General features: G+C 73.9%; 110 protein-coding genes and 1 pseudogene (2 of these 111 running past the window's edge). 80 read left to right on the top strand and 31 right to left on the bottom strand.

Annotated elements, in window-relative coordinates; all coding sequences use genetic code 11:
* Window positions 1-2,631, bottom strand: the 5' portion of a protein-coding gene (locus tag ACQP26_RS21990) for an ATP-binding protein (protein ID WP_433496180.1). 837 nt of this gene lie to the left of the window's left edge; 2,631 of the gene's 3,468 nt are visible here — the first part of the coding sequence; the start codon lies at window positions 2,629-2,631; its stop codon lies off the left edge, out of view.
* Between the two features lie 139 nt (window positions 2,632-2,770).
* On the opposite strand from ACQP26_RS21990, the gene ACQP26_RS21985 reads away from it, so the two are divergent.
* The gene (locus ACQP26_RS21985; RefSeq protein ID WP_269704850.1) at window positions 2,771-3,013 is read left to right on the top strand and encodes a hypothetical protein; all 243 of its coding nucleotides are present in this window, start codon (window positions 2,771-2,773) and stop codon (window positions 3,011-3,013) included.
* A 78-nt stretch (window positions 3,014-3,091) separates the two neighbouring features.
* Here ACQP26_RS21985 and ACQP26_RS21980 read toward each other — a convergent pair whose 3' ends face one another.
* Window positions 3,092-3,784, bottom strand: a complete 693-nt coding sequence (locus ACQP26_RS21980; RefSeq protein WP_013287664.1) for a Crp/Fnr family transcriptional regulator — start codon at window positions 3,782-3,784, stop codon at window positions 3,092-3,094.
* A 246-nt stretch (window positions 3,785-4,030) separates the two neighbouring features.
* Between ACQP26_RS21980 and ACQP26_RS21975 the strand changes: the two genes are divergently transcribed.
* From ACQP26_RS21975 to proC, 4 genes are all read left to right on the top strand, one after another.
* Window positions 4,031-4,534 carry a polyadenylate-specific 3'-exoribonuclease AS gene (locus ACQP26_RS21975; RefSeq protein WP_013287663.1) on the top strand — a complete coding sequence of 168 codons (504 nt, stop codon included), beginning with the start codon at window positions 4,031-4,033 and terminating at the stop codon, window positions 4,532-4,534.
* A gap of 58 nt (window positions 4,535-4,592) precedes the next feature.
* Window positions 4,593-5,096, top strand: coding sequence for a pyridoxamine 5'-phosphate oxidase family protein (locus ACQP26_RS21970; RefSeq protein WP_269704851.1), 504 nt, complete (start codon window positions 4,593-4,595; stop codon window positions 5,094-5,096).
* Between the two features lie 178 nt (window positions 5,097-5,274).
* Window positions 5,275-6,303, top strand: a complete 1,029-nt coding sequence (locus tag ACQP26_RS21965; protein ID WP_269707047.1) for a 6-phosphofructokinase — start codon at window positions 5,275-5,277, stop codon at window positions 6,301-6,303.
* 80 nt (window positions 6,304-6,383) lie between these two features.
* On the top strand, window positions 6,384-7,202 hold the full coding sequence (proC, locus tag ACQP26_RS21960; protein ID WP_269704852.1) for a pyrroline-5-carboxylate reductase: 819 nt from the start codon (window positions 6,384-6,386) through the stop codon (window positions 7,200-7,202).
* A gap of 3 nt (window positions 7,203-7,205) precedes the next feature.
* On the opposite strand, the gene ACQP26_RS21955 is transcribed toward proC, so the two are convergent.
* Entirely contained in the window at window positions 7,206-7,928 is a 723-nt protein-coding gene (locus ACQP26_RS21955) for a YoaK family protein (RefSeq protein WP_281577159.1), read from the bottom strand.
* Window positions 7,929-8,254: 326 nt separating this feature from the next.
* Between ACQP26_RS21955 and ACQP26_RS21950 the strand changes: the two genes are divergently transcribed.
* The 13 genes from ACQP26_RS21950 (at window position 8,255) to ACQP26_RS21890 (ending at window position 19,042) form a co-directional block, all read left to right on the top strand.
* Complete coding sequence (locus tag ACQP26_RS21950) at window positions 8,255-8,557, top strand: urease subunit gamma (RefSeq protein ID WP_013287657.1); 303 nt, start codon at window positions 8,255-8,257, stop codon at window positions 8,555-8,557.
* A gap of 43 nt (window positions 8,558-8,600) precedes the next feature.
* Window positions 8,601-9,080, top strand: coding sequence for an urease subunit beta (locus tag ACQP26_RS21945; RefSeq protein WP_281577160.1), 480 nt, complete (start codon window positions 8,601-8,603; stop codon window positions 9,078-9,080).
* Window positions 9,077-10,795 (top strand): urease subunit alpha, encoded by a 1,719-nt coding sequence (locus ACQP26_RS21940; protein ID WP_281577161.1) that lies wholly within the window; start codon window positions 9,077-9,079, stop codon window positions 10,793-10,795. Before ACQP26_RS21945 ends, ACQP26_RS21940 begins: the two co-directional genes overlap by 4 nt.
* 59 nt (window positions 10,796-10,854) lie before the next feature.
* Window positions 10,855-11,418, top strand: a complete 564-nt coding sequence (gene ureE, locus ACQP26_RS21935; protein WP_013475749.1) for an urease accessory protein UreE — start codon at window positions 10,855-10,857, stop codon at window positions 11,416-11,418.
* A gap of 18 nt (window positions 11,419-11,436) precedes the next feature.
* Complete coding sequence (locus ACQP26_RS21930) at window positions 11,437-12,114, top strand: urease accessory protein UreF (RefSeq protein WP_244933245.1); 678 nt, start codon at window positions 11,437-11,439, stop codon at window positions 12,112-12,114.
* Between the two features lie 28 nt (window positions 12,115-12,142).
* Complete coding sequence (gene ureG / locus ACQP26_RS21925) at window positions 12,143-12,772, top strand: urease accessory protein UreG (protein WP_013287653.1); 630 nt, start codon at window positions 12,143-12,145, stop codon at window positions 12,770-12,772.
* Complete coding sequence (locus ACQP26_RS21920) at window positions 12,769-13,686, top strand: urease accessory protein UreD (protein ID WP_269704856.1); 918 nt, start codon at window positions 12,769-12,771, stop codon at window positions 13,684-13,686. Before ureG ends, ACQP26_RS21920 begins: the two co-directional genes overlap by 4 nt.
* An 18-nt stretch (window positions 13,687-13,704) precedes the next feature.
* On the top strand, window positions 13,705-14,775 hold the full coding sequence (yut, locus tag ACQP26_RS21915; protein ID WP_433493874.1) for an urea transporter: 1,071 nt from the start codon (window positions 13,705-13,707) through the stop codon (window positions 14,773-14,775).
* Window positions 14,753-16,393, top strand: coding sequence for an ammonium transporter (locus tag ACQP26_RS21910; protein WP_433493873.1), 1,641 nt, complete (start codon window positions 14,753-14,755; stop codon window positions 16,391-16,393). Before yut ends, ACQP26_RS21910 begins: the two co-directional genes overlap by 23 nt.
* Window positions 16,394-16,448: 55 nt before the next feature.
* Window positions 16,449-17,234, top strand: a complete 786-nt coding sequence (locus ACQP26_RS21905) for a maleylpyruvate isomerase family mycothiol-dependent enzyme (RefSeq protein WP_433493872.1) — start codon at window positions 16,449-16,451, stop codon at window positions 17,232-17,234.
* A gap of 24 nt (window positions 17,235-17,258) precedes the next feature.
* Window positions 17,259-17,609, top strand: a complete 351-nt coding sequence (locus ACQP26_RS21900; protein ID WP_260034125.1) for a DUF2203 domain-containing protein — start codon at window positions 17,259-17,261, stop codon at window positions 17,607-17,609.
* 7 nt (window positions 17,610-17,616) lie between these two features.
* The gene (locus ACQP26_RS21895; RefSeq protein ID WP_433493871.1) at window positions 17,617-18,132 is read left to right on the top strand and encodes a GNAT family N-acetyltransferase; all 516 of its coding nucleotides are present in this window, start codon (window positions 17,617-17,619) and stop codon (window positions 18,130-18,132) included.
* Between the two features lie 106 nt (window positions 18,133-18,238).
* Entirely contained in the window at window positions 18,239-19,042 is an 804-nt protein-coding gene (locus ACQP26_RS21890) for an SGNH/GDSL hydrolase family protein (RefSeq protein WP_269704861.1), read from the top strand.
* A gap of 64 nt (window positions 19,043-19,106) precedes the next feature.
* Here ACQP26_RS21890 and ACQP26_RS21885 read toward each other — a convergent pair whose 3' ends face one another.
* The gene (locus tag ACQP26_RS21885; RefSeq protein WP_269704862.1) at window positions 19,107-19,595 is read right to left on the bottom strand and encodes a glutathione peroxidase; all 489 of its coding nucleotides are present in this window, start codon (window positions 19,593-19,595) and stop codon (window positions 19,107-19,109) included.
* Window positions 19,596-19,738: 143 nt separating this feature from the next.
* Between ACQP26_RS21885 and ACQP26_RS21880 the strand changes: the two genes are divergently transcribed.
* The 4 genes from ACQP26_RS21880 (at window position 19,739) to ACQP26_RS21865 (ending at window position 24,553) form a co-directional block, all read left to right on the top strand.
* Window positions 19,739-21,373: a glycosyl hydrolase family 18 protein gene (locus ACQP26_RS21880; protein WP_269704863.1), complete on the top strand. Its 1,635-nt coding sequence runs from the start codon at window positions 19,739-19,741 to the stop codon at window positions 21,371-21,373.
* Between the two features lie 173 nt (window positions 21,374-21,546).
* Window positions 21,547-22,068: a hypothetical protein gene (locus ACQP26_RS21875; protein ID WP_433493870.1), complete on the top strand. Its 522-nt coding sequence runs from the start codon at window positions 21,547-21,549 to the stop codon at window positions 22,066-22,068.
* 57 nt (window positions 22,069-22,125) lie between these two features.
* A complete protein-coding gene (locus tag ACQP26_RS21870; RefSeq protein WP_302907680.1) occupies window positions 22,126-23,532 on the top strand; it encodes a class II 3-deoxy-7-phosphoheptulonate synthase in 1,407 nt (468 codons plus the stop codon).
* A gap of 46 nt (window positions 23,533-23,578) precedes the next feature.
* Entirely contained in the window at window positions 23,579-24,553 is a 975-nt protein-coding gene (locus ACQP26_RS21865; RefSeq protein ID WP_433496179.1) for a threonine aldolase family protein, read from the top strand.
* 132 nt (window positions 24,554-24,685) lie between these two features.
* Here ACQP26_RS21865 and ACQP26_RS21860 read toward each other — a convergent pair whose 3' ends face one another.
* Together ACQP26_RS21860 and ACQP26_RS21855 are read right to left on the bottom strand one after the other, a co-directional pair.
* Window positions 24,686-25,555 carry a deoxyribonuclease IV gene (locus tag ACQP26_RS21860; protein WP_433493869.1) on the bottom strand — a complete coding sequence of 290 codons (870 nt, stop codon included), beginning with the start codon at window positions 25,553-25,555 and terminating at the stop codon, window positions 24,686-24,688.
* Complete coding sequence (locus ACQP26_RS21855; protein ID WP_433493868.1) at window positions 25,552-27,537, bottom strand: PASTA domain-containing protein; 1,986 nt, start codon at window positions 27,535-27,537, stop codon at window positions 25,552-25,554. Before ACQP26_RS21855 ends, ACQP26_RS21860 begins: the two co-directional genes overlap by 4 nt.
* 142 nt (window positions 27,538-27,679) lie before the next feature.
* Here ACQP26_RS21855 and ACQP26_RS21850 point away from each other — a divergent pair, with 142 nt between their 5' ends.
* Complete coding sequence (locus tag ACQP26_RS21850) at window positions 27,680-28,060, top strand: Rv2175c family DNA-binding protein (RefSeq protein WP_269704868.1); 381 nt, start codon at window positions 27,680-27,682, stop codon at window positions 28,058-28,060.
* Window positions 28,061-28,207: 147 nt separating this feature from the next.
* Here ACQP26_RS21850 and ACQP26_RS21845 read toward each other — a convergent pair whose 3' ends face one another.
* The 3 genes from ACQP26_RS21845 to ACQP26_RS21835 all read right to left on the bottom strand — a co-directional run bounded on the left by ACQP26_RS21845 (window position 28,208) and on the right by ACQP26_RS21835 (window position 30,773).
* A complete protein-coding gene (locus tag ACQP26_RS21845; RefSeq protein ID WP_281577170.1) occupies window positions 28,208-29,290 on the bottom strand; it encodes a polyprenyl synthetase family protein in 1,083 nt (360 codons plus the stop codon).
* Window positions 29,291-29,352: 62 nt separating this feature from the next.
* Window positions 29,353-30,252: a hypothetical protein gene (locus ACQP26_RS21840; RefSeq protein ID WP_433493867.1), complete on the bottom strand. Its 900-nt coding sequence runs from the start codon at window positions 30,250-30,252 to the stop codon at window positions 29,353-29,355.
* On the bottom strand, window positions 30,249-30,773 hold the full coding sequence (locus ACQP26_RS21835; protein ID WP_433493866.1) for a helix-turn-helix domain-containing protein: 525 nt from the start codon (window positions 30,771-30,773) through the stop codon (window positions 30,249-30,251). The genes ACQP26_RS21840 and ACQP26_RS21835 overlap by 4 nt, the downstream gene beginning before the upstream one ends.
* A 228-nt stretch (window positions 30,774-31,001) precedes the next feature.
* Here ACQP26_RS21835 and metF point away from each other — a divergent pair, with 228 nt between their 5' ends.
* A complete protein-coding gene (gene metF, locus ACQP26_RS21830) occupies window positions 31,002-31,919 on the top strand; it encodes a methylenetetrahydrofolate reductase [NAD(P)H] (RefSeq protein WP_269704871.1) in 918 nt (305 codons plus the stop codon).
* 44 nt (window positions 31,920-31,963) lie between these two features.
* Entirely contained in the window at window positions 31,964-32,653 is a 690-nt protein-coding gene (locus tag ACQP26_RS21825) for a CDP-alcohol phosphatidyltransferase family protein (protein WP_281577172.1), read from the top strand.
* A 33-nt stretch (window positions 32,654-32,686) separates the two neighbouring features.
* Here ACQP26_RS21825 and ACQP26_RS21820 read toward each other — a convergent pair whose 3' ends face one another.
* The 6 genes from ACQP26_RS21820 to ACQP26_RS21795 are packed head-to-tail and all read right to left on the bottom strand — an operon-like array spanning window position 32,687 to window position 37,935.
* A complete protein-coding gene (locus ACQP26_RS21820) occupies window positions 32,687-34,174 on the bottom strand; it encodes a phytoene desaturase family protein (RefSeq protein WP_433493865.1) in 1,488 nt (495 codons plus the stop codon).
* A 12-nt stretch (window positions 34,175-34,186) separates the two neighbouring features.
* Window positions 34,187-35,314 (bottom strand): glycosyltransferase, encoded by a 1,128-nt coding sequence (locus ACQP26_RS21815; protein WP_433493864.1) that lies wholly within the window; start codon window positions 35,312-35,314, stop codon window positions 34,187-34,189.
* Entirely contained in the window at window positions 35,311-36,114 is an 804-nt protein-coding gene (locus tag ACQP26_RS21810; protein WP_433493863.1) for a carotenoid biosynthesis protein, read from the bottom strand. Before ACQP26_RS21810 ends, ACQP26_RS21815 begins: the two co-directional genes overlap by 4 nt.
* A gap of 56 nt (window positions 36,115-36,170) precedes the next feature.
* Entirely contained in the window at window positions 36,171-36,725 is a 555-nt protein-coding gene (locus tag ACQP26_RS21805; protein ID WP_120568805.1) for a GNAT family N-acetyltransferase, read from the bottom strand.
* Window positions 36,722-37,450 (bottom strand): monooxygenase, encoded by a 729-nt coding sequence (locus tag ACQP26_RS21800; RefSeq protein WP_269704876.1) that lies wholly within the window; start codon window positions 37,448-37,450, stop codon window positions 36,722-36,724. The genes ACQP26_RS21805 and ACQP26_RS21800 overlap by 4 nt, the downstream gene beginning before the upstream one ends.
* Entirely contained in the window at window positions 37,447-37,935 is a 489-nt protein-coding gene (locus tag ACQP26_RS21795) for a YbaK/EbsC family protein (protein ID WP_269704877.1), read from the bottom strand. Before ACQP26_RS21795 ends, ACQP26_RS21800 begins: the two co-directional genes overlap by 4 nt.
* Window positions 37,936-38,465: 530 nt before the next feature.
* On the opposite strand from ACQP26_RS21795, the gene ACQP26_RS21790 reads away from it, so the two are divergent.
* The 9 genes from ACQP26_RS21790 (at window position 38,466) to ACQP26_RS21750 (ending at window position 49,334) form a co-directional block, all read left to right on the top strand.
* Entirely contained in the window at window positions 38,466-38,969 is a 504-nt protein-coding gene (locus tag ACQP26_RS21790; protein ID WP_269704878.1) for an SAV_6107 family HEPN domain-containing protein, read from the top strand.
* 138 nt (window positions 38,970-39,107) lie between these two features.
* Entirely contained in the window at window positions 39,108-39,869 is a 762-nt protein-coding gene (locus ACQP26_RS21785) for a hypothetical protein (RefSeq protein WP_281577177.1), read from the top strand.
* Window positions 39,866-41,686 carry a DNA polymerase Y family protein gene (locus ACQP26_RS21780; protein ID WP_433493862.1) on the top strand — a complete coding sequence of 607 codons (1,821 nt, stop codon included), beginning with the start codon at window positions 39,866-39,868 and terminating at the stop codon, window positions 41,684-41,686. Before ACQP26_RS21785 ends, ACQP26_RS21780 begins: the two co-directional genes overlap by 4 nt.
* A gap of 93 nt (window positions 41,687-41,779) precedes the next feature.
* Window positions 41,780-45,130 carry an error-prone DNA polymerase gene (locus tag ACQP26_RS21775; protein WP_433493861.1) on the top strand — a complete coding sequence of 1,117 codons (3,351 nt, stop codon included), beginning with the start codon at window positions 41,780-41,782 and terminating at the stop codon, window positions 45,128-45,130.
* Window positions 45,131-45,226: 96 nt separating this feature from the next.
* Entirely contained in the window at window positions 45,227-45,406 is a 180-nt protein-coding gene (locus tag ACQP26_RS21770; RefSeq protein WP_269704882.1) for a hypothetical protein, read from the top strand.
* 31 nt (window positions 45,407-45,437) lie between these two features.
* Window positions 45,438-46,169 carry a methyltransferase domain-containing protein gene (locus tag ACQP26_RS21765; RefSeq protein WP_281577179.1) on the top strand — a complete coding sequence of 244 codons (732 nt, stop codon included), beginning with the start codon at window positions 45,438-45,440 and terminating at the stop codon, window positions 46,167-46,169.
* Entirely contained in the window at window positions 46,166-47,341 is a 1,176-nt protein-coding gene (locus ACQP26_RS21760) for an alkaline phosphatase family protein (RefSeq protein WP_433493860.1), read from the top strand. The genes ACQP26_RS21765 and ACQP26_RS21760 overlap by 4 nt, the downstream gene beginning before the upstream one ends.
* A gap of 216 nt (window positions 47,342-47,557) precedes the next feature.
* Window positions 47,558-48,817 (top strand): DNA polymerase IV, encoded by a 1,260-nt coding sequence (locus ACQP26_RS21755; RefSeq protein ID WP_433493859.1) that lies wholly within the window; start codon window positions 47,558-47,560, stop codon window positions 48,815-48,817.
* A gap of 115 nt (window positions 48,818-48,932) precedes the next feature.
* Entirely contained in the window at window positions 48,933-49,334 is a 402-nt protein-coding gene (locus ACQP26_RS21750; protein WP_128139017.1) for a DUF3040 domain-containing protein, read from the top strand.
* Window positions 49,335-50,009: 675 nt separating this feature from the next.
* Here the strand turns inward: ACQP26_RS21750 and ACQP26_RS21745 are convergent.
* Genes ACQP26_RS21745 through ACQP26_RS21735 form a run of 3 tightly spaced genes read right to left on the bottom strand, consistent with a single transcriptional unit; the run spans window position 50,010 to window position 54,847 of the window.
* Window positions 50,010-52,475, bottom strand: coding sequence for a transglutaminase TgpA family protein (locus tag ACQP26_RS21745; protein ID WP_433493858.1), 2,466 nt, complete (start codon window positions 52,473-52,475; stop codon window positions 50,010-50,012).
* A 16-nt stretch (window positions 52,476-52,491) separates the two neighbouring features.
* Window positions 52,492-53,790, bottom strand: coding sequence for a DUF58 domain-containing protein (locus ACQP26_RS21740; RefSeq protein ID WP_433493857.1), 1,299 nt, complete (start codon window positions 53,788-53,790; stop codon window positions 52,492-52,494).
* A 1-nt stretch (window position 53,791) separates the two neighbouring features.
* Window positions 53,792-54,847 carry an AAA family ATPase gene (locus ACQP26_RS21735; protein WP_269704888.1) on the bottom strand — a complete coding sequence of 352 codons (1,056 nt, stop codon included), beginning with the start codon at window positions 54,845-54,847 and terminating at the stop codon, window positions 53,792-53,794.
* Window positions 54,848-55,244: 397 nt separating this feature from the next.
* Between ACQP26_RS21735 and leuS the strand changes: the two genes are divergently transcribed.
* Window positions 55,245-58,085, top strand: coding sequence for a leucine--tRNA ligase (leuS, locus tag ACQP26_RS21730; RefSeq protein WP_433493856.1), 2,841 nt, complete (start codon window positions 55,245-55,247; stop codon window positions 58,083-58,085).
* Between the two features lie 88 nt (window positions 58,086-58,173).
* Here the strand turns inward: leuS and ACQP26_RS21725 are convergent, their stop codons facing one another.
* Genes ACQP26_RS21725 through ACQP26_RS21715 form a run of 3 tightly spaced genes read right to left on the bottom strand, consistent with a single transcriptional unit; the run spans window position 58,174 to window position 60,849 of the window.
* Entirely contained in the window at window positions 58,174-58,893 is a 720-nt protein-coding gene (locus ACQP26_RS21725; protein ID WP_433493855.1) for a TVP38/TMEM64 family protein, read from the bottom strand.
* The gene (locus ACQP26_RS21720; RefSeq protein WP_013287612.1) at window positions 58,890-59,612 is read right to left on the bottom strand and encodes a type 1 glutamine amidotransferase; all 723 of its coding nucleotides are present in this window, start codon (window positions 59,610-59,612) and stop codon (window positions 58,890-58,892) included. The genes ACQP26_RS21725 and ACQP26_RS21720 overlap by 4 nt, the downstream gene beginning before the upstream one ends.
* Entirely contained in the window at window positions 59,602-60,849 is a 1,248-nt protein-coding gene (locus ACQP26_RS21715; RefSeq protein WP_128138608.1) for a MurT ligase domain-containing protein, read from the bottom strand. The genes ACQP26_RS21720 and ACQP26_RS21715 overlap by 11 nt, the downstream gene beginning before the upstream one ends.
* A gap of 355 nt (window positions 60,850-61,204) precedes the next feature.
* On the opposite strand from ACQP26_RS21715, the gene mraZ reads away from it, so the two are divergent.
* The 25 genes from mraZ to ACQP26_RS21590 all read left to right on the top strand — a co-directional run bounded on the left by mraZ (window position 61,205) and on the right by ACQP26_RS21590 (window position 87,569).
* Window positions 61,205-61,636, top strand: coding sequence for a division/cell wall cluster transcriptional repressor MraZ (mraZ, locus tag ACQP26_RS21710; RefSeq protein WP_013287610.1), 432 nt, complete (start codon window positions 61,205-61,207; stop codon window positions 61,634-61,636).
* Between the two features lie 204 nt (window positions 61,637-61,840).
* A complete protein-coding gene (gene rsmH / locus ACQP26_RS21705; RefSeq protein ID WP_269707050.1) occupies window positions 61,841-62,950 on the top strand; it encodes a 16S rRNA (cytosine(1402)-N(4))-methyltransferase RsmH in 1,110 nt (369 codons plus the stop codon).
* Window positions 62,947-63,528, top strand: coding sequence for a hypothetical protein (locus ACQP26_RS21700; protein ID WP_433493854.1), 582 nt, complete (start codon window positions 62,947-62,949; stop codon window positions 63,526-63,528). Before rsmH ends, ACQP26_RS21700 begins: the two co-directional genes overlap by 4 nt.
* Window positions 63,529-63,746: 218 nt before the next feature.
* On the top strand, window positions 63,747-65,744 hold the full coding sequence (locus ACQP26_RS21695) for a peptidoglycan D,D-transpeptidase FtsI family protein (protein WP_433496178.1): 1,998 nt from the start codon (window positions 63,747-63,749) through the stop codon (window positions 65,742-65,744).
* Window positions 65,745-65,796: 52 nt separating this feature from the next.
* On the top strand, window positions 65,797-67,359 hold the full coding sequence (locus tag ACQP26_RS21690) for a UDP-N-acetylmuramoyl-L-alanyl-D-glutamate--2,6-diaminopimelate ligase (RefSeq protein WP_433493853.1): 1,563 nt from the start codon (window positions 65,797-65,799) through the stop codon (window positions 67,357-67,359).
* The gene (locus tag ACQP26_RS21685; protein ID WP_433493852.1) at window positions 67,356-68,765 is read left to right on the top strand and encodes a UDP-N-acetylmuramoyl-tripeptide--D-alanyl-D-alanine ligase; all 1,410 of its coding nucleotides are present in this window, start codon (window positions 67,356-67,358) and stop codon (window positions 68,763-68,765) included. The genes ACQP26_RS21690 and ACQP26_RS21685 overlap by 4 nt, the downstream gene beginning before the upstream one ends.
* Window positions 68,762-69,889 (top strand): phospho-N-acetylmuramoyl-pentapeptide-transferase, encoded by a 1,128-nt coding sequence (mraY, locus tag ACQP26_RS21680; RefSeq protein WP_047893347.1) that lies wholly within the window; start codon window positions 68,762-68,764, stop codon window positions 69,887-69,889. Before ACQP26_RS21685 ends, mraY begins: the two co-directional genes overlap by 4 nt.
* 231 nt (window positions 69,890-70,120) lie before the next feature.
* A complete protein-coding gene (locus tag ACQP26_RS21675; protein ID WP_433496177.1) occupies window positions 70,121-71,536 on the top strand; it encodes an FtsW/RodA/SpoVE family cell cycle protein in 1,416 nt (471 codons plus the stop codon).
* The gene (murG, locus tag ACQP26_RS21670) at window positions 71,536-72,642 is read left to right on the top strand and encodes an undecaprenyldiphospho-muramoylpentapeptide beta-N-acetylglucosaminyltransferase (RefSeq protein WP_073831006.1); all 1,107 of its coding nucleotides are present in this window, start codon (window positions 71,536-71,538) and stop codon (window positions 72,640-72,642) included. The genes ACQP26_RS21675 and murG overlap by 1 nt, the downstream gene beginning before the upstream one ends.
* A gap of 31 nt (window positions 72,643-72,673) precedes the next feature.
* Complete coding sequence (gene murC, locus ACQP26_RS21665; RefSeq protein ID WP_433493851.1) at window positions 72,674-74,155, top strand: UDP-N-acetylmuramate--L-alanine ligase; 1,482 nt, start codon at window positions 72,674-72,676, stop codon at window positions 74,153-74,155.
* Window positions 74,152-74,970 carry a cell division protein FtsQ/DivIB gene (locus ACQP26_RS21660; RefSeq protein ID WP_269704897.1) on the top strand — a complete coding sequence of 273 codons (819 nt, stop codon included), beginning with the start codon at window positions 74,152-74,154 and terminating at the stop codon, window positions 74,968-74,970. The genes murC and ACQP26_RS21660 overlap by 4 nt, the downstream gene beginning before the upstream one ends.
* A 246-nt stretch (window positions 74,971-75,216) precedes the next feature.
* Window positions 75,217-76,332 (top strand): cell division protein FtsZ, encoded by a 1,116-nt coding sequence (ftsZ, locus tag ACQP26_RS21655; RefSeq protein WP_135241281.1) that lies wholly within the window; start codon window positions 75,217-75,219, stop codon window positions 76,330-76,332.
* Between the two features lie 9 nt (window positions 76,333-76,341).
* On the top strand, window positions 76,342-77,088 hold the full coding sequence (locus tag ACQP26_RS21650; RefSeq protein WP_269704898.1) for a YggS family pyridoxal phosphate-dependent enzyme: 747 nt from the start codon (window positions 76,342-76,344) through the stop codon (window positions 77,086-77,088).
* Window positions 77,089-77,281: 193 nt separating this feature from the next.
* On the top strand, window positions 77,282-77,983 hold the full coding sequence (locus ACQP26_RS21645; RefSeq protein WP_269704899.1) for a cell division protein SepF: 702 nt from the start codon (window positions 77,282-77,284) through the stop codon (window positions 77,981-77,983).
* A 28-nt stretch (window positions 77,984-78,011) separates the two neighbouring features.
* The gene (locus ACQP26_RS21640; protein WP_013287596.1) at window positions 78,012-78,317 is read left to right on the top strand and encodes a YggT family protein; all 306 of its coding nucleotides are present in this window, start codon (window positions 78,012-78,014) and stop codon (window positions 78,315-78,317) included.
* Window positions 78,318-78,358: 41 nt separating this feature from the next.
* Window positions 78,359-79,162, top strand: coding sequence for a DivIVA domain-containing protein (locus ACQP26_RS21635; protein WP_269704900.1), 804 nt, complete (start codon window positions 78,359-78,361; stop codon window positions 79,160-79,162).
* A gap of 72 nt (window positions 79,163-79,234) precedes the next feature.
* The gene (locus ACQP26_RS21630; RefSeq protein WP_433493850.1) at window positions 79,235-80,038 is read left to right on the top strand and encodes a hypothetical protein; all 804 of its coding nucleotides are present in this window, start codon (window positions 79,235-79,237) and stop codon (window positions 80,036-80,038) included.
* A gap of 2 nt (window positions 80,039-80,040) precedes the next feature.
* The gene (locus tag ACQP26_RS21625; protein ID WP_433493849.1) at window positions 80,041-80,349 is read left to right on the top strand and encodes a DUF167 domain-containing protein; all 309 of its coding nucleotides are present in this window, start codon (window positions 80,041-80,043) and stop codon (window positions 80,347-80,349) included.
* Between the two features lie 22 nt (window positions 80,350-80,371).
* The gene (locus ACQP26_RS21620; protein ID WP_433493848.1) at window positions 80,372-81,877 is read left to right on the top strand and encodes a potassium/proton antiporter; all 1,506 of its coding nucleotides are present in this window, start codon (window positions 80,372-80,374) and stop codon (window positions 81,875-81,877) included.
* A 224-nt stretch (window positions 81,878-82,101) separates the two neighbouring features.
* Window positions 82,102-82,521 carry a TraR/DksA family transcriptional regulator gene (locus ACQP26_RS21615; protein WP_269704903.1) on the top strand — a complete coding sequence of 140 codons (420 nt, stop codon included), beginning with the start codon at window positions 82,102-82,104 and terminating at the stop codon, window positions 82,519-82,521.
* 66 nt (window positions 82,522-82,587) lie between these two features.
* Complete coding sequence (lspA, locus tag ACQP26_RS21610; RefSeq protein WP_269704904.1) at window positions 82,588-83,190, top strand: signal peptidase II; 603 nt, start codon at window positions 82,588-82,590, stop codon at window positions 83,188-83,190.
* Window positions 83,187-84,131, top strand: coding sequence for an RluA family pseudouridine synthase (locus tag ACQP26_RS21605; RefSeq protein ID WP_433493847.1), 945 nt, complete (start codon window positions 83,187-83,189; stop codon window positions 84,129-84,131). Before lspA ends, ACQP26_RS21605 begins: the two co-directional genes overlap by 4 nt.
* Window position 84,132: 1 nt before the next feature.
* Window positions 84,133-84,981 carry a hypothetical protein gene (locus ACQP26_RS21600; protein WP_269704906.1) on the top strand — a complete coding sequence of 283 codons (849 nt, stop codon included), beginning with the start codon at window positions 84,133-84,135 and terminating at the stop codon, window positions 84,979-84,981.
* Between the two features lie 140 nt (window positions 84,982-85,121).
* Complete coding sequence (locus ACQP26_RS21595; protein WP_433493846.1) at window positions 85,122-86,660, top strand: ATPase; 1,539 nt, start codon at window positions 85,122-85,124, stop codon at window positions 86,658-86,660.
* Between the two features lie 48 nt (window positions 86,661-86,708).
* Window positions 86,709-87,569 carry a DUF2567 domain-containing protein gene (locus ACQP26_RS21590; protein ID WP_433493845.1) on the top strand — a complete coding sequence of 287 codons (861 nt, stop codon included), beginning with the start codon at window positions 86,709-86,711 and terminating at the stop codon, window positions 87,567-87,569.
* Here the strand turns inward: ACQP26_RS21590 and ACQP26_RS21585 are convergent.
* A complete protein-coding gene (locus ACQP26_RS21585) occupies window positions 87,535-88,239 on the bottom strand; it encodes an LON peptidase substrate-binding domain-containing protein (protein WP_433493844.1) in 705 nt (234 codons plus the stop codon). The genes ACQP26_RS21590 and ACQP26_RS21585 overlap by 35 nt on opposite strands.
* 108 nt (window positions 88,240-88,347) lie before the next feature.
* Here ACQP26_RS21585 and hisD point away from each other — a divergent pair, with 108 nt between their 5' ends.
* The 12 genes from hisD to hisF all read left to right on the top strand — a co-directional run bounded on the left by hisD (window position 88,348) and on the right by hisF (window position 96,437).
* Window positions 88,348-89,673: a histidinol dehydrogenase gene (gene hisD, locus ACQP26_RS21580; RefSeq protein ID WP_281577191.1), complete on the top strand. Its 1,326-nt coding sequence runs from the start codon at window positions 88,348-88,350 to the stop codon at window positions 89,671-89,673.
* Entirely contained in the window at window positions 89,670-90,743 is a 1,074-nt protein-coding gene (locus ACQP26_RS21575) for a histidinol-phosphate transaminase (protein WP_433493843.1), read from the top strand. The genes hisD and ACQP26_RS21575 overlap by 4 nt, the downstream gene beginning before the upstream one ends.
* Complete coding sequence (gene hisB / locus ACQP26_RS21570) at window positions 90,740-91,351, top strand: imidazoleglycerol-phosphate dehydratase HisB (protein WP_030500263.1); 612 nt, start codon at window positions 90,740-90,742, stop codon at window positions 91,349-91,351. Before ACQP26_RS21575 ends, hisB begins: the two co-directional genes overlap by 4 nt.
* On the top strand, window positions 91,351-91,518 hold the full coding sequence (locus ACQP26_RS21565; RefSeq protein ID WP_013287581.1) for a hypothetical protein: 168 nt from the start codon (window positions 91,351-91,353) through the stop codon (window positions 91,516-91,518). Before hisB ends, ACQP26_RS21565 begins: the two co-directional genes overlap by 1 nt.
* On the top strand, window positions 91,518-92,138 hold the full coding sequence (hisH, locus tag ACQP26_RS21560) for an imidazole glycerol phosphate synthase subunit HisH (RefSeq protein ID WP_433493842.1): 621 nt from the start codon (window positions 91,518-91,520) through the stop codon (window positions 92,136-92,138). Before ACQP26_RS21565 ends, hisH begins: the two co-directional genes overlap by 1 nt.
* Window positions 92,139-92,157: 19 nt before the next feature.
* Window positions 92,158-92,478, top strand: a complete 321-nt coding sequence (locus ACQP26_RS21555) for a hypothetical protein (protein WP_269704913.1) — start codon at window positions 92,158-92,160, stop codon at window positions 92,476-92,478.
* Between the two features lie 19 nt (window positions 92,479-92,497).
* On the top strand, window positions 92,498-93,226 hold the full coding sequence (gene priA, locus ACQP26_RS21550; protein ID WP_269704914.1) for a bifunctional 1-(5-phosphoribosyl)-5-((5-phosphoribosylamino)methylideneamino)imidazole-4-carboxamide isomerase/phosphoribosylanthranilate isomerase PriA: 729 nt from the start codon (window positions 92,498-92,500) through the stop codon (window positions 93,224-93,226).
* Window positions 93,223-93,639: a RidA family protein gene (locus ACQP26_RS21545; protein ID WP_433493841.1), complete on the top strand. Its 417-nt coding sequence runs from the start codon at window positions 93,223-93,225 to the stop codon at window positions 93,637-93,639. Before priA ends, ACQP26_RS21545 begins: the two co-directional genes overlap by 4 nt.
* A gap of 82 nt (window positions 93,640-93,721) precedes the next feature.
* Entirely contained in the window at window positions 93,722-94,168 is a 447-nt protein-coding gene (locus ACQP26_RS21540; protein WP_433493840.1) for a MarR family winged helix-turn-helix transcriptional regulator, read from the top strand.
* Window position 94,169: 1 nt separating this feature from the next.
* Window positions 94,170-94,595 carry an organic hydroperoxide resistance protein gene (locus tag ACQP26_RS21535; RefSeq protein ID WP_269704917.1) on the top strand — a complete coding sequence of 142 codons (426 nt, stop codon included), beginning with the start codon at window positions 94,170-94,172 and terminating at the stop codon, window positions 94,593-94,595.
* The gene (locus ACQP26_RS21530; RefSeq protein ID WP_433493839.1) at window positions 94,592-95,584 is read left to right on the top strand and encodes an NADP-dependent oxidoreductase; all 993 of its coding nucleotides are present in this window, start codon (window positions 94,592-94,594) and stop codon (window positions 95,582-95,584) included. The genes ACQP26_RS21535 and ACQP26_RS21530 overlap by 4 nt, the downstream gene beginning before the upstream one ends.
* 85 nt (window positions 95,585-95,669) lie before the next feature.
* Window positions 95,670-96,437 carry an imidazole glycerol phosphate synthase subunit HisF gene (hisF, locus tag ACQP26_RS21525; RefSeq protein ID WP_433493838.1) on the top strand — a complete coding sequence of 256 codons (768 nt, stop codon included), beginning with the start codon at window positions 95,670-95,672 and terminating at the stop codon, window positions 96,435-96,437.
* A 16-nt stretch (window positions 96,438-96,453) separates the two neighbouring features.
* Here hisF and ACQP26_RS21520 read toward each other — a convergent pair whose 3' ends face one another.
* Both ACQP26_RS21520 and ACQP26_RS21515 read right to left on the bottom strand, forming a co-directional pair.
* Window positions 96,454-96,915: a hypothetical protein gene (locus ACQP26_RS21520; protein ID WP_269704919.1), complete on the bottom strand. Its 462-nt coding sequence runs from the start codon at window positions 96,913-96,915 to the stop codon at window positions 96,454-96,456.
* A 116-nt stretch (window positions 96,916-97,031) separates the two neighbouring features.
* Entirely contained in the window at window positions 97,032-97,667 is a 636-nt protein-coding gene (locus ACQP26_RS21515; protein ID WP_433493837.1) for a YczE/YyaS/YitT family protein, read from the bottom strand.
* A gap of 59 nt (window positions 97,668-97,726) precedes the next feature.
* On the opposite strand from ACQP26_RS21515, the gene ACQP26_RS21510 reads away from it, so the two are divergent.
* The 3 genes from ACQP26_RS21510 (at window position 97,727) to ACQP26_RS21500 (ending at window position 100,556) form a co-directional block, all read left to right on the top strand.
* Window positions 97,727-99,178: a PLP-dependent aminotransferase family protein gene (locus tag ACQP26_RS21510; protein ID WP_433493836.1), complete on the top strand. Its 1,452-nt coding sequence runs from the start codon at window positions 97,727-97,729 to the stop codon at window positions 99,176-99,178.
* 72 nt (window positions 99,179-99,250) lie between these two features.
* Window positions 99,251-100,126 carry a low temperature requirement protein A gene (locus ACQP26_RS21505; protein ID WP_433493835.1) on the top strand — a complete coding sequence of 292 codons (876 nt, stop codon included), beginning with the start codon at window positions 99,251-99,253 and terminating at the stop codon, window positions 100,124-100,126.
* 19 nt (window positions 100,127-100,145) lie between these two features.
* On the top strand, window positions 100,146-100,556 hold the full coding sequence (locus tag ACQP26_RS21500) for a low temperature requirement protein A (protein ID WP_433493834.1): 411 nt from the start codon (window positions 100,146-100,148) through the stop codon (window positions 100,554-100,556).
* Between the two features lie 71 nt (window positions 100,557-100,627).
* Here the strand turns inward: ACQP26_RS21500 and ACQP26_RS21495 are convergent, their stop codons facing one another.
* The 3 genes from ACQP26_RS21495 to ACQP26_RS21485 form a co-directional block, all read right to left on the bottom strand.
* Window positions 100,628-102,454, bottom strand: a complete 1,827-nt coding sequence (locus ACQP26_RS21495) for an AMP-dependent synthetase/ligase (RefSeq protein WP_433493833.1) — start codon at window positions 102,452-102,454, stop codon at window positions 100,628-100,630.
* 138 nt (window positions 102,455-102,592) lie between these two features.
* Window positions 102,593-103,543 (bottom strand): terpene synthase family protein, encoded by a 951-nt coding sequence (locus ACQP26_RS21490; protein WP_281577200.1) that lies wholly within the window; start codon window positions 103,541-103,543, stop codon window positions 102,593-102,595.
* Window positions 103,544-103,671: 128 nt separating this feature from the next.
* Window positions 103,672-104,301 carry a TIGR03085 family metal-binding protein gene (locus ACQP26_RS21485; RefSeq protein ID WP_281577201.1) on the bottom strand — a complete coding sequence of 210 codons (630 nt, stop codon included), beginning with the start codon at window positions 104,299-104,301 and terminating at the stop codon, window positions 103,672-103,674.
* Window positions 104,302-104,518: 217 nt separating this feature from the next.
* Between ACQP26_RS21485 and ACQP26_RS21480 the strand changes: the two genes are divergently transcribed.
* Window positions 104,519-106,369, top strand: a complete 1,851-nt coding sequence (locus ACQP26_RS21480) for an ABC transporter ATP-binding protein (RefSeq protein WP_269704926.1) — start codon at window positions 104,519-104,521, stop codon at window positions 106,367-106,369.
* The gene (locus tag ACQP26_RS21475; RefSeq protein WP_269704927.1) at window positions 106,366-108,141 is read left to right on the top strand and encodes an ABC transporter ATP-binding protein; all 1,776 of its coding nucleotides are present in this window, start codon (window positions 106,366-106,368) and stop codon (window positions 108,139-108,141) included. Before ACQP26_RS21480 ends, ACQP26_RS21475 begins: the two co-directional genes overlap by 4 nt.
* A 41-nt stretch (window positions 108,142-108,182) precedes the next feature.
* Here ACQP26_RS21475 and rpsD read toward each other — a convergent pair whose 3' ends face one another.
* Complete coding sequence (gene rpsD, locus ACQP26_RS21470) at window positions 108,183-108,791, bottom strand: 30S ribosomal protein S4 (RefSeq protein WP_269704928.1); 609 nt, start codon at window positions 108,789-108,791, stop codon at window positions 108,183-108,185.
* A gap of 67 nt (window positions 108,792-108,858) precedes the next feature.
* Here rpsD and ACQP26_RS21465 point away from each other — a divergent pair, with 67 nt between their 5' ends.
* Entirely contained in the window at window positions 108,859-109,590 is a 732-nt protein-coding gene (locus ACQP26_RS21465) for a DUF2470 domain-containing protein (RefSeq protein WP_433493832.1), read from the top strand.
* A 16-nt stretch (window positions 109,591-109,606) separates the two neighbouring features.
* On the opposite strand, the gene ACQP26_RS21460 is transcribed toward ACQP26_RS21465, so the two are convergent.
* Genes ACQP26_RS21460 through ACQP26_RS21450 form a run of 3 tightly spaced genes read right to left on the bottom strand, consistent with a single transcriptional unit; the run spans window position 109,607 to window position 111,674 of the window.
* Complete coding sequence (locus tag ACQP26_RS21460; protein WP_269704930.1) at window positions 109,607-110,203, bottom strand: TetR family transcriptional regulator; 597 nt, start codon at window positions 110,201-110,203, stop codon at window positions 109,607-109,609.
* Window positions 110,200-110,955, bottom strand: coding sequence for an ABC transporter permease (locus ACQP26_RS21455; RefSeq protein WP_433493831.1), 756 nt, complete (start codon window positions 110,953-110,955; stop codon window positions 110,200-110,202). Before ACQP26_RS21455 ends, ACQP26_RS21460 begins: the two co-directional genes overlap by 4 nt.
* Entirely contained in the window at window positions 110,952-111,674 is a 723-nt protein-coding gene (locus ACQP26_RS21450; RefSeq protein ID WP_269704932.1) for an ABC transporter ATP-binding protein, read from the bottom strand. The genes ACQP26_RS21455 and ACQP26_RS21450 overlap by 4 nt, the downstream gene beginning before the upstream one ends.
* 110 nt (window positions 111,675-111,784) lie before the next feature.
* Here ACQP26_RS21450 and ACQP26_RS21445 point away from each other — a divergent pair, with 110 nt between their 5' ends.
* Window positions 111,785-112,174: a MerR family transcriptional regulator gene (locus ACQP26_RS21445; RefSeq protein WP_051611426.1), complete on the top strand. Its 390-nt coding sequence runs from the start codon at window positions 111,785-111,787 to the stop codon at window positions 112,172-112,174.
* 151 nt (window positions 112,175-112,325) lie between these two features.
* Window positions 112,326-112,358, top strand: a pseudogene (locus ACQP26_RS21440) (phosphoribosyl-AMP cyclohydrolase) (its annotated part continues 567 nt past the right edge of the window); the annotation flags it as partial.

Raw genomic sequence — 112,358 nt, 5'->3', positions numbered from 1 at the left:
GCGGCCGGTCAGCCGCTCCACCCGGCACTCCTCGGTCACCTCGGCCAGCTCGGCGTACGCCTCCTCGGCGCCGGCCTGGTAGCGGACCACCGCGAGCGTGATGCGCGCGTTCGCCCGGGCCTCGCGCAGCCCCAGCCGCTCGGCCAGCTCGGCGGCGGTGCGGGCGGCCGCGCACGCCGGCTCGGTCTCCGCGTCGAGCATGTGCGCCCGGGCCAGCTCCAGCAGCACCCCCACCTTGTCCTCGCTGTCCGGCAGCGTGGCGTGCAGCCCGATCGCCCGGTCCAGGCAGCGCATCAGCTCCGAGCGGTCGGCCCGGGCGAAGGCCGCCGTGGCCAGCAGCCGCCACGCCTTCGCCGCGCCGGGCCGGTCACCGACGTCGGCCAGCCGGTCGGCGAGCGCGGTGAGCAGCGCCGTGCCGCCGCCGTCCAGGAAACCGTCGCGGTCCCGGTAGAACGCCAGCTCGGCCTGGAACAGCTCGAGTGCCGGGTCCGGCCCGCACTCCACGCTCAGCGCGCGCTCCACGAGCGTGGCCGCCGTGTCCAGCGCGTGCAGGTCGTACGCCCGGCGCGCGGCCCGGTGCAGCGCGGACCGGGTCGCCGCCGCGTGCGGGGCCTGGTCCAGCCCGACCGTACGGGCGATCTCGTGCGCCGCCCACCTGTGGTTGGCCAGCACCTCGGCCAGGTCGTGCAGCCGGCCGTCGGCGAGCTGCTCCAGCCAGTCGGCGGTGCGCTGGTGCCGGACGACCCGCTCGGCGCGGGGCAGCCGCTGATAGCAGACGTCCCGGACCAGGACATGCCGGAACCGGTACTCCGCCTGGCCGGGCATGGCCGAGACGGGCAGCTCGTAGACCAGGTCGCGCCGCTGGAGGTGGTGCAGCGCGCGCTCGACCCACTCCGTCGGTCGGCCCAGCGCCAGCGCCACCGGCGCCGCCCAGAACTGCACGCCGACCACCGAGGCGGCCTGGAGCACCGCCCGGTCGGCCGGGTCGAGCAGGTCGAGCCGGTTGGCGATGACCGCCTGCACGGTACGTGGCATCCCGGCGGTGCCGACCGGGTCGACGAGCGCGAGCGCGGCGGTCCGCTCGGCCAGCCCGCCGTCGAGCAGCATCCGCGCGTACTCCTGGGCGTAGAGCGGGTTGCCGTCGGCGAACTCGATGAGCGGCGCGCGCGCCTCCTGCGGCAGCGTGGCCTGGCCGAGCAGCAGCGAGTAGAGCGTGTCGATGTCCCCGTCGTGCATCGGCGGCACCGAGATGGACATCGCCCCGCTGATCGTGCCGGTCCAGGCGGGGTGCCGCTCCCGCAGCTCCGGCCGGGCGGTGGCGACGACGAGCAGCGGCACGTTGCGGGCCGCCGCGCCGAGCTGCTCGACGAAGGACAGCATCGCCTCGTCGGCCCAGTGCATGTCCTCGAAGACGAGCACCGTGGGGCCGGTCGCCGCCAGGGTGAGCAGGAAACGCCGCCACGCCGCCTCGGTCTCGGCCGAGGTGAGCCGTTCCCCGGAGACGCCGACCAGCGGGCCCAGCGCCTCGGCCAGCCGTACCGCGTGCGGGTCGGCGAGGTGGCCCAGTCGCTCGCGCAGCCGGTCCCGGACGGTGGCCGGGTCGTCGGCGCCGGTCAGCCCGGCCCAGCTCCGGACGATGTCCGCCAGCGCCGCGTAGGTGACGTTCTCGCCGAACGGCGGGCACTGGCCGGTCAGCCAGGTGACCCGGGCGCCGGGCAGGCTGGCGGCGTGCCGGGCCAGTTCGCGCAGCAGCCGGCTCTTGCCCACCCCGGCCGGGCCGAAGACGGTGAGCAGCTGCGAGGTGCGCTCGGTGAGCGTGCGGTGCAACGCGCTGACCAGCAGGCCCCGCTCGTGGTCCCGGTCGACCATCGGGGTCAGCTCGGCGGTCTGCCCGTCGCGCCGGGGCCGCGCCCGTACGGCCAGCCAGATCCGGCTCACCGTCGAGCGGCCGCGCAGGGTCACCGGCGGCTGGTCGTCGTACTCCATCTCGCGCCGGGTGGCCGCCCAGGTGCTCTCGTCGACCACCACGCCGCCCACCGGAGCGAGCCCCTGCAAGCGGCTGGCGGTGTTCACCACGTCGCCGGTGACGAACGCCTGGCCGCCGTCGCGTGCCGCGGACAGGTCGACCAGGGCCTCGCCGGTGGCGATGCCGACCCGGAACCCGAGCGGCGGATGCGGGCCGGCCGGCTGCCGGGCCAGGCTGCGTTGCAGCTCCAGCCCGGCGCGTACGCAGCGCAGCGCGTCGTTGTCGGTGGCCACCGGCGCGCCGAACAACGCCATGACGGCGTCCCCGATGTACTTCTCCACCACGCCGCCGTACTGGTGCACCAGCCGGCGCACGGTGGCGAAGTACGCCTGTTGCAGGCCGCGGGCCTGCTCCGGGTCGGCCCGCTCGGCGTATGTCGTGAAGTCGACGATGTCGATGAAGAGCACGCTCACCTGGCGGCGGTCCTCCTGCACGGCGACTGCGTGGTCGCGCAGCGGCTGACCGCAGTTGGTGCAGAAGTTGGCGCCGGTGTCGTTGGCGTGGCCGCAGCCAGGGCAGGCAGCCGCCAGCGGGCGACCGCACCCACCGCAGAAACGGTCGTCCGGCCCGGCGGTCCGGGCGCAGTGTCCACAGGTGAGGTCGATGTCGGGCTCCGTACGCGTGAGGTCCCCAGTGTCCCGCGCGGCCGCGCAGTCGGGTACCCGACGGGTCGGCGGGACGTCACGGCTGTTCGGCCGGGTCTAGTCTCCCCTAGCAGGAAGTCCCGTCGACAGGGAGTTTGCCGTGCACGTCCGGCTGTCCGCCGCATGGACCGATCCACGGGGGACGGTGTGGGCCGTCGGCGACACGGTCGACGTGGACGCCGTAACCCTCGCCGAACTGGAGGAAAAAGGCATGGTGGAGCAGCCCGCGGGTAGTGGATCGACCGAGACCACGACCACCACGACGACCCCGCCGAAGAAGACCGACCCGTCGAAGATCGGCCCGGGCCCGAGCGCGCCCCCGGCCGACACCGACAACGACTGACCGGGCGTACGACGAACGGGCGTACGACGAACGCGGCGGGGGCCGGCGGGACGACCGCCGGCCCCCGCCGTCGTCGTGTCAGCGGTCGTTCATGCCGGCCCGGCGGCGCAGCGCGGCCACATCGGTGACCACGATGCGGCGGCCTTCGGTGCGCAGCCAGCCGCGGCTGGCGAACGAGCCGATGGCCTGGTTGACGCTCTGCCGGGAACCGCCCGCCATCTCGGCGAGCTGGCTCTGGTTCAACTCGATGGTGATCATCGGGGCTTGGCTCTCGCCGGCCAGCCGGACCAGCGTCTTGGCCACCCGGCCGGGCAGGTCGAGGAAGACGTGGTCGGCGTTCTGCTCGGTGAGCCGGCGGATCAGCTGGCCCAGGGAGCGCATCACCGCGTCCAGGATGCGCGGGTTGGAGTGCACCAGTTCCATGAACGCGGGCCGGGACAGCGCCAGCGCGGCGCAGTCCTCGATCGCCTCGGCCGACGCCGAGCGGGTGGAGGCGTCCAACAGGGACACCTCGCCGAGCACGTCCGGGGGTCGGATGACCGACAGCACCGCGCGTTCGCCGGTCGGTGCGGTGCGGAAAACCGCCACCGCGCCACGGCGCAGCACGATCAGCGACTCACCGGGGTCGTTCTCGACGAAGAGAAGCTGGCCCTTGCGGTAGGTGCGCGGTACGGCGGCGGCGATGACACGTTGCCGCACCTCCGGCTCCAGCCCGGCGAACATCTCCACACCCGTGAGCGCGTCACCCGGCTCCGGCAGGCGAGACTCCACGGCTCAACCCCTCCCCGGTCAGAAGTCACGACTCGCACACCGGGTGAAGCTGTCATTCCCGGTACGAGGCAGCTCAACCGGTTCGGCGCCCGACGGCGGTACACATCAGATCATGACGCTCTCGTCGCGTGCTGTACACCCCCGGAAACACTTCCGTGACCATGCCCGGCCGCCGCCGGCACGCCGCCGACCTCGGCGGACGCCCCGACGACCGGCCCGTGCCGGTGATGGGCGAGGATGGGGGTGATGGTCTACCGCTATTTCTACGACTGCGAATTCATCGAGGACGGCCGCATCGTCGACCTGGTGTCGATCGGCGTCGTCGACGAGTACGGCCGCGAGTTCTACGCGGTCTCCACCGAGTTCGACGACTCCCGGGCGGTGCCCTGGGTGCGGCGCAACGTGCTGGACAAGCTCCCGTCGCCTGCTGACCGGGCGTGGCGCTCCCGCGCGCGCATCCGCGACGACCTGCACGAGTTCCTGCTGGAGCCGGTACGGGACCGGCCGGGCGAGCAGTTGGAGCTGTGGGCCTGGTACGCCGCCTACGACCACGTCGTGCTGGCCCAGCTCTGGGGCGCGATGCCGGCGCTGCCCCGGGAGATCCCTCGCTTCACCAAGGAGCTGCGCCAGCTCTGGGACGACCGGGGGCGCCCCCGGCTGCCGGACGCCGAGGCCGACCGGCACGACGCGCTCGTCGACGCGCGGCACAACCTGGCGCGGTGGCGGGCGATGACCGCGCGGGAGGTTTGACCGGTTCCGCCCAGGGCACCGGAGCGGCATCTACGCCGATCCGAGACAGGAGTGCCCCATGAGCCATGAGCCGACAAACGCCGCGGATGCCCGCCGCCGGGTCACCGAGCTGATCCGGGACGCCCGGATCTGCCTGCTCACCACGACCGGCGTGGACGGCCGTCTGATCAGCCGCCCGATGGGTTTGCAGGAGGCCGATTTCGACGGCGACCTGTGGTTCTTCGCGTACGCCGACTCGGCGAAGGTCCGGCAGATCCGGGTGAATCCGCAGGTCAATGTCGGTTTCTCCGACCAGCGCCACCACGCCTGGGTGTCGGTCGCCGGCACCGCCACCGAGGAGTGGGATCCCGAGCGGGCGAAGGAGCTGTGGAACCCGCTGCTGAAGGCGTGGTTCCCGGACGGGCTGGACACGCCCGGGATCACGTTGATCAAGGTGCACGCCGGGTCGGCGGAGTACTGGGACTCGCCCGGCAGCACCGTGGTCAACCTGCTCGGCTTCGCCAAGGCGGCGGTGACCGGCAAGCCGCCGAAGGCGGGGGAGAACCACGAGGTCGACTACTGACGGGTAGCCCGTCCGCCGTCCGGAACGGCCCGGGGTGCGGTGTCGGCGTACACCTGCGCCGACTACAGTGCGCAGTGACGGCCCGCCCCGGGCCGGCAACGGCGCCGATGGTCTGATCTGACACATATCCTGGGGCTTATCCGGGCTTCACCTGATGCTCCAGGAGGATGAGCAGATCATGCGTATCGGAGTGCTCACCGGCGGCGGCGACTGCCCAGGTCTCAACGCGGTGATTCGGGCGGTGGTCCGCAAGGGCGTCGCCACCTACGGTCACGAGTTCGTGGGCTTCCGGGACGGCTGGAAGGGCCCGCTGGAGGGTCTGACCAAGCCCCTGGGCATCCCCGAGGTGCGCGGCATCCTGCCCCGCGGCGGCACCATCCTCGGCTCGTCCCGCACCAACCCGTTCAAGATCGAGAACGGCGTGGAGCGGATCAAGGACAACCTCGCCGCCCAGGGCGTGGACGCCCTGATCGCGATCGGCGGCGAGGACACGCTCGGCGTCGCGACCAAGCTGCACGAGCTGGGCGTCAACGTCATCGGCGTGCCGAAGACGATCGACAACGACCTCGGTGCGACGGACTACACGTTCGGCTTCGACACCGCAGTCAACATCGCCATGGAGGCGATCGACCGGCTGCACACCACCGCGGAGAGCCACCACCGCACGCTCGTGGTCGAGGTCATGGGCCGCCACGCCGGCTGGATCGCCCTGCACGCCGGCCTCGCCGGTGGCGCCAACGTGATCCTGCTGCCGGAGCGGCAGTTCGACGTCGAGCAGGTCGCCGGCTACGTCGAGAAGCGCTTCCAGCACCAGTACGCCCCGATCGTCGTGGTCGCCGAGGGCGCCCAGCCGCTGGACGGCCAGATGGTGCTGCACAACCAGGAGCTGGACGCGTTCGGTCACGTCCGTCTCGGCGGCATCGGCCAGTGGCTGGCCGAGCAGCTGGAGGCGAAGACCGGCAAGGAGGCCCGCACCGTGGTGCTCGGCCACATCCAGCGCGGCGGCACCCCGACCGCTTTCGACCGGGTGCTGGCCACGCGGCTCGGCCTCCACGCGATCGACGCCGCGAACGAGGGCGACTGGGGCAAGATGGTCGCGATGCAGAGCACGGACATCGTCCGTGTCCCGCTCGCCGACGCCACCCGCGAGCTGAAGACCGTGCCGCTGGAGCGGTACGCCGAGGCCGAAGTCTTCTTCGGCAGCTGATCGACGGCCTACGGGCGTGGCGGGCCGGCGACCCGGCCCGCCACGCCCGTGCCCACGTGACCCGGGAAGGGGTACGGCTGATGGCACGCCAGGTGCACACGGTCGCGGTGATCGGCGCCGGCAAGATCGGTGAGCTGATGCTTTCCGGGCTGCTGCGTTCCGGCTGGCCGGTGGAGCGGCTGCTCGCCACCGCGCGTCGGCCCGCCCGGGCAAAGGAACTGGCCGACCGCTACGGCGTACGGGTGGTGGACAACCTGACCGCCGTGACCGAGGCCGAGGTGCTGGCCGTGTCGGTCAAGCCGCAGGACGCCGCCGCGCTGCTGGACGAGATCGGCCCGAAGGTGCCGGCCGACAAGCTGGTCATCTCGCTCTGCGCCGGCCTGCCGACCGCGTTCTTCAACCGCCGGCTGCCAGAGGGCACCCCCGTGGTCCGGGTGATGACCAACACCCCGGCGCTCGTCGACCAGGCGATGAGCGCCATCTCGGCGGGCGCGCACGCCACCGGCGAGCACCTGGCTCTGGCCGAGGAGATGTTCTCCCCGCTCGGCTCGACGGTGCGGGTGCCCGAGTCGCAGCAGGACGCGGTCACCGCGCTCTCCGGCTCCGGCCCGGCCTACTTCTACCTGCTGGTCGAGGCGATGATCGACGCGGGCATCCTGCTCGGCCTGCCGCGCCAGGTGGCGCACGAGCTGATCGTGCAGACCGCGATCGGCTCGGCGGTGATGTTGCGTGACTCCGGCGAGCACCCGGTGAAGCTGCGTGAGGCGGTCACCTCGCCGGCCGGCACCACCATCTCCGCGATCCGCGAGCTGGAGAACCACGGCGTACGGGCGGCCATGCTGGCGGCGCTGGAGGCGGCCCGGGACCGGGCGCGGGAACTCGCCGCTCAGGCCGACTGACGTTCAGCCGGGCCGCGACGCCGGTCGCGGGTGCCGCCGCAGCAGCAGGATGAGCACGGCCAGGGCGAGCGTCCCCCACAGCGGCACCCAGCGGGGCCGTTGCTGGGCGAGCGTGCCGACCGCGCCGCCGACGCTGTAGCTGACCAGGGCGAGCAGCCCGAGCAGGGTGCCCCGCCGGGCCCGGCCCCGGCCGGCGGTGGGGCCGAACAGCCAGCGGGCGGCCCGCTCACCGGTCTTCGTCGTGGTGTCCGACTGGTAGGTGATCGGCGTCGCGATCCCCGCGGTACGGGTCGCCAGTGTGGTCAGGCTGCCCATGGCGACCGCGCCGGCCGCGGCGAGCAGCACCCGCGACGCCGTGCCGTCCCGGCCGTACGCGAGCACCAGGTTGAGCACCGTCCAGGCGACCATGGCGGCCTCGGTGACGGCGATGTCGACAAGTGGCGCCACGGTCGGCCGGGTGCGACCGCGGAGCAGGGCGACCAGTCCGGCGGCGGTGGCGAACGCGACGATCGAGGCGGCGGAGACCGGCCATGTGGCGTGCCCGCCGGCCGGTCCCATGCCGAGGAAGATGGCGTTGCCGGACTGGTTGGCGACGAACGCGCCGTAGCGCAGGAACGCGAAGGCGTCCAGCGCGCCGGCGGTGACGACGGCGAGCACGAGTGCCGCGAGCGGGTGGCGGAACTCGCGGTAGGAGTCCGCGGAGCCGTACGGCGCCGAGCGGTTCACCCTTCCCCCGTCCGTTCGCAGGAGCAGCCCCGGCGGCGTCCGGGCGTTCCGCTGTCGCACCGCTGCGGCGAACCTACCATATGTCGCTTATGCAGGGCTTTCGACCCTTTTGATGGGAGCCTGCCCGGCCGTGAGGCGAGCCGGCGGGAACTGCGGTCCCCGCAGTGGCGCCGTCCGCTCGAGCAGATCCAGCAGATGTGGGTCGCCGACTACGACCGGCGCAGGCGGGCGCACGCGGATTCATGAGATCTTGCTGAAAACCTCCTTTCCCTGCAAACCACCCCTAATGTGACGGAATAGCCGAAAGTACGTGAAGGGATCGCGACGTGCATCTCACGCCGAAGGAATTCGACAAGCTGACGATTCACTCGCTGGCGATGGTCGCCAACGCCCGCAAGGCGCGTGGGGTCAAGCTCAACCACCCCGAGGCGGTGGCGGTGATCTGCGCGGCGGCGCTCGAGGGCGCGCGCGAGGGCAAGACCGTCGAGGAGGTCATGAACGACGCGAGCCACGTGCTCACGGCCGACGACGTGATCCCCGGTGTGGCGGACATGATCCCGATGCTCCAGGTCGAAGCGGTTTTCACCGACGGGTCACGGCTGATCACCGTCCACTCACCCATCCAGTAGAGCAGCGACCGGAGGCCACGGTCTCCGGCAGAGCGGGGGCGACATGGCGAAGCAACACCCGGGACCGAACTCCAAGCACCTTCGGCCCATCGGCGGCTACAAGCTCAGCGACCAACCCCTGGAACTCAACGCCGGGCGGCCGGTGACCGAGGTGGTCGTGCACAACACCGGCGACCGGCCCATCCAGGTCGGCTCCCACTTCCACTTCTTCGAGGCCAACCGCTTCCTGGAGTTCGACCGTCCGGCGGCGTTCGGGAAGCGGCTGAACATCCCGGCCACGACCTCGATCCGTTTCGAGCCCGGCGACCGCAAGACCGTCCAGCTCGTCCCGTACGGCGGCTCCCAGCGGGTGTACGGCTTCAACGGCCTGGTCCAGGGCTGGACCGGCGACGGGCCGATCCCCGGCTACCGGCCGGACCGGGCCGAGGCGCTCCACCAGGCCCAGACGCGCGGCTTCAAGACCACCTCGCAGCAGCAGGACCAGGGCAAGGGCCAGGACCAAGGCAAGGGCCAGAACGCATGAGTCAGATCTCACGGCAGGAATACGCCGGAATGTACGGCCCGACCACGGGCGACCAGATCCGGCTGGGTGACACCGACCTCTACATCGAGATCGAGAAGGACCTGCGGGTCCTCGGTGACGAGGTCATGTACGGCGGCGGCAAGACCCTGCGCGACGGCATGGGCAGTGCCAGCCAGGCCACCAGTGCCGAGGGCGTGGTGGATCTGGTGATCACCAACGTGACAATCGTCGACGCGCTGCTCGGCGTGGTCAAGGCGGACGTCGGGATCAAGGACGGAAAGATCGCCGGGATCGGCAAGGCCGGCAACCCCAACATCATGGACGGGGTGACCCCGGGCCTGGTGACCGGGCCGGGCACCGACGCGATCTCCGGTGAGCACCTGATCCTGACCGCCGGCGGCATCGACGCGCACGTCCACCTGGTCACCCCGCAGCAGGTGTGGGCCGCGCTGAGCAACGGCGTCACCACCCTCTGGGGCGGCGGCACCGGGCCCACCGACAGCACCAACGGCGTCACCATCACGCCCGGCCCGTGGAACATCCAGAACATGATGCGGTCCTTCGAGGACCTGCCGATCAACATCGGCCTGCTGGGCAAGGGCAACAGCAGCGGCCGGGCGCCGCTCGTCGAGCAGATCATGGCCGGGGTGCCCAGCTTCAAGATCCACGAGGACTGGGGTGCGCCGCCCGCGGTGATCCGGTCCTGCCTGGCCGTCGCCGACGAGTACGACGTCCAGATCAGCATCCACACCGACACGCTCAACGAGAGCGGCTACATCGAGGACAGCATCGCCGCCTTCGAGGGCCGCACCATCCACACCTTCCACACCGAGGGCGCCGGTGGCGGGCACGCGCCGGACATCATCAAGGTCGCCGGCCAGATGAACGTCCTGCCCGCGTCGACCACGCCCACCGTGCCGTACGGCATCAACAGCCAGTCCGAGCTGTACGACATGATCATGGTCTGCCACAACTTCAACCCGAAGGTGCCCTCGGACGTCGCCTTCGTGGAGAGCCGGATCCGCACCGAGACGATCGCCGCCGAGGACGTGCTCCTCGACGAGGGCGTCATCTCGATGATGCAGAGCGACTCGCAGGCCATGGGCCGGGTGGGGGAGACCTGGCTGCGCACCGTCCAGCTCGCCGGGCAGATGAAGAACGTCCGCGGCAAGCTGGCCGAGGACTCCGACGCCAACGACAACTTCCGCGTCCTGCGCTACGTCGCCAAGATGACCATCAACCCGGCGATCACCCAGGGCGTCTCGCACGTCATCGGCTCGGTCAGCCCCGGCAAGCTCGCCGACCTGGTGCTCTGGGAGCCCGCGTTCTTCGGCACGAAGCCGAAGATGGTCCTCAAGGGCGGCATGATCGCCTGGTCGATCATGGGTGACCCGAACGCGTCGCTGCCCACCCCGCAGCCGGTCTACTACCGGCCCATGTTCGGCGCCACCGGTTCGCAGGTCGCCAAGAACTGCGTGACGTTCGTGTCCCGCGCCGCGCACGAGTCGGGCGTGGCCGAGCAGTTGGGCCTGCAACGGCAGGTCGTGCCGGTCTACGGCTGCCGCAACCTGACCAAGCGCGACATGGTGCGCAACGACCGTACGCCGAAGCTCGAGGTCGACCCGGAGACCTTCGCCGTGAAGATGGACGGCGTGCACGCGACAGTGCCGGCGGCCAAGAACCTCCCCCTCAGCCAGCTCTACTTCTTCAGCTGACCCGGCGCGGCGACCGCTCCCGGCCGGGCCGGCGGCGGGGTCGCGTGAAAGGAGAACACATGCTCGTCGAAACGGTACTCGGCAACGTGAACGAGCCGGCCTGGACCGAGCGGCTCCGCGAGGCAAAGGTCGACGACCTGGTCCTCGACCAGTGGGACGCCCAGAAGAGCCGGCTGCGCCGGACCACCAGTCTCGGCACCGAACTGGCGCTGTCCCTGGCCCGCGGCGTACGGCTGCGCGACGGTGACGTGCTCGCCTGGGACGACGCCACCGCGACCGCTGTGGTGGCCCGCATCGCGCTCGGCGAGGTCATGGTGGTGCACCTCGACACGCTGCACGGCGAGTCGCTGGACATGGTGATCCGCTCCGCCGTCGAACTGGGCCACGCGATCGGCAACCAGCACTGGCCGGCGGTGGTGAAGGGCACCAAGATGTACGTCCCGCTCACTGTGGACCGCAAGGTCATGGACTCGGTGATGCGCACCCACGCGTTCACCGGTCTCACCCACGAGTTCATTCCCGGCACCGAGATCATCGCGTACCTGGCCCCGCACGAGTCGCGGCGCCTGTTCGGCGGGGCCGACTCGACCCCGCACACGCACCTGCCCGCCGACCTGAACTGAGGGGCCGCGGTGTCCACGGTGACCGAGGCCCTGAAGCTGCTCCAGTTCGGCGACTCGGTCTTCCCGGTCGGCGCGTTCTCCTTCTCCAACGGGCTGGAGACGGCGGTCGAGCAGGGCGCGGTGCACGACCGGGCCACGTTGCAGGAGTTCGTGCGGACGGTCACCCGCGCCGCCGCCACCGGTGACGGGGTGGCGCTGCTCGTGGCGCACCGCGCCGCCCGTGCCGGTGACCTCGACCGGATCCGGGCGGCCGACGAGGCCGTACACCTGCGCAAGATCAACGAGGAGACGCGGACGATGACCGTCCGCATGGGGCGCAAGCTGGCCGAGGCCGCCGAACGGGTGGTGGGGGAGTCCCTGCTGCGCAAGCGCGTCGCGGAGAGCGGCGCCGGCGTCCCGGTCACCTACCCGGTCGCGCTCGGCGTGCTCTTCGCCGAACTCGGCGTGGGCGAGGCGGACGCGTTCGCCGCCCACCAGTACGGCGCGGCCTCCATGGTGCTCGGCGCGGCGGTCCGGCTGATGCGGGTGGACCACCTCGACACCCAGTCGATCCTCTTCGCGGTCAACGAGCGGGTCGGCGAGGACTACGAGGAGGTGCGCACCGCCGGGCTCGACGACATGCAGAGCTTCGCGCCGCACCTCGACGTGCTGGCCGGCGCGCACCAGCACGCACACGTACGGATGTTCATGAGCTGACCGCTCATCACCTGAAGGGCTTTCAACAATGAAATCAGCGAGTCGGATCGGTGTGGGCGGCCCGGTGGGCAGCGGCAAGACGGCGATCATCGAGGCCGTCGTGCCCCGCCTGGTCGAGCAGGGCCTGCGCATCCTGGTCATCACCAACGACGTGGTCACCACCGAGGACGCCAAGCACGTCCGCCGCGCGCTGACCGGCGTGCTGGTGGAGGAACGCATCGTCGGCGTGGAGACCGGCGCCTGCCCGCACACCGCCGTTCGTGAGGACCCGAGCATGAACCTCGCCGCGGTGGAGGACATGGAGGCGCGGTTCCCGGACAGCGACGTCGTGCTCATCGAGAGCGGCGGGGACAACCTCACGCTCACGTTCAGCCCCGCGCTCGTCGACTACTTCATCTACGTGATCGACGTGGCGGCCGGCGACAAGATCCCGCGCAAGAACGGCCCGGGTATCTCCAAGTCCGACATCCTCGTGATCAACAAGACGGACCTGGCCCCGTACGTCGACGCCGACCTGGACGTGATGGCCCGCGACGCCGAGCTGATGCGCGGCGGCAAGCCGTTCGTGTTCACCAACTGCAAGACCGGCGAGGGCATCGACGACCTGGTGGACCTGGTCCGTCGCAACGCGCTGTTCGACGCCGAAGTGCTGGCATGACCACTCTGGACTCCGTCCGGGAACTCGCGCCGTACCAGGACCAGCCGGCGCAGCTGCCGGCCGCCGCGAACGGCAAGGTGGGCATCCTCCGGCTGGGGTTCGAGCGGCGCGCGGACCGGACCATCCTGCGCGACGTCTTCCGGCAGTCGCCGCTGCTGGTGCAGCGTGCGCTGTACTGGGACGAGGAAATGCCGGGCCTGCCCTGCGTCATGATCCTCACCACCTCCGGCGGCGTGCTCCAGGGCGACCGGCTACGGATGGACGTCGACCTGGGCCCGGGCGCACAGGCGCACCTGGTCACCCAGGCCGCCACCAAGATCCAGGAGATGGACGCCAACTACGGCACCCAGACCCAGAGCTTCACCCTGGCCGACGACGCCTACCTGGAGTTCCTGCCCGAGCCGGTGATCCCGTTCCGGCGCAGCCGGTTCGTCTCCGACACCGTGGTCCGGCTGCCGGAGACCGCGACGATGCTGTACGCCGAGGTGCTCCAGCCCGGCCGCAAGTACTACCGCGACGGCGAGATCTTCGCGTACGACCTGTTCTCCACCACGCTGCGGGCCCAGCGGCCGGACGGACGCCCGCTGTTCGTGGAGAAGTTCGTCATCACGCCCGGCCGCTTCCCGGTGACGCGCATCGGGATGATGGACCGCTTCCACGTCTTCGGCAACGTCGTGCTGCTCACCGACCCGGACCGGGCGGCCCGGGTGTTCGAGCGGACCGCGACACCGGTGTGGGACGAGCAGACACCGCTGGCCACCGCGGTGAGCCGGCTGCCCAACGACGCCGGACTGGTGTTCAAGGTGCTGGGCCAGGAGACCGAACCGGTCCGCGCAGCGGTACGCGAGTTCTGCGTCGCCGCCCGCGAAGAGGTGACCGGCTGCACCTTCCCGCCGGTCTTCAGCTGGCGTTGAGGCGAGGAGAACAGCGACATGGCCGACATCGGACGTGGCTGGCGCCACCTGGCCGACCGGAACCCGGCGGCCGGGTTCGTCGACGCGAGCCTGCGCGGCGCCGCGCAGGTGGTGCTCCAGAACAATCCGCTCAGCGGCCTGCTCATCCTGATCGCGCTGGCCTGGGGCGCGTTCGAGAACGGGACGCCCCGGGTGTTCGGCGGCGGCGTGCTCGCCCTGGTCGTGGGCACCGCCACCGCGCTGGCGCTGCGGGTCGACATGTCCAGCTGGCGCAAGGGCCTGTTCGGCTTCAGCCCGCTGCTGACCGGGCTCGCGGTGCCCACGTTCCTCGACCAGCGCCCGCTGATGTGGCTCTACCTCGTGCTCGGCGCGATCGGCACGGTGGTGGTCACGCTCGCCCTCAACGCCGTGTTCAAACGCTGGAACCTGACCGCCTACACGTTCCCGTTCGTGCTCACGACCTGGTTCCTGCTGATGGCGGCGTACCAGTTCGACAGGTTCACCGTGCTCACCAAGCTGACGCCGAAGTTCCCCGGTGAGGGATCGTCGGCCGGCGGCACGTTCGACTGGGGCCTCGTCCCGACGTTCTTCAAGGGCGTGTCCCAGGTCTACCTGATCGAGAGCTGGGTGACCGGCCTGCTCATCCTCGTCGCCCTCCTGATCAACTCCCGGTGGTCGGCGCTGTTCGCGGTGATCGGCGCCGTCGGCGCGACACTGCTGGCGCTCTGGTTCGGCGCCGACGGCGCGTCCCTGGACAAGGGGCTGTTCGCCTTCAACGCGGTCCTGACCGCGATCGTGGTGGGCGCTGTCGCGCACCGCCCCGGCGCGCTGGTGGCCGTCTACACGCTGTTCGGCATCGCGCTGACGCTGGTCGTGCAGATGGCGCTGACCACGATGCTCACGCCGCTGGGCATCCCGGTGCTGACCGGTCCGTTCAACATCGCCACCTGGCTGTTGCTGCTGCCGGACCGGCACTTCGCGCCGCTGCCCAACCACGAACGGGTCAGGGACAGCGTCCTGCACACCGTGCGCGACTCCGTCCACCTGCGAGAGAAGGAGGGAAACCGTGTCCGCTCCGAACGCGGGTGACACCGCCTGGGTGCTTGTCTGCGCCGGGCTGGTCCTGTTCATGACGCCGGGGCTCGCCGCGTTCTACGGCGGCATGGTCCGTACCCGCAACGTGCTGGCGATGCTGCAACAGAACATGATCGCGCTGGGCGTGGTCAGCCTGACCTGGGTGCTCGTCGGCTACACCATCGCCTTCGGCGACGACGCCGGCAGCGGGCTGTTCGGCAACCTGGAGCTGTTCGGGCTCACCGACCTGAAGGTGCCGCCCGCGCCGAACCTGCACGTGGTCGACGGCCGGATCACCATCCCGACGCTGGCGTTCGTACTGTTCCAGATGATGTTCGCGGTGATCACGCCCGCGCTCGTCACCGGCGCCACCGCGGGTCGGCTCAAGTTCGGTGGCTGGGTGCTGTTCCTCGCGGTCTGGTCGATTGTGGTCTACGCGCCGATCGCGCACTGGCTCTGGCACCCCGGCGGATGGCTCGCCAAGTTCGGCACCCAGGACTGGGCCGGCGGTCTCGTCGTGCACGCCAGCGCCGGCGCCGCCGTCCTCGCCGTCCTGCTCGTCATCGGCCGCCGCCGGGACTGGCCGCACACCGCCGCGCCACCGAACTCGATTCCGCTGACCATCGTCGGCGCCGGCATCCTCTGGTTCGGCTGGTTCGGCTTCAACGGCGGCGACGGCCTCCAGGCCAACGGCCTGGCCGCGCAGGCCGTCCTCAACACGCACCTGGCCGCCGCCGCGGCGATGCTCGTCTGGCTGGCGCTGGAACGCGTCACGGACGGACACAGCACCGTCGTGGGCGCGGTCTCCGGCGCGGTCGCGGGCCTGGCCACCGTCACCCCGACCGCCGGGTACGTCAACGCGGCCTCGGCCGTCGCAATCGGCGCGCTGGCCGGCCTGGTCTGCCACTTCGCGCTGAAGCTGAAGTACCTGCTGCGCCTCGACGACGCGCTCGACGTGCTTGCCGTGCACTTCGTCGGCGGCATGCTCGGCACGCTCCTGCTCGGCCTGTTCGGCAACCGCGGGGTCAACCCGCTCGGCGCCGACGGGCTGTTCCTCGGCGGCGGAGGTGGCCTGCTGTGGCGCCAGCTCGTCGGCGTGGTGAGCGTGGTCGCGTTCTCCTTCGTCCTGACCTGGCTGATCGCCGCCGGGGTGCAGGCGCTCATCGGCCTGCGCGTACCGCCGGCCGACCAGGAACGCCTGGACCAGGCGCAGCAGGGCGCCGACGCGTACCACCTGGGCGGCGTCACCAGCCTGACCGCGCCCGGCGCACCCCGGCGTCGTACCGCGCCGGCGCCGGCCGGCGAACCCTCCGTGCCGCAGGGCCAGCGGGTACGGGTGGTCACCGCGCTGCTGGAACCGGACCCGGCGGCGAACAGCGCCGACCTGCGCGACGCGCTGCTGCGCGCCGGCGCGATCTCGGTCATCGTGAGTGACGCCGCCGTGGCGACCACGACACCGCAGACCAGCCTGCTGCCCCGCGGCTACTGGCAGGACCAGCCCCTCGCCGCCCGGCTGCGCGTCACCGTGCTGGTGGGCGCGGACGGGGTGGGGGCGGTGCTGGACGAGTTGGACCGGATGGGCGCGCGCCGGGCCGACACGTTCGTGCAGGAGGCGGAACGCGTCCAGTCCTGACAGTCGGCGGCGAAAACCGCTGTCCGGTTGTCGGGTGCACTGGTAGAAAGCCGACGTGCACAAGACGTTGACGTTCTCCGATCATCTGCGGCTCATCGACGAACGGTCGACCGCCTTCCGCACCACGGTCGCCGCGGCGCCCAGCCTCGACATGACGGTTCCCACCCATCCGGAGCGGACGCTGTTCGATCTCGTCCGACACGTGGGCACGGGCCGCCGCAAAGCAGCCGCGATCGTCGCCGCGGGGCCCGCGGACGGGCCCCCGGAGGCGTCGGCATGGGAGGACGGAGTGGGTGCGCCCCGGGAACGCGAGGCGCTGCTCGCCTGGTGGACCGAGTCCGTCGAGCGGTTGACGAGGGCGCTGGGTGAGGCCGGCCCGGATCGCGGTTGCTGGACGTGGTGGGACGACTCGCCGTCCCCGCAAACCGCTGGTGCCTGGGCGCGGCGACAGGTTCCCGAGATCGCGGTGCACACCTACGACGCCCAGCTCACGGTGGGCAGCCCTCAGCCGCTGCCGGAGGAGGTCGCCCTCGACGGTTTCGACGACTGCCAGTTCACCCTCTGCGCGACGACCGTCGCCTGGCCGCACCGGCCCGCCGTCGTCGACTACCACGCCGTCGAGGGCCGCTCCTGGCGCCTCCGGCTGTCCGCCGACGGGGCGCAGGTCGCCCACCTCACGCCCGCTGCCGGTGGGGCCCCGGACACGGCCGACGTCTCCGCCCGGGGCACCGCCAGTGACCTGGTCCTGTTCTTCTACGGCCGCATACCGCTGGATTCCCTGCAGTTCGACGGCGACCGTCGCATCTTCGACCAGCTCGCGGCCTGGGACCCGTCCGTGTAGCCGGTCGTGCCGCATACTGGCTCGGTGTTCACTCTCGCCCAGGCGCGACACCTGGTGGCAACGTTGCGGCCGCGCGTCGACGAGCTGATCCGGTTGCGGGCCGACCTGGCCGAGCTGCGTGTCGATCTGGCCGACCACGGCGTCAGCGCGCTCGGCGGGCTGGCCGAGGTGAAGGCGTTGGAGGCGCGCCTGCATCTCGTGGTGGACGAGTTCCACCAGCACGAGATCGCGGTCAAGGGAATCGCTCCGGTGCTGCTCGACTTTCCCGGTGAACGTGACGGCCGGGCGGTGCTCTGGTGCTGGCTGGAGGGGGACACCGACATCCGGTGGTACCACCGGGTCGAGTGCGGGTTCGCCGGCCGCCGTCCGGTCTGAGCCGTTCGTGGGTGACGCGCGGCGGGCGGTGCCGTCCGACGCCGACGAGCTGGTGCGGTTGCGTGGGCTGATGCTGGCCGGAATGAGTGGGGTGCCGACGCCGCCGGGTCGCTGGCAGGACGTCGCCCGGGACAATCTGCATGCCTGGCTGGCCGAGCCGGATCCCTGGCTCGCCGCCTTCGTGGTCGACACGCCGGACGGCGCGTCGCTGGCGGCCTGCGCGGTGGGCACTGTGGAGCGGCGGCTCGGCGGGCCGGACGACCCGAGCGGCCTGGTCGGGTACGTCTTCAACGTCAGCACCGACCCGGCGTACCGCCGGCGTAGCCACAGCCGGTCATGCGTGACCGCGCTGCTGGCCTGGTTCCGGGAGCGGGGCGTACGCCGGGTCGACCTGCGGGCCTCGGCGGCCGGCCGGCCGCTCTACCGCGCCCTGGGTTTCCGGGAGACCGCCGACCCGGCGATGCGGCTGACCTTTCCGGCGGAATCCTTCATTCCACCCCGCGAAACCGGCAGCGATTTGTAGCGAGTAGTCGCTATGCGCGCCGAACCGCAAATCGGTGATCTTCCATGCCCCGTGATCTTATTGATATCTATCTCTCACCACCACTTCACGCCCCCAGGAGTGCGACGTGCGGAGATCCCGTCTTGCCACCCTCGCCCTGACCCTGGCCGCCTCGGTCGGGGTCACCCTGTCTCTGGCCGCCCCCGCCCAGGCGGCCCCGACCGACCGCTACGTCGCGCTCGGCGACTCGTACGCCTCCGGCGTCGGCGCCGACAGCTACACGTCCGAGAGCGGTAACTGTCTACGCAGTACGAACGCCTACCCGGCGCTCTACAACGCCAACATCAAGCCCGCTTCGTACCGGTCGGTCGCCTGCTCCGGCGCCACCACGACGGACGTCATCAACAGCCAACTCTCCGCGCTCTCCTCGACCACGACGCTGGTCAGCGTCACGGTGGGCGGCAACGACGTCGGCTTCGCCAACATCATGAGCACCTGCGTGCTCCAGGGGGAGACCCAGTGCGTGGCGGCTGTGCAATCCGCCATGAACGTGGCCCGCACCTCGATGCCGGGCCGCCTCGCCAACGTCTACAACGGCATCAAGAGCCGCTCGCCCTCGGCCCGCGTCGTGGTGGTCGGCTACCCGGTCTTCTACCAGCTCGGCACGACCTGTGTCGGGCTCAGCGCGACGTCCCGGGCGAAGATCAACGAGGGCATCAACCTGCTCGACGACATCACCCGTACGGCCGCCGTCTCGGCCGGCTTCACATTCGCCGACGTCCGCTCCATCTTCGTCGGCCACCAGCTGTGCAGCTACGGGACCAAGTGGCTGCACGCGCTCAACGTGCTGAGCCTGAGCAAGTCGTACCACCCGACGGCGGCCGGGCAGTCCGGCGGCTACTACCCGGTCTTCCGGGCCGCCGCCGGCTGACCCGCCCGACGGCAGCGGCACGCCTCCGAACGGGGGCGTGCCGCTTCGCCGTGCCCGGCGGCCGTCAGGCCGGCAGAACCTTCTCAATCGCCGTACGCAGCTCGGGATCCTCGGGCGTGACCTGCGGGCCGAACCGGGCGGCCACCGTGCCGTCCGGCGCGACGAGGAACTTCTCGAAGTTCCAGCGCACGTCGCCGGTGTGGCCCTCGGCGTCCGGCGTGGACACCAACTCCGCGTAGAGCGGGTGCCGGTCCGGCCCGTTGACGTCGACCTTCTCCGTCAGCGGGAACGTCACGCCGTAGTTGACCTGGCAGAACTCCTCGATCTCGGCGGCGCTGCCCGGCTCCTGGCCGGCGAACTGGTTGCACGGCACCCCGAGCACCGTCAGCCCGCGTCCGGCGTACGTGTCGGCGAGCTCCTGAAGGCCCGCGTACTGCGGGGTGAGGCCGCAGCGGGAGGCCACATTGACCACGAGCAGGGCGCGGCCGCGGTAGCGGCCGAGGTCGGCCGGGCCGCCGGTGAGGGCGTCGATCTGGACGTCGAAAACGGTAATGGGACGAGGCTACGACTCGTCGTGCCCACCGTCCCGCGTCACCCGTGAAATCGATGCATCGACATCTTGACGAAGTGGTGACGGCGTGAGTAGCGTCTCAGCAATCAATTTGGAAAGTTTCCTAACTATTGGAGGGACGCCGTATGAAGAGATCGCTCCGCCGGGCCCTGTGGGCCACCGGCGCCGTGGTCGCGCTCGCGGTCGCCGCGGTGCCCATGACCACCGCGTCGGCCGCCGGCAGCGTCACCGCCACGTTCGCCAAGGTGCAGGACTGGGGGACCGGCCACGAGGGACGGGTGACCGTCACCAACGGCACCAGCTCCACCGTCAACGGCTGGCGCATCGAGTTCACGCTGCCCTCCGGCACCTCGATCAGCAGCTCCTGGGACGCCGACATCACCCGTAGCGGCGACCGCTACGTGGCGGTCAACAAGAGCTGGGCGTCGACGCTCGCCCCCGGCGCCAGCTTCAGCTGGGGCTACAACGGCACCGGCGCGTACAAGGCGCCGGTGAGCTGCACCATCAACGGTGGCACCTGCACCGGCGGCGGCACGCCGACGACCACCGCGCCGACCACCGCACCGCCGACCACGACGCCACCCACCACCACTCCGCCGACGACCACCCCGCCGACCACGCAGCCGCCCACCACGCCGCCGCCCGGCGGCAAGAAGATCGTCGGCTACTTCGCCGAGTGGGGCGTCTACGCCCGCAACTACCACGTCAAGAACATCCACACCAGCGGCTCGGCCGCGAAGCTGACCCACATCCTGTACGCCTTCGGCAACACCACCGGCGGCCGGTGCAGCATCGGGGACAGCTACGCCGACTACGAGAAGGCGTACACCGCGGCGGACAGCGTCGACGGCGTCGCCGACACCTGGGACCAGCCGCTGCGCGGCAGCTTCAACCAGCTGCGCAAGCTCAAGAAGATGTACCCGAACCTGAAGGTGCTCTGGTCCTTCGGCGGCTGGACCTGGTCCGGCGGCTTCACCCAGGCCGCGCAGAACCCGGCCGCGTTCGCCGACTCCTGCTACTCCCTGGTCAAGGACCCGCGCTGGGCGGACGTCTTCGACGGCATCGACGTGGACTGGGAGTACCCGAACGCCTGCGGCCTCCAGTGCGACAGCAGCGGCCCGAACGCGTTCAAGAACGTGGTCTCGGCGCTGCGGAGCAAGTTCGGCTCCAGCTTCCTGGTCACCGCGGCGATCACCGCCGACGGCAGCAACGGCGGCAAGATCGACGCCACCGACTACGCCGGCGCCGCGAACAGCCTCAACTGGCTGATGCCGATGACGTACGACTACTTCGGCGCCTTCAACGCCCAGGGGCCGACCGCGCCGCACTCGCCGCTCTACTCCTACGCGGGGATCCCGCAGCAGGGCTTCTGGTCCGACGCGGCGATCCAGAAGCTCAAGTCCAAGGGCGTACCGTCCAGCAAGCTGCTGCTCGGCGTCGGGTTCTACGGACGCGGCTGGACCGGCGTGACCCAGGCCGCGCCCGGCGGCAGCGCCACCGGCGCGGCACCTGGTACCTACGAGGCCGGCATCGAGGACTACAAGGTGCTCAAGAACAGCTGCCCGGCCACCGGCACCGTCGGCGGCACGGCGTACGCCAAGTGCGGCAGCAACTGGTGGAGCTACGACACGCCGTCGACCATCGGCGGCAAGATGAGCTACGCCAACAGCCAGGGCCTCGGTGGCGCGTTCTTCTGGGAACTCTCCGGTGACACCAGCAACGGTGAGCTGATCGGCGCCATCAAGGGCGGTCTCGGCTGAGCCGAGTGCCGACGCACCACCCACCCGGCGGGGAGGGGCCGCACCGGCCCCTCCCCGCCCGCGTGCCGTCCTGGCCGAGCGCGCCGATCCGGGTCAGGATGGGGAGTCACCCGGCCACGCGGGCCGGATGTGACACACTCGCCGCTCGACGAGTCCACGCGACGGGAGGACAGATGGGCCGCAGCCACCGGGACCGGTTCGCCGGTCTCGTCGTCCTCGCGCTCCTGCCTGCGGCCCTGGCCGCCTGCGGCTCGGGCGGCCAGGACGGCAAAGACGCCCCGCCCAGCGGGAAGGCGCCGGCCGAGGAGGCGGCGGCCAAGAGCCGCGAACGTGTGCAGGCGTACCTGGACGCGCTCACCGCCCGCGACGCCGCCGCCGGCCGCAGCCAGCTCTGCGCGCCCATGCACGCCGCCTTCGACTCCGCCGCCACCGGCCCGAACGGCGACTTCGCCGACCACTTCACCGTGCCCGAGGCGACGATCACCGAGGTCCGCTCCGGCCCGAACGGCCAGGAGGTCAGCGCCTCGATCACCGTCGCCGTCGGCTCGCGCAAGGCCGCCCGGTCGCTGCTGTTCACCGTCACCCGTACCGGGGCGGACTGGTGCATCTCCGGCGAGGTGCCCGGCGAGCCCGTGGTCGAGGCGACCGCCGACCCGGCGGAGCCGCCGCCGCCCTCGCCGGTGCCCTCCCAGTGACCGGAACCATCCCCCTCGGCGGCGAGTGATCGAGACGGTCGCCGTACGCTTTCCTTCATGCGCCATGAGTGGCATCAGCTGAGTCACCCCGCCGTGGGCAGCCCTGGTCTGCAGACCAGCCGCCCGACCGCCGACTCCGCCGAGGACGCGGCCCTCGGCCTCGACCGTTGGCGGGAGCTGCCGCGCGCCCAGACCCCGCCGTGGGACGACCCGGCCCAGGTCGCCGAGGTCTGCCGGGTGCTGGACACGGTGCCCTCGGTGGTCGCGCCCTACGAGGTCGACCAGTTGCGGCAGCGGCTGGCGCTGGTCTGCGAGGGCAAGGCGTTCCTGCTCCAGGGCGGTGACTGCGCGGAGACCTTCGCCGACAACACCGAGAGCCACCTGCTCGCCAACGCCCGCACGCTGCTCCAGATGGCCATCGTGCTCACCTACGGCGCGTCGCTGCCGGTGGTCAAGGTCGCCCGGGTCGCCGGCCAGTACACCAAGCCCCGGTCCCTGCCGACCGACGCCCGGGGCCTGCCCGCCTACCGCGGCGACATGATCAATTCCCTGGAGGCCACGCCGGAGGCGCGGGTCGCCGACCCGCAGCGCATGATCCGGGCGTACGCCAACTCGGCCGCCGCGATGAACATGCTCCGGGCGTACCTGGCCGGCGGGCTGGCCGACCTGCACGCCGTGCACGACTGGAACAAGGACTTCGTCCGGCAGTCCCCGGCCGGCGAGCGCTACGACGCGATCGCCCGCGAGATCGACCGGGCGCTGGCCTTCATCCGGGCCTGCGGGATGACCGACGACGAGGCGCTGCGCACCGTCACGCTGCACTGCTCGCACGAGGCGCTGGCGCTGGAGTACGACCGGGCGCTGACCCGGATCTCCAACGGCAAGGCGTACGGCCTGTCCGGGCACTTCCTCTGGATCGGCGAGCGGACCCGGCAGATCGACGGCGCGCACATCGACTTCATCTCCCGCATCGCCAACCCGATCGGGGTCAAGCTCGGCCCGACGACCACTCCGGACGAGGCGATCGAGCTCTGCGAGAAGCTCAACCCGGACAACATCCCCGGCCGGCTCACGCTGATCAGCCGGATGGGCAACCACCGGGTCCGCGACGCGCTGCCGCCGATCGTCGCGAAGGTCACCGCCGCCGGCGCGAAGGTCGTCTGGCAGTGCGACCCGATGCACGGCAACACGCACGAGTCCTCGAACGGCTACAAGACCCGGCACTTCGACCGGATCGTCGACGAGGTGCTCGGCTACTTCGAGGTGCACAGGGGCCTGGACACCCACCCGGGCGGCCTGCACGTCGAGCTGACCGGCGAGGACGTCACCGAGTGCCTGGGCGGCGCCCAGGGCATCGAGGACCTGGACCTGCCCGACCGGTACGAGACCGCCTGCGACCCCCGGCTGAACACCCAGCAGTCGCTGGAGTTGGCGTTCCTGGTGGCGGAGATGCTCCGTGGCTGACGCGATCGATCTGCGGACGGACACCGTGACCCGGCCGACGCCGGGGATGCGGGAGGCGATGGCCGCCGCCGAGGTGGGCGACGACGTCTACGGCGAGGACCCGACGGTCACCGCGCTGGAGGCCGAGGTGGCCGCGCTGTTCGGCCACGAGGCGGCGCTGTTCGCCCCGAGCGGCTCGATGGCCAACCAGATCGCGCTCCAGTTGCACGTACCGCCCGGTGACGAGTTGCTCTGCGACGCCGACGCGCACGTGGTCACGTACGAGGTCGGCGCCGCCGCCGCGTACGGTGGGATCTCCTCGCGGACCTGGCCGGCGGTGGGCGCGGAGCTGGACCCCGACGTGGTCGCCGGGATGATCCGGCCGGACGGCTACTTCGCGGTGCCCACGCGGGCGATCGCGGTGGAGCAGACCCACAACCGGGGCGGCGGCGGGGTGATCCCGCTGCCGACGCTGCGCCGGATGCGTGCGGTCGCCGACGAGCACGGGGTGGCCCTGCACTGTGACGGCGCGCGAATCTGGCACGCGCACGTCGCCGACGGGGTGCCGCTTGCCGAGTACGGCCTGCTGTTCGACACGCTGTCGGTGTGCCTCTCCAAGGGCCTCGGCGCGCCGGTCGGCTCGCTGGTGGTGGGCAGCGCCGAGAAGATCGCCCGGGCGCGGTTCCTGCGCAAGCGGATGGGCGGCGGCATGCGGCAGGTCGGCATCCTCGCCGCCGCCGGCCGGTACGCGCTGGCGCACCACGTCGAGCGGCTCGCCGACGACCACGCCAAGGCGGCCCGGCTGGCCGAGGCGGTCGCCCCGCACGGGGTGCTCGCGTCTGTGGTGCGCACCAACATCGTGCCGATCGACCTGACCAAGCACCCGCTGGACGCGCACGCGCTGGCGGCGGCCGCGCGGGCGGAGGGGTTGCTGATCTCGGTGCTCGGCCCGCGTACCGCCCGGCTGGTCACCCACCTGGACGTCACCGACGCGCAGGTCGACCGCGCCGCCACCATCCTGGACGCCGCCCTGCGCGCCTGACCTTCCGCCCCTGGGCGCTCCACCCCCGCCTCGTTGATCAAGGAGTTTGTGTCCGATTCCGCGCCGTAGCGGGACACGAACTCCTTGATCACCGCGGTCTCGCGGGGGGAGAGGGAGGGGGGAGGGGAACTGTCAGGGGTGGAGACGCTTCAGGGCGGCGATGTCGGCGGCGTGGCCGATGTGCTTCTCCGTGGGGGTCTCCACCAGCACGGGCACACCGGCGGTCGCCGGGTGGCGCATCAGCTCGGCGAACGCCGGCTCGCCGATGGTGCCCTTGCCGATGTTCTCGTGCCGGTCCCGGGTGGAGCCGCACAGGTCCTTCGAGTCGTTCGCGTGCACCAGCCGCAGCCGGTCCGCGCCCACGGTGGCGACGAGCGTGTCGAGCGTGGTGGTCATGCCACCCTCGGCGGCCAGGTCGTGACCGGCCGCCCAGGCGTGGCAGGTGTCGAAGCAGACCCCGAGCATCGGGTGCCGGTCGACCGCGTCCAGGTAGGGGCCGAGGTGCTCGACCCGGGACGCCAGTGACCGGCCGCCCCCGGCACTCGGCTCGACCAGCAGCATCGGCCCACCGGTGGCAGCGACCTCGTCGAGCAGCGGAAGCAGTGCCTCGCGGACCTGCCGCAGGGCCGCTTCGGCGTGACCGGCGTCGACCGAGCTGCCGGCGTGGAAGACCACGCCCTCGGCGCCGATCGCCCGGCCCCGCCGCAGTGCGTGCGCCAGCGTCTCGGCCGACCGGGTGACTGTTGCCGGGGTGGGGGAGCCGAGGTTGACCAGCAGCGACGCGTGGATGAAGACGGGCAGGCCACGCTCGCCGCACCCGTCGCGGAACAGCGTGTCCTGCGCCGGGTCGCCGGCCGGCAACGCCCAGCCGCGCGAGTTCGAGACGTAGACCTGCACCACCTCGGACTCGGCCGCGTCCGCGTACGGCAGGGCCGCCCGGGCCAGGCCGCCGGAGGTGGGGGTGTGCGACCCCACCCGCCGGCGCCCGTCACACCCGCTCACAGGCACGTCACCGTGATCGTCGTACCCGGCGGCACCGGCGTGTTCTCGGCCGGGTTCTGGATCCGGACGATGCCGTTCGGGTTGAGCTGGACGTTGACCGGGAAGCCCTGGCTCTCCAGCGTCTGTTTGGCCTGCTGGCAGGGCATGTCGATCACGCGGGGCACGGCCACCTGCGGCGGGCCCTTGCTGATCTCCAGCTTGACCTGGGTGCCCTTCTCCACGCCGGCGCCGTCGGCCGGGCTCTGGCCGAGGATCTCGTCCTTCGGCTTGTCGGACTCCTTGACGGTCTCCACCGGCTTCAGCCCGAGCTGTGCGAGGATGGTGCGCGCTTCGGCAAGGCTCTTGCCGACCAGGTTGGGCACCGTCACCGGCGCGCGACCCTTGCTGAGGATCACCGTCACCTTCGCGCCGGGCTTGACCACAGTGCCCACCTTCGGGTCCGTGGCCAGCACCACACCCGCCGGCAGCGCGTCGTCGTACCGGGAGGAGCCCTTGGCCACGACCAGGTTGGCGCCCTCCAGCTCGGCCTGGGCCAGCGCGTAGTCCTTACCGACCACGTCCGGCACCGGCAGCCGCTCCGGGCCGAGCGACAGGGTCAGCGTGATCGTGCCGCCCTTGACGATCCGCGCGGCCGAGCCGGGATCCTGCACGAGCACGGTGTCCTTGGGGGCCTGCTCGTCGTGGCGCGGGGCGGTGTACCGCAGCGTGAAGCCGCCGCGCTGGGCCTGCGCCTCCGCGTCGGCCTTGGTCAGGCTCACCATCTGCGGCGCGACCGTGTAGCGGCCCACGCCGAACCACCAGCCACCCACCGCGGCGACCAGGCCGAGCACCACGACCGCCGCGGCGACGGCCAGCCGCCCGCGCGGCGAACCCATGATCCGGGTACGCAGGGCGGCGAACCCGGTCCCCGGGTCGTCCTCCTCGACGGCGCGACGCCGGTGCGGGCGCGGCGCGGCGCCCCCCTCGGGCAGCCGGGCCCACGACGGGCGCTCGGCCGGCCGGACCGCGGCCACCATCTGGGTCGGCTGGCTCAGGATCGCCGTGTCGTCGCTGAGCTGCGGCAGCACCGTGGTGTGCGCGTGCGGGTCGCCCAGCTGCTCGCGGGCGGCCTGCACCTCGCTCAGCAGCGCCGCGGCGTCGGCCGGCCGACCGGCCGGATCCCGCCGGGTGGCCCGGGCGACGAGCGCGTCGAGGGCCGGCGGCAGCGTCGGCACCAGCGTCGACGGCGCCGGTACGTCCCGGTCGACGTGCTGCCACGCGACCTCCACCGGGCGGTCGCCGTCGTACGGCACCCGGCCGGTGAGCATCTCGAACAGCACGATGCCGGCGGAGTAGACGTCGGTGCGCGGATCCGCGTGGCCCTGGGTGACCAGCTCCGGCGCGACGTACGCCACGGTCGCCATGAGCTGGTTGCCGTTCTCGTCCTCGGCGCTCGCCTCGACGGCACGGGCCAGCCCGAAGTCGGCCACCTTGACCACGCTGTCGACCAGGTTGCGGCTGCCGCCGGTGGGCACCTCGGCGACGAGCACGTTCTCCGGCTTGACGTCGCGGTGCACCAGGCCGGCCCGGTGCGCGGCGGCCAGCGCGGCGAGCATCTGCTCGGTGATCGCGAGCGCCTCGTCCGGGTTCAGCCGGCGGCGCTCGGCGAGCACGTCGCGCAGCGTGCGGCCACGGACGTACTCCATCACCAGGTACGGCAGGCCGGCGTGGATGCCCTGGTCGTACACCGCCACCACGTTCGGGTGGGTGAGCCGGGCGATCGTCTTCGCCTCGTCGGTGAAGCGCTCGACGAAGCCGGCCATCCGGGCCTGGGCCTGCGGCGCCTGGGTCGGGTGAATGATCTTGACCGCCACGGTGCGCTCCAGGCGCTCGTCGGTGGCGGTGTACACGGTCGCCATGCCGCCACGGGCGACGCGACCGCGAATGCGGTAGCGCCCCTCGATCAGCGAGCCCAGCAACGTGTCGGCGACCTGTGTGTCCATCGGCAGGCAGTCTATGTGTCGGAAGGATGAAGGTAGAACAGGATGCTACCGCCGGGTTGCGACACGGGGGGACCGCCGCGCTCCCGGCGGCGGTGCGGGGTGCCGTGCACCGGGTGCGGCGGGCACGTGGCAGGGTGGTCGGGTGACCGATTCCGTACCCGCCGAGACCGGCCCCGACCTGGCCGGACCGGCTGACCCGGCCGGCTGGCTGACGCTGCCCGACGTGGCCGAGCGCCTGGACCTGTCGATCAGCAAGGTGCATCAGATGATCCGCGACCGCGAACTGATCGCGGTGCGCCGCGACGGCGTGCGCCGGATCCCGGCCGACCTGGTGGCCAACCGCACCGTGCTCAAGCACCTGCCCGGCGTGCTCAACCTGCTCTCCGACGCCGGATACGACGACGAGGAGGCGCTGCGCTGGCTCTACCGGGAGGACCCGTCGCTTCCCGGCACCCCCGCCGTAGCCCTCGGCGGCGACCTGGCCCGAGAGGTAAAACGCCGAGCCCAGGCCGTAGCCTTCTGACCCCGCTCCCGCCCCGCCCCGCTCCCGCTCCCGCTCCCGCTCCCGTCGATCATGAAGTTGGCGGCGAAGTCGATCTCCGAAAGTGCCGCCAACTTCATGATCGACCGCTGAAGGGGCGGGCGTGCGGTGGGTTGGGCGGGAGGGTGGTCAGGCGGGGCGGCGGGTGGCGGCGATGGCCAGGTCGACCAGGGCCTGACGGGCCTCGGTGTCCAGGTCGACGGCGGTGAGCGCGGCCAGGGCGCTCTCGGTGAGCTCGCTGATGTGCCGCTCGGCCCGGTCCAGCGCGCCGCTCGTGGTGATCAGCTCGCGCAGCCGGTCCACCCCGGCCGCGTCCAGGTCCGGTACGCCGAGCCCGGCCAGCAGCGCCTCCCGGCCGGCCGGGTCGAGCGTCTCCAGGGCCGCCGCCACCAGGTACGTGCGCTTGCCCTCGCGCAGGTCGTCACCGGCGGGCTTGCCGGTGCGCTCCGGGTCGCCGAACACCCCCAGCACGTCGTCGCGGAGCTGGAACGCCTCACCCAGCGGCAGCCCGTACGCCGAGTACGCGGCGTGCACCTCCGGCGGCGCCCCGGCCAGCGCGGCGCCCAGCAGCAGCGGGCGCTCGACCGTGTACTTCGCCGACTTGTACCGGGCCACCTTGGCGGCCCGGTCCAGCGAGGTGTCCCCGGTGGCCTGGGTCAGCACGTCCAGGTACTGCCCGACGGTCACCTCGGTGCGCATCTCGTCGAAGACCGGCCGGGCCCGGGCCACCGTGGCCGGCGGCAGGCCGGAGGAGTGCAGCAGCTCGTCGGACCAGACCAGGCACAGGTCGCCCAGCAGGATCGCCGCGGCGTCGCCGAAGGAGTCCGCGTCGCCGCCCCAGCCGGCCGCGCGGTGCCGGGCGGCGAACCGCCTGTGCATCGCCGGCTCGCCGCGCCGGGTGTCCGACCGGTCCATCAGGTCGTCGTGGATCAGTGCGCTGGCCTGCACGAACTCCAGCGCGGCCAGGGTGGCGACGACCTGGTCGGAGTCGACCCCGCCGGCACCCCGGTAACCCCAGTAGCCGAACGCCGGGCGCAGCCGCTTGCCGCCGCCCAGCACGAACGCCTCGATCGCCTCGGCGACGGGCAGCAGGCCGTCGTCGACGGCGGTCAGCCAGCCGCGCTGGCCGGCGAGGAACTCGGTGAGCGCCTTGTCGATCCGCTGGCGCAGGCCGGCGCGGTCGACGGGGGATACGGGAGCAGCGTGGGTCACGCCACGACGCTAGCGGTTCACACCCGTTCCCGCCGTGCCCGGCGCCCGGCGTGCCTCGTGGCTCACCTGCCCGGACGGTCGCGCGGATGACGCGGCACGCCGGACGGCAGGTACGGGCGGGCCGAGGCGACCAGTCGCGCGTACCCCCGGGTGGCCGGACCGGGCGGTGCGTGCGCCAGGCCGCGGCGGAACGTGGTGAGCTGGCCGACGGCCCGGGGTGAACCGGACCGGACCGCGTCGAGCAGCGCCTCGCCGGCCACCGCGCACGCCTCGGGCACCGCGCCCAGGCACAGGTGGCCGCGGGCCAGCCAGCCGCCGTACACGGCCGAGCGGCGCGGGTGGCTACGCGCGCCCACCACCGGCGTGAGCAGCGGCACGGCGGCGGCCGGACGGCCCAGCGCGACGAGCGTGCGCCCGGTCATCGCCGCCAGCTCGGCCGCGTCGAGCCAGTAGAGCCAGGGCGGCTCCCGGCCGGGCTCCGGCGTGCCGGCCCGATCCGCGCCGGCCAGCGCCTGCCCGGCGGCGCGGGGACGCCCGGCGAGTGCGGCGGCGAGCGCGACCCGGTGCAGCAGCAGCGCCCGCAGGCCGGGTGAGGCGGTGGCGCGGCCGGCGGCGTACCCGATCCGGGCCAGGACCAGCGCGCCGGCCGGGTCGCCGGTGTCGGCCAGCAGGTGACTGGCCGACGCGAGCACGTGCCCGGCCAGCGGCGGCTGCCCGGCGGCCACCGCCGCCCGCAGCGCCAGCCGGTACGCGACCAGGCCCCCGCCGAGGTCGCCCGCGTCGGCGGCGAGCCAGCCGGCGAGCTGCGCCGACTCGGCGAGCGCGGGCAGCATCGCGCGCCGGCCGGCGGGCCCAGCGCGACGGTAGCCGCGCACCACCCGCCGCAGCCGGCGGGCGCCGCACCCGGCGAGGTCGCCGCCGCCGAGCAGGTCGTCCCATCGTCGTAGCGTGGCGAGCGTCACCCCGTCCGCCGGGCGACCACTACCGGACCCGCCGCCGGCGGGCTCGGCGTCCGGTCCGGGCTCGTCCGCGACCGGCGTACGCCGGCCGGCCCGCCCGTGCTCGTCCCCCATGTGGGACGGCCGGGCAGCGGCGGTGGTGCGGCGGCGAACGGGCCGGCCAGTGTGCGCCCGGCCGGGTCGGCCGCCCAGCGGTACGCGAGCGTGAGCAGGGCCAGCCGGGCGCGGGAGCCGGCCGGGTCGACCACCGGGGGCGCCACGCCGAGCCGGCGGCTGCGGGCGGCGGCCTCGGCGAGCAGTTCGCCCGGCACCCCCAGGACCGTCGCCAGCCAGGCGGACCAGAAGTCGCCGGGAAGACGCAGCTGGCGCTCCCAGCGGGACACCTCGTTGCGGGTCAGCGTGGGCACGCCGGAGGCGGCGCACAGCTCAGCGGCCATCCGCTGCTGACTCCAGCCACGGGCGGCCCGCAACTCGGCCAGCAGCGGCCCGAGCAGGCGCGGGCCGGGCGGCGGGGACGGGATCATCGGGAACCTCCGGGGGCGACGACGCTGATGGCGACGCGGACGCCCGGCCAGGTGGTGGCGCCGGTGCGTCGCCGTCGTGGCGACCCCCGCGCGGGCCCCCGGAACGGCCGTCGGCCGCCCACCGCGCTGCCGTCTTTCTACCCCCGGGGTACGACGTCGCGCCGGGACAGGTGTTCGCGGGCTGGGAAGATTCCCGATGCGCAGTGCCGTCCCGGTTACAGTCGGTCCGTGGCGCTCGGTCTTCCCTCGGTCCTTCCCAATCCCCAGCCGGCCATCGGGGAGCTGATCCGTGACGGCCGGCCCACCTTCTCCTTCGAGTTCTTCCCGCCGAAGACCCCGGCCGGGGAGAAGCTGCTCTGGCAGGCCATCCGCGAGCTGGAGTCGCTGCGTCCCTCGTTCGTCTCGATCACCTACGGCGCGGGCGGGTCGACCCGCGACACCACGGTGGCGGTGACCGAGCGGATCGCCACCGAGACGACGCTGCTGCCGATGGCGCACCTGACCGCGGTGAACCACTCGGTGGCCGAGCTGCGGCACGTGATCGGCCGGCTGGCCTCGGTCGGGGTGCGCAACGTGCTCGCCGTGCGGGGTGACCCGCCGGGCGACCCGGGCGGCGAGTGGATCGCCCACCCCGAGGGCGTCCGGTACGCCGAGGACCTGGTCCGGCTGGTCCGCGACAGCGGCGACTTCAGCGTCGGGGTGGCCGCCTTCCCGTACAAGCACCCGCGCTCGCCGGACGTGACCAGCGACACCGCGCACTTCGTCCGCAAGTGCCGGGCCGGCGCGGAGTTCGCGATCACCCAGATGTTCTTCGACGCCGACGACTACCTGCGCCTGCGCGACCGGGTGGCCGCGGCCGGCTGCGACACGCCGATCCTGGCCGGGGTGATGCCGGTGACCCAGATCGGCACCATCGAACGGTCGGTGCAGCTGTCCGGCGCGCCGTTCCCGCCGGCGCTCGCGCAGCGGTTCGAGCAGGTGGCCGACGACCCGGAGGCGGTCCGCCGCCTCGGCGTCGAGCAGGCGAGCGAGATGTGCGAGAAGCTGCTCGACGAGGGTGTGCCGGGGATCCACTTCATCACGCTCAACCGGTCCACTGCGACCCGGGAGGTGTGGCAGCGGCTGCGCGCCGCCGCACGGGTGTGACCACCCGCCACACGACACCCGCGCCGTGCTTCTACGGTTGATCCGTGGTGGGCACACAGCTGAACTGGGACCAGTACGCGACCGCGTGGGCACGGCTGCACGGCGGCTTCGATCCGCGTACCGCCGCGCCGGTGGTACGCGCCTGGCTGCGCTTCGCCTACCACGTGGGCTACGTGCTGGGCCGGCTGCGCGTCGGCCCCACCCCGGTGACCGTGTTCGGGGTGCTGCTCTGCTTCTGCGTACCCCTGTTCGTGGAGCGGCCCGGCAACGGGCCGTTCCTGGGCGCGTTGTTCGTGCTGCTGGCGGCGGTGGCCGACAGCGTCGACGGCGCGGTGGCGGTGGCCACCGGCCGCACCACCCGGCTGGGCTACGTGTACGACTCGGTCGCCGACCGGCTCGGCGAGGTGGCCTGGCTGATCGCGTTCTGGCTGCTCGGCGCGCCGGGCGCGCTGGTCGCGGCGGCCGGCGGCCTGTCCTGGCTGCACGAGTACGTGCGGGCGCGCGCGGTCTCGGCGGGGATGCGGGAGATCGGCGCGGTGACGGTGGGGGAGCGGCCCACCCGGGTCTGCGTGGCACTGGTCGGGCTGCTGGTCGCCGGGCTCACCGGGCTGATCGACGCCGACCTGACCGCCGGCACCATCACCATGGCCACCACGGTCTGGGTGCTGCTCGCCGGGTTCGGCCTGGGGCAGTTGCTCTCCGCCGTCCGCCGCGCCCTGGTCGACGCCGGCTGACCGCCGCGCGCCCGTGCGGCGGTCGGCGACACCTCACCAAGCCGGGCCGACCGCCTCCGCGACGATCTCCGCGGACAACGTCACCATGGGCAGCCCGCCCCCCGGGTGGCTGGAGCCGCCGACCAACCAGAGCCCGGCCACCGGCCCCCGGTTGGCCGGGCGCAGCAGCCCGCCCGCGGTGCCGTAGATCGCCCCGCCCGGCGCGCCGGTGGCCGCGTCCAGGTCGGCCGGGGTACGGATCTCCCGGAACACCAGCCGGTCCCGCACGTCGGCGCCGCGCTCGGCCAGCACGTCCAGGATCCGGTCCGCGTACGCCTCGGCCAGGCCGGGCCGCCGCCAGTCCACCGCGCTCGCGGCGGTGCCGTGGCGGGGCGCGTTGACGAGCACGAACCACGCCTCGTGGCCGTCGGGGCGGACCGCCGGGTCGTCGGCCGCGGTGACGAACACGGTCGGGTCGGGCGCCGGGCGGGCCCGCACCCCGCGACCCGGGTCGCCGAACACGGCGTCGAACTCGGCGTCGTAGTCGCGGGGGAAGAAGACGGTGTGGTGGGCCAGCCCGGAGTCGCCGCGTACGCCCAGCAGCAGCACGAACCCGGCCAGGCTGCGGTCGGTGAGCGCGGCCAGCCGGCGCGGGTCGGGCAGCAGGTTCCGGTAGACGGTGAGCGCGTCCACGTTCGCCACCACCACGTCGGCGGGAACCGGCGCGGTCATCCCCGCCACGCGTACCCCGTGCACCCGCCCGCCCGCGGCGTCGATCCGGGTGACAGTGGCGTCGGTGCGTACCACCACGCCGAGGTCGAGGCAGCGCGACAGCAGCGCGTCGGCGAGCGTGCCCAGCCCGCCGCGCAGGTACCAGCCGCCGTACGCCAGTTCGGCGTAGGGGACGGCGACGAGCGCGGCCGGGGCGCGGCGCGGGTCGGCGCCGGTGTACGTGGCGTACCGGTCCAGCAGCATCCGCATCCGCGGGTCGGACAGGTGACGGCGGCCCAGCCCGCGCAGGCTGCGGCCGGGGCCGATGGCGGCGAGGTCGCCCAGCCGCCAGGCCAGCGCGGCCAGGTCGCGCGGCGAGTCGACGGTACGGCGCAGGATGTCCCGGTGCGAGGCCGCCCACACCCGGCCGGCGCGCCGCCACAGCCCGCGCCAGTCGGCGGCGGACCGCTCGCCGAACGCGGCGCCGATCCGGGCGGCGAACTCGTCCGGGTCGGCGCAGGAGTCGAGCGTGGGTCCACCGCCGGGGAAGACGTGCCGCACGATCGGGTCCAGCGGGACCAGGTCCAGGTATTCGTCGAGCTTCGCCCCGGTCGCCTCGAACAGGTCGTGGAAGACCTGCGGCAGCGTGAACAGGCTCGGCCCGGTGTCGAAGTGCCACACCCCCTCCGGGGTGTGGTGGGCGTACCGGCCGAGCTTGCCCCCGACCGTGCCGGCCCGTTCGAGGACGGTGACCTCGTGCCCGGTGACCGCGAGCCGGGCGGCGGTGGCGAGCCCGCCCACCCCGGTGCCGATGACCACGATGCGCGCCATGGCGTGCCCCTCCTAGGTGACCGGACGACCCCGCCAGGTGAGCCGGTGTCGCTTCCGCAGATGGTACGACCGGACGGTCAGCCAACCGAGGACCACGACCGATACGGGGTGTGCGAGCGCGTCGGGCCACGCCCGCCCGCCGGTGGCGCGGGCGCTGACCACCCGCCCGGCGACCCCGGCCAGGTAGGCCAGGAACGCCACGGCGGCCACCGCCGGCGCGCCGGCGAGCAGCGCCCCGAGGGTCAGCAGCGGCGGCGCGACGTAGAGCGCGACCAGCAGCGCCAGCACGGCCACCGCCGCGGCAGGGTGCCCGAACGTGGCCCACAGCGACTTGGTGTAGCCGTCGCGCAGCTGCGGCCAGGTGTCGTACATCCGGCAGGACGCCAGCCGGGAGCCGTCGGCGAGCGCGATCCGCCCGCCGGCCCGTTTCACCGCCCGGGCCAGCTCGATGTCCTCCAGCACCTTGTCGGCCACCGCCGCGTGCCCGCCGGCCCGCAGGTAGCCGGTCCGGTCCACGACCAGGAACTGCCCGCCCGCCGCGGCCAGCGACGGCCGCCGCGAGCGTTCCATCGCGCGCAGCGGCAGGAACGTCAGCCACAACCACTGCAACAGCGGCTGCACCAGCCGGTCGGCCGCCGTCCGCACCACGATCCGGGGGTACGGCGACAGCAGCGCCGCGTCCGCCGCGCGCAACTCGGTCACCGCCGCCGCCACCGCGTACGGGGTGAGCACCACGTCCGCGTCGACGAAGGCCAGCACCGCCGGTTCCGGGGCGGTACGGGTGGCGAGCTGCCAGCAGGCGTGCGGCTTGCCCAGCCAGCCGGGCGGCGGGGTGACGCCGGTGAGCAGCGTGAGGCGGGGATCGTCACCGGCCACCGCGCGGACCACGTCGGCGGTGCCGTCGGTCGAGCCGTCGTCGAGCACCACGATCCGCAGGTCCGGCACGCCGCGCTGGGCCAGCAGCGCGCGCAGGCACGGGGTGACCCGCTCGGCCTCGTCGCGCAGCGGCAGCAGCACCGCCACCGGCTCGGTCACCTCGGCCGGGCCGGCGCCGGGGCGGCGCAGCCAGGCGTACGCGTTGACGAGCGTGTGCCCGGTGAGCGCGGCGACCGCCACGGCCAGCGCGAAGACGGCGATCATGCCGGGGCGTCGACGCGCGGCGCCGGCTGCGGCGTTCCGGCCCGGTCCTGGCGGGCCCGCCACAGCGTCACCGCCAGCGGTACCGCCGCCACCGCCATTCCGGCCGCGCCCCACAGCGCCGACGCCGGCAGCCGCAGGAACACCGCGTGCGCCAGCACGCTGGAGGCGTACGTCCAGAGGTAGAGCGCGAACATCGGGGCGTCCCGGCCGTCGACCCGGTCCACGGACGGCCCGGCGAGCGGGCGCAGCGCGACGGCGAGCAGCACCGCGAAGCCCAGCCAGCCCAGGTAGTTGCTGACCGGGATGCCCGCTAGCCCGGGCAGCGCCGGGGTGGCGTCGCGCCAGGTCCAGTAGCCCTCGGCCACCATCTGCGGGTCGAGGAACAGGTCCCAGGCGGCCAGCCCCACCGCCGAGAGCGCGATCCGCGCGAGGCGGGAGCGGACCAGCCGGACCGCGGTGAGCCAGGCCGGCCAGGCCATCCAGGTCCAGGCGAGCGGGATGATCAGCGGCACCCCGGCCAGCTTCGGGCCCAGCTCGCCGGAGTAGTCGTAGGTGCCGAACGGGAACCCGGTGGCCACACCGATCGCCTCCACCGCGAACCCGCCGCCGGTGACGACCGCGACCAGCGCGGCGGCGGTACGGGCGCCCCGGGTGAGCAGCGCGTGGCCGACCGAGAGCAGCCAGCCGAGCACCACGGTGGCCACCGTGAGCCCGGCCCGGGTGGAGCCGCCGGTGAGCGGGTAGCAGATCTGGGCGAGGATCAGCACGGCCAGCAGCGCCCAGGGCAGCCGGCCGCTCACTGTGCCGCTTTTCGTTCGCGACTGCGGGGCTCGCAAACCCGGCTCGCTCCTCGCGCTCACGGGGCGTCCGGCGGGGGCAGCGGCAGGTCCCGGCCGAGCACGCCGAACGGCCGTTCGTCGCCGGGGAAGTGGAAGTGACGCAGCACGTCGACGAAGCCGAACCGGCGGTACAGCCGCCAGGCTCGGGACTTCTCCTCGTCGGCCTCCGGCGTGGACAGCAGCGTGGTGTCGCCCTCGGCCACGGCGAGCAGCGCGCGCAACTGGCGGGCGCCCAGGCCGTGCCCCTGCGCGGGCGGGCGGACGTGCAGCTCGACCACCTCGAACGGGTGCGCCAGCCAGCGCTGCCGGTCCTGCGCGTTCAGCGCCCGGTGCACCTGGTCGTGCCACCACTGCCCGGTGGCGCCCCGGTAGCCGTACCCGAAACCGGCCAGGTGCCCCTCGCTGGTGAGGCTGGCGACGGCGCGGAAGCCGGGCCGGCGTACGTGGGTGGCGATGTAGCCGCGGCGGGCCTCCAGCAGGTCGGGCCGGTAGCCCATCGCCTCGCCGTAGACGGCCACCACGTCGTCCAGCCGCCGGACCAGGTCGTCCGGTGTCCACCGCACCAGCCTCATGCGTGCCCTCTCGCTGTCTCCGGGTCGCCCTCGGCGGCCCAGCCGAGCACCGTACGGTCGCCGGCCACGTCGCCCACCGCGAACCGCGCGAACAGTTCCTCCGCGTACCAGCCCTCGGTGGGGGTGCGGGTGATCGCGGCGCGGTGCTCCGGGGAACGGTACGCGAACGCGACCAGGTCCGCCGGGTCGCGCCACACGCTCACCGTGCCCTGCCAGCCCAGCGGCGCCTCCCCGACGCCGAACCGGGCGAGCAGCCCGGGCGCGGCGTGCAACTCGGCGGCGACCGGCGGGATCGCCCGCCAGAACGTGGCCGCGCGGCGGGCCCGCAACCGGGCCCGGGTCAGCGCCAGCACCGGCCCGGTGACCCGCCCGCCGGACGGTGCGCCGAACGGCTCCCGGCCGGACCATTGGCCGCGGCTGGTCAGCGGGCGCAGGTCCACCCGTACCGTGGCGCGCGCGATCCGGGCCCAGGACCGGGCGACGGGGGAGGCGTCGAAGCCGGCCGCGTCGGCGGGGGAGTCCCAGACCACGAGCGCGGCCCACCGGGTCAGGTCGGCGTCGCCGGGGCCGAAGCCGGTGCCGGTTCCGGTGCCGAGCAGCTTGGCGAAGCGGACGCCCGGCAGCCGGCGCAGCCGGGCCGGGTGGGTGGCCATCCGGGTCAGCACACCGGGTACGGCCCGCCGGGGCACACGCCACACGTGCAGCGTGACGAGTCCGGGGTTCACGCCACCTCGGCCGGGGCGCCGGCGGTGATCCGCAGCAGTTCCGCGTACGTGGTGGGGAACACCGCCCGGGGTACGCCACCGGCCGCCCACACCTCGTCGTACCCGGCCAGGGCGGTGTCGACGACGGTGCGCAGCGGCGCGGGGTGGCCGACCGGGGCGACGCCGCCGATCACCTGCCCGGTGTGCCGTTTGACGAACTCCGGGGTGGCCCGGCGCAGCCGGGTCACGCCCAGCGTGGCGGCCAGCCCGGCGGTGTCCACCCGGTGCGCGCCGGAGGTGAGCACCAGCAGCGGCGCGTCGTCCGCGTCGAAGATCAGCGAGTTGGCGATGGCACCGACGGCGACGCCGAGCGCCTCGGCCGCCGCGGCCGCGGTGTGCACCGCCTCGGGCAGCAGTCGGACGAGGCTGGCCTCGCCCGATCCGTTCCGCGCGCCCGCGTCGTCGAGCGCGCGCTGCACCGCCTGCACGTTCGGGTGTGGCTGCATCCCCCCATTCTTCCCCCACCCCGGCGCGGCCCCGCCGGGGGCCGTCACCCTCCCGCGCGTCCCCGGCGCGTCACACGTTGCGTTTTCGTCGGTGGGGAGGTGTACTGTCAGGGTAGTTAGAACGAGTGTTCGATTCCGGCTCGACGTCAGGTTCGGCTTGAACGGTAAGTGGCTCAGCTCCCCGGCTGGCCCGGCCTGATCCGAGCCGGTCGCGCACTCGTCGAACGCTCCGGAAGCGGTGTTTCGCGGCACCGGCTTCCGGGAGGTGCGGCACCGCGGGCCGCACCGGGTCTCGGACAGTCGCGAGTCCGGGCCCGTCAGGCAGGTCGTCGTCCGCCGCCCACGACCCCCGGGCGGCGGACGACGGACCCGCCGGCACGCCGGCCGGGTGTGGGTGTGGGGAAGCGTCCACATCCGGCCGGCCGCCACCCTGCAAGGTGCGTCTTCCTCCGCACCGACCGCTCCGGGCGACCGGGCGACGTTCCCCGTCGCGCGACCGCCCGCCCCGGCCACACGCGGAGGAGAGACCCATGCCGACCAGTCCGGCCCAGGCGCCCACGGTGCCCGCGCACGTGCTGCCGCACCGCACCCCCGCCCAGTTGCTCGCGGTGGCCCGCGACGGGCTGGCCGAGGCATCCCGCACCCGTCCCGACGGCCTCCGGTACGCCGCCGCCCACCTCGCGGCGCTGCGCGCCGCCGCCGCCGTGCTCGCCGCCCGGGCCCGCCCCGCGCCCACCAAGCGGCACCGGATCACCAGTGTCTGGGTGCTGCTCGCCACCATCGCCCCCGAGTTGGACGAGTGGGCCGCCTACTTCGCCGCCGGCGCGAGCAAGCGGGCCGCCGCCGAGGCCGGCATCCCCCGCGTGGTCACCGCCCGGGAGGCCGACGACCTGCTGCGCGCCGCCGAGGAGTTCGTGACGGTGGTGGAGACCGCACTCGGCCTGGCGCACCAGCCGGCGCTCGACGGCCTGCCCCGACCGCTGCGGCTCGGCGCCTCCGGCTCCCCGCCCCGTCCGGGAGCAGCCGCCGCCTGATTCGTGGCGCCCGGCCACCACCGGCGGGACCCCGGGTGGCCGGGCGCCGCACCACGGCACACGCGTGCCGCGCACGACACGATCCACAGCACCATCCACGGGCGGGCCCGTGGCGAAACACGACGGGGGGTTGGTCCGATGGCGGGCCGCATGGTGGTCGGTTCCGCCGCTCTGGCGGATCTGGTCCGGCCGGCGAGCGCGCCCGACCCGGCCGGCGGCCACCGGGTGCTGCCCGTGCGGGCCGAGCTGACCGGGCTGCTGCCCAACCGCGGCCTGCGGCGCGGCAGCACCGTCGCGGTCGGCGCCGGCCAGCCCCGGCGCAGCGGCGCCACCTCGCTGATCCTCGCGCTGCTCGCCGAGGCGTCCCGGGCCGGCTCGTGGTGCGCGGTGGTCGGCGTACCCACCTTCGGGGCCGGCGCGGCGGCCGAGGCGGGCATCGCCCTGGACCGGCTGGCCCTGGTGCCCGACCCCGGGCCGGAGTGGCCCACAGTGGTCGCCGCGCTCATCGACGGGGTCGACGTGGTGGTCACCGCCGTGCCGGCCACCGTCTCCGCCTCGGTCGCCACCCGGCTGGCCGCCCGGGCCCGGCAGCGTGGAAGCGTGCTCGTCCCGTACGGCAGGTGGGACGGCGCGGACGTCACGCTCCAGGTGGTCCGGGGCGTCTGGCAGGGGCTCGGCCCCGGCCGCGGGCGGCTGCGCCGCCGTGAGGTGACAGTGTCGGCCCGGGGGCGGGGCGCCGCCGCCCGCCCCAAGGAGATCAAGGTGTGGCTGCCCGGCGACGAGCTGACCCGGGTGATCCCCCGCTCGGCCGGGCTCGGCGCACCGTCCGCCGCGCCGTCGCGGCGGCTGCGTGTGGTGGCCCCACCCGCCCGTACGCTCACCGCGGCCGGGCCGGCGTGAGCGGCGTACCGCAGCGGACGCTGCTGCTCTGGTGCCCGGACTGGCCGGTCCTGGCCGCCGAGATCGTCGACGGGGTGCCCGCCACCGACCCGGTCGTGGTGCTGCACGCCAACCGGGTGATCGCCTGCTCCGAGCGGGCCCGCGCCGAGGGGATCCGGCGCGGGCTGCGCCGCCGCGAGGCGCAGGGGCGCTGCCCGCACCTGACGGTGGTCGACCACGACCCCGGCCGGGACGTGCGGGCGTTCGAGCCGGTGGTGGCCGCCGTGGAGGAGGTGGTCGCCGGCGTCGAGGTGATCCGGCCCGGCGCCTGCGCGACGGCGGCCCGGGGGCCGAGCCGCTACCTCGGCGGTGAGGAGGCGGCAGCCGAGCGGATCGTGGAGCACGTCGCGCAGAGTTGCGCGGTGGAGAGCCAGGTCGGCATCGCCGATGGGGTGTTCGCGGCCGGGCTGGCCGCCCGGGAGGGCCGGATCGTGCCCCCCGGCGGCACCCGCGAGTTCCTGGCCGCCCGGCCGGTCGAGGCGCTCGGCCGGCCCGCGCTGGCCGACCTGCTGCGCCGGCTCGGTGTGCGTACCCTCGGCGAGTTCGCGGCGCTGCCCGCCGGGGACGTGCTGGCCCGGTTCGGTTTCGACGGGGCGCTGGCGCACCGGCTCGCCGGTGGCCGGGACGACCGCCCGCTGGCGGTCCGGCAGCCGCCCGCCGACCTCACCGTCACCGCCGACTACGACGAGCCGGTCGACCGGGTCGACGCCGCCGCGTTCGCCGCCCGCACGCTCGCCGAGCGGCTGCACGAACGGCTGGCCGGGTACGGGCTGGCCTGCACCCGCCTCGGCATCGAGGCGGTCACCGCACACGGCCAGGAACTGCACCGGGTCTGGCGGCACGACGGCCTGCTCACCGCAGCCGCCATCGCCGACCGGGTACGTTGGCAGCTCGACGGCTGGCTCTCCGGCAGCAACGGCCGGGGCGGGACACGTCCGGCCCGCCCCACCGCCGGAATCGTCCGGTTGCGACTGGTGCCGGACGGGGTGCTCGCCCAGGCGGGCCTGCAACCCGGGCTGTGGGGGGAGGCCGGTGAGGAGCGGGAGCGGGCGCACCGCGCGCTGAGCCGGGTACAGGGCATCCTCGGTCCCGAGGCGGTGGTCACCGCCGTGCTCGGCGGTGGGCGTTCCCCGGCCGACCAGGTGCGCCTGGTGCCGTGGGGCGACGAACGGGTGCCCGCGCGTCCCGGCCCGCCACCCCTGCCACCCGCCGCAGCGTCCCCGGTTCCGGCGTCCCCGGCCGGTCCGTCCCCGACCCCGGTCCCGGCAGCGTCGCCGCCCTCGACCGCATCGCCGTCCCGGGCCCCGGTCCCGGCCGGGCCGTCGTCTCCGGCGGCGTCACTCGTCCCGGTCGTCGGGGCCGCTCCGGGTGCCGCGTCCGCCCCGGTCGCCGTACCCGATGCCGGGATGCGGACCGGGCGGCGGACCCGGCGGGGCCGGACGGTGGCCGAGCCGCCGTGGCCGGGGCGGATTCCGCCGCCGTCGCCGGCCGTGGTGCTGCCCACCCCGTTGCCGGCCGACGTGCGTGACGCCGCCGGGGAGCCGGTCGTGGTGAGTGCCCGGCTGGCGGTCAGCGCGGCGCCGGCCCGGCTCACCGTCGGCGACGGCCGCCCGGCCGAGATCACCGGGTGGGCCGGTCCGTGGCCGGTGGACGAGCGCTGGTGGGCGCCGGCCGAGGCGCGCCGCCGGGCCCGGTTCCAGGTGTGCCTGGCCGACGGCGCCGCCCTGTTGCTCGCGGTCGAGGGCGGGCAGTGGCTGGTGGAGGCGATCTATGACTGAGCGCCGGGGAAGATCTTGGAAGGAAAGCGCCCCTCCGGGGGCCGTTTCGTACCAAGATCTCGGGCGGCCGGGTGCGGGGCGAGGCGGGCGTCGGTGAGCTTCCACAACCCGAAGATGCCGTGGTCCAAGCTGGAGCAGGTGCTCTCCGGGCGGGCCAAGGGCGAGCGGCACCTGCACGTGGTCGACCCGCTCGCTGTCGACGCCGACGGCGGCGACTCCCCGGCCTGGAGCCGCAAGCGCCAGGAGTACCGGCCGCCGGAGCTGGCCCGCCCGGACGGCGTGGTGCCGTACGCGGAGCTGCACGCGCACTCCAACTTCAGCTTCCTCGACGGCGCCAGCCACCCGGAGGAACTGGCCGAGGAGGCGGCCCGGCTCGGCCTGACCGCGCTCGCCGTCACCGACCACGACGGCTTCTACGGTGTGGTGCGCTTCGCCGAGGCGGCCCGCGCGCTGCGGCTGCCGACGATCTTCGGCGCGGAACTGTCGCTCGGGCTGCCCGGCCCGCAGAACGGCGAACCCGACCCGCTCGGCCGGCATCTGCTGGTGCTGGCGCACGGCCACGAGGGGTACGCGCGCCTGGCCGCCACCATCTCCCGGGCCCAGCTGCGCGGCGGGGAGAAGGGCCGCCCGGTCTACGGCGAGCTGGAGGAGATCGCCGCCGAGCTGCGCGACCACGTGCTGGTGCTCACCGGCTGCCGCAAGGGGCATGTGCCCGCGGCGCTGCTCACCGAGGGCGTCGACGCGGCGGCCCGGGAGCTGGACCGGCTCACCGCGTTGTTCGGCGCGGAGACGGTGGCGGTGGAGCTGACCGACCACGGCCATCCGATCGACGCCGACCGCAACGACGCGCTCGCCGACCTGGCCGCCGCGGCCGGGCTGCCCACTGTGGCCACGAACAACGTGCACTACGCCACCCCGGGCCGGCGGCGGCTGGCCACCACAGTCGCGGCGGTCCGGGCCCGGCGCAGCCTCGACGAGATCGACGGCTGGCTGCCCGCCGCGGCCACCGCCCACCTGCGCAGCGGCGCGGAGATGGCGGCGCGGTTCGCCGCGTACCCGGGCGCGGTGGCGCGGGCCGCCGAGTACGGCGCGGAACTCGCCTTCGACCTGCAGCTCGTGGCGCCGAAGCTGCCCGCGTACCCGGTGCCGCCCGGGCACACCGAGATGAGCTGGCTGCGCCGGCTGACCATGGACGGCGCCCGGGAGCGCTACGGCCCGCCCGAGGCGCACCCGGAGGCGTACGCGCAACTGGAACACGAGCTGCGGATGATCGAAGATCTCGGGTTCCCCGGCTACTTCCTGGTGGTCTACGACATCGTCGCGTTCTGCCGCGCGCAGGACATCTACTGCCAGGGCCGGGGCTCGGCGGCCAACTCGGCGGTCTGCTACGCGCTGCGCATCACCAACGTGGACGCGGTCCGGCACCGGCTGCTGTTCGAACGGTTCCTCGCCCCCGAACGCGACGGCCCGCCCGACATCGACGTGGACATCGAGTCCGACCGCCGGGAGGAGGTGATCCAGCACGTCTACGCCCGCTACGGCCGGGAGCACACCGCCCAGGTCGCCAACGTCATCTCGTACCGGCCCCGGTCGGCGGTGCGCGACGTCGCCAAGGCGTTCGGTTTCTCGCCCGGCCAGCAGGACGCCTGGAGCAAGCAGATCGACAGGTGGGGCTCGGTCGCCGCGGTCGACGTGGCGGACATCCCCGAGCAGGTGGTCGCGTACGCCAACGAGCTGCAGACGTTCCCCCGGCACCTGGGCATCCACTCCGGCGGCATGGTGATCTGCGACCGGCCGGTGATCGAGGTGTGCCCGGTGGAGTGGGGCCGGATGCCCGGCCGCAGCGTGCTCCAGTGGGACAAGGACGACTGCGCGGCCGTCGGCCTGGTCAAGTTCGACCTGCTCGGCCTCGGCATGCTCTCGGCGCTGCACTACGGCTACGACCTGATCGGCTCCCGCCTCGACCTGGGCGACATGACGCTGGACGACCCCGAGGTCTACGACATGCTCTGCCGGGCCGACTCGGTGGGCGTGTTCCAGGTGGAGAGCCGCGCCCAGATGGCCACGCTGCCGCGGCTCAAGCCCCGCGAGTTCTACGACCTGGTGGTGGAGGTGGCGCTGATCCGGCCCGGTCCGATCCAGGGCGGCTCGGTGCACCCGTACATCCGGCGCAAGAACGGCCAGGAGCCGGTGACGTACGCGCACCCGCTGATGCGCAACGCGCTGGAGAAGACGCTCGGCGTGCCGCTGTTCCAGGAGCAGCTCATGCAGCTCGCCATCGACCTGGCCGGGTTCGACGCGGCCGGCGCCGACCAGCTGCGCCGGGCCATGGGGGCGAAGCGGTCGGTGGAGCGGATGGCGCAGATCGCCGACCGGCTCTACGCCGGGATGGCCGAGCGGGGCATCACCGGCGAGCTGGCCGACGACGTCTACCGCAAGCTCACCGCGTTCGCCAGCTACGGCTTCCCGGAGAGCCACGCGATGAGCTTCGCCTACCTGGTGTACGCCAGCTCGTGGCTCAAGCGCTACCACCCGGGCCCGTTCCTGGCCGCGCTGCTCAACGCCCAGCCGATGGGTTTCTACTCGCCGCAGACGCTCGCCGACGACGCCCGCCGGCACGGCGTGGAGGTGCGCCGGCCGGACATCAACGCCAGCGGCGCCAAGGCGGTGCTGGAGTCCACCCCGCAGACCCGGTGGGGCAGCGTGCCGGGCGAGCCGCCGCACGCCTGGGGGCTGGGCGGCCCGGCGGTACGGCTCGGGCTGGGCAGCGTCCGTACCCTCGGCGAGGACGTGGCCGAGCGGATCGAGGCGGAACGCGCCGCGCACGGGGCGTACCGGGACATGCCGGACCTGGCCCGCCGCGTCGGTCTCACCGCCGCGCAGCTGGAGGCGCTGGCCACCGCCGACGCGTTCGCCTGTTTCGGGCTGACCCGGCGGCAGGCCCTCTGGGCCGCCGGCGCGGCGGCTCAGGACCGGCCCGGCCGGCTACCCGGCACGGTGACCGGCGCGGATCCGCCGACCCTGCCCGGCATGGCCGCGGTGGACCGCCTGGTCGCCGACGTCTGGGCCACCGGCCTGTCCCCGGAGAGCCATCCGGCCCGGTTCATCCGGGATCGCCTCGACGAGCTGGGCGCGGTGCCGATCGCCCGGCTCGGTCAGGTGCCGCCCGGGCAGCGGATCCGGGTCGGCGGGATCGTCACCCACCGGCAGCGCCCGGCGACCGCCGGTGGCGTCACGTTCATCAACCTGGAGGACGAGACCGGGATGCTCAATGTCACTTGCTCCCCGGGGTTGTGGCAGAGATACCGTCGAGTCGCCCGCACCAGTGGAGCACTTGTGGTGCGGGGCCGGCTGCAGCGGCACGAGGGCGTCACGAACCTCACCGCGGACCGGCTGGACGCGATCGAGCCCCCCGTCACACCGGCATCCAGGGATTTCCGTTGATGGAGTGATCCACATTACGGTTTCCGTGAGCCGGAGGCGGGAGACTCCCGACGCGGGTGGGCAGAGTGGCCCACCCGGGGTATGGGGGATGAACAGATGACCTTTCACCGCACGTACGCCGGCGGCGTAGCCAACGTCCGACGGACCCGCCTCGGCGCCGACTGGGCGCCCACCCACGAGGCCGAGCCGCGGGAATACCAGGTGACCGACGGCCCGGTGGCGAACGACCAGCGCTCCCGCGCCGAGGACGACCCCGCCGGCGGCGGCGAGTCCTGAACCCGGGCCGGGGGGTGACTAGGCTCGGCCCGTGGAGCAGATCCGAACCCTCACCCCCCGCACCGCCGTCATCTGGTCGGTGCTCCGGGCCGAGCTGGACCGGCGGGCCGGCGAACGACTCTCCGTGCTCGACGTCGGCGGCGGGACCGGCGGCTTCGCCGTCCCGCTCGCCGAGGCCGGTCACCGGGTCACCGTCGTCGATGCCAGCCCCGACGCGCTCGCCGCGCTGACCCGCCGGGCCGCCGAGGCCGGGGTCGCCGATCGGGTACGCGCGACGCAGGGCGACGCCGACGCGCTCACCGGCCTCGTCGAACCGGCCACCGTGGACCTGGTGCTCTGCCACTCCGTCCTCGAGGTGGTCGACGACCCGGAACCGGTGATGTCCGCGCTGGTCACCGCGTTGCGACCGGGCGGCGCCGCGAGCGTGCTCGTCGCCGGCCGGGCCGCCGCCGTGTTCGGCCGTGCGATGAACGGGCAACTGGACGCCGCCGCCGCGCTCGCCGCCGATCCGCGCGGCACCACAGGCGGCCGGGACACGCTGCGCCGCCGCTACGACGCCACCGACGCGACCGCGCTGCTCACCGCCGCCGGCCTCGTCGTGGAGGAGATCCACGGGGTACGGGTGCTCGCCGACCTGCTCCCGGCCGCGGTGGCCGACGGGCAGCAGGCCGCCCTGGTGGAACTGGAGCGCGCCCTCGCCGCCCGGTCCCCGTACCGCGATCTCGCCGCCCAGCTGCACCTGTTCGCCCGCCGCCCGGCATGACCGGCCCGGTTCCCGATCCGGCGCCCGGCCCGCTGGACCGGGTGGCGCCCCGCTACGACGGCGGCGCCCTGACCGACGTGCTGCCCAGCGCGCTGGCGCTGCTCGGCGTACCGGGCGCGGCCGATCGGCTCGGCCTGACCCCGCGCCTGGCCGGGGTACGCCGGATCGCGGTGCTGCTCGTCGACGGCCTCGGCTGGTACCAGATCCCCACCGCCGCCCCGTACGCCCCGACACTCGCCGGCCTGGCCGCCACCGCCGGCCGGCCGCTCACCACCGGCTTCCCGTCCACCACCCCGACCAGCCTGGTCAGCCTCGGCACCGGCACCCCGTCGGGCGCCCACGGCGTGCTCGGCTTCACGGTCCGGGTGCCCGGCACCGACCGGGTGCTCAACCACATCGACTGGACCGGCGACCCGGACCCGGCGAGCTGGCAGCCGGTGCCCACCTGGTACCAGCGGGCCCGCGCGGCCGGCGTCGCGGTGACTGTGGTCAGCCGCCCCGAGTTCGCCGGCAGCGGCCTGACCCTCGCCGCCAACCGGGGCGGCGACTACCGGGGCGCGGCCGGCGTGGACGCGCTCGCCGCCCGGATGCTGGCGGCGCTCGCCGCCGGGGACGGTCCCGCGCTCGTCTCCGGCTACCACCCCGACCTGGACCGGCACGGGCACCTCAGCGGCGTCGACTCCGCGCCCTGGCGGACCGCCGCCACCGCTGTGGACGCGCTGCTGGCCCGGCTCGTCGACGGGCTGCCGCCGGACGCCGCGCTGCTGGTCACCGCCGACCACGGCCAGCTCGACGTGCCCGCCGGGCACCGGATCGACCTGGACACCGACCCCCGGCTGCGAACCGGGGTACGGGTGGTCGCCGGCGAGCCCCGGGTCCGCTACCTGCACGTCGAGCCGGGTGCCGAGGCCGACGTGGTGGCCGCCTGGACCGAGGTGCTGGGCCCGGCCGCGCAGGTGCTGACCCGGGCCGAGGCGGTGGCGACCGGCTGGTTCGGGCCGGTGCCCGAGGCACACCTGAGGCGGATCGGCGACGTGGTGGTGGTGTGCCGGGACACGTACGCCGTGGTCGCGACCCGTTCCGAACCGCCGATGGCGTCGCGGCTGGTGGCGTACCACGGCGCGGACACCGCCGCCGAGATGACAGTCCCGCTGCTGGTGGTCCGGGGCTGACCCCGGTTCGCCCCTGCCTCCGCGCCGCGGCCCCGGTCGGCCCTGCCTCCGCGCCGCGCCCCTGGTCGGCCCTGCCTCCGCGCCGCGCCCCTGGTCGGACCCGCCTCGTCCGGGGCCGGTGGGCGGTGACCGCCGGCCCGCGTCTGGTCCGGGGCCGGTGGGCGTCGCCGCGGGCCGGGCGGTGGGGTTGTCGGACCGGCGGGCTAGCCTGCTGGCATGGGCCGCAGCCAGTCGTTGCCCCGAGGCGGTGACCCGCGCTTCGGGCCGGACGCCGACGACACCGGCTGCACCATCCTGCACGTCGACATGGACGCGTTCTATGCCTCCGTGGAGGTGCGCCGCCGCCCCGAGCTGCGCGGGCAGCCGGTGGTGGTGGGCGGCGTCGGCCCGCGCGGCGTGGTCAGCTCCGCCAGCTACGAGGCCCGGCGGTACGGCGTCCGCAGCGCGATGCCCACCGCCCGCGCCCGGGCCCTGTGCCCCGGCGCCGTCTACCTCCCACCCGACTTCGCCGCCTACACCGAGGCGTCGCGGGCGGTGATGCGGATCTTCCGGGACGTCACCCCGCTGGTCGAGCCGCTCTCGCTGGACGAGGCGTTCCTCGACGTGGCGGGCGCCCGACGGCTGTTCGGCCGGCCCGCCGACATCGCCGCGCTGATCCGCCGCCGGGTCGCCGAGGAGCAACAGCTGACCTGTTCGGTGGGCGTGGGGCCGAGCAAGTTCGTGGCCAAGCTCGGCTCCACCCGGGCCAAGCCCGACGGCCTGCTCGTGGTCCCGGCCGCCCGGGTGCTGGACTTCCTGCACCCGCTGCCGGTGTCCGCCCTGTGGGGCGTGGGGGAGCGCTCCGCGGACGCGTTGCGCCGCCTCGGCCTGCGCACCGTGCGCGACCTCGCCGAGGCGCCGGCCGGCCTGCTGCGCCGGGCCGTGGGCGAGGCGTCCGCCGCCCACCTGCACGAGCTGGCCTGGGGGCGTGACCCGCGCGGGGTCACACCCGAGCAGGTGGAGAAGTCGATCGGCGCGGAGGTCACGTTCGACACCGACGTGACCGACCCGGCCGAGATCCGGCGGTCCCTGCTCGCGCTCGCCGACAAGGCCGGTTCCCGGCTGCGCGCGGCCGGGCAGGTGGGCCGTACGGTGTCGCTCAAGGTCCGTTTCGCCGACTTCCGGACGATCAGCCGCTCCCGCACGCTCGCCGTGCCCACCGACACCGCCCGGGAGATGTTCGACACGGCCTGGGCGCTCTGGGTCGCGCTCGCCCCCGGCGAGCCGGTTCGGCTGGTCGGTGTCCGGATGGAAGGTCTCGCCCCCGCCGGGGAGACCCCGCAGCAGCTCACCCTCGGTGCGCCCGAGCGCGGCTGGCGTGAGGCGGAGGCGGCGGCCGACGCGGCGGCCGCCCGATTCGGGCGGTCCGTCATAGGTCCGGCCAGTCTTCTCGGCCGTCGTGATACACGACAAGTCGAAAAACCGACCCGGCCGTAGGTCGTCCCGCTTTCCGACGCGCGGGGGCCCTCGTAGACTTGCGGGTAAGCAGCCGGTTGGCTGCCACGGTCTGTCGGCCCGCCCGGGCCGACCAACGTGACCGGGGAGGAGTGCCGTGCCGCTCTCGGAGCACGAGCAGCGGCTGTTCGAGCAGATCGAGCGGTCGCTTGCCGAGGACCCCAAGTTCGCCTCGGCCGTGCGCGCCAGCGACCCGCGTTTCCACGCGCGGCGTCGCGTGCTCGTCGCTGCCGGCGTGGTCGTCGCTGGTCTGGCCCTGTTGATCTACGGTGCCGTGATCAAGATTCCCGCGGTGGCCGTGGCGGGTTTCGTCGTCATGCTGGCCTCGTTGGGCTACGCGGTGCAGTCGCACCGCCGATCCCAGTCGCCCGACCTGCACGTGGTCGGCGGCACAACGAGCCGGCGTCGTCCCCGTGGCCGCAGTGGTGGTGGTCGCCGGGGCTCCTTCCTCGACCGGATGGAGGACCGCTGGCGGCAGCGCCCGGAGGGCCACCGCTGACCGCGCCCCGCCCCTGACCAGGGGCGGGAAACCGGCGGTGCCTCCGTAGGCCGACGAGCGCCGCCGGCGCTACTTGCTGCCGGGGTGTTGTGGCGGCGAGGGCGAGGGCGCGCGCTCAGTCATGCCCACGATCGATCCCACCGCCCCGCCCCTAGGCGCGCCCCCCGCGGTCCGTCCCCCTCTACGCGCCTCATTCGCTACGTGGCGCCCCGGGCTGCCCGCACGCATGTGCACCGCCGCGCCCGGCTCGCGGTTCGCGGTTCGCGCCTCGGCGCCCCGCGAGCGCCTCCTCGAGGCTCATCAGCCCCCGCCCTCCGCCCCGCCCGCCCGCTCTCCCGCTCTCCCGCGCGATCTTGCACTTTCGGCCCGAGCGGTGCCCCGAATGTCCCGTTCACCCGGGCACAAACCGCAAGATCGCCGAGGCAAGGGGGCCTGCTCGGCCGGCCCGCCTCATCAGCCCATGCGCCGCGTATCGCGGGAGCCGTCGTAGATCTTGGTACGGAAGCGCCCTCACGAGGGCCATTTCGTACCAAGATCTACGACGCATCCGGCCAGAAGCGGTGATCAAGGAGTTTGTGTCTTCAGCGGGGCTGGATGTGGACACAAACTCCTTGATCACCGCCGGGGGCCGGGCGGGAGGGGACGGGGCGGGGCGGGGAGGGTGGGGAAGGGGGGTCAGCGGGCGGGGCGGCCGGCCAGGAGGCGGCGCGGGCTCCAGCGCGTCATCCGCTGCCGGATCTGACCGCTCGTGGTCACCGCTTTCGCCGACCGTTCGGCCAGGGCGGTACGCCAGCGTTGCAGCACCGACGGGGGCAGCAGCGCGGCCAGCAGGCGGGTACGGCGGTCCGCGCCCGCCGCCAGCGCGCCCCGGACCGTGCGCAGCGCCGGCTGCAACTCCGCTTCGGTCAGCGGGTCACGCGCGTAGCGGGCGCGTTCCTCGGCGCGGCCGAGCAGGCGTACCCCGGTCGCGGCGTCGCCTCTCTCGGCTAGCGCCTCCCGGGCCAGCCGCTCGGCGGTCGCGCGCGGGGTCTCCGTGCGGTCCACCCGGACGTGGAAGTCGACGAGCGTGTCGAGCAGCTCGTCCCAGGCGGCGTGCGCGTCGGCGCGGGCCGCCTCGGCGTCCACGCCGACCACGACCTCCCGCGTCTCGCCGCGCTGGCCCGGCACCGGCAGCGCGGTGGCCGCGGGTGTGACGGTCCGGACGCGACGGCGGCGGCGCAGGGCGGAGCGGCGCAGGGCCGGTACGGCGAGCAGCGCCAGCAGTGCCAGCGCACCGGCCAGCCACCACGGCCAGACGGGGCTCTCCTCAACGGGCGCGCCCTGGTCCAGCGTCAGGCCCTGGTCGGTGTCCTTGTCGAGCCGGTCGGCCTCGTTCGGCCCGGCCGACGGGCCGGCCGCGTCGGGAGCGGTGGTGCTGCCGGCCGAGGGGGTGACCTCCTCGGGGGCGTCGACGTCCGGCGCCCAGGCCGAACGGACCGAGCCCGTCACGGCCGCCGCCGGGGTGGCGTCGAACGGCACCCAGCCGATCCCGTTGAAGTTGACTTCGGTCCAGGCGTGCAGGTTGCGGTTGGTCAGCACGTACGTGCCGCTGTCGGCCTTGCTGCCGTTGGTGAACCCGACCGCCACCCGGGCCGGGATCCCGGCGGCCCGGACCAGCCAGGCCATCGCCGCGGCGTACTGCTGGCAGTAGCCGACCTTGGTGGCGAGGAAGTCGGTGATGTCCTCCCCGCTGCTGCCGTTGCGGGTGGACAGCGCGTAGGTGAAGCCGTTCTCCACGGAGAAGTAGTCGTAGATCGCCCGGACCTTGTCGTAGTCGTTCGACTTGCCCTTGACCAGTTCCGCGACCAGTTCCTCGACGGCCGGGACGGACGGCCGCTCGGTCTGCTGGCGCATCAGCGGGCTGTCCGAGGGCAGTGACCGGGCCGCGCGCAGCGCCGCCGGGCTGTAGGTGGACCGGACGTAGTCGAACGAGTAGTTCTTGCCGCGGGCGGTGTCCCGCTTGGAGAAGATGACCTGCTGGCTCTCGTCGTACAGCCAGTTGCCGTTGAGGTCGTCGGCCTTGACCGGCTCGGTGTAGACCGGCAGCAACGGCATGTTCAGGTTCTTCGTCACCTCGACGGTGGCGCGGTAGCGCTGCCGGTCGACGCCGCGCGGGGCGTTGTCGACCGGGTCGGACAGCGAACGGGAGATCGACTTCCCGGTCGGCACCCGCGCCTGGAAGCCGCTCGGCCGCAGGTCGTCCACCACGCCAAGGCGCAGGTAGAACGGGGCCGTCTCGTTGGTGCTGACCTTGACCAGATCGACTTCCTCGCTCTGGTTGAGCTGACCGCTGAGCGCCGCGAACAGGTCGACCCGGCCGGAGCTGCCGCCCTGGCCCGGCCGCCCGTTGCCCTCGCCGGGCCCGGCGCCGACGTTGTTCAGCAGCCCGCCGGTCATCCCGGGCACTGCGAGCGGCAGCGCCACCGCCGCGATCACACCGACCACCGCGAGCCGCCGTCCGGCGGCGGCGAGCGGGGACGCCTCCCAGACGTCGACGTCGCGGCCCTCGCCGGTGAACCGGCGGCCGAACCGGCGTACCCGGTCGACGTTGTCGGTGACCAGCAGCCAGAGGTAACCGGCAGCACCCACCACGAACGGGGTGGCCGGCACGCTGTCCACGTACACCGCGACCGGCACCGAGTAGATGGCGAGCATCGGCAGGCCGGCCAGCGCCGGCCGGCGCAGCCCGACCGCGAGCACGTCCACCACCACCGCCACCGCGCCGATGCCGAGCACCGCGAGGAACAGCAGCGAGTCGACGTCCGGCACCTGTACGCCGTACGAGCGCATGTCCTGCAGCGACGCCTGGAGCAGGTCGCCGAAGTGGCCGAACGTCGCCGGGGTCGGCACGAACGCGAGCAGTTCGGTGCCGCCGGGGAAGACCCAGGTCAGGCCCAGGGTCAGCCCGGCCAGCATGGCCAGCACCTGCCCCCACAGCGGTAGCCGGCCGAGACGGCTCAGCGCGGCCGAGCCGGCCACCACGGCGACCACGACGGCGGCCTGGATCAGCCAGGTCCAGCGCTCGAAGATCGCCGACAGCGGGGCCGCCGCCAGCAGCGTCGCCGCCGCGGCGACGAAGCCGATGTTGCGGTGCGGGGTCACAGGACCATCCCTCCGGTCATCGTCGTCCGCCGGCCACCGTCTCGGCCATGGCCGCCCGCAGCGCGAAGCCCTGCGAGCCCCGTCCGGCCTGCGGCCACAGCATCGGCAGCCGGGTGCCGTGCTCCACCCCGACGACCCGCCAGCCGCTCTGCAGCAGCGTGAGCGCGGCGGCGCCGTGTGCCCGCTCCGCCTCGGCCCGGGCGTTCGGCGGCAGGTTGAGCCAGGTGTTGCTGTCGAGCAGGAACGCCACGCAGGTGGCGCCGTTGCCGCGCAACCCGGCCAGCAGTTCCGCCTCGGCGGTGCCGAGCGTGCCGAGCAGCGCGATGATCAGGCCGCCGTCGGCCCGTTGCCGGACCTGCTGCACCAGCGTGGTGATCTCACCGCGCCGGTCCAGGTGCACGTCGGCGAGGTGGTCGAGAAGCAGTCCCTCACCGCCTGCCTCGGTGGCACCGACGTCGGCGCCGTTGCCGGTGACCAGCCGCAGCTTGTAGCCGGCCTCGCGCAGGTGCACGGCGATGCTGGCGGCCGCCGAGACCGCCCACTCGAAGCTCGCAGTCGGGCCCTCGCCCCGGTGCCCGCCGGCGCGGGTGTCGAGCACCACCGTGGCGCGGCTCTCCCACGGCTGCTCCTCGCGGCGCACCATCAGCTCGCCGGTGCGGGCGGTGGACTTCCAGTGCACCCGGCGCAGGTCGTCACCCATCCGGTACTCCCGGGTGGCGGCGTCGTCCTCGCCGTGCACCGCCACCGAGCGGGCCCGGCTGTCGCCGCTGCCGGCGTACTCGCCGGGAAGCCGCACCGACGGCAGCGGGGTGACCTGCGGGATCACCGTGAGGTGGTCGGTGCTGGGGAACGACCGGGTCAGCTCGCACAGCCCGAACGGGTCGGTCAGCCGGATCACCAGCGGGCCCACCTCGTAGCGGCCGCGCACGTCCGCGCGGACCGTGTACGCCACGGAGCTGGCCTGGTGCGCGCCGAGCCGCTCCAGCACCACCCGGGGCCGGCTGCCCAGCGCGTACGGCAGGCGGTCCTCCAGCAGCAGCGTGCCGGTGGGCAGCCGGGACAGGTTCTGCAACCGCAGCACCACCCGGGAACTGGCGCCGACCGGCACCCGGTGCGGCTCCAGCGACCGGTTGCAGGCCAGCTTGTAGCGGCTGCGCCCGACGTACGCGGCGGCCAGCAGCGGCAGCACGGCGAGCAGGACCGCCACCCGGAGCAGGTCCTTCTCGCCGAGGATGCCGGCGGAGATCGCGGCGGCCACCGCGGCCGCCAGGAAGGAGCGGCCGCGGGTGGTCAGCCCACGCAGGCCGTCGCGCACGTCACGGCCTCCGCGGCTCGTACGGCCCGCGGCCGTTGTTCGCGCCGCCGGGCCGGGTGTCGTACGGGGAGCGCTGCCGGTCGTGCGGGAGCGGCAGGCGGTGCACCAGCTCGGAGACGATCGCGTCGGTGGTGCGCCGGGCCAGCTGCGCGTCGGCGGTGGGGATGATCCGGTGCGCCAGCACCGGCACCGCGAGCACCTGCAGGTCGTCGGGCAGCACGTAGTCGCGGCCCTCCAGGGCGGCCACCGCGCGGGCGGTGCGCAGCAGCTGGAGCGTGGCCCGCGGGGACGCGCCCAGGCGCAGGTCGGGCGCCTCCCGGGTGGCGGTGACCAGGTCGATCGCGTACTGCTTGACGGCGTCGGCGACGTGCACCTGCCGGACGTGACCGATCAGCCGGCGGACGGTGGCCGCGTCGGAGACGGGCCGCAGCCCCGGCAGCGGGTCGGTGGCGCCGTGCCCGTCGAGCATGGCCAGCTCGGCGCGCGGGTCCGGGTAGCCCATGGCGATGCGGGCGGTGAACCGGTCGCGCTGCGCCTCGGGCAGCGGGTAGGTGCCCTCCATCTCGATCGGGTTCTGCGTCGCGATCACCATGAACGGCGTCTGCAACTGGTAGGTGACCCCGTCGACGGTGACCTGCCGCTCCTCCATGCACTCCAGCAGCGCCGACTGGGTCTTCGGCGAGGCCCGGTTGATCTCGTCGCCGACCACCAGGTTGGCGAAGACCGCGCCGGGGCGGAACTCGAAGTCGTGCGTCTCCTGGTTGTAGACGCTGACGCCGGTGACGTCGCTGGGAAGCAGGTCGGGGGTGAACTGGATCCGCCGGACCGAGCAGTCGATGGACCGGGCCATCGCCTTGGCGAGCTTGGTCTTGCCGACGCCGGGCACGTCCTCGATGAGCAGGTGGCCCTCGGCCAGCAGCACCGCCAGGGCGAGCCGGACGGTGGCGGTCTTGCCCTCGATGACCTGCTCGATGTTGGCCACGATGGCCTCGCTGGCGGCGCGGAACTCGTCGTGCGGCAGCAGACCGCCCACCTCGTCCCAGGTCTGTTGTGTCACGGGCCTCCTCCTCGTCGCCTGGACGGCAGCTCTTTATAGAGCACCTGGACCCGCCGTTGGGTTCGCGACGCCGAGCCACGTCTGCCGCAGTAATCTCACTGGCCTCTCAGGCTAACCATGTTTGTCGTTACTGCCGACTCCCGCAGGTGGTCGGTCGGTTACGCCCGGAATATTCGCCGGACCGGGGGACCGGCCGCCGAGGGTGGAACGGGCGCGCCGCCGCCGAGGGGTGCGAGGTACACTGCCTGCATGGCCGGGTTCTTCCTGCTTCTTACCGAGCCGTGTTGATGCGCTGAACGCGCGACAGCACGGCCGCCCCTCCTGCGCGAGGGGCTTTTTTGTGCCCGCAGCAGACCGCCCACAATTTTTTCGAATCGTTCCGCGCCGAGGAGACGCCATGAGTGAGGCAGCCGCACCGGCGACCGACATCCCCCCGTTCCGGTACACCGCCGCCCTGGCCGACGAGATCGAGCACCGCTGGCAGGACACCTGGGCGCGGGAGGGCACCTTCCAGGCGCCGAACCCGGCCGGTCCGCTGGCCGACCCCGGCCACCCGCGGGCGGGCGCCGAGAAGCTGTACGTGCTGGACATGTTCCCGTACCCGTCCGGCGCCGGCCTGCACGTCGGCCACCCGCTGGGCTACATCGGCACCGACTGCTACGCCCGCTACCAGCGGATGGCCGGGCGCAACGTGCTGCACGCGATGGGCTTCGACGCGTTCGGCCTGCCCGCCGAGCAGTACGCGGTGCAGACCGGCACCCACCCCCGGACCACCACCGAGGCCAACATCGAGCGGTTCAAGGCGCAGCTGCGCCGGCTGGGGCTGGGCCACGACGAGCGGCGTTCGGTGGCGACCATCGACACCGACTTCTACCGCTGGACCCAGTGGATCTTCCTGCAGATCTTCAACTCCTGGTACGACGCGGACGCGCGCAAGGCCCGGCCGATCGCCGAGCTGATCGCCGAGTTCGAGGGCGGCACCCGTGCCACCCCCGACGGGCGTCCGTGGGCCGAGCTGTCCGTGGGGGAGCGGCGGCGCGTCGTCGACGACCACCGGCTGGCGTACGTCTCGGAAGCGCCGGTGAACTGGTGCCCGGGCCTGGGCACCGTGGTGGCCAACGAGGAGGTCACCGCCGACGGCCGCTCCGAGCGCGGCAACTTCCCGGTCTTCAAGCGCAACCTGAAGCAGTGGATGATGCGGATCACCGCGTACGGGGACCGGCTGCTGGAGGATCTGGACACACTGGACTGGCCGGAGCCGATCAAGCTGCAGCAGCGCAACTGGATCGGCCGGTCGACCGGCGCGCACATCGACTTCCCGACGGACGCGGCCCCGGTGCGGGTGTTCACGACCCGGCCGGACACCGTCTTCGGCGCCACCTACATGGTGCTGGCGCCCGAGCACGAGCTGGTCGACGTGCTGACGCCGGCCGCCTGGCCGGAGGGCACGAAGGACGCCTGGACCGGCGGGCACGCCGGCCCGCGTGAGGCCGTCGAGGCGTACCGGAAGGCCGCCTCGGCCAAGACGGACGTGGAGCGGCAGGCGGACAGCAAGGAGAAGACCGGCGTCTTCGTCGGCGCCTACGCCACCAACCCGGTGACCGGCGGGCAGATCCCGATCTTCATCGCCGACTACGTGCTGGCCGGGTACGGCACCGGCGCGATCATGGCGGTACCCGCCCAGGACGAGCGGGACTGGGCCTTCGCCGAGGTCTTCGAGCTGCCGATCGTACGGACCGTGCAGCCGCCGGAGGGCTTCGACGGCAAGGCGTACACCGGGGACGGTCCGGCGATCAACAGCGCCGCGCCGGATCGCGGCATCGACCTGGACGGCCTGGGCGTGGCCGACGCGAAGGCGCGCATCATCGAGTGGCTGGAGGCCAACGGACACGGCGCCGGCGCGGTCACCTGGCGGCTGCGCGACTGGCTGTTCTCCCGGCAGCGCTACTGGGGCGAGCCGTTCCCGATCGTGTACGACGAGACCGGCGCGCCGATCGCGCTGCCCGAGTCGATGCTGCCGGTCGAGCTGCCCGAGGTGGAGGACTTCTCGCCGAAGACGTTCGACCCGGAGGACGCCGACAGCGATCCGGAGACCCCGCTGTCGCGGCGGCGCGACTGGGTGGAGGTGGAGCTGGACCTGGGCGACGGGCCCAAGCGCTACACCCGTGAGACCAACGTGATGCCGCAGTGGGCCGGCTCCTGCTGGTACGAGCTGCGCTACCTGGACCCGACCGACTCGCAGCGCTTCGCCGACCCGGAGAACGAGGCGTACTGGATGGGGCCGCAGCGTCCGGGGGACTGCGGTGGCACCGACCTGTACGTCGGCGGCGCCGAGCACGCCGTGCTGCACCTGCTGTACGCCCGCTTCTGGCACAAGGTGCTGTACGACCTGGGCCACGTCTCGTCGTTCGAGCCGTTCCGCCGCCTGTTCAACCAGGGCATGATCCAGGCGTACGCGTTCGTCGACTCGCGCGGCGCGTACGTGCCCGCCGAGGAGGTCGTCGAGGTCGACGGCCGCTGGTTCCACGGCGAGACCGAGGTCCGGCGCGAGTACGGCAAGATGGGCAAGTCGCTGAAGAACGTCGTCACCCCGGACGACATGTGCGCGGCGTACGGCGCGGACACGTTCCGGGTGTACGAGATGTCGATGGGCCCGCTGGAGGTGTCCCGCCCGTGGGACACCCGGGCCGTGGTCGGCTCGTACCGGTTCCTGCAGCGGGTCTGGCGTAGCGTCGTCGACGAGCGGACCGGCGAGCTGCGGATCACCGACGAACCGGCCGACGAGGCGACCCGGCGGCTGCTGCACAAGACGATCGACGGGGTCCGCGCCGACATGGACGGGATCCGCTTCAACACCGCCATCGCCAAGCTGATCGAGCTGACCAACGGCCTGACCCGGCTGGCGCGTACGCCGCGCGAGGTGGCCGAGCCGCTGGTGCTGATGGTGGCCCCGTTCGCCCCGCACATGGCCGAGGAACTGTGGCGCAAGCTGGGCCACGAGGACTCGCTGGCGTACGCGGACTTCCCGGTCGCCGACCCGGCTCTGCTGGTGGCCGAGTCGGTCACCTACCCGGTGCAGGTCAACGGCAAGGTCCGGGGCCGAATCGAGGTGCCGGCCGACGCGTCCGAGGAGACCGTCCGCGCGGCGGCGCTGGAGGCGGTCACGGGCGCGCTGGCCGGCAAGGAGCCACGCAAGGTCATCGTGGTGAAGGGCCGGATGGTGTCCGTGGTCGCCTGACCGGCGGCCGTGTGCCGGAGGCGCGTCCCGTACGCGGGGCGCGCCTCAACCCGCCGGCCGGACCGTGTCGGCCGCCTTCGCCGCCGGGTCAGCCGGCCGATCCGGCAGACCGGCGCCGTTCGGCCCGCCACCAGCGGTGGATGATCAGCACGCTGGCGATCAGGCCGAGGCTGGCCGGCGCGGCCGCGTACCAGTTGATCGAACCGGGCGTGGTCACCGCCGCGCCGATCGCCGCGTAGCCGATCGCGGTGGGGGCGGAGGCGATCACGCTGCCGGCCAGGAACGGCGCCACCCGGGCGGCGGTCGTGCCGTAGCCGTAGCTGACCAGCCCGAACCCGGCGATCGGCAGCAGCCGTACGGTGATCACGCCGAAGACGCTCTGCCGGGCGAACCAGCCGTCGAGGCGGGCCAGCCGGCCGCGTACCCGCTCGGCGACGAAGTCGCGGCCGAGCACCCGGCCCACAGTGAATCCGATGGCCGCCGCCAGCAACGCCGCGCCGAGCGCGTACGCGGCGCCCTGCACCGGGCCGAAGATCGCGCCCGCGGCCAGCGTGACGAACGTCCGCGGCACCAGCGCCACCAGCAGCAGCGCGCCGCCGACCACGGCGGCGGGCGGGCCGTAGCCGCCGAGCGAGTCGGCGAGCCGGGGCAGGTCGGCCGGGTCCGGCCGGGGCACCAGCAGCAGCGTCACGCCGAACCCGGCGAGCAGCAGGAGAAGCAGCCCGAACCGGCGCGCCGAGGGCTGCCGCAGCAACCCGGCGAGCCGGCGGGCCACCGGTCGCCGCCCCGGCCGGGCGGCGTCGGTCACGGCCTCGGTGCGGCGGCCACCGCGGTGCGGCGCTCGGAGCGGAGGCGGTCGGCCCAGGTGTCGTCGAGCGGCGGGAGCTGATGGATGCCGGTCGCCCAGCGCAGCAGCAGGTCCGCCAGGTCGGGGTTGCGCGCCAGCGCCGGCCCGTGCGAGTAGGTGCCGAGCAGCTTGCCCCGCCACGCGCCCTCGGTGGCGCCGTCGTTGCCGACGCCGGTGGTGACGCGGGCCAGCGGGGACACGCCCGGGCCGAGGTGGGTACGGCCGCCGTGGTTCTCGAACCCGGACAGGTGCGGGATGCCCAGCCGCGGGTCGACCTCGCCGGCCAGCTCGCCGACGGCCCGGGTGGGGCCGCGGTCGGAGGAGAGGTCGAGCAGCTCCAGGCCGGCGCACCGGGTGCCCTTGGCGAAGAAGGAGGTGCCGAGCAGTTGGTAGCCGGCGCAGACGCCGAACACCACCGAACCCTGGGCCACCGCCCGGTGCAGGCCGCCGTCGGCGATCAGGCGCTGGGCGCCGAGCGCCTGCGGGCCGTCCTCGCCGCCGCCGAGCAGGTAGATGTCGGCGGTGGCGGGCAGCCGCTGGTCGGAGCGGACCTCCAGCACCTCGACCGGCATGCCGCGCAGCTGGGCCCGGCGGGCCAGGATCAGCGCGTTGCCCCGGTCGCCGTAGGTGGACAGCAGGTCGGGATAGATCCAGACGATGCGCAGGCTCTCAGTTGACACGGTCCAGCTCCGCTCGGATGTCCTGGAAGGCGGTGTAGTTGGCGATGACCTCCAGCCGGCCCGGCGGGACCGCGCGGACGGCCTCGTCGAAGCTGCGGACGTGCTGGAACGGCACGCCGTTTACCTCCAGCCGCACCGCCAGGTCGTACGCCCGGTCGCCGGTGATCAGCACCTGCCGGCCGGTCAGCGGGGAGAAGTCCACGTCGAACAGCCAGGAGGTGTCCAGCCCGTCGGGGTCGCGGGCGTTGATGGACAGCAGTGTCGGCGCGACGTCGGCCATGTCGAACGCCTCCAGCCAGCTCGCCGGGTTCTTCGCCAGCAGCAGCCGGATGTTGCGCCCGTCGCGGTCCACCTGGGCGTAGCGGCCGGCCACCGAGGTGACGGTGCCGAGCCGGGACACCGCGTCCACCGGGCGTACGCCGAACTCGGCGGCGACGGCCAGGGCGGTGGCCGCGTTGCCGAGGTTGACCTTGCCGGGGAGCTGCAGCTGGATCTTGTGCCAGGCGCCGGTGGGGTCGAGCACACCGTCGTCCTCGACGGTCCAGTTCGGCTCGGGGCGGCGCAGCGGGCAGCCGGTGCACCACCACTGCTCGCCGGAGCGCTGGATGGTGGAGCCGCACTCGGGGCAGACCCAGGAGTCGTCGTGCCAGCGCTGCCCGGCGCTGAACCAGGTGACGTGCGGCGGCACGTGGCCCTGGGCCGGGTCGGCCGGCGGGCACGCGGCCCACACCACCATCGGGTCGTCGGCGTTGGCGACCACCCGTACCCGCGGGTGCCGGACCAGGGCGGCGCGCCAGAGCTGCGCCATCATGGCGACCTCCTTGGCGCGGTCGAGCTGGTCGCGGGAGAGGTTGAGCAGCGCCACCACGTGCGGCTCGGTCGCCTCCAGCACCTGGGCGAGGTAGTGCTCGTCCACCTCCAGCACCGCGTACGGGGTGCTGCCGGCCTTTGCGAGCGCCGAGGTGTGGCCGGTGGGCATGTTCGCGCCGAAGGAGTTGGTGGCGACCCGGCCGAGCACGCCGACCGCGGCGGTGGTGAGCCGGGTGGTGGTGGTCTTGCCGTTGGTGCCGGACACCAGGGCGATGGCGCGCCCGGCCGAGAGGTGGGCGAGCAGGTCCGGGTCGATCTTGAGGCCGATCCAGCCGCCGATCACCGAGCCGTCGCCACGGCCCGCAGCCCGCGACAGCGCCGCGGCGGTGCGCGACACGGAGCTGGCCACCTTTGCCCGCAAGGGCATCTTCGCGTCCGTCACGCGAGCGAGGTTACCGGACCACCACCTCCGCCAGATCGCGGCCGAGGGCGAACCGTTCGGCCGGGGAGGGCCCGGCGGACGGCCGGAGCGCGCAGGGCCGGACGGTGGCGGTCGATGTCGGGTAGCGGACGCTGCGCGGCCCTCCCCACCCCCTCCACTCCGCCCCACCCGCGTTGACGTGCGGTTTTGCGCGCGGAAACGCCACGCCACGCGGGCGAATCTGGTTGCAGGTGGAGGGAAGTGGAGTAGAGTGGGGCGCGATGGTGAGGCCGGGAGGGCCACACCGGCCCGGGGGGTCAGCGGCGCCGCGAACGCCGCTCAGGGCGAGGGGGTTGGGCCGATGTTCCTCGGCACCCACACTCCGCGCCTGGACGACAAAGGCCGGTTGATCCTTCCGGCGAAGTTCCGGGACGAACTGGCGGGGGGTGTCGTGATCACCAAAGGGCAGGAGCGCTGCCTCTACGTCTTCCCGATGCCCGAGTTCCAGCGGATCGCCGACCAGTTGCGCGCGCAGCCGATGACGAGCAAGGCGGCCCGGGCCTACAGCCGGGTCTTCTTCGCCAGCGCGCACGACGAGGTGCCGGACAAGCAGGGCCGGGTCACCATTCCCGGCCACCTGCGGTCGTACGCGGCACTGGACCGGGATCTGGTCGTGATCGGAGCGAGCACCCGGGTGGAGATCTGGGACAAGGCGGCCTGGGAGGCCTACCTCGCGGAGAGCGAAGACGACTTCGCCGACATCGAGGAGGGGGTGCTGCCCGGCGGTCTGTAGGGCGTGACGGCGCCCGACGTACTGCGAGATCTCCAGCCGCTTTCGAGTTCCTGGCACCCCTTCCCCGGTGCCAGGCGCACGATCCGACACGGAGGGCCGCGGCCTCCGGCGGGCGGGAGCGGATGGGGATCTGGCGGTATGGCGAGGCGTCGTGGCGACGACAGACACGTGACGGAACGGTTGGCGAACGGGGTGGGGGTCGAGATGGGGGAGCTACGCGGCACGCACGTGCCGGTGCTGCTCGAGCGGTGTCTCGAGCTGCTGGCCCCCGCACTGGGCCGGCCCGGTCGCACCGTCCACGTCGACGCCACGCTCGGCCTGGCCGGGCACGCCGAGGCGGTGCTCACGGCGCATCCGGACACGGTGCTGATCGGCCTGGACCGGGACACCGAGGCGCTCGCCCACGCGCGGGTCCGCCTGGCCCGGTTCGCCGACCGGATCCACCTGGAGCACGCCGTCTACGACGAGCTGCCCGAGGTGCTCGACCGGCTCGGTTACCCGGCGATCGACGGGGTGCTGTTCGACCTCGGCGTCTCGTCCCTGCAACTGGACGCGCCCGACCGCGGGTTCGCCTACGCGCAGGACGCGCCGCTGGACATGCGGATGGACCAGACCCGGGGGGTGACCGCCGAGGAGGTGGTCAACACCTACTCCCACCCGGACCTGGCCCGCCTGCTGCGGGTGTACGGCGAGGAGAAGTTCGCCGGGAAGATCGCCTCGGCGATCATCCGGGAACGGGAGCGCACCCGGATCACCTCCTCGGCCCGGCTGGCCGAGCTGGTGCGGGACGCCATTCCGGCACCCGCCCGACGAACCGGTGGACACCCGGCAAAGAGAACGTTTCAGGCTTTACGGATCGAGGTAAACAGAGAACTGGCAGCGCTGGAGACGGCGCTGCCGGCTGCTCTGGACAAGCTCACAGTGGGCGGCCGCATGGTGGTCCTGTCCTACCACTCGCTGGAGGACCGGCTCACCAAGCAGGCGCTCGCCGACCGGGTCCGCAGTAAGGGCCCGATCGACCTCCCGGTCGAACTGCCCGGGTCGGGCCCGACGTTCCGGCTGTTGAGCCGGGGCGCCGAGCTGCCCGGGGAGGCGGAGGTGGCCGCGAACCCGCGTGCCGCCTCGGTGCGGCTGCGTGCCGCCGAACGCCTCGACCCGGAGGCGACCCGGCAGGGGCGTACCGACCGCGAACGGTACCGCCGCCGGGTGAAGGCGATGCACCAACCGGGGACGGGGTCACCGGGGTCCGGCGAGGACCCGCGGTCGGCCCCGGGGGACGCGAACGGGACGGACGAGGAGGGGGAGGGGACATGAACGTCGAGAAGCGCGACGGCCGGGGAGCCGTCGGGCAGCGCGCACCGCGGTCGGGGGGCCGGACCGCGGCGCAGCGCACCACGCGGGACACGACGGCGGCCGACCGCCGGGAGACCACTCGTGCCCGGGGGGCGCGCGAGTTCCCGACGCAGGGCAGCGCCGCCGTGCGGCCGGCCGAGCGCACCCGGGTCACCGGTGCGCCCACGCCGCGCCTGCGGGTCGCCCCGCCGGCGCCGATCCGAGTGCCCCGCGCCCCGTTCGTCGCGCTGATCCTGGTGCTGGTGGTCGGTGGGGTGCTGGGCATCCTGGCGGTCAACACGAAGATCAACGAGAACGCGTTCAAGCTGGAGAAGCTCCAGCAGCAGCAGGCCAAGCTGGACGTGGACGAGCAGGAGCTGAAGAAGGAGATCGCCAAGCAGGAGGCGCCCGGCAACCTGACCGCCAACGCCCGCCGGCTCGGCCTGGTCGAGTCCGAGGACCCGGCGTACATCCGGCTGCCGGACGGGCAGACCATCGGGGTGCCGCACCCCGCGCAGGGCGCCCCGTCGGTCACCAGCCAGCAGGGCAACGGAGGCTGAGTCGTGCCGCCGAGATCGGATGATCCGCGCCGGGACGCCACGGGCTCCCGGCGCGGCTCGTCGCGGGGGTCGGAGCCGCGCGAGCCGGGCCTCGGGGGGATCTCCGACGCCCGGGCGTACACGCCGCGCGGCCGGACCGTGCGCGAGGGCGGCGGCGCCGAGCAACGGCGTACCCCCGCAGCAACCGGTCCGGCGACCCGTTCCGGCCCGCGTTGCAGGTGCTCGACGGCGGCCGGGCCGGGCGTGCCGGCACGCGGGAGCCGGCGACCGACGGCGCCCGGGCCGGCCGCCGGTCCACCGCCGCGGGCGGCCGGGCCGGCGTGGTGCGGACCGTCTCGTCCCGGCCGGTGCGGGAGCCGTTCGACGACGAGGAGGACGCGCCGCCGCCACGCCGCCGGTCCCAGCCGCGCCGCCCGGATGCGCAGCCCCGCCGGCCGGTCCGCAAGCCGCGCCGGCCGCCGCGACTCGGCGACCCGCGCCGGCGCCTGCGGCTCGGCACGGTGCTGGCGCTGGCGTTGTTCGCCAGCATCGGCGTGCGGCTGGTCTACCTCCAGACCGTGGACACCCCGGCGTACGCCGACGGTGGCCTGCCCAACCGGCTCGCCGTGGTCGAGCTGCCGGCCCCGCGCGGGGCGATCCTCGACCGCGACGGCGAGCCGCTGGCGCACAGCGTCGAGGCCCGGTACGTGTTCGCCGACCCGACCCGGGTCAAGGACCGGTTCGCCACCGCGCGTCTGCTCTCCCCGCTGCTCGGCGTGCCCGTGTCCGACCTGGCCGAGAAGATGCGCAAGCGCACCCTGCCCGGCACCGACACCCCGTTGCAGTTCGTCTACCTGGCCCGCGGTGTGGAGATCGCCACCGCCAAGCGGATCATGGCGCTCGACCTGGCCGGCATCAACGTGCACCGCGACGAGCGGCGCGAGGTGCCCGGCGGTGACCTGGCCGCCAACCTGATCGGCTTCGTCAGCCAGGACATGAACGGCCTGGAGGGGCTGGAGGCCAAGTACGACGACGTGCTGCGCGGGCAGGCCGGCAAGCGGACCTACGAGGTGGGCCTCGGTGACCTGGCCGCGCCCATCCCGGGCGGCTACAGCCGCACCACCCAGCCGCAGCCGGGCAGCTCTCTGAAGCTCACCGTCGACCGGGACCTGCAGTTCATGACGCAGCGGATCCTGGCCAAGCAGACGGCCAAGGTGAAGGGCAGCGTCGGCGCCGCGGTGATCATCGAGGTGCCGAGCGGCGAGGTGCTGGCCCAGGCCAGCCAGCCGACGTACGACGCGGCCAACCCCACGAAGGTCGCCTCGCCGTCGGACCGGGACGACGCGGCCACCACGTTCGTCGTCGACCCGGGCTCGATCCACAAGGCGATCACCTTCGGCGCCGCGCTCCAGGAGGGCGTGATCACCCCGGACACCGCGTTCCCGGTCGCCAACACGATCGACAGGGGCGGGGTCACCTTCCGCGACACCCACCCGGTCGACGGCCGCACCATGAGCATCCCCGGCATGCTCGCCTTCTCCTCGAACGTCGGCACCATCGAGATCGGCGAGAAGCTCGGCAAGGAACGGCTCTTCGACTACCAGAAGCGGTTCGGGCTGGGCCAGGTGACGGGCGAGGGCATGCCGGGCGAGGCGGCCGGACGGCTGCTGCCGCCCGACCAGTGGAGCGGCTCGGCGTACGGGTCGGTGCCGATCGGGCACAGCGTGGACGCCACGCCGCTGCAGATGGCCGCCGCGTACGCCACCATCGCCAACAACGGCACGTACGTGCAGCCGCACCTGGTCAAGGAGACGATCGGCGCGGACGGCGAGCGCAGCCCCGCCGCCGCGCCCACCACGCGCTCGGTGCTCAGCCCGGCCAACGCGGCGGCGCTGCGCCGGATGATGGAGGCGGTCACCACCGTCGACGGCCCGGACGGTCAGGCGACCGGGCTGGCCGCGGCCGTGCCCGGCTACCGGGTGGCCGGCAAGACCGGCACCGGCCTGCGCTACGACGGCGGCAAGCAGCAGCCCGGCGAGGTCGGGTCGTTCATCGGCATGGCCCCGGCGGAGAACCCCCGGTACGTGGTCGCGGTGTTCGTGTGGAGCCCCGGCGGCGGGGGCGGCGCGGTCGCCGCGCCCGCGTTCCGGGAGATGATGGGCTTCACTCTCCGCCACTACCGGGTGCCGCCGTCGCTGACCAACAAGTCCCCGAAGTTCGAGGTCTTTCCGCGCTGAGCGGGGGTGGCGGGACATCATCGGTGAGTGGCGACGAACCACCGGGGCGGCTGTGCGGTCGGAACCGGACGACCGGGTAGGGTCTGACGCCGTGCCCGGCAATCCACGTCCCACAACCGTGCGTCCCGTACGGCTCGGCGACCTCGCCGCCTGCGTCGCGGCGACCCCGCCGGAGGAGGCCGCCGAACTGGCCGTCACCGGCGTGACCCACGCCAGCCAGGAGGTACGCCCCGGCGACCTGTACGCCGCCCTGCCCGGTGCCCGGCGCCACGGCGCGGAGTTCGCCGCCGCCGCGGCGGCGGCGGGCGCGGTGGCCCTGCTGACCGACCCGGCCGGCGTGGCGCTGGCCGCCGGGACCGGCCTTCCCGTGCTCGTCGTCGACGACCCGCGCGACGCGCTCGGCGAGGTGGCCGCGACCGTCTACGGCGACCCGACCGCCGGACTGACGGTGATCGGGGTGACCGGCACCGCCGGCAAGACCTCCACCAGCTACCTGGTCGAGTCGGGACTGCGCGCCGCCGGGCACGTCACCGGGCTGATCGGCACCGTGGAGACCCGCCTCGGCGACCTGGTGATCGACAGTGTCCGGACCACCCCGGAGGCCACCGACCTGCACGCCATGCTCGCGGTGGCCCGTGAACACGGGGTGGACACCGTGGTGATGGAGGTGTCCAGCCACGCCCTCGCCATGGGCCGGGTCGGCGGCGTCCGGTTCGACGTCGGCGGCTACACCAACTTCGGCTCCGACCACCTGGACTTCCACGCCGACGAGGCGGACTACTTCGCGGCCAAGGCCAAGCTGTTCGACGGCCGCTGCCGGGTCGAGGTGCTCAACCACGACGACCCCGCGTTGCGTCCGCTGCACAAGCCGGGCACCGTCACGTACTCGGCGGCCGGCGACGCCGGTGCGACCTGGTGGGCCGACGGGATCGACGGCGAGGGCTACGCGCAGCGGTTCACGCTGCACGGGCCGGACGGGCTGACGCTCCCGACCGGCGTGGCGCTGCCCGGCCGGCACAACGTGGCGAACGCGCTTTTGGCGGTCGCCCTGCTGGTCGCCGTCGGAGTGGACCCGGAGACCGCGGCGCGCGGCGTGGCCGCCTGCGGCGGTGTGCCCGGCCGGCTGGAACTGGTCAGCGGCGACGCCCCGGTACGCGGGGTGGTCGACTACGCGCACAAGGCCAACGCGATCGAGGCGGTCCTGACCGCGCTGCGCGGCCTGACCGAGGGCCGGTTGATCTGCGTGCTGGGCGCCGGCGGCGACCGGGACCGGGGCAAGCGGCCGGTGATGGGCGGCGTGGCCACGCGCGGCGCCGACGTGGTGCTGGTGACCGACGACAACCCGCGGACCGAGGACCCGGCCGCGATCCGGGCCGAGGTGCTGGCCGGCGCGTACGCCGCCGCGACCCCGGCCCGCGTCATCGAGGTGCCCGGGCGGCGGGCGGCGATCGAGGAGGCGGTCCGGGTGGCCGAACCGGGTGACGTGGTGGCGGTGCTGGGCAAGGGCCAGGAACGCGGCCAGGAGATCGGCGGCGAGGTGCTGCCGTTCGACGACCGGGTGGAGCTGGCGACGGCGCTGCGCGCCCGCTTCGGTGACCTGGTGGGTCAGCGGTGATCCCGCTGACGCTGGCCGAGGTGGCCGCGGCCGTCGACGGCCGGCTGGCCGGCGCCGACCCGGACGCCCGGGTCACCGGCACCGTCGAGTTCGACTCCCGCAAGGTGAACCAGGGCGGGCTGTTCGTCGCCTTCCCCGGCGAGCACGTCGACGGCCACGACTACGCGGCCGGCGCGGTCTCGGCCGGCGCGGTGGCGGTGCTCGGCACCCGGGAGCTGCCGGGCGTGCCGATGGTGCTCGTCGGCGACGCGCTCGACGCGATGGGCCGGCTGGCCCGCGCCGTCGTCGACCGGCTGCCCGGGCTGACCGTGATCGGGCTGACCGGCTCGTCCGGCAAGACCACCACCAAGGACCTGATCGCCCAGCTCGCGGTCCGGCTCGGCCCGACCGTGGCGCCGCCCGGCTCGTTCAACAACGAGCTGGGGCACCCGTACACGGCGCTGCAGGCCACCCCGGAGACCCGCTACCTGGTGATGGAGAAGGGCGCCCGCGGGGTCGGGCACGTCCGCTACCTGTGCGACGTGGTGCCGCCGCGGATCTCCGTGGTGCTCAACGTCGGCGTGGCGCACCTGGGCGAGTTCGGCTCGGTGGAGACCATCGCGCTCGCCAAGGGGGAGCTGGTCGAGGCGCTGCCCGAAGACGGGCTGGCGGTGCTCAACGCCGACGACCCGCGGGTCGACGCGATGGCGTCGCGTACCCGGGCCCGGGTGGTGCGCTACGGCGAGTCGGAGCGGGCCGACGTGCGCGGCGTGGACGTGACGCTCGACGGCCGGGGACGGCCCTCGTACACCCTGGTCACCCCGGAGGGCAGCGCGCCGGTACGGCTCGGGCTGACCGGTCGGCACCAGGTCTCCAACTCGCTCGCCGCCGCGGCGGTCGGCCGGGAGCTGGGCCTGCCGCTGCCCGAGCTGGCGGCGGCGCTGAACGAGCTGGGCCTGGTCTCGACCCGGCGGATGGACGTCTTCGAACGCCCCGACGGGGTGACCGTGATCGACGACTCGTACAACGCCAACCCGGCCTCCACCGGCGTGGCGCTGCGGGCATTGGCGAGCATGCGCGGCGACGGGCGTACCGTCGCGGTGCTCGGCTTCATGGCCGAGCTGGGTGACTTCGAACGGGAGGGGCATCAGCAGGTCGGCCGGCTCGCGGCCGAACTGGGAGTGGACCGGCTGCTCGTGGTGGGTGAGCCGGCGGCGCCGATCCACGAGGGCGCGACAGCGGTAGGCAATTGGGGAGGAGAGTCGGTGCTGCTCACCGATCAGGCGGCGGCCGTCGAGGTGCTGCGGAGCGAGCTGCGTCCGGGAGACGTGGTGCTGGTGAAGGGCTCCCGGTACCGGACCTGGGAGGTGGCCGACGCGCTGCGCGCGGACACCCGGGAGGGTGCGACGGAGGGCGGCGCCGCATGAGGGCGGTCATCGTCGCCATCGGCGTCGCGTTCCTGATCTCGCTGTTCTGCACGCCGATCGCGATCAAGGTGTTCGCCCGGCTGAAGGCCGGCCAGCCGATCCGATCGAACCTCGGGCTCGCCAGCAACGAGGGCAAGAAGGGCACGCCGACGATGGGCGGCGTGGTCTTCATCCTGGCCACCGTCATCGCGTACGTCGCCGGGCACCTGGCCCTGACCACGCTGCCGGACGCGCAGATCGCCCAGGTCGAGCCGACGATCACGGCGCTGGTGCTGCTGGGGCTGATGGTGTTCTCCGGCGCGGTCGGCTTCATCGACGACTTCCTGAAGGTCCGCAAGCGGCACAGCGGCGGCCTCAACAAGCGGGGCAAGCTGGCCGGGCAGATCCTGGTCGGTGCCGTGTTCGGCGCGGTGGCCGTCTACTTCCCGTCGAGCATGACCGACGCCGGCGGCAACGCGACGAACACCGAGACGGTGGGCAGCACCACGCTGAGCTTCATCCGGGACATCCCGGCGCTGGAGATCGGCAAGGTCGGCGCGGTGATCGTCATCATCATGGTGGTCATGGCGGCCACCAACGGCGTCAACCTCACCGACGGTCTCGACGGCCTGGCCACCGGCGCCTCGGTGATGGTGCTGGCGGCGTACGCGCTGATCGCGTTCTGGCAGTACCGGCACTGGTGCGCCGACCCGAACTACACCGAGTCGTACTGCTACACGGTGCGCGACCCGCTGGAGATCGCGCTGATCGCGGGCGCGGCGGCCGGTGCCTGCGTGGGCTTCCTGTGGTGGAACACGTCCCCGGCGCGGATCTTCATGGGTGACACCGGCGCGCTCGGGCTGGGCGGCCTGATCGCCGGCATGGCGATGTCCACCCGCACCATCCTGCTGCTGCCGATCCTGGGCGGCCTGTTCGTGATCATCACGATGTCCGTGGTCATCCAGATCATCTCCTTCCGCACCACCGGCAAGCGGGTGTTCCGGATGTCGCCGCTGCAGCACCACTTCGAGCTTGCGGGCTGGAGCGAGGTCAACATCGTGGTCCGGTTCTGGATCATCGCCGGTATCGGCGTGGCCATCGCGCTGGGCCTGTTCTACAGCGAGTTCCTCGCCGCGGTGAGCTAGGTGTAAGGAAGGGCCCCTTATTAACAGACGTCTGTTAATAAGGGGCCCTTCCTTCAGATCCGACACGCCGACCGGGCGGTTGCGCCACGGGCGGGCGGGTCGAGCGGCCATGATGGGCCTGTGGGGGAGGGACGAGACATCCAGGTGACCAGCGACCCGCCGGCCCGTCGTGCGCCGGCGGCCACGCCACCGGCCGACCCGCCGGAGGCGCGCTGGGACCCGGCGGGTGGCCTGGCCGCGCTGCGTGGCCTGCTGGCCCGGCCGCTGGCCTCCTACTACCTGCTGCTGTCCAGCGCCGGCCTGCTGCTGCTGATCGGCCTCACCATGGTCTTCTCCGCGACCAGCGTGCGGGACTACGTCATGGACGGCGACGCGGCGGCGTCGCTCACCAAGCAGACCGTCTTCGCGGTGATCGGCATCGGTGCGTTCTGGGCCTGTCAGCGGCTGCCCGCACGTACGTTCCGGGCGGTCAGCCGTCTGGCGCTGGGTGTGGCGGTGGCGCTGCTGCTCCTGCTCAACCTGCTGGTGGCTCTGAACTCGCTGTTCGGGGTGACGTCGATCGGGCCGTTGAAGGCGCAGCTGCTCTGGCTCTACCTCGGCCCGATCTCCGTGCAGCCGGTCGAGGTGGCGAAGTTCGCGCTGGTGCTGTGGGGTGCGCACGTGCTGGCCCGCAAGGGCGCGGCACTCGGCTGGTGGAAGGAACTGGCCACGCCGCTGTTCCCGGTGGTCGCCCTGCTGTTCGTACTCGTCGGCTACAACGACCTGGGCAGCATGCTCTGCCTGCTCGCGCTGGTGGTCGGGATGCTCTGGGCGGCGGGCGTGCGGACCCGGGTCTTCGCCGCGCTCACCGCGATCGGCCTGGCCGGCGTCGGCCTCCTGGTGGCAGCGGCCTCGCTCGGCGCCGGCTCCGGCTCTCGGGGCGCCGACAACTACCGGCTCGGCCGCCTCACGATGTGGCTCGACCCGCCCTCCCCGCGGACCTGCTTCGAACAGGAGCTGGACTACTGCTACCAGCTCGTGCAGGCCCGCTACGCGATCGGCAACGGCGGCTGGTTCGGCGTCGGCCTGGGCCAGAGCAGCTTCAAGTACGGCTGGCTGCCCGAGGCGCACAACGACTTCATCTTCGCCATCCTCGCCGAGGAGCTGGGGGTGGTCGGCTGCACGGTGATCCTGGTGCTGTTCGCCGTGCTGGCGTACACCGGGATGCGGATCGCCCGCCGGGTCGAGGACCCGTTCCGCCGGCTCGCCGCCGCCGGCGTGACCGCCTGGCTGGTCGGCCAGGCCGTCATCAACATCGGCGGCGTGACCGGGCTGCTGCCGCTGACCGGCGTACCGCTGCCGTTCATCTCCGACGGCGGCAGCGCCCTGGTGGTGACGCTCGCCGCGATCGGCATGCTCGCCTCGTTCGCCCGCGCCGAGCCGGACGCGGCGCGCGCGCTGCATGCCCGTCCGCCCGCCCGATGGGTCCGACTAGTGTGGGCCCCGTTGCCGCCGCTTCCCGGCCGGCGCCGCACGGCGGCGCCGCCCCCGGCCGACCGAGGGTCCGTGCCCCGGTCCCGGCAGCGGCGGCAGGACGACCAGGCCGTGCCCCGCGGCGCCCGGTCCGACCGGGCGCGCTCCGGCGCGGCGAGCGAGAGGAGACGCTGATGGGTCCGCTGCGTTCGGTGGTGCTCTGCGGAGGGGGTACGGGCGGGCACATCTACCCGCTGCTCGCCTTCGCCGACTGCCTGCGCCGACACGACCCGAGCGTCCGGATCACCTGTCTGGGCACACCGAAGGGGCTGGAGAACGAGCTGATCCCGCCGGCCGGCTACGACCTGCGGCAGATCCCGGCGTACCAGCTGCCCCGGTCGGTGAACATGAGCCTGGTGCGCACCCCGGACCGGATGTGGAAGGCGGCGCGCGCGGCGGGCAAGGTGATCGACGAGGTCCAGGCCGACGCCGTGGTCGGCTTCGGGGGGTACGTCTCGGTGCCCGGTTACCTGGCCGCGTGGCGACGCGAGCTGCCCATCGTCATCCACGAGGTGAACGTGCCGCCGGGCGTGGCGAACCGGCTCGGGATGAAGTTCACCAAGAACGTCGCGGTGGGCTTCCCGCACCAGCCGGCCCAGGCCGAGGCGCTGCGCGACGCCCGGGTGGTCGGCGTGCCGCTGCGCCGGGGCATCGCCGGGCTGGACCGGGCCGCGCTGCGGGACGCCGCGCGCGCCCACTTCGGACTCCGCCCCGACCTGCCGGTGCTGTTCGTCGCCGGTGGCTCGCAGGGCGCCCGCTCGATCAACCTGGCCGTCTCCGGCGCCGCGAAGGAACTGGCCCGCAACGGCGTGCAGGTGCTGCACGTCATCGGCGCCCGCAACGAGCCGGTCTCCGTCCCCACCGACCTGCCGGTGCCGTACGTCACGCTGCCGTACCTGTCCGAGATGGAACTGGGCTACGCCGCGGCCGACCTGATGCTGGCCCGGGGCGGCGCGATGACCTGCGCCGAGGTGGCCGCGATCGGCCTGCCCACCGTCTACGTGCCCTACCCGCACAGCAACCAGGAGCAGAAGCGCAACGCGCTGCCCGTGGTGGAGGCCGGTGGCGGTCTGCTGGTCGACGACGCCGAGATGACCCCGGCCTGGGTGGAGCGGACGGTGATCCCGCTGATCCGGGACCCGCAGCGGCTCTGGGCGATGAGCCACGCCGCGGCCGGCTACGGCCGCCGCGACGGCGACGTGGCGTTGCTGAACTTCGTCTACGAGGCGGTGGCCCGCTGATGAGGGACACCGCGACGGGAAGGTACGTCTGATGAACACCGCGCAGTTCACCCCCGCCGGCACCATGACCGCGGAGGACCTGGGCCGGATCCACCTGATCGGGGTGGGCGGGGTCGGGATGGCCGGCCTGGCCCGGCTGTTCCTCACCCGGGGTCTGCCGGTCTCCGGTAGCGAGCTGCGGGAGTGGCCGTCGCTGGCCGGCCTGCGGGCGCTGGGCGGCACCATTCACTCCACCCACGAGGCGTCCAACCTCGACGGCGTGGACACCGTGGTCTACTCCTCGGCCATCCCGCAGGACCACCTGGAGATGGTCGAGGCGCGTCGGCGAGGGCTGCGGGTGCTGCACCGCTCCGAGGCGCTCGCCGCCGCGATGACCGGCCGCCGCACGGTGGCGGTGGCCGGCACCCACGGCAAGACGTCCACCACGTCGATGGTCACCATGGTGCTGCAGCAGGCCGGCACCGACCCGTCGTTCGTGATCGGCGGCGAGATCTCCGAGGTGGGTTCCGGCGCGCACCACGGCACCGGCGAGCACTTCGTGGTCGAGGCGGACGAGAGCGACCGCTCCTTCCTCATCTACCGTCCGTTCGTGTCGGTCGTCACGAACATCGAGGCGGACCACCTCAACACCTACGGCGACCTGGCCACGCTGGAGGCGGCGTTCGCCGAGTTCGCCCGGCTCACCGACCCGGCCGGTCACGTGATCACCTGCGCCGACGACGCGGGCGGGCGCCGGCTGGCCGAGACGCTGCGCGCCGAGGGGCGCCGGGTCTGGACGTACGGCGAGTCCGCCGACGCGGATCTGCGGATGAGCGAGGTCGTGTCGTCCGCGCACGGGGTGCGCTACCAGGCCGAGATCGAGGGCCGGCCGCTCGGCGAGATCCGGCTGCCCGTACCGGGCAAGCACATGGCCCTGAACAGCGCCGCCGCGGTGCTCACCGCGTACCTGCTGGAACTGCCGGTGGCCGCGGCGGAGGCCGCGCTCGGCGCGTTCCCGGGCGTGCGGCGGCGCTTCGAGCGCAAGGGCGTGGCCGACGGCGTGCTGGTCTACGACGAGTACGCCTACCACCCGACCTCGATGACGCTGGCGTTGCAGACGCTGCGGGAGGTCGCCGGCGACGGCCGGCTGATCGTGGTGTTCCAGCCGTACCGGCTCTACCGCACCCGCGACAACCAGGCGGAGATCGCCGCCGCGCTCGGCATCGCCGACGAGGTGGTGCTGCTGGAGGTCTTCGGCCCCGGTGAGACGCGCCGCCCGGGCGAGGGCTCGGCCGCGCTGATCCAGGAGGTGTCGCTGCCGGCCGAGCGGAAGGTGTTCGTCGAGTCGTGGGACGACGTGCCGGCCGAGGTGGCCCGGCGGGCGCGGACCGGCGACGTGGTGGTGACCATGGGCGCGCCGCCCATCTCGCTGATGGGTGACCAGCTGCTCGACGCCCTGCTCGCCCGCTCCGGCGGTGGCGCGGGGCTGGGCGCCGGCGTCGACCCGGACGGCGCGGCGACCCCGGCCGGATGAGTCCCGGCCCGGCCCGCGGCCGTACCCCCGGACCGGACGGCGGGGCGGGGCGGCGCAGCCCGGCCCGGCGCTGGCAGCTCGTGCGGGCGAACGCGGACGCCGTGCCGCCGTCGACCCGCCGGTTCATGGCCCGGGCCCGGCAGCGGCGGATGCGGGCCGCGCTGCCCTGGGCGGTCGCCGCCGCGGTGCTCGCCGTCGCGGGCCTGGTGGCGTGGACGGTGCTCGGCACCGGCCTGTTCGGCGTCCGCGAGGTACGGGTGGTCGGCGCGCGGCTGGTCACCCCGGTGCAGATCCGCGACGCGGCGGCGGTGCCGGACAACGCGCCGCTGGCCAGGGTGGACCTGGACGCGACGGCGCGCCGGGTCGGCACGCTGCCGCCGGTGGCGGACGCCACCGTGGAACGGGAGTGGCCGGGCACGCTCGTGATCCGGGTGCGGGAACGCACGCCGGTGGCGGTGGTGCCGCAGGGCGACGGCTTCGTGGTCGTCGACGGCTCGGGCGTGGTCTTCCAGCGGCTGGACCGGGCGCCGGACGGGTTGCCGCAGGTCCGGGTCGCCCGGCCCGGCCCCGACGACCCGGGTACGCGCGCCGGGCTGGCGGTGCTCGACGCGATGGGGGAGAAGCTGCGCGCGGAGCTGGTCGCGGTGGACGTGGCCGGCCTGGCCCGGATCACCCTGCTGCTGCGCGGCGAGCGTCAGGTCTTCTGGGGTGACGCCTCCCGGGGGGCGCAGAAGTCCACCGTGGCCACCGCGTTGCTGAGCCGCAAGGCGGACCGGATCGACGTCAGCGCGCCGGACGTGGTCACGTTCGAGTGACCCGCGGCTCAGCGAGCGGGCGTTGTGTCCCCTGTCGCTCGGTCGGCGACACGCCGGAACAGGTCCTTGGCTCCTGGCGCGGCGGCGCATACGTTGCCCCGAAGAGATCAGTGGTTGACATAACTCTAAGCCTCTAGTAGAGGGTGAGGGTTCAACCGTCGGAGGCCACCGGGGAGTGTCCGACCGCTGATCCGGCCAAGCCGTGTGGGGTCGGCCCATGCCAATCTCGAAGGGAAAGGACCGGAGATGACACCTCCGCACAACTACCTGGCGGTCATCAAGGTCGTCGGCATCGGGGGCGGCGGCGTCAACGCCGTCAACCGGATGATCGAGGTTGGGCTCAAGGGCGTCGAGTTCATCGCGATCAACACCGACGCGCAGGCGCTGCTGATGAGCGACGCCGACGTCAAGCTCGACGTGGGCCGGGAGCTGACCCGGGGACTAGGCGCGGGCGCCAACCCGGACGTCGGCAAGAACGCCGCCGAGGACCACCGCGACGAGATCGAGGAGGTCCTCAAGGGCGCCGACATGGTGTTCGTGACCTGCGGCGAGGGCGGCGGCACCGGCACCGGCGGCGCGCCGGTCGTGGCGAACATCGCCCGTAAGCTCGGCGCGCTCACCATCGGCGTGGTCACCCGGCCGTTCTCGTTCGAGGGCAAGCGCCGGCAGGTCCAGGCCGAGGCGGGCATCGAGGAGCTGCGCAACCAGTGCGACACGCTCATCGTGATCCCGAACGACCGGCTGCTCGCGCTCGGCGACCGCAACATCTCCATGATGGACGCGTTCCGCACCGCGGACCAGGTGCTCCTCTCCGGTGTCCAGGGCATCACCGACCTGATCACCACGCCGGGTCTGATCAACCTGGATTTCGCCGACGTCAAGAGCGTGATGAGCGGCGCCGGCAGCGCGCTCATGGGCATCGGCAGCGCCCGGGGCGAGAACCGCGCCGTCGAGGCGGCCGAGGCGGCCATCTCCAGCCCGCTGCTCGAGCAGAGCATGGACGGCGCGCGCGGCGTGCTGCTCTCCATCGCCGGCGGGTCGGACCTCGGCCTGTTCGAGATCAACGACGCGGCGCAGCTGGTCACCGACGCGGCCCACCCGGACGCGAACATCATCTTCGGCGCGGTCATCGACGACGCGCTCGGCGACGAGGTGCGGGTCACGGTGATCGCGGCGGGCTTCGACGGGGGTACGCCGGCGTACAAGGCGGTCGAGCCTCCGCGCAAGAGCAACCAGAACCCGCCGGCCCAGCCGAACGCGCCGGTGAGCCCGCCGGCCACCATGCCGGCGCCGCAGCAGCCGTCGCGCCGGGTGCTCTTCGACGACGTCGACGTGCCCGACTTCCTCAAGAACGGGTCCTGAGCCGCGCCGATGACGGAGTCACAGACGGCGGTGCGGCCCGAGCGGCGCGCCGAACTCGCGGCCGGACTGGCCCGGGTCCGGGCCCGCATCGCCGACGCCTGTGCGGCGGCCGGGCGGCAGCGCGACGAGGTCACACTGGTCGCGGTGACCAAGACGTACCCGGCGGCGGACGTGGTCGCGCTGGCCGGGCTCGGCGTGACCGACGTCGGGGAGAACCGCGACCAGGAGGCGGCGCCGAAGGCGGAGGCGGTGTCCGCCGCCGGGGCCGCGCCGCGCTGGCACTTCATCGGCCAGTTGCAGCGCAACAAGGCCCGCTCGGTGGTCCGGTACGCCGACGTGGTCCAGTCGGTGGACAGCGTCCGGCTGGCCGCCGCGCTGGACACCGCCGCCGGTGCGGTCCGGGACCGGCCGCTGGACGTGCTGGTGCAGGTGAGCATCGACGGCGACCCGGCCCGGGGCGGGGCGCTGCCGGGTGTGGCCGATCCGCAGCGCGGGCTCGACCCGGTGGCCGCCGCGGTGGCCGGCGCCGACGGCTTGCGCCTGGCGGGCCTGATGGCGGTGGCGCCGCTGGGCTGGGAGCCGGACCGGGCGTTCGCCCGGCTGGCCGAGGTGGCGGCGCGGCTCCGGGCCGACCATCCGGACGCGACGGTGCTGTCGGCAGGCATGAGCGGAGACCTGGAGAGCGCGATCGGGTACGGCGCGACACATGTCCGTGTCGGCAGCGCGTTGCTCGGAATGCGCCCTGCGCTGCGGTAGCCTCAGCAGGACGGAAGCAAATTACATCAGTGTTGTTCAGGACGGCGTTCCCGTAGCCGGGGGCCGTGACGGGCGGACCGCGAACCGCACGTCAGGGGATTGCCGATCCGGTCCGGTGGGCATGATCGTCCACTCGTGATCAAGCGACACGGCACGGGGGCGCGTGCCGCACGGCGGACGGAAGGGCGCGGGGATGGGTGCACTGCGCAAGGCGGGGGTCTGGCTCGGTCTCGTCGAGGAGGACGACGAGCGGGCGTACGAGGACGGTGGCTACGACAAGGGTGGCTACCGGGACTCGTCGCGCTACCGGTCGAGCCGGTACGCCGAGGAGTTCGCCGACGAGGACGACGACGAGGCCGAGGAGCCGCCGACGACGCGCGGCCGGCTCAGCGACCGTGGCCGGCTGTCCGAGCGCGCCTCCAGCCGCGCCGTCGACGCCGACCGGGCCGAGGGCGAGCGCCCGGAGCGGGCCGAGCGGTCCAGCGTGCGGTCGATCACCCGGTCCTCCGCCGGTGACACCTCGGGCGCCCTGAGCTACCACACCCGGGACAACCTCGCGCTCGCGCCGCAGGCCCAGCCGCGCGAGCGGGAGCGCGTGGCGCCGGAGGACGAGCAGCGCTACCAGATCACCACGCTGCACCCGACCACGTACCGCGAGGCGCGGACCATCGGCGAGCACTTCCGTGACGGCGTACCGGTGATCATCAACCTCACCGAGATGGACGAGGCGGACGCCCGCCGGCTCGTCGACTTCGCCGCCGGGCTCGCGTTCGGTCTGCGCGGTACGATCGAGCGCGTGACCAACCGGGTGTTCCTGCTCTCACCGGCCAACGTCCAGGTCACCGCGGAGGACAAGGCCAAGATCGCTGAGGGCGGCTTCTTCAGCCTGAGCTGAGCCGCACGACCGAGGGACGTCGCCTGCCGTGTTGTCGATCCTGTTCCAGGTGCTCTACCTGCTGCTGTACATCTTCCTAATTGTCCTTTTGGCGCGATTTGTTCTTGGCGCGGTGCTGGCCTATGGTCGCCGCTGGCAACCGGGGCGCGGAGCGTCGGCGGGACTGGAAGTCGTGTGGAGCGTCACTGATCCGCCCCTGCGAGCGTTGAGGCGTGTGATCCCACCACTGCGAATTGGTACCGTGAGCATCGACCTGGCCTCCCTTGTGCTCCTGGTTATCCTGTTCGTGCTGATGGAGTTCGTGTTTAGGCGCCTGATCTTCGCGTTTGCCTGACCAGAGCGCTTTCGCGGCCGCAACTGACCCGAGGAGTTTCGATGCCGCTGACCCCGGCCGACGTCCACAACGTCGCCTTCAAAAAGCCGCCGATCGGCAAGCGGGGGTATGACGAGGAGGAGGTTGACGCCTTCCTGGACGAGGTCGAGCGTGAGCTGGCCCGTCTGATCGAGGAGAACAACGAGCTGCGCGCCCAGGTGGAGCGCGGCGGTCGGGGTGGCGCTCCCGCCGGCCCCGGCGGCGACGCCCGCCTCGCGGCGGAGCTCAACGACGTCAAGGCCCAGCTCGACCGGGTGCAGCGCGACAAGGCGGCCGCCGAGCAGGCGGCCCGCGCGATGCAGGCCGAGCTGGAGCAGGTCCGCACGCAGGGCGGCCCGGCCGGCGTGACCGCTGACGGCGAGCAGCAGGCGCTGCGGGTGCTCATGATGGCCCAGCGCACCGCCGACGACCACGTCTCCGACGCCCGTCGCGAGGCCGACCAGCTGCTCTCCGAGGCCCGTTCGAAGGCCGAGGAGGTCACCCGGGAGGCGCGCGCCAAGGCCGACGCCCTGGAGCGGGACGCCCGCCAGCGGCACCAGGAGGCCATGGGCGGCCTGGACGCCAAGCGCACCGCGCTGCAGAAGCACATCGAGGAGCTCAAGCAGTTCGAGCGCGAGTACCGCACCCGCCTCAAGGCGTACCTGGAGAGCCAGCTGCGTGACCTCGACGGTCGCGGCCAGGGTCTCGAGGTGGAGATGAACCGCACCGAGGGCACCCGTGCCACCGGCAGCAACGGTCTCGCCGCGGCCGGCCTCGCCGGTTCCTACGGCGGTGGCCGCGCGGGCTCGCTCGAGTCCGGCCGCTGATCCCGCGTCGGTGGCCGTCCCCGTGACGGCCACCGACCGCCCAGACCGACACGACGCGGCCGGGGGTGAGCCGTGGTAGCCGCCAGCATCCTGCTCATCCTCGTCGCGGTCGTGCTGCTGATCGCCGGTCTCGCCGGCGGGTCCAGCCTCCTGCTCATCGTCTCGATCGCGGCCAGCCTGCTGTCCGCCGTCGCCTTCGTCGCGTTCGCCCGCCAGGCCGCCGCGACGCGGGCCACGGCCGGCCGGGAGACCGGTCCGCGCGTACGGACCGCGCACACCGTCCCGTCCCCGGACGAACCGGTGAGCCCGGTCCCGCACCACACGTCCACGGTCGGCGCCGGCGGATCCGGGTGGCGGCAACCGCCCGGGTCTCCGGTGACCGAACCGGACGACGTCCCGCCGCCGGCCGCGTACTCGCCGCCGGCCGAACCGGCCGCCGGGCCGTACGAGGCCGAACCGGCCGCGGGGCCGTACGAGGCCGGGCCGTACACGCCGGCGTTCGACGCCGAGCCCGCCGGGCCGTACGCGGCGCCGGTGGACGCGGACCCGGTCGTCGCGGACGCGGCGCCCTACTCGCCGCCCGGCCCGCGTGTGCCGGAGACCGCCCGGCCCACCTCGCCCGCACCGGGCGGGCCGTTCGACGGCGACCCGCCGGCCGAACTCCTCTCCGACGGCGAGGTCGCCCGGCTGGTCCGGCTGCCCGGCGAGGTCCTGGTGGTCGACGGCCACCCCCGCTTCCACATGCCCGACTGCCCGCACCTGGTGGGCCGGGACGACGAGCCACTGCCGGTCGCCGAGGCGGTCGCGCTGGGCTTCACCCCGTGTGCGCACTGCGCCGCCGCCACCACCCTGCTCGCCGAGGCCCGGCCGCGCTGACCATGGTGATCGCGGACGACACACTCACCGTCGCGGTGCGGGTGAAGCCCGGAGCGTCCCGTGCCCGGGTGGGCGGGCGGTTCGACGGGCCGTACGGTCCCGCTCTCGTCGTCGCGGTGCACGCGCCGGCGGTGGACGGCCGCGCTACCGAGGCGGCCCGGCGCGCGCTCGCCGACGCGCTCGGCGTCCGGCCGGCGACCGTGTCGCTGCGGTCCGGCGCCGCCAGCCGCGACAAGCTCTTCCTGGTCGAGCGCCCGCACGACGGGCTGCCCGAGGTGCTGCGCCGGCTGCGCGACGGCAGCACGGCGTGAGGTCCGGTCGGGCCGGCCGGCGATGACCCCGGGGCTCGACGTCGCGTTGCTCGTGGGCGCCGCCGTGCTGCTGGTCGCGGTAGGCGCGGTGCGGTTCTCCACCCGGCTCGGCGTGCCGAGCCTGCTGGTCTACCTGGCGCTGGGGGTGCTGCTCGGCGAGGCGGGGCTGGGCATCCGCTTCGACGACGTCGAGCTGACCCGGGTGCTCGGCTTCTGCGCGCTCATCGTGATCATCGCCGAGGGCGGCCTGACCGCGCGGTGGAGCACGTTGCGGCCGGTGCTGGGCCTGGCCGCGGCGCTGTCCACCGTCGGTGTGGTGGTCAGCATCGTGGTCGTCGGTGTGGTCGTGCACCTGCTGCTCGGCCTGGACTGGCGGCTGGCCCTGCTCTACGGCGCGGTGCTCTCCTCCACCGACGCGGCGGCGGTGTTCGCCACGCTGCGCCGGTTGCGCCTGCCGCCCCGGCTGGTCGCCGCGCTGGAGGCGGAGTCCGGCGTGAACGACGCCCCGGTCGTCCTGCTGGTGCTGGTGCTGTCCCGCGCCGGGGCCGGGGTCGCCCACCCCTGGTGGTACGAGGTGCTGCTGGTCGGCTACGAGCTGAGCGCGGGCGCGGCGGTCGGGGTCGGCGCCGGGCTGGCCGGCCGGTACGCGCTGCGCCGGGCCGCGCTGCCGTCGGCCGGCCTGTACCCGATCGCGGTGGTCGGCTTCACCGTGCTCGCGTACGCGGCCGGCTCGGTGCTGCACGCCTCGGGTTTCCTCGCCGTGTACGTCGCGGGCGTGCTGCTGGGCAACTCCCGGCTGCCGCACCGGCAGGCCATCCTCGGTTTCGCCGACGGGCTGGCCTGGCTGGCCCAGATCGGGTTGTTCGTGCTGCTGGGCCTGCTGGTCTCGCCGAGCCGGCTGGACTCGGCGGTGCTGCCGGCCGTGATCACCGGGCTGGCCCTGCTGCTGCTCGCCCGGCCGCTGTCGGTGGCGATCTCCGCGCTGCCGTTCCGGGTGAACCTGCGCGAGCAGTTGTTCCTGTCCTGGGCCGGGCTGCGCGGCGCGGTGCCGGTGGTGCTGGCGACCATCCCGCTGTCGCTGCACGTGCCGGGGGCGGACCGCCTGTTCGACGCGGTCTTCGTCCTGGTGGTGATCTTCACGTTGCTCCAGGCGGGCACGCTGGCACGGGCGGCCCGGCGGCTGGGCGTGACCGCACCGGCCGAGGCGAGCGAGATCCTGCTGGAGACGGCCCCGCTGGAGCGGATGCGCGCCGATCTGCTCCAGTTGGAGGTGCCGCCCGGGTCGCGGCTGGCCGGGGTGCACGTGGACGAGCTGCGGCTGCCTGTCGGTGCCGCGGTCACGCTGGTGCTGCGCGACGGCGTCGGTTTCGTGCCGGGCGCGGACACCCGGCTCAAGGTCGGGGACAGCCTGCTCATCGTGGCCACCGCCGGGGTGCGGGACGAGACCGAGCGGCGGCTGCGGGCGGTGAGCCGCCGGGGCCGGCTGGCGAGGTGGTTCGGGGAGTACGGCGAGGAGCCGGCCCGCTGATCTGCTACCGTTCCTTTTGCCCCGATTGATGGCAGTCCGGGGCGAATACGTGGGACTACGGTGCGGCACGTTGTCGGACGCCTGTACGTTCCGTATTCTTGCCAACCTCCGGAGTGCACGGCGGGCCGCTCGCCGTGCACCCTTCCGTACGCGGGGGACGCCGACGTGGGCGTCCCCGCCCACGCACCGCTGACCGCCGCTCCGCGCGGCTGAGGGAGCTGACGATGGCGAAGCCAGCCGACACCAGGACCGCCGGTCGCAAGCCGGTGGCGAAGGCCACCCGCAGCGCGGCGGAGACCGAGAAGATCCGGGCCGCCCTGGCGGCACGGCGGGACGAGCTCACGGCCGAGTACGATCAGACGCTGAGCGAGATCACCGAGCTGCAGCGCGAGCGGCTGACCGACTCGGCCGGGGACGACCAGGCCGACACCGGGACCAAGACGTTCGAGCGGGAGCAGGAGATCTCTCTCGCCAACAGCATCAAGGAACGAATCACGCAGGTCGAGCGCGCCCTGGAGCGCCTCGACGAGGGTGGCTACGGCTGGTGCGAGCGGTGCGGCAACCCGATCCCGGTGGAGCGGCTCGCCGCGTTCCCGTCGGCCACCCTCTGCGTGACGTGCAAGCAGCTGGAGGAGCGGCGCTGATCACCGCTCCCCGGCGGCCGTACGGCAGACGGTGACCACACCGTCGCGAACGTCGATGGGGAGCAGATGACCGCAGCACCGCCCGCCGGGGCCGGCACCACCGAGTCGGGCGCCGGCGCGCCTCGCCGTAAGGCCGTCGGCCTGCTGCTCGGCGTGTCCCTGTTCTCGCTGCTGGCGGATCTCGGCACGAAGCAGCTCGCGCTCGCCGAGCTGACCGGCCGGGAACCGGTGTCGCTGCTCGGTGGCGCGGTCTACCTCAGCCTCACCCGCAACAGCGGCGCGGCCTGGAGCATCGGCTCGGACCACACCTGGGTCTTCCCGATCATCACGTTCGTGGTGGTCGGGTGGATCGCCTGGATGGCGTTGCGGCTGCGCTCGCTGCCCTGGGCGGTGTCGCTGGGCCTGGTGCTGGGCGGTGCGCTGGGCAACCTGATCGACCGGATCTTCCGCGCGCCGGGGCACTTCGTCGGCCACGTGGTCGACATGATCAGCCTCTTCGACCCGTACGGCCAGGTCTGGCCGGTGTTCAACCTCGCCGACAGCTCGCTGGTGTGCGGCGTGGTGCTCGCGGTCTTCCTGGAGCTGACCGGCCGCCAGCGCGACGGCTCCCGGCTGCGCGACGAGAAGCGCGACGACGCCGCCCCGGCCGAGCAGCGGGAGAGCGCGTGACCTCCGCGTTCGCCGCCGCCGGCGACACCCGCTCCCTGCCCGTGCCGGACGGCCTCGACGGGATGCGCCTGGACCAGGCCGTGTCCCGGCTGTTCGGGCTCTCCCGCACCGCCGCCGCCGGCCTGATCGACGCCGGCGACGCGCTCGTCGACGGCGTGGTCCGGCCCAACTCGCACAAGGTCAACGCGGGCTCGTGGCTGGAGGTCACGCTGCCCGCGCCGCCGGCACCGCCGACTGTGGTGCCGCAGGCGGTGCCCGGCCTGACCGTGGTGTACGCCGACGACGACATCGTGGTGGTGGACAAGCCGGTCGGGGTGGCGGCCCACCCCAGCCCGGGCTGGACCGGCCCCACGGTGATCGGCGGGCTGGCCGGCATCGGCCACCGGATCTCCACGAGCGGCGCCGCCGAGCGGCAGGGCGTGGTGCACCGGCTCGACGTGGGCACCACCGGGATCATGGCGGTGGCCAAGAGCGAGCGCGCGTACACCGCGCTGAAGCGGGCGTTCAAGTACCGCGAGGTGGAGAAGCGCTACCACGCCGTGGTGCAGGGCCACCCGGACCCGCTGAGCGGCACCATCGACGCGCCGATCGACAGGCACCCGCACCACGACTACCGCTGGGCCGTGGTCTCCGGCGGCAAGCCGAGCATCACCCACTACGACACGATCGAGGCGTTCCCCGCCGCCAGCCTGCTCGACGTGCGGCTGGAGACCGGGCGTACGCACCAGATCCGGGTGCACTTCTCCAGCATGCGGCACCCCTGCGTGGGTGACCTGACCTACGGCGCGGACCCGACGCTGTCGGCCCGGCTGGGGCTGGCCCGGCAGTGGCTGCACGCCCGCTCGCTGAGCTTCGCGCACCCGGGCACGGGCGACGAGGTGACGTTCGTCAGCGAGTACCCGGACGACCTGGCCCGCGCGCTGGAGATCCTGCGCGACTGACGTGAGCGACGATCCCGCGCCACCGCGCCGGTCCCGGTCCGCCGCGCTGACCTGGATCGCGCTGGCCTGCGCGCTCGTGGTGCTGGTGGTCGCGGTGGCGCAGCGGCGGGACCGGCCGGTGAGCGACCGCACTGTGGGCGAGGTGACCCGGGTCGGCGTGAGCGACGGCGCGAGCATCCCGGCGTACCTGCGGGCCGCCGGGGACGAGCTGGCCCGCCTCGACGCCCCCGACGGCTACGCGCTCGTCTCGTTCGACGGCTACCTGACCCCGGCGCGGGCGGCCGCCGCGCTGGACGGCACGCGGGTCTCGGCGGTGGTGGCGCGGGTACCGCTGCCCGGCCGGCAGACCGAGATCGTCCGGATCGCGGCGCTGCGCCTGCCCCAGGACGTGGTGGCCGGCATGGCCGGCGTCGCGACGCGCAAGGACGCCGAGGCCGCGGACTACCGCTCCCGCGCCGCCGCGACCACCGCCGATCCGGAGCTGCGCCGGGTGTACGACAGTGGCGCGGAGGTCGCCGCGCGCGAGGCCGAGGCGTACCGGACGGGCTGCGCCTGCGTCTACGCCGCGGTGGTGAGTGCCGCACCGGAGGCCCTGCGCGCGCTCGCCGGGCGTCCGGGTGTGCGGGTGGTGGACCCGGCGCCGGAGGTCCGCCGCCTGGACCGGACCGTGTTCACCCCGCCGCTGCCCGAGCAGCGTGACGTGGTTCGCCCACCGGCCGACGGCGAACCCGCCGAGGCAGGCGGAATGGGCGATTCGTCGGAAGCTGCACGGACGGTGAGCGGACCTTCACCCACCGCCCCGGCGCCGGGCGGCGGCTCCGGGGCACCCAACCCCGCTCCCACCTCCTGAGACATCGGGGCCCGCGGTGACCGGGCCGATCCCATGGTGCGGCAGGCCGCCGGGCGATGTGCGGCGCGGGGAGTGGTCCGAATAGGGTTTCGTTCGTAGCCTGTCAGGCGGAGATCGATGGGCTGGGGGAGGGCGAATCCTTGGACGGCAGCGAGACCGGCTGGGGTCGGCAGGGCGAGCCGGCACCGCGGTGGCGGGCGCTGCTCGACCGGGCCCGGCTCGGCGGTCGCGGCGCGGAGCACGCCGACGCCGACCGGCACGTCGAGGAGCAACCGGCGCCGCCGCCCGACCCGCTGCCCCGTCGCGCCGCGGGCACCGGGTGGACCGGGCGCGCCACCGCCGTCGGCCGCGCCCCCGACGGGTCGTACGGCGCCGAGCCCGGTTACCGCGCCGAGGCCACGTTCCGGGTCGACCCGGCCTTCCGCGCCGATCCCCGGCACGACGGCGAGCCGGCCTACCGGGCCGAACCGGCGTACCGCAGCGACCCGGAGCCGTCCTGGCGCACCGGGCAGCCCTACCCGGCCGAGCCGTCCTGGCGCGCCGAGCCGTCGATCGCGCCGGACCCGCCCTTCGCCGCCGAGCCCCGGCCGGAGCCGTCCTGGCGCGCCGAACCGGCACGGCCGGAGCCGCACGGCCGGCCCGAGGCGCCGGCCGAGTCCCGGTACTCCCTTCTCGACGGCGGCTACCGGCCCGCGCCGCCGCCTGCCGAGTCCCGGTACGCCCTGCTCGACCGGGGCCGCTACCGGCCGGACGTCCCGCCCGCGCCGGAACCGGTGGTGCCCGCGCCGCGCAGCCCGCTGGAGGGCCGCTCCGGCCGGGCGGGCCGGGCCGCGCCGGCCCAGGCGAAGTGGCGTGCCCCCGAGCCGGACGCCGAGCTGGAACGCGCCACCAGCGTGCTGCGCCGCGAGCTGGGCACCCCCCGGGTGCTCGCCTTCGCCAACCCCAAGGGCGGCGTGCACAAGACCACCGCGACGGTGCTCGCCGCCGCCACCGTGGGCAGCGTCCGCGGGCGCGGCGTGCTCGCCTGGGACGACAACGAACTGCGCGGCACGCTCGGTCTGCGAGCCGGCAGCGCCCGGCACGCCCGTACCATCCGCCACCTGATCCACGACCTGGCGCAGATCGAGATCCTCGAGGGCAACACGCTGCTGTCGCACCTCGACGACTACCTGCGGCACGCCTCCGACGGCTCGTACGACGTGCTGGCCGGCGAGGAGAGCCCGCGCTTCGCCCAGCGGCTCGACCAGTTCACCGTCAAGCGGGTGCTGGAGCTGCTGCGCCGCACCCACGAGGTGGTCTGCGTGGACACCGGCAACAACGTGGAGAGCCCGAACTGGCGCACCGTCATGCAGGCCGCCGACCAGCTCGTGGTGACCACCGTGCCGCGCGAGGACGCGGCGTTCAGCGCGGACTGGATGCTCGACCTGCTGCACGAGGAGGGCATGGGGGAGCTGGCCGACAACGCGGTCACGTTGATCTCCTGCCCGACGCCGGGGCGTACCTCGTTGCAGGACGACCTGGAACGGCACTTCGCCACCCGTACCCGGGCGGTCGCCGTGGTGCCCTACGACCCGGCGCTGGAGACCGGCTCCTCGATCGAGTACCACCAGCTCCAGGCCGAGACCCGCAACGCCTGGCTCAAGGCGGCAGCGGTGATGGTGGAACCGTTCGCGCGCTGAGCGGTGACCACCGCCCCGCGCCGTGCCCGGGCCTGAGAGGATCAACGGGTGAGTCCGGACACCCCTGAGCCCGAGCGGGCGCGCGAGCGCATCGACGGCACCGACGCGCGTACCGGCGATGCCGTCCCGCGACCCGGCGAGGCCCCGTGGCCCGGCGACGGCGCGTGGCCCGCGCGCGAGCAGCCGCCCGGCTGGCCCGGCGGCCTGCCGGTACCGGCAGGCACGCCGGTCACCGCGCCCGGCGCCGACCCGCTCGCCGGGTACCCCGGCGTGGTGGCGCAGCTGCCCGGCGCCGACGCCGGCCGGTCCGGCCGCCCGCTGCTCACCGCGCTGGGCGTGGTCGCGGTGCTCACCGCGCTCGGCGTCCCGCTGGGCCTGCTGTGGGCGTGGGCGGCGCCCGCCACCCCGGTACGGCAGACCCCGGCGGGCGCGGTCTACGCGACCACCCAGCCGGAGCAGCCGATCGCCGCGGACGGCTGGTTCAGCCTCCTGACGCTCGGCTTCGGTGTGCTCGCCGCGATCGCCCTGTGGGTGGTGCTGCGCCGCCGGCGCGGCCCGGCCGGCCTGGTCGCGGTGACGCTCGGCGGTCTCGGCGCGGCAGTGGTGGCCTGGCAGGTCGGCCGCCGGATCGGGCTGTCGACGTTCCAGCGGCTGGTGGAGACCGCGCCGCCGGGCACCGCCTTCACCAAGCCCGTCGACCTGCGCGCCGGTGGCGTCGACTGGTACGGCCCGCTGCCGTTGCCGCACGGGAACCTGCTGCTCGCCGCGTTCGGCGCCGCCGTCACGTACACGCTGCTGGCGGGCTGGTCGCGGTGGCCGTCGCTGCGGCCGGAGCCGGAACTCGACGCGACCTGGCCGCCGCCCCCGCCCGGGTTCAGTTCGGCGCCGGGGGACCAGCCAGCTCGCTGAGCGGCACCGGCACCGCGCGCACCTGCCGCAGCAACGCCGTCTCCCGGTTGAGCAGGCGCAGCTCGGCGCGCAGCCGGCCGGCCGTGTCGTCGGCGGCGAGCAGCCGCTGCCGGTCGGCGACGGTCAGCGCGGCGGTCGCGGCGACCAGGTGCGACAGGACCGTCGGATCCTCCGGCAGCTGCTCGGTGATCTCCTGCTGGTCCGGCCGGATCAGGCCGAGATATTGCCGGAACACCGAGGTCACCCGGGCCGCCAGCAGGTCGGAGACCTCGTCCGGGCCGTCCGGCTCGGGCAACCACTCCACCTCGGCGGTCAGGTACGGCTCGGCGGAGTCGTCGACCTCGGCGACCCGGAACCGCCGCCGCCCCACCGTGACGATGTCGAAGCCGCCGTCGGCCAGCTCGGTGACCTGCCGCAGTTCGGCGGTGCAGCCGACCTCGTGCAGGGTGACCTCGCCGCCGGCCGGCCCGGCGCGACCCGGCGGCCCGGCCGGCGCGACCTCCCAGCCGGCCTGGATCGCCACCACACCGAACTCGCGCGGCGCGCCCTCGGGCAGCCCCACGAGGTGGCGCACCAGCGCCTTGTAGCGCTCCTCGAAGATGTGCAGCGGAAGGACCAGCCCGGGGAAGAGGACGGTCCCGAGCGGGAACACCGGCAGCCGTGCGCTCACGTGATCGAGCGTATCGCCAACGCGCCCACCCGCGCGTGTCCCGGCTCACCGTCCCGGCGTGCGGGCGGGCCCGGCCGGTGACACCGGCGGCGGCCTAGACTCGCAGGCGTGCTGAATCGGATCGACCTGCGCGGCGGTGTCCGTGACCCGCGCCGCCTGCTGCCCCGTGCCCAGCTCGACGTCTCCGTGGCGGTCGAGCGGATCCGCCCGCTCGTGGAGGCGGTCCGGGACCATGGGTACCCGGCGATCCGGGAGGCGAGCGAACGGTTCGACGGCGTCTCCCCGGAGCGGCTGCGGGTGCCGGTCGAGACGATCCGCGCCGCCGAGGGCGAGCTGGACCCGCAGGTCCGCGCCGCGCTGCTGGAGTCGATCACCCGGGCCCGCAAGGTCCACGACGACCAGCGCCGCACCGACCACACCACGACCGTGGTGCCCGGCGGCACGGTGACCGAGCGGTGGGTGCCGGTCGACCGGGTCGGCCTCTACGTCCCCGGCGGCCTGGCCATGTACCCGTCGACCGTCGTGATGAACGTGGTGCCGGCCCAGGCGGCCGGGGTGCGCTCCCTGGTGGTGGTGAGCCCGCCGCAGAAGGACAACGACGGCCTGCCCGACCGCCGGGTCCTCGCGGCCTGCGCGCTGCTCGGCGTGGACGAGGTGTACGCCGTCGGCGGCGCCCAGGCGGTCGCCATGCTCGCGTACGGCGCCACCGTCGACCCGGCCGGGGACGAGCGCTGCGAGCCGGTCGACATGATCACCGGTCCGGGCAACATCTGGGTCACCGCCGCGAAGCGGCTGCTGCGCGGCGTGGTCGGCATCGACGCCGAGGCCGGCCCGACCGAGATCGCGATCCTGGCCGACGACACCGCCGACCCGGCGCACGTGGCCGCCGACCTGATCAGCCAGGCCGAGCACGACCCGCTGGCCGCGAGCGTGCTGGTCACCCCGTCCACCGCGCTGGCCGACGCGGTCGACGCCGAGCTGGCCCGGCAGGCGCCGGCGGCCAAGCACGCCGAGCGGATCGGCACGGCGCTGCGCGGCGAGCAGAGCGGCGTGGTCCTGGTCGACGACCTGGAGGCGGGCCTGCGGGTGGTCGACGCGTACGCGGCCGAGCACCTGGAGATCCAGACCGAGAACGCCCGCGAGTGGGCGCTGCGGGTACGCAACGCCGGTGCGATCTTCGTGGGCGCCTGGTCGCCGGTGTCGCTCGGCGACTACTGCGCCGGCTCCAACCACGTGCTGCCCACCGGCGGCTGCGCCCGGCACTCCTCCGGCCTGTCCGTGCAGTCGTTCCTGCGCGGCGTCCACCTGATCGAATACACGCAGGACGCGCTGCGCGACGTGGCCCCGCACGTGGTCACGCTGGCGACCGTGGAGGACCTGCCCGCGCACGGCCAGGCGGTCAGCGTCCGGTTCCCCGACGGCGGCGCGTCGTGACCACGCTCGACGACCTGCCGATCCGCGACGACCTGCGCGGGCGCACGCCGTACGGGGCGCCGCAGCTCGACGTGCCGGTGCGGCTGAACACCAACGAGAACTCCTACCCGGTGCCCGAGCCGGTGGTGGAGGCGATCGGCAAGGCGGTCGCCGCCGAGCTGCGCGACCTCAACCGCTACCCGGACCGGGACGCGGTGGCGCTGCGCGCCGACCTCGCCGCCTACCTGGGACACGGGCTCACCGCCGACCACGTGTGGGCGGCGAACGGCTCCAACGAGATCCAGCAGCAGCTGCTCCAGGCGTTCGCCGGTCCCGGGCGTACCGCGCTCGGCTTCACCCCGGCGTACTCGATGCACCCGCTGCTGGCGCTCGGCACCGGCACCCGGTGGGTGCCCGCCCGGCGCGGCGCGGACTTCGGTCTCACCGCCGGCGAGGCGGTGGCCCAGGTCCGCGAGCACCGGCCGGACGTGGTGTTCCTCTGCTCGCCGAACAACCCGACCGGCACCGCGCTCGACCCGGCGGTGGTCGCCGCCGTGCTGGACGAGGCGCCCGGCATGGTGATCGTCGACGAGGCGTACGCCGAGTTCGCCCGGCCCGGCACGGTGAGCGCGCTCGCCGTGCTGCCCGGCCACCCGCGGCTGGTGGTGACCCGCACCATGAGCAAGGCGTTCGGGTTCGCCGGCGGCCGGCTCGGCTACCTGGCCGCCGACCCGGCGGTGGTGGACGCGGTGCAGCTGGTCCGGCTGCCGTACCACCTGTCCGCGCTCACCCAGGCCGCCGCCCGCGCGGCGCTGGCGCACCGGGACGCCCTGCTCGGCACCGTGGCCGCGATCATGGAGCAGCGGGACCGGATCGTCGCCGAGCTGCGCGCCCGGGGCCACCGGGTGGCCGACAGCGACGCCAACTTCGTGCTGTTCGCCGTCGAGGGGGACCAGGCGGTGGCCTGGCGTACCCTGCTCGATGCCGGCGTGCTGGTGCGCGACGTCGGCCTGCCCGGCTGGCTGCGCGTCACCGCCGGAACCCCGACCGAGACCGACGCCTTCCTCACCGCGATGGAGACAGTTTCATGAGCCGGATCGCCCGGATCGAGCGGGTCACAAACGAGACGAAGGTGCTCGTCGAGATCGACCTCGACGGCACCGGCAAGGCCGACATCGAGACCGGCGTCGGCTTCTACGACCACATGCTCAACCAGATCGCCCGGCACGGCGGCTTCGACCTGACCGTGCACACCGTCGGCGACCTGGAGATCGACGCGCACCACACGATGGAGGACACCGCGCTCGCGCTGGGCGCCGCGTTCGACCGGGCGCTGGGCGACAAGGCCGGCATCCGGCGGTACGGCTCGGCCACCGTCCCGATGGACGAGGTGCTGGTCCGCGCCGCCGTCGACCTGTCCGGCCGCCCGTACGTGGTGCACGACGAGCCGGCGCTGGCCCCGTACATCGGGCCGGTCTACCCGACGAGCATGACCCGGCACATCTGGGAGTCGTTCGGTCAGTCGGCCCGGATCACGCTGCACGTGGACGTGCTGCGCGCGGCCCGTCCCGGCGGCCACCCGGACGCCCACCACGTGGTCGAGGCGCAGTTCAAGGCCGTCTCCCGCGCGCTGCGCGAGGCCACCGCGCTGGATCCGCGTAACGCGGGTGTGGTGCCTTCCACGAAGGGTGCTCTCTGATGAAGGTGCTGCCCACCCTTCTGTTGATCCTGGCCGGCCTGCTGGTCGGCGGGACGTGGTCGCTGCTCAAGCAGGGCGCTCCCCGCGCCGCCGTGGTGATCACCGGCTTGCTGGCCGTGCTGGCCACCGTCGCCGGGGTGCTCTGGCTGCTGCCGGGGGAGAGCTGATGGCACGGGTGGTGGTGCTCGACTACGGCTCGGGCAACCTGCGTTCGGCCGAGCGCGCGGTGGAGCGGGCCGGCGCCGACGTGACAGTCACCGACGACCTGGACGCCGCCGCGTCGGCCGACGGCCTGGTGGTGCCGGGCGTCGGCGCGTTCGCCGCGTGCATGGCCGGGATCGAGGCGCTGGGCGCCGGGCCGGTCATCGCCGACCGGGTCGCGGCCGGGCGGCCGGTGCTGGGCATCTGCGTCGGCATGCAGATCCTCTTCGGGCACGGCGAGGAGCACGGCGTGGTCACCAAGGGGCTGGGGCTGCTGCCCGGCGGCGTGACCCGGCTGCCCGCGCGGCGGCTGCCGCACATGGGCTGGAACACCGTGCGCCCGCCGGCCGGCTCGGCGCTGTTCGCCGGGCTGCCGGACGGCACCCGGTTCTACTTCGTCCACTCCTACGGGGTCACCGACCCGGTGGCGCTGGCCGAGGCGGGCGCCACGGTGACCACGACGCACCACGGCGCGGACTTCGTGGCGGCGGTGGAGCGGGGGCCGCTGTCGGCCGCGCAGTTCCACCCGGAGAAGTCGGCCGACGCCGGGGCCGCGCTGCTGCGCAACTGGCTCGGCACGCTGTGACCGGCCCGCGGGCGTCCGCGTGAGCAAGGAGCGGGCCCGCCGCCGCGCGGAGCGCGAGGCCGAGCAGGAGCGGGCGCGCGCCGCCCGGGCCCGCCGGGTGGCGCGCCGGGAGCGGCGTCGTTCTCTGGTACGCCGGCTGACGCCGTCGCCGCGGCGCGGCCGTACCGGCCGGTTGCACCGGCACACCCGCCGGGAGCGGGCGACGATCCTGGTGCTCACCGCGGTGGCGGTGGTCGCCATCTGGAATCTGGTCGACGACCTCGCGCTGCGGCTGGTGCTGGTCGTGTTGTTGTTGCTGGTCCTGCCCGCGGTCGTGGTGATCGCGCTGGACCGTCGCTGAGGATCCGAGGAGAGAAGCGTTGAGCCTCACCCTGTTGCCTGCCGTGGACGTCGCCGACGGCCAGGCCGTCCGGCTCGTGCAGGGCGCCGCCGGTAGCGAGACCACGTACGGCGACCCGCTGGACGCGGCGCTGGCCTGGCAGTCCGACGGCGCGGAGTGGATCCACCTGGTCGACCTGGACGCCGCGTTCGGGCGGGGCTCCAACGCCGCGCTGCTCGCCGAGGTGGTCGGCAAGCTGGACGTGAAGGTGGAACTGTCCGGCGGCATCCGCGACGACGAGTCGCTGCGGGCGGCGCTGGGCACCGGGGCGGCCCGGGTCAACATCGGCACCGCCGCGCTGGAGGATCCGCAGTGGTGCGACCGGATCTGCGGCGAGTACGGCGACCGGGTGGCGATCGGGCTGGACGTGCGCGGCCGTACCCTGTCGGCGCGGGGCTGGACCCGCGACGGCGGTGACCTGTACGAGGTGCTGGCCCGGCTCGACGCCGCCGGCGCGGCGCGGTACGTGGTCACCGACATCACCAAGGACGGCACCATGCGCGGTCCCAACCTGGACCTGCTGCGTGAGGTGTGCGCCCGCACCGACGCCCCGGTGATCGCCTCCGGCGGTGTGTCCACGCTGGACGACCTGCGGGCGCTCGCCACGCTGGAGCCGATCGGCGTGGAGGGCGTGATCGCCGGCAAGGCGCTCTACGCGGGCGCGTTCACCGTCGCCGAGGCGCTGGCGACGCTGCGGGCCGGCGCGTGACGGCGGAGCCGCCCGCCGACGCCGCGGTGGTGACCCGGCTCGGCTCGGGCGGCCCGTGGGAGGCGCTGTACGGCTACTCGCGGGTGGTCCGGGCCGGTTCGCTGGCGATCACCGCCGGCTGCACCTCCACTGTGGACGGCCGGGTGGCGCACGCGGGGGACGCGGCGGCGCAGACCGCGCAGGCGATCCGGATCGGCCTGGACGCGCTGGCGGAGGTCGGCGCCGGGCCGGGGGACGTGGTGCGGACCCGGATGTACGTGACCGACCGGATCTTCGCCGACGAGGTGGGGCGGGCACACAACGCGGTCTTCGGCCCGGTGCGTCCGGTCGCCACGATGGTGGTGGTGGCTGGGCTGATCGACCCGGATCTCCTGGTCGAGGTCGAGCTGGAGGCGTACCTGCCGGAGCGCTGACCGGTGCCCGGGTGACCGGCGCCGTCCCGCTCCGCGCCCCGACAAGTTGTGCACAACTTAATTGCACGCTACGGTTCAACACGTGACCGATGATCTGGTACTGCGCCGGCAGGTGTGCTTCGCGCTCTACGCGGCGTCGCGCGCCCTGACCGACGTCTACCGGCCCATCCTCGACGAGCACGGCCTGACCTACCCGCAGTACCTGGTGCTGCTGGTGCTCTGGGAGCGCGGCGACGACGCCCCCACGGTCTCCGAGCTCGGCGCCGCGCTCCGGCTCGACTCCGGCACGCTCTCCCCGCTGCTCAAGCGGCTGGAGGCGGCCGGTCTGGTGGTGCGTACCCGCTCGGCCGCCGACGAGCGCCGGGTCGAGGTGGGCCTCACCGGCCAGGGCCGGGATCTGCGGGAGCGGATGGGTGACGTGCCACGGCGGGTGGCCACCGCCACCGGGCTCACCGAGGCCGAACTGGTCTTCCTCCACGGCATCCTCACCCGGGTCACCGAGACGATCCACCGACAGAAGGAGCAGTGACATGCAGGTGCTCTACACCGCCTCCGCCCGCGCCACCGGCGACGGCCGCGACGGTCACGTCCGGACCTCCGACGGCACGGTCGAGCTGGACCTCGCCGTCCCGAAGGAGATGGGCGGCGCCGGGGGCGCGGCCAACCCGGAGCAGCTCTTCGCGGCCGGCTACGCGGCCTGCTTCCACTCCGCGCTGCGCGTGGTGGCCCGCCACGCCAAGGCGGACGTCTCCGGCTCCGTCGTCGAGGCCGAGGTGGGCATCGGCCCGAACGGCAGCGGCGGCTACGGCCTGGCCGTGACGCTCGTGGTGGACCTGCCCGCTGTCGAGCGCGCCGCCGCCGAGCAGCTCGTCGACGCCGCCCACCAGGTGTGCCCCTACTCCAACGCGACCCGTGGCAACGTCGAGGTGACGCGCACGGTCCGCGAGGCGCGATGAACCGGGAGATCCATCTGGCGTCCCGGCCGCAGGGCTGGCCGACCGCGGAGAACTTCCGGCTGGTCACCACCGAGGTGCCGAAGCCGGGCCCGGGGCAGGTAGTGGTCCGCAACCGGTTCATGTCCGTCGACCCGTACATGCGCGGGCGGATGAACGACGTCAAGTCGTACGTGCCGCCCTTCGCGCTCGACGCCCCGCTCGACGGGGGCGCGATCGGTGAGGTGGTGGCCGGCGAGGCCGGGGGCGTCAAGCCCGGCGACACCGTGCTGCACGGGCTCGGCTGGCGCGAGTACGCGCTGGTGGACGCCAAGGGCGCGCGCAAGGTCGACCCCGATCTGGCGCCGGTCACCGCGTACCTGGGCGTGCTCGGCATGACCGGGCTGACCGCGTACGCCGGGCTGCTGGACGTGGCGGCGATGAGGCCGGGGGAGACGGTGTTCGTCTCCGGCGCGGCCGGCGCGGTCGGCAGCATGGTGGGCCAGATCGCGAAGCTGCGCGGCGCCGGCCGGGTGATCGGCAGCGCCGGTTCCGCCGCGAAGGTGGAACGGCTCACCGCGCTGGGCTTCGACGCCGCCTTCGACTACCACGACGGCCCGGTGTCCAAGCAGCTGCGGGCCGCCGCCCCGGACGGTGTCGACGTGTACTTCGACAACGTCGGCGGCGACCACCTGGAGGCCGCGATCGGGGCGATGAACCCACACGGCCGGGCCGCGATCTGCGGCATGATCGCGCAGTACAACGCCACCGAGCCGCCCGCCGCGCCGCGCAACCTGGCGCTGGTGATCGGCAAGCGGCTGACGCTGCGCGGGTTCCTCGTGAGTGACCACGGTCACCTGCGGGAGCAGTTCGTGCAGGAGGTGGCGGGCTGGCTGCGCGAGGGCCGGCTGTCGTACGACGAGACGATCGTCGACGGCATCGAGCAGGCCCCCGAGGCGTTCCTCGGCCTGCTGCGCGGCGAGAACCTCGGCAAGATGCTGGTCCGTCTCTGACCGGCGCGAACCACTCCACCCCGGGCGGTGGTGACCGGCCTCACCGGCGGGACACCACCGCCCGCGCGTTCGTTAGGCTCGGGGCATGACGGTGGCGGTACGGGTCATCCCGTGTCTGGACGTGGACGCCGGGCGCGTGGTCAAGGGGGTCAACTTCCTCGACCTGCGCGACGCCGGCGACCCGGTGGAGCTGGCGGCGGCGTACGACCGGGCCGGCGCGGACGAGCTGACCTTCCTCGACGTCACCGCCTCGTCGAGCGACCGGGGCACCATGCTCGACGTGGTGCGGCGCACCGCCGAGTCGGTCTTCATCCCGCTCACCGTGGGCGGCGGCGTCCGCCGGGTCGCCGACGTCGACACGCTGCTGCGCGCCGGTGCGGACAAGGTCGGCGTGAACACCGCCGCCATCGCCCGGCCGGAGCTGATCGCCGAGATCGCCGACCGGTTCGGCCGGCAGGTGCTGGTGCTCTCGCTCGACGTGCGCCGCGCCCCGGACGGCACGACGGGCAGCGGCTTCGAGGTGACCACTCACGGCGGCCGCCGGGGCACCGGCCTGGACGCGGTCGAGTGGGCGGCGCGCGGCGCCGAACTGGGCGCGGGCGAGATCCTGCTCAACTCGATGGACGCCGACGGCACCAAGGCCGGGTTCGACCTGCCGCTGATCCAGGCGGTCCGCGAGGTGGTCGACGTGCCGGTGATCGCCAGCGGGGGCGCGGGCGCTGTGGCCCACTTCCCGCCGGCCGTCGGCGCCGGGGCGGACGCGGTGCTCGCGGCGAGCGTCTTCCACTTCGGCGAACTCACCGTCGGCGAGGTCAAGGACGCGCTGCGCGGCGCCGGGCACCCGGTGCGCTGAGGCGGCCCGCCGGCTCTCAGGGCCGCCCGGAGTGCCCCTCGGGGGAGCGGCGCGGCATCGGGATCGACCGGACCACGTACTCCTGCACGGCGGCGGCGTGGTCGTCCTCGGCGAGCTGCCACTCGGACTCGGCGGGCGGGTGCCGCCGGGTCAGCACGCCCTGCACCGTGTCGACCGTGGTGCCGAGCCCGGCGCTGGGCCGGGTGCGCCAGAGCCGCTCACCGTCCGGGGTGACCCGGAACCAGCCGTCGGCGACGCTGACCAGGCCCGCGCCGACCAGCCGCCGGACCGCCCCCTCCACCTCGTGCCGCTCCGGGATGGCCTGGTTGAGGTGGTCGGCGGTGGAGAGGACGTCGGCCAGCCGTACGCCTTCGGGGCGGCGTGTCGCGGCGGCCCGCCGGTGCCGGCCGGCGCCACTGGCGATGACAAGCGCGACGAAGATCCAGGCGTCGCTCCAACGCCATCCGTTCTCCCCCATGCAGGAATGATGCCCGGCCGCGACGGCGGAGGAAACACCTGGTTTCCCGGTTCTGCGTCGTCGCAGCTCAGCGCGTTGCGGATCGTCCCGGGCCGTGGCGGTCGGCCCGCCCGAGGTCACGTAGCGTAAGCGCCGGTCGCCGGCCGCCCGGGCAGCGCGAAGACCGGGATGAAGAACTGGGCCAGCGGGCCGATGGTCAGCGCGTAGGCCACCGTGCCGAGGCCGACGGTGCCGCCGAGCAGCCAGCCGAGCGCCAGCACGGCGACCTCGATGGCGGTGCGGACCAGCCGGACCGAGAACCGGGGTTGGCGGGCGACGAACCCGGTCATCAGGCCGTCGCGCGGGCCGGGGCCGAGCCCGGCGCCGAGGTAGAGGCCGGTGGCGGCGCCGTTGGCGACGATCCCGGCGACGAGCAGGGTGACGCGCGCCGGCATGCCCTCCCCGGGCGGCAGCACCGCCAGGGTGGCGTCGACGACCAGTCCGATCACCACGACGTTGCTGACGGTGCCGAGGCCGGGGCGCTGGCGCAGCGGGATCCAGAGCAGCAGCACGAGGGCGCCGACGGCGATGGTGACGGTGCCGAAGGACAGGCCGGTCTGCCGGGCGAGCCCCTGGTGGAACACGTCCCACGGGTCCAGCCCCAGCTCCGACCGGATCATCAGTGCCATGCTCACGCCGTAGAGGACCAGCCCGGCATAGAGCTGGGTGAGTCGTCGCGCGGGCCGGTGCCGGAGATTGCCAAGCTGTGCCATGCATGCCACCCTAGGGGCCAATCGCAGAGCCCAAGGGTGCCAATTCCGGAGGTGTGGCCATGACCAGCCAGGTGCGCGGCGTCCAATTGGCGCGGCTCCTCGGTCAGTGGCATGCCCTGCCGGGCCGTCGCCGCAGCCCCGACTACGCCGCGCTCGCCGGCGCCGTCCGGGGGTTGCTCGCCGACGGGCGGCTCCCCCTGGGGGTACGCCTGCCGGCCGAGCGGGAGCTGGCCGAGGCGCTGCGGATCAGCCGGACCACCGTCACCGCCGCGTACCGGGAACTGCGGGAGAGCGGCCACCTGGCCAGCCGCCGGGGCGCGGGCAGCTGGACCATGCTGCCCGGCGGGCACAAGGTCGCCAGCACCGGCCTGTGGACGCCGCTGGACGACCGCGACATGATCGACCTCGGCGTGGCCGCGCTGTCCGCGCCGCCGCAGCTCGTCCCGGCCGCCCGGACCGCGGCCGAGGACCTGCCCCGCTACCTCGGCGGCGCCGGCTACCACCCGACCGGCATCATCGAGCTGCGCGAGGCGGTGGCCCGCGGGTACACCGAACGCGGTTTGCCCACCAGCCCGGAGCAGATCATGGTCACCAGCGGCACCCAGCACGCGCTGGACCTGGTGCTGCGGCTGGCGCTGTCACCGGGCGGCGGGGTGCTGGTGGAGTCGCCCACCTACCCCAACGCGCTCGCCGCGCTGTCCGCCCGCCGGGCCCGGATCGCCACCCACGGTCTGTCCGACGAGGGCTGGGACGCGGAACTGCTGCTCGGCAGCCTCCGGCAGACCCGGCCGAAGCTCGCGTACGTGATCCCCGAGTTCCAGAACCCGACCGGCCACCTGATGGCGGCCGACCTGCGTGAGCGGCTGGTCGGCACGGCCCACGCGGCCGGCACCGACCTGGTGGTCGACGAGTCCTTCGTCGACCTGCCGCTGGACGACACCGCGATGCCGCCGCCGGTGGCGGTCTTCGACAGGCACTCCCGGGTGATCAGCATCGGCGGCATGAGCAAGCCCTACTGGGGCGGGCTGCGAATCGGCTGGGTCCGCGCCTCCGCACCCCAGGTGCAGCGGCTCGCAGCGGCCCGGGTCGGGGTGGACATGGCCAGCCCGGTGCTCGACCAGCTCGTCGCCGTGCACCTGCTCACCGAGGCGCCGGCCATCGTGGCCGCCCGCCGGGCCCAGCTCGTCGCCCAGCGGGACGCCCTGGTCGCGTCGCTCGCCGACCGGCTGCCCGACTGGCGGGTACGGGTGCCCGGCGGCGGCGTCACGCTCTGGGCCGAGCTGGACGGGCCGATCTCCAGCGCGCTGGCCCGGGCGGCCGAGGAGGTCGGCGTACGGCTGGCGCCCGGACCGCGGTTCGGCCTGGACGGGACGTTGGAGCGCTTCCTGCGGCTGCCCTTCACGCTGCCCGCCGAGGAACTGGTGGAGGCGGTGGGCCGGCTCGCCGCGGTGCGCTACGACCTGGACCGCACCAGCCGCCCGCAGTGGCGCGAGCCCAGCGTCATCGCCTGACCGCCCGCCCGATCCGGTGGTGGTGGCGCCGAACGGCGGCTACGGGGCAGGCGGTGCCCGCAGACTGCCGGGGTGGGGAACGGGAGCGAGCCGCGGCGGTCGTGGATCATACGGGCCGGCGCACCGGGCTCCCGCACCACCCGGCTGGAGCTCTTCTACGACCTGGTCTTCGTCTTCGCGTTCCTGAGCGTCACCACGCTCACCGCGTCGGAGCTCACGCCGGTCAACCTCTACCGCTTCCTGCTGGTGCTGGCGTTGCTATGGTGGTCGTGGACCGGCTTCGCCCGCCTCGGCAACGCGTTCCGCGCCGACCACGGTGTGCTGCCGCTGGTCGGCTTCATCACCATGGCAGCGACGTTCCTGCTGGTGCTCGGCGAGCCCGACGCGTTCGAGAACAATCCCGGCGGGCTGCCCGGCCCGCTGGTCTTCGCCGGCTGCTACTTCGTGATCCGGATGGCCCAGCTCGCGGTCTTCGGCTGGGTGGACCGATCCGATCCGGTCCGGCGCCGCCGGCTCCTGATGCGGGCCGCGTTCCCGACCACCGCCACCGTGCTGCTCGTTGTCGCCGGCACCGTGCCGTCGCGCCTGCCGCAGGAGCGGTTCGCGATTCCGCTGCAACTGTCGCTCTGGACGCTGGCGTTGCTCGTCGAGTACGTGGGCGGCGTGACGCTGGCCCGCCAGTGGTGGATGGTGCTCTCGGCCGGGCACTGGGCGGAACGGCACGCGCTGATCGTGCTCGTCGCGCTCGGCGAGTCGATCATCGCGCTCGGATTCGGCAAGCACGGGCTGCCGCTGACCGGCCCGGTGGCGGTGTCGGCGTTGCTCGGCATCGTGGTCGTGGCGGCCCTGTGGTGGGCGTACTTCGACACGCTCTCCTTCGCGCTGGAACAAGCCCTGCACAAGGCCCGGGACGAAGAAGCCCGGATCCGGATAACCCGGGACGTGTAACACGTTCCTGCACCTGGCGATGGTCGCCGGGATCGTCCTGTTCGCGCTCGGCCTCAAGGACCTGCTGGTCGAGGCCGCCGACAGGAGCACGCCCGACTGGGGGCCGCCACTCGGCAACTTCTGGGGTGTGGTCATGTACGGCGGGGTCGCGCTGTACCTGCTCGGCCTCGCCGGGTGCTGGTGGCTCGTGCTGCGCGAGGTGCGCCGGCCGCTGCTGCTCACGGTGGTGGCGCTGGCTGTGGTCGGCCCGATCGCGTTCCAAATCGCGGAGTTGATGGCGCTCGCCGTGCTCGCGATCATCACCGGCACCGGTGTCGCCTGGGAGACGGGCCGCGAGAACGGTTATCGGCGCCGGGTACGCCAGCTCGCGCTGGAGGAGCAGATCGCCGCCGAGGCCGATCAGAGCCGCTGGCGGCAGCAGCACCTCTGAGCGGCGCCGACGCGAACGGCCGTGCCCCGGGACGGTGGGGCACGGCCGGCGCTACCGACTGGCGGTGCGGGCTACAGCTCGGCGAGCGTGCCCTCGTACATCTTGTCGATCTCGGAGGCGAAGTTCGTCTCCACGCTGCGACGCTTGATCTTCAGCGACGGCGTGACCTCGCCGTCCTCGATGGTGAGGTCACGGGGGAGGATCGCCACCTTCTTGATCGTCTCCCAGCGGTTGAGCTTGGAGTTCAGCTCGGCCACGTACCCCTCGACCATCTGCCGCGCCTGCGGCGAGGTGACGATCGTGGTGTAGTCGCTGCCCTCCAACGGGGTGCCGGCGGCCCAGCCCTTGATCGCGTCCGGGTCCAGCGTGACGAGCATGGTGCAGTAGTTGCGCGCCTGCCCGATCACCACCGCCTGCGAGGTGTACGGGCACACCGCCTTGAACATGCCCTCGATGTGCGACGGCGCGACGTACTTGCCGCCGGACGTCTTGACCAGGTCCTTCTTCCGGTCGGTGATGCGCAGGTAGCCCTCGTCGTCGAGGGTGCCGATGTCGCCGGTGCGGAAGAAGCCGTCCTCGGTGAACGCGGCGGCGGTCTCCTCCGGCAGGTTGTGGTAGCCGCGCATGACCGGCTTGCCGCGCAGCAGGACCTCGCCGTCGGTGTCGATCCGGCACTCCAGGTCGCCCATGGCCCGGCCCACGCTGCCGATCTTCAGCCCGTCGGGCGGGTTCACGAACGCGCCCGCGCTGGTCTCGGTCAGCCCGTAGCCCTCGGAGATAGGCAGGTTGGCGGCGGCGAAGAAGGTGGCGATCTCCTTGCTCAGCGGCGCCGCGCCGGAGACCAGCACCCGCATCCGGCCGCCGAGCCGCGCCTGGAGCTTGCTGAACACCAGCTTCTCGGCGAGCGCGTACTTCATCCGCAGCCCGGCCGGGACCGGCTTGCCGGCCTGCTCCAGCGCGACCTTCTCCTTGCCGACCCCGACGCCCCAGGCGAAGATCTTGGCCTTGGCGCCGCCCGCGCCCTGCGCGGTGGTGACCGCCTTGTTGTAGACCTTCTCGAAGACCCGGGGCGCGCCGCACATGAGCGTCGGCTGCACCACGCCGAGCAGGTCGACGAGCTTGTCCACCCGGCCGTCCACGTACGTGGGCAGGCCGACGTGGGTGGCGCCGCAGAGCAGCGTCTTGCCGAACGAGTGCGACAGCGGCAGCCAGAGGTACTGCAGGTCGTCGACGCGCAGCAGGCCCAGGTCGGCCTGCGCCACGCCCTCCCAGCACCAGCCGCCGTGCAGCAGCTCCACGCCCTTCGGGCGGCCGGTGGTGCCCGAGGTGTAGATGAGCGTGGCCAGGTGGTCCGGGCCGATGCCGGCGACGAGCATGTCGATCAGGTTCGGCTCGGCGCTCAGCGCGGCCGCGCCGCGCTCCTCCAACTCGGCCAGGGTGAGCTGCGGTACGGCCGCCGCGGGGTCGGGCGTGCCGTCGAAGAGCACCACGTGGGTCAGTGCGGGCAGGTCCGCGCCGGCGATCTTCGCCGCCTGGGCCGGGTTCTCCGCGAACAGCACCTTCGAGCCGGAGTCGGCGATGATGTAGACCGCGTCGTCGGGCTCGGTGGTGGGGTAGACGGTGGTGGTGGCCCCACCGGCGCACATGATGCCGAAGTCGGCGAGCACCCAGTCCAGGCGCGTGTTGGCCAGGATCGCCACGGGGTTCTCCAGGCCGACACCGAGCCCGTGCAACCCGGCGGCGATCGCCTTGGCGCGCTGCCCGACCTGCTCCCACGTCAGCCAGACCGGGCCCGAGTCGTCGGGTGCGGGGTGGGCGAAGGCGTGCCGGTCGGGGGAGTCCGCCACGCGCTTGAGGAACATGTCCGGTACGGAACGGTACGGTACATCGAGAGCCATCGCTGTAGCCGCCTTCAGGGGTGGAGGGACGTGACGGGGGTCACGCCGGTCTGCGGTTACCGAAGGGTATTGCCTGCACCCGGCCAGCGGCTAGCCCCGATCGGCCGAGTCGCCACCGGTCCCGCCTGCCGGAACGGTTCAGGCGTACCGGCTGGCCGCCCGGGACCAGTCGTAGGTGGCCCGGATCCAGTCCCGGCGGGTGTCCAGGAAGGCCCGCATTCCCTCGTCCGCGACGGCGCTCAGCGCCGCGTCCCGCTCGGCGTACGCGGCGAGGGCCGAGTTGAACCGGTCCGCCGCCGCGTGCAGCGCCGCCGACTCGTCCTGCCCGGTCTCGCCCGCGATGGTGGTGACCAGGTTGTGCGCCTCCGGGGCGGCGCCCCGCTCCTTGCCGTACGAGAACAGGTCGTTGCACCAGCAGATCAGGTCCGTGGCGAGAGCGTCCAGCGCGGTGAGCGCCGGCGCGACGCGCTGGTCGGCGTTGGGCGCGGACGGGCGGGCCAGGTCGGTCACCGTGAAACTCGGGCGGACGCCGCCGGTGTGGCGGCGCATCTGGGTGTACTCGGCCACCCCCGGCACCCGCAGCCGCTCCCGGTTGGCGGCCTCCCAGAGCAGCGCCAGCAGGTACTCCCGCAACTGGCTGACCAGACGCAGCAGGTAGGCCGGCCGGCCCCGGCCGCGGGCCCGCCGGCACAGGTCGTGCAGCGCGAAGGCGATCGGCCCGCCGTCGGCGGGCGCCGGCGCCTCCGGGTCGCCGTGCCGGTCGAGCACCGCCAGCAGGGCGGCCAGCGTGGGTGCCAGCAGCGTCGGCGCCGCGCCCAGCCCGTCGTCGTCGCAGGCGTCGTCCACCACGAACAGCCAGTTGATCAGGTCGGTGAGCAGGCGCAGGCCGGACGGCGACGCCTCGGGGCAGGCCCGTGCGGCCAGGTCGGCGGCGTGCGCGCCGGCCAGGCGCCGGCGCCCGGCCTGATCCGTCACCAGACCGAAGTCTCGTACCCAGGCGGCGCTCTCCGCAGCCGCCAGGTCGACAGCGGCGTGACGCCGGGAGGGAAAGGGCGGTTCGTGCAGTGCCGAGAGGGCGAAGTCGCGCATCGTCGTCCCCTGTCCGCCGCCCCGCGGGGTCGGGCCGGTGCGCAGGAGCGTACGGGAGGACGTAACCGTTATCGAAGTCCGGCCGTCCACTTTCCACAGTGCGAACGTGACCGGCTACGCACCCTCGGTCACAGTCCCAGCTCGGCGGTGCGCAGACGCTCGGCGCGGTCGGCCGGGCCGTCCACCTGGACCCGGGCCACCCGCTGCCGTCCGGTGAGGAACAGCACCAGCTCGCCCGGCGCGCCGACCAGCCGCAGCCGTTCGCCGCCGGCGCCGGCCCGCAGTTCGCCGTACCCCGGCGCCTGCACCAGCACCTCGGCCGGGAACCGCCGCAGCGCCATCCGGGCCAGCAGGGACACCCGCTTCCACAGCACCGCCTGCTGCCGGGCGGGCAGGTCACGCGGGTGCCAGCCCGGCCGGGCACGCCGGACGTCCTCGTGGTGGATGAAGAACTCCATCCCGTTCGCCAGCTCGTCGGTGAGCGGGTTGCTCACCGGGCTCCACACCGGGGGACGGCGTACCCGGGCGATCAGGTCGGCGTACGGCCCGGCGGCGATCCGCCTGCGGACCGACTCGCCGTAGCCGCGCAGCGGGGGCAGCAGGATCCCGCCCGCCGCGTCCGGCCGGCGCTCCCGCACCAGCAGGTGTGCCGCCAGGTCACGGGTGCTCCACCCCTCGTTCACAGTCGGTGCGTCCGGTCCCAGTTCCAACATCAGGTCGGCGAGCGCCTCGCGCTCCGCTCGGGCGTACCGCGGCATGACCCGATCGTAGGCCCGTCCCGGCCGATCGGCGCGCCACGCCCGGCGGGATCGCGCCGCCGGACCCCTCTCGGCCGCCCCCGGGCCAGGTCCGGCGGGAACGTGACGGCGGACATATCCGGGCCGGGTCGGCGGGACCGGCGGAGAGCGGTAAGGATGGGGGGGAAAACTGCGGCTTACGGCGGGGGAGAGCGTGGCGAGCGGGACAAGTCGGGACGTGCTCGGCAGGGGGCTACGGGTGCTCGGCCGGGCCATCCGGGAGCAGCCACGGATCTTCGCGGTCGCGGTCAGCGGCAGCGTGCTGTTCGGCCTCCTGGTGATCGCCAGCGCGTACGTGGTCGGCGCGGTGGTCGGCGACGTGGTCGTGCCGGCGGTGGAGCGCGGCGAGGTGGCGAGCGGGGCACTGGCGCTCGCCGCGGCGGCGCTGTTCGGCATCAGCGTGCTGCGGGTGGTCGGCATCTTCGGTCGCCGGCTCGGCGCCGGCTACATGCAGTACCGGCTCCAGGCCGCCTACCGCCGCCGGGTCACCCGCCGCTACCTGGAACTGCCGCTGGCCTGGCACCACCGCAACTCCACCGGCACGCTGCTGTCGAACGCCAACTCCGACGTGGAGGCGGCCTGGTACCCGATCGCGCCGCTGCCGTTCGCGGTCGGCACGCTGGTGATGCTGGTCGGCGCGGTGGCGTCGCTGTTCTTCACCGACTGGGCGCTGGCCCTGGTCGGCCTCGCGGTGTTCCCCGCGCTGTTCGCGCTCAACGTGGTCTACTCCCGCCGGATGGCGCCCCGGCAGGCCCGGGCGCAGCGGCTGCGCGCCGAGGTCAGCGGCATCGCGCACGAGAGCTTCGACGGCGCGCTGGTGGTCAAGACGATGGGCCGCGAGGCCCAGGAGACGGCCCGCTTCGCCGCCCGAGCCGGTGAGCTGCGCGACGCGCTGATCTCGGTCGGCCGGCTGCGCGGCGTGTTCGACCCGATGCTGGAGACGCTGCCCAGCCTCGGCACGCTCGCCGTGCTGGTGGTCGGCGCGATCCGGCTGCGGCAGGGCGCGATCAGCGTGACCGAGCTGGTCAGCGTCGCGTTCCTGTTCACCGTGCTGGCCTTCCCGGTACGCGCGATCGGCTGGGTGCTGGCCGAGCTGCCGCGCAGCGTCGCCGGGTGGGACCGCGTCCGCCGGGTGCTCGACGCCACCGGCGAGATGCCGTACGGCACGACGACGCTCGACCCGGCCACCCGGGAGCCGGCCACGCTCGCCTTCGACGACGTGCACTTCGCGTACGAGCCGGCCGAGGCGCACCTGCCCGGCGCCCAGGTGCTCGGCGAGGTGACGTTCACCGTGCCGGCCGGGAAGACGGTCGCCCTGGTCGGCCCCACCGGCGCGGGCAAGTCGACGATCGCGTCGCTCGCCGTACGCCTGGTCGACCCGGGCGCCGGGCGGGTCACCCTGGACGGCGTGGACGTGCGGGACCTGACCGCCGCCTCGCTCGCCGGCACCGTGGCGCTGGTGGCGCAGGTGCCGTTCGTCTTCGACGACACGGTCCGGGCCAACATCGCGCTCGACCGCGCCGGCATCGGCGACGACGAGGTGTGGGCGGCGCTGCGGCTGGCCGAGGCGGACGGCTTCGTGGCCGCGCTGCCGGACGGACTCGACACCATGGTCGGCGAGCGGGGCACGTCGCTGTCCGGCGGGCAGCGTCAGCGGCTGACGCTGGCCCGGGCGCTCGCCGGGCGGCCCCGGCTGCTGGTGCTCGACGACGCCACCAGCGCTGTCGACCCGCGCGTCGAGGCGGCCATCCTGGCCGGGCTGCGCGCGCCCGCCGACGGCGGCGCCCCGGCATCGATCCTGGTGGTGGCGTACCGCCGGGCCACCATCGCGCTCGCCGACGAGGTGATCTACGTGGAGCAGGGCCGGGTGGTCGCCCGCGGCACCCACACCGAGCTGCTGGCCACCGTGCCCGGCTACGCCGACCTGGTCACCGCGTACGAGCAGGCCGAGCAGGAACGCGAGCAGAAGCAGACGTACGACGAGGTCACGCCGTTGCCCTCGGGCCTGGAGATCGAGGTGGACCGGTGAGCAGTGTCGCCAATGAGGAGCGGGCCGAGACCACCTGGCAGACGCTGCGGCGCGGCCTGGCGCTCTCCCCGGAGCTGCGCACCGGCCTCGCCGGCACGATCGCGCTGGCGCTTGTCTACATGGTCGGCCGGGTCGCCGTGCCGGTGGCGGTGCAGCGCGGCATCGACCACGGCATCGTCGGCGGGCTCGACCTGAACGTCATCTCGCTCACCGTGGCCATCACCGCCGGGGTGCTGGTGGTCACCACCGCCTGCGGGTACCTGATGATGCGCCGGCTGTTCACCGTCAGCGAGACCGCGCTGGCCGGGGTGCGAACCCGGGCGTTCCGGCACGTGCACGACCTGTCCATGCTGCACCAGCAGTCCGAGCGGCGCGGCTCGCTGGTCTCCCGGGTCACCAGCGACGTCGACCAGATCACCCAGTTCCTCCAGTGGGGCGGCGTGATCCTGATCGTCAACCTGGGCCAGCTGCTGGTGACCACAGCGGTGATGCTCGCGTACTCCTGGCAGTTGACGCTCGTGGTGCTCGTCGCGTTCGCGCCCGCGGTGCTGGTGATCCGGCAGTTGCAGCGCCGCCTCGCCGGGGCCTACGGCCTGGTGCGGCAGCGCACCGGCACGCTGCTCGGCGCGATCGGCGAGAGCGTGGTGGGCGCGCCGGTGATCCGGGCGTACGGCATCGCCGGGCGCACCGCGCGGCGGCTGGACACGGCCATCGACGGGCAGCGGGTGGCCCAGCAGCGGGCGATCCGGATCAGCATCATGGGCAGCTCGGTGGGGGAGCTGGCGGCCGGGCTGGCGCTGGCCGGCGTGGTGGTGGTCGGGGTCAGCCTGGGCGTCGGCGGCACGCTGTCGATCGGCCAGCTCACCGCGTTCCTGTTCCTGGTCACGCTGTTCATCCAGCCGGTGCAGATCGCCACCGAGGTGCTCAACGAGGCGCAGAACGCGATCGCCGGCTGGCGCCGGGTGCTGGACGTGCTGGACGTCTCCCCGGACGTGGCCGACCCCGGCGAGCAGGGCCGGGAGCTGCCGCCGGGGCCGCTGGACGCCCGGTTCGCCGGGGTGACGTTCGCCTATCCGGGCGGACCGCCGGTGCTGCACGACGTGACGCTGGACATCCCGGCCAAGAGCCGGGTGGCGGTGGTGGGCGAGACCGGCAGCGGCAAGACCACGTTCGCCAAGCTGCTCACCCGGCTGATGGACCCGACCGAGGGCGCGGTGCTGCTCTCCGGGGTCGACCTGCGGCAGGTACGTTTCGACTCGCTGCGCTCCCGGGTGGTCATGGTGCCGCAGGACGGCTTCCTGTTCGACGCCACGGTCGGGGAGAACGTCCGCTTCGCCCGCCCCGACCTGACCGACGAGCGGCTGACCGCCGCCTTCGCCGAGCTGGGCCTCTCCGACTGGCTGGACGGGCTGCCGTCCGGGCTGGACACGCCGGTCGGTGAGCGGGGGGAGGCGCTCAGCGTCGGCGAGCGGCAGCTCGTGGCGCTGGCCCGGGCGTACGTCGCGGACCCGGACCTGCTGGTGCTGGACGAGGCGACGAGCGCCGTCGACCCGGCCACCGAGGTCCGCCTGCAACGGACCCTGGACGCGGTGACCCGGGGCCGGACCACGCTGGCCATCGCGCACCGGCTGTCCACCGCGCAGGCGGCGGACGAGGTGATCGTGGTGGACCGGGGCCGGATCGTGCAGCGCGGCCCGCACGAGGAACTGGTCCGCGACACCGACTCGGTCTACGCGCTGCTGTACGCCTCCTGGCTGGAGCAGACCCGCTGATCTTGGCGGGTCCGCCAGGGCTGGAGCAGACCCGCTGACCGTCAGCGGGAGTAGAACTCCACCACCAGCTGCTCGTCGCACACCACCGGCACCTCGTGCCGGGCCGGTTCGCGTACCAGCGTGGCGCGCAGCTCGGCCGGCTGCACCGACAGGTACGGCCGGGGCTGCGCGTCGGCGTGCGCGCCGGCGGCGGCGAGCTGGAACGGCGGCAGCGCGCGGCTGCGCTCGCGTACCCCGACCACCTGGCCGGGCCGCAGCCGGTACGACGGCCGGTCGACCTTGCGCCCGTCGACGGTGATGTGGCCGTGCCCGACGAGCTGGCGGGCCTGGTAGATGCTGCGCGCCAGCCCGGCCCGCAGCACCACCGCGTCGAGGCGCCGTTCCAGGAGCGCGACGAGCGTGTCGCCGGTCCTGCCGGCGGCCCGGGCGGCCTCGTCGAACAGCCGGCGCAGCTGGGCCTCGCTGACGTTGTACTGGTGGCGCAGCCGCTGCTTCTCCAGCAGCCGCACCTGGTAGTCGGAGGTGGTGCGGCGGGACCGGCCGTGCACGCCCGGCGGGTAGGGGCGCCGCTCGAAGTACCGCACGCACTTGCGGGTCAGCGGGATGCCGAGGGCGCGGGAGAGCCGTGCCTTGGGCCGGGGGTGGTTCACGTCGACGTCTCCGATCGTCTAGCCTGTTTCTTAGGTAAGCCTAACCTAGCTAAAGGAGGTCGGGATCATGCGGCCCAGCCCGGCGGAGATCGTGCGAACCCTGGTCGCGGGCCGGTTGCCCGCCCTCGTCCACCTGGCCCGGCACCCCGGCCCGCACCAGGCCCGGCACGCCGTCGACGCCGACGGGCGGGTGCTGCTGCTCGTACCCGTGGTCAGTGACCTCGCCGCGGCGCTCGTGCCGCCGGCGGGCGACGCCGACGTGGCCACGGTGCTCGACGTGCTCGACCTGCCGCCCGCGGCCGGGGCGCCCTCACTCGGCCGGGCCTGGGTGTCCGGCTGGGCGACGCGGCTGGACGGCGACGCGGCGCGCGACGCGGCTGTCGACTTCGCCGCCATCGACCCGGTCGGCGACCTGCTCGACGTGGGCAGCCGGTTCCACCTGCACCGTTTCGAGGTGGCCGAGGCCCGCTGGGAACGCGCCGGGCGGGTACGCCGGATCGACCCCGAGGCGTTCGCGGAGGCCGAACCGGACCCGCTGCACCCGGTCGAGGCCGGTCTGCTGGCCGACCTGGCCGACCACCACGCCGAGCAGGTCGGCGACTACCTGCGGCGGCGGCTGGACCTGCCCGGCGACCAGGTGCCGCGGGTGGTCCGGATCGACAGGTACGGCCTGCTGGTCGCGCACGGGCGGCCCGGCGCGACCCGGCGGGCCCGGCTCGCCTTCCCCCGGCCGGTCGCCGACGTGGCGGAGCTGTCCCGCCTGCTGCACCCGATGCTCTGCCCCCGGGCGGCGGCCTGAGCCGGGCGCGGACGCCTCAGGTGACGTCGCCGGTGAGGTAGCGCTGGACCGTGGGACCGATGGCTGCCACCAGCGTCGCCGGCTCGGCGGTCGCGACCGCGTCGAGGCGGAGCACGTACCGCATCATGGCCAGCCCGGCGAGCTGGGTGGCGACCAGGCCGCCGCGCAGCGCGCGCTGCTCCGGGTCGACGCCGAGATGGTCGAACACCCGGCGCAGCACCTGCGTGACCAGGAACTCGCGCAGCAGCCGGGCGGTCCACTCGTTGCTCACCGCCGAACGCAGCAGCGCCACCGCGGCGGTGCCGGTGGGGGAGTCCCAGACCTCCAGGAACATCCGGACCATCCGCTCGCCGAGCCCGTCCGCGCCGCCGGCGAGCACCGCCGGCAGCAGCCGTCCCGGGTCGGCCGGGAACGCCGTCGCGGCCCGGAACAGATCCTCCTTGCCGCCGAAGTAGTGGTGCACGAGCGCCGGGTCCACGCCGGCCGCCGCGGCGATCGCCCGGATCGACGCGGCGTCGTAGCCACGCTCGGCGAACGCCTCCCGCGCCGCGGCGAGGATGGCCTCGCGGGTGTCCGGGCTGCCGGGCCGCCGCCCGGTGCGCCGCGCGCTCACCCGCTGCGCCGGCGCAGCGTCGCGGCGGCCAGCACCAGCGCCGCCACCGCCGCCCCGGCCACGATCGCCACGTCCCGCCACATCGTCCCGGTCGGCTCGGCGTGCGCGCCGACCTCCTGCAACGCCTCGACCGCGTACGACAGCGGCAGCGCGTCGCTGACCGCCTGCAGCCAGCCGGCCATCTGGTCGCGGGGCACGAACAGGCCGCACAGCAGCAGTTGCGGGGCCACCACCACCGGCATGAACTGGACCGCCTGGAACTCGGTGCGGGCGAACGCCGAGCAGAACAGCCCGAGCGCCACCGCCAGCACCGCGTTCACCCCGGCGATCAGCACGACCAGCCACGCGCTGCCCGCTGTCTGCAGGCCGAACACCCGGTACGCGACGACCGAGGCGACTGTGGACTGGAGCACCCCGGCCAGGCCGAACGCGATGCCGTACCCGAACAGCAGGTCGAGCTTGCCCAGCGGCGTGGTGAGCAGGCGCTCCAACGTGCCGGTGGTGCGCTCGCGGAGCATGGCGATGCTGGTCACGAGGAACATGATGATGAACGGGAAGAAGCCCAGCATGATCAGGGCCACCCGGTCGAACGTGCTCGGCGCGCCGGGCGGGGCGGGCTGGTCGACGTACATGAAGTAGACGAGCGTGAGCAGCACCGACGGCACCAGCACGAGCAGCGCCACGGTCCGCCGGTCGTGGCGGAGCTGACGCAGGATGCGTCCGGTGGTGGCGGCCAGGATCGGTCCGTTCATCGCGCTTCCCCCTCGGCGTCGCGGATCAGGCGCAGGAACGCCTCCTCCAGGTCGTCGGTCCCGGTGGCGGCGCGGACCGCGGCCGGGGTGTCGTCGGCGACCAGCCGGCCCTCGCGGATCAGCAGCAGCCGGTCGCAGCGGGCGGCCTCGTCCATCACGTGGCTGGAGACCAGCAGCGTGGTGCCGGCCGCGGCCATGGCGTGGAACCGGGCCCACAGGTCGGCGCGCAGCACCGGGTCCTGGCCGACTGTGGGTTCGTCGAGCACGACCAGCTCCGGCTCGCCGACCAGCGCGCACGCGAGCGAGGCGCGGCTGCGCTGGCCGCCGGAGAGCGTGCCGACGAGCTGGTCGGCCGCCTTGCCGAGGCCGACGTCGGTCACCGCGCGGTCGGCCTCGGCGCGGCCCCGGCCCTGCAGCACCGCGAAGTAGCGGGCGTTCTCCCGCACCGTCAGGTCGGCGTAGACGCTCGGCGCCTGCGTCAGATAACCCACCCGCCGGCGCAGCTCGGCCGAGCCCGCTGGGCGGCCGAGCACGTCGACGGTGCCGGCACCGACCGTCTGCACGCCGACCACCGCGCGCATCAGCGTGGTCTTGCCGCTGCCGCTGGGCCCGAGCAGTCCGGTCACGGTGCCCCGGGGCACCCCGCAGCTGATGCCGTGCAGCACCCGCCGCCCGCCCCGGTCGACCACCAGCTCGCGGACCGACACCGCGTCGTCCATGCTCGCCTCCGTCAATTCATCACCCGTTGAACTCAACGGTAGGTGAATTCCTCCGCCACGGCAACGAGGGACTTGACTTCGAGTGGGCTCGAACTGGAAGCCTGGAGGGCGTGGACATCAGCACGCGGGAGATGAGCCTCACCGTGGGTGAGGCGGCGGAACGGGTCGGCCTGACCACCTACACGCTGCGCTGGTACGAGCAGGAGGGCCTGGTGGGTCGCGTCGGGCGGGACTCGTCGGGCCGCCGGCGCTACACCGAGTCCGACGTCAACTGGCTGTTCCTGCTCACCCGGCTGCGGCGGACCGGCATGCCGGTCCGTGACATGCGCCGCTACGCGGAGCTGGCCCGGCACGGGGACAGCACGCTCGGCGCGCGACGGGCGCTGTTCGAGGCGCACCGGGCCCGGGTGCTGGCCCGGATGGCCGAACTGGAGGAGGACCTGAAGGTCCTCGAGTACAAGATCGACGCATACCGCCGGGCGGAGGAGGAGTCGGGCTGACCGCCCCGGTGGCGGACAGGGAGTCCGGCACCGGAAGATCGGGTCTCGGCAGCATGGCGTCGTGGGCCCAGCTTCGTTGTCCGACACCGGGTTCCTCGACGACTGGGCCGCCCGGCTGCGGCAGGCCGCCGACCGGCCGGTCGTCGGGATCATGCTGCGCGGCAGCCACGCCCGGCGGGCCGCC

The sequence above is a fragment of the Micromonospora sp. CA-248089 genome (assembly GCF_050948515.1).
Lineage (GTDB): Bacteria > Actinomycetota > Actinomycetes > Mycobacteriales > Micromonosporaceae > Micromonospora.
The sequence above is the reverse complement of the archived record's forward strand: the minus strand, read 5'-3'. Positions and strand labels throughout refer to the sequence as shown.

What these genes read in the sequence shown, in the direction of transcription:
- ACQP26_RS21975 (WP_013287663.1), top strand. Translation starts at nt 4,031, where the DNA reads ATGGTCTACCGCTATTTCTACGACTGCGAATTCATCGAGGACGGCCGC.
- ACQP26_RS21970 (WP_269704851.1), top strand. Translation starts at nt 4,593, where the DNA reads ATGAGCCATGAGCCGACAAACGCCGCGGATGCCCGCCGCCGGGTCACC.
- ACQP26_RS21965 (WP_269707047.1), top strand. Translation starts at nt 5,275, where the DNA reads ATGCGTATCGGAGTGCTCACCGGCGGCGGCGACTGCCCAGGTCTCAAC.
- proC (WP_269704852.1), top strand. Translation starts at nt 6,384, where the DNA reads ATGGCACGCCAGGTGCACACGGTCGCGGTGATCGGCGCCGGCAAGATC.
- ACQP26_RS21945 (WP_281577160.1), top strand. Translation starts at nt 8,601, where the DNA reads ATGGCGAAGCAACACCCGGGACCGAACTCCAAGCACCTTCGGCCCATC.
- ACQP26_RS21940 (WP_281577161.1), top strand. Translation starts at nt 9,077, where the DNA reads ATGAGTCAGATCTCACGGCAGGAATACGCCGGAATGTACGGCCCGACC.
- ureE (WP_013475749.1), top strand. Translation starts at nt 10,855, where the DNA reads ATGCTCGTCGAAACGGTACTCGGCAACGTGAACGAGCCGGCCTGGACC.
- ureG (WP_013287653.1), top strand. Translation starts at nt 12,143, where the DNA reads ATGAAATCAGCGAGTCGGATCGGTGTGGGCGGCCCGGTGGGCAGCGGC.
- ACQP26_RS21920 (WP_269704856.1), top strand. Translation starts at nt 12,769, where the DNA reads ATGACCACTCTGGACTCCGTCCGGGAACTCGCGCCGTACCAGGACCAG.
- yut (WP_433493874.1), top strand. Translation starts at nt 13,705, where the DNA reads ATGGCCGACATCGGACGTGGCTGGCGCCACCTGGCCGACCGGAACCCG.
- ACQP26_RS21880 (WP_269704863.1), top strand. Translation starts at nt 19,739, where the DNA reads ATGAAGAGATCGCTCCGCCGGGCCCTGTGGGCCACCGGCGCCGTGGTC.
- ACQP26_RS21875 (WP_433493870.1), top strand. Translation starts at nt 21,547, where the DNA reads ATGGGCCGCAGCCACCGGGACCGGTTCGCCGGTCTCGTCGTCCTCGCG.
- ACQP26_RS21870 (WP_302907680.1), top strand. Translation starts at nt 22,126, where the DNA reads ATGCGCCATGAGTGGCATCAGCTGAGTCACCCCGCCGTGGGCAGCCCT.
- ACQP26_RS21865 (WP_433496179.1), top strand. Translation starts at nt 23,579, where the DNA reads ATGCGGGAGGCGATGGCCGCCGCCGAGGTGGGCGACGACGTCTACGGC.
- ACQP26_RS21855 (WP_433493868.1), bottom strand. Translation starts at nt 27,537, where the DNA reads ATGGACACACAGGTCGCCGACACGTTGCTGGGCTCGCTGATCGAGGGG.
- ACQP26_RS21835 (WP_433493866.1), bottom strand. Translation starts at nt 30,773, where the DNA reads ATGATCCCGTCCCCGCCGCCCGGCCCGCGCCTGCTCGGGCCGCTGCTG.
- ACQP26_RS21820 (WP_433493865.1), bottom strand. Translation starts at nt 34,174, where the DNA reads ATGGCGCGCATCGTGGTCATCGGCACCGGGGTGGGCGGGCTCGCCACC.
- ACQP26_RS21815 (WP_433493864.1), bottom strand. Translation starts at nt 35,314, where the DNA reads ATGATCGCCGTCTTCGCGCTGGCCGTGGCGGTCGCCGCGCTCACCGGG.
- ACQP26_RS21805 (WP_120568805.1), bottom strand. Translation starts at nt 36,725, where the DNA reads ATGAGGCTGGTGCGGTGGACACCGGACGACCTGGTCCGGCGGCTGGAC.
- ACQP26_RS21795 (WP_269704877.1), bottom strand. Translation starts at nt 37,935, where the DNA reads ATGCAGCCACACCCGAACGTGCAGGCGGTGCAGCGCGCGCTCGACGAC.
- ACQP26_RS21790 (WP_269704878.1), top strand. Translation starts at nt 38,466, where the DNA reads ATGCCGACCAGTCCGGCCCAGGCGCCCACGGTGCCCGCGCACGTGCTG.
- ACQP26_RS21785 (WP_281577177.1), top strand. Translation starts at nt 39,108, where the DNA reads ATGGCGGGCCGCATGGTGGTCGGTTCCGCCGCTCTGGCGGATCTGGTC.
- ACQP26_RS21770 (WP_269704882.1), top strand. Translation starts at nt 45,227, where the DNA reads ATGACCTTTCACCGCACGTACGCCGGCGGCGTAGCCAACGTCCGACGG.
- ACQP26_RS21760 (WP_433493860.1), top strand. Translation starts at nt 46,166, where the DNA reads ATGACCGGCCCGGTTCCCGATCCGGCGCCCGGCCCGCTGGACCGGGTG.
- ACQP26_RS21755 (WP_433493859.1), top strand. Translation starts at nt 47,558, where the DNA reads ATGGGCCGCAGCCAGTCGTTGCCCCGAGGCGGTGACCCGCGCTTCGGG.
- leuS (WP_433493856.1), top strand. Translation starts at nt 55,245, where the DNA reads ATGAGTGAGGCAGCCGCACCGGCGACCGACATCCCCCCGTTCCGGTAC.
- ACQP26_RS21715 (WP_128138608.1), bottom strand. Translation starts at nt 60,849, where the DNA reads ATGCCCTTGCGGGCAAAGGTGGCCAGCTCCGTGTCGCGCACCGCCGCG.
- mraZ (WP_013287610.1), top strand. Translation starts at nt 61,205, where the DNA reads ATGTTCCTCGGCACCCACACTCCGCGCCTGGACGACAAAGGCCGGTTG.
- rsmH (WP_269707050.1), top strand. Translation starts at nt 61,841, where the DNA reads ATGGGGGAGCTACGCGGCACGCACGTGCCGGTGCTGCTCGAGCGGTGT.
- ACQP26_RS21700 (WP_433493854.1), top strand. Translation starts at nt 62,947, where the DNA reads ATGAACGTCGAGAAGCGCGACGGCCGGGGAGCCGTCGGGCAGCGCGCA.
- mraY (WP_047893347.1), top strand. Translation starts at nt 68,762, where the DNA reads ATGAGGGCGGTCATCGTCGCCATCGGCGTCGCGTTCCTGATCTCGCTG.
- murG (WP_073831006.1), top strand. Translation starts at nt 71,536, where the DNA reads ATGGGTCCGCTGCGTTCGGTGGTGCTCTGCGGAGGGGGTACGGGCGGG.
- murC (WP_433493851.1), top strand. Translation starts at nt 72,674, where the DNA reads ATGAACACCGCGCAGTTCACCCCCGCCGGCACCATGACCGCGGAGGAC.
- ACQP26_RS21660 (WP_269704897.1), top strand. Translation starts at nt 74,152, where the DNA reads ATGAGTCCCGGCCCGGCCCGCGGCCGTACCCCCGGACCGGACGGCGGG.
- ftsZ (WP_135241281.1), top strand. Translation starts at nt 75,217, where the DNA reads ATGACACCTCCGCACAACTACCTGGCGGTCATCAAGGTCGTCGGCATC.
- ACQP26_RS21650 (WP_269704898.1), top strand. Translation starts at nt 76,342, where the DNA reads ATGACGGAGTCACAGACGGCGGTGCGGCCCGAGCGGCGCGCCGAACTC.
- ACQP26_RS21645 (WP_269704899.1), top strand. Translation starts at nt 77,282, where the DNA reads ATGGGTGCACTGCGCAAGGCGGGGGTCTGGCTCGGTCTCGTCGAGGAG.
- ACQP26_RS21635 (WP_269704900.1), top strand. Translation starts at nt 78,359, where the DNA reads ATGCCGCTGACCCCGGCCGACGTCCACAACGTCGCCTTCAAAAAGCCG.
- ACQP26_RS21625 (WP_433493849.1), top strand. Translation starts at nt 80,041, where the DNA reads ATGGTGATCGCGGACGACACACTCACCGTCGCGGTGCGGGTGAAGCCC.
- ACQP26_RS21620 (WP_433493848.1), top strand. Translation starts at nt 80,372, where the DNA reads ATGACCCCGGGGCTCGACGTCGCGTTGCTCGTGGGCGCCGCCGTGCTG.
- ACQP26_RS21615 (WP_269704903.1), top strand. Translation starts at nt 82,102, where the DNA reads ATGGCGAAGCCAGCCGACACCAGGACCGCCGGTCGCAAGCCGGTGGCG.
- lspA (WP_269704904.1), top strand. Translation starts at nt 82,588, where the DNA reads ATGACCGCAGCACCGCCCGCCGGGGCCGGCACCACCGAGTCGGGCGCC.
- hisB (WP_030500263.1), top strand. Translation starts at nt 90,740, where the DNA reads ATGAGCCGGATCGCCCGGATCGAGCGGGTCACAAACGAGACGAAGGTG.
- ACQP26_RS21565 (WP_013287581.1), top strand. Translation starts at nt 91,351, where the DNA reads ATGAAGGTGCTGCCCACCCTTCTGTTGATCCTGGCCGGCCTGCTGGTC.
- hisH (WP_433493842.1), top strand. Translation starts at nt 91,518, where the DNA reads ATGGCACGGGTGGTGGTGCTCGACTACGGCTCGGGCAACCTGCGTTCG.
- ACQP26_RS21535 (WP_269704917.1), top strand. Translation starts at nt 94,170, where the DNA reads ATGCAGGTGCTCTACACCGCCTCCGCCCGCGCCACCGGCGACGGCCGC.
- ACQP26_RS21530 (WP_433493839.1), top strand. Translation starts at nt 94,592, where the DNA reads ATGAACCGGGAGATCCATCTGGCGTCCCGGCCGCAGGGCTGGCCGACC.
- hisF (WP_433493838.1), top strand. Translation starts at nt 95,670, where the DNA reads ATGACGGTGGCGGTACGGGTCATCCCGTGTCTGGACGTGGACGCCGGG.
- ACQP26_RS21520 (WP_269704919.1), bottom strand. Translation starts at nt 96,915, where the DNA reads ATGGGGGAGAACGGATGGCGTTGGAGCGACGCCTGGATCTTCGTCGCG.
- ACQP26_RS21515 (WP_433493837.1), bottom strand. Translation starts at nt 97,667, where the DNA reads ATGGCACAGCTTGGCAATCTCCGGCACCGGCCCGCGCGACGACTCACC.
- ACQP26_RS21510 (WP_433493836.1), top strand. Translation starts at nt 97,727, where the DNA reads ATGACCAGCCAGGTGCGCGGCGTCCAATTGGCGCGGCTCCTCGGTCAG.
- ACQP26_RS21500 (WP_433493834.1), top strand. Translation starts at nt 100,146, where the DNA reads ATGGTCGCCGGGATCGTCCTGTTCGCGCTCGGCCTCAAGGACCTGCTG.
- ACQP26_RS21495 (WP_433493833.1), bottom strand. Translation starts at nt 102,454, where the DNA reads ATGGCTCTCGATGTACCGTACCGTTCCGTACCGGACATGTTCCTCAAG.
- ACQP26_RS21490 (WP_281577200.1), bottom strand. Translation starts at nt 103,543, where the DNA reads ATGCGCGACTTCGCCCTCTCGGCACTGCACGAACCGCCCTTTCCCTCC.
- ACQP26_RS21485 (WP_281577201.1), bottom strand. Translation starts at nt 104,301, where the DNA reads ATGCCGCGGTACGCCCGAGCGGAGCGCGAGGCGCTCGCCGACCTGATG.
- ACQP26_RS21465 (WP_433493832.1), top strand. Translation starts at nt 108,859, where the DNA reads ATGCGGCCCAGCCCGGCGGAGATCGTGCGAACCCTGGTCGCGGGCCGG.
- ACQP26_RS21455 (WP_433493831.1), bottom strand. Translation starts at nt 110,955, where the DNA reads ATGAACGGACCGATCCTGGCCGCCACCACCGGACGCATCCTGCGTCAG.
- ACQP26_RS21450 (WP_269704932.1), bottom strand. Translation starts at nt 111,674, where the DNA reads ATGGACGACGCGGTGTCGGTCCGCGAGCTGGTGGTCGACCGGGGCGGG.